100 protein-coding genes, 1 other RNA gene and 1 pseudogene (1 of these 102 only partly in view) are annotated in these 113372 nt (G+C 65.4%); 57 read left to right on the forward strand and 45 right to left on the reverse strand.

What is annotated here, in order from left to right:
• Nucleotides 1–279 (forward strand): annotated as a pseudogene (locus G3I74_RS13725) (CDF family Co(II)/Ni(II) efflux transporter DmeF); the annotation flags it as partial.
• 101 nt (nucleotides 280–380) lie between these two features.
• Here G3I74_RS13725 and G3I74_RS13730 read toward each other — a convergent pair.
• Entirely contained in the window at nucleotides 381–803 is a 423-nt protein-coding gene (locus G3I74_RS13730; RefSeq protein ID WP_164212184.1) for an HMA2 domain-containing protein, read from the reverse strand.
• Between the two features lie 84 nt (nucleotides 804–887).
• Nucleotides 888–1862: a hypothetical protein gene (locus G3I74_RS13735; protein ID WP_164212185.1), complete on the reverse strand. Its 975-nt coding sequence runs from the start codon at nucleotides 1860–1862 to the stop codon at nucleotides 888–890.
• A gap of 480 nt (nucleotides 1863–2342) precedes the next feature.
• On the opposite strand from G3I74_RS13735, the gene G3I74_RS13740 reads away from it, so the two are divergent.
• On the forward strand, nucleotides 2343–3959 hold the full coding sequence (locus G3I74_RS13740) for a BCCT family transporter (RefSeq protein WP_164212186.1): 1617 nt from the start codon (nucleotides 2343–2345) through the stop codon (nucleotides 3957–3959).
• Here G3I74_RS13740 and G3I74_RS13745 read toward each other — a convergent pair whose 3' ends face one another.
• Entirely contained in the window at nucleotides 3960–4208 is a 249-nt protein-coding gene (locus G3I74_RS13745; RefSeq protein WP_164212187.1) for a hypothetical protein, read from the reverse strand.
• Nucleotides 4209–4385: 177 nt separating this feature from the next.
• Here G3I74_RS13745 and G3I74_RS13750 point away from each other — a divergent pair, with 177 nt between their 5' ends.
• The 4 genes from G3I74_RS13750 (at nucleotide 4386) to G3I74_RS13765 (ending at nucleotide 6953) form a co-directional block, all read left to right on the forward strand.
• Nucleotides 4386–4772 carry a DUF302 domain-containing protein gene (locus G3I74_RS13750; protein ID WP_164212188.1) on the forward strand — a complete coding sequence of 129 codons (387 nt, stop codon included), beginning with the start codon at nucleotides 4386–4388 and terminating at the stop codon, nucleotides 4770–4772.
• A gap of 176 nt (nucleotides 4773–4948) precedes the next feature.
• Nucleotides 4949–5662, forward strand: a complete 714-nt coding sequence (locus G3I74_RS13755; protein ID WP_164212189.1) for a Crp/Fnr family transcriptional regulator — start codon at nucleotides 4949–4951, stop codon at nucleotides 5660–5662.
• Between the two features lie 161 nt (nucleotides 5663–5823).
• The gene (locus tag G3I74_RS13760; protein WP_338063118.1) at nucleotides 5824–6486 is read left to right on the forward strand and encodes a Crp/Fnr family transcriptional regulator; all 663 of its coding nucleotides are present in this window, start codon (nucleotides 5824–5826) and stop codon (nucleotides 6484–6486) included.
• Between the two features lie 152 nt (nucleotides 6487–6638).
• The gene (locus G3I74_RS13765; protein ID WP_164212191.1) at nucleotides 6639–6953 is read left to right on the forward strand and encodes a hypothetical protein; all 315 of its coding nucleotides are present in this window, start codon (nucleotides 6639–6641) and stop codon (nucleotides 6951–6953) included.
• A 78-nt stretch (nucleotides 6954–7031) separates the two neighbouring features.
• Here the strand turns inward: G3I74_RS13765 and G3I74_RS13770 are convergent, their stop codons facing one another.
• Together G3I74_RS13770 and G3I74_RS13775 are read right to left on the reverse strand one after the other, a co-directional pair.
• Nucleotides 7032–7181 carry a lmo0937 family membrane protein gene (locus tag G3I74_RS13770; protein ID WP_164212192.1) on the reverse strand — a complete coding sequence of 50 codons (150 nt, stop codon included), beginning with the start codon at nucleotides 7179–7181 and terminating at the stop codon, nucleotides 7032–7034.
• Between the two features lie 177 nt (nucleotides 7182–7358).
• Nucleotides 7359–9320 carry a HAMP domain-containing methyl-accepting chemotaxis protein gene (locus G3I74_RS13775; RefSeq protein ID WP_164212193.1) on the reverse strand — a complete coding sequence of 654 codons (1962 nt, stop codon included), beginning with the start codon at nucleotides 9318–9320 and terminating at the stop codon, nucleotides 7359–7361.
• Nucleotides 9321–9627: 307 nt separating this feature from the next.
• Between G3I74_RS13775 and G3I74_RS13780 the strand changes: the two genes are divergently transcribed.
• Both G3I74_RS13780 and G3I74_RS13785 read left to right on the forward strand, forming a co-directional pair.
• Entirely contained in the window at nucleotides 9628–10629 is a 1002-nt protein-coding gene (locus G3I74_RS13780; RefSeq protein ID WP_164212194.1) for a TauD/TfdA dioxygenase family protein, read from the forward strand.
• 13 nt (nucleotides 10630–10642) lie between these two features.
• Nucleotides 10643–11875 carry a lytic murein transglycosylase gene (locus G3I74_RS13785; RefSeq protein WP_164212195.1) on the forward strand — a complete coding sequence of 411 codons (1233 nt, stop codon included), beginning with the start codon at nucleotides 10643–10645 and terminating at the stop codon, nucleotides 11873–11875.
• 45 nt (nucleotides 11876–11920) lie between these two features.
• Here the strand turns inward: G3I74_RS13785 and G3I74_RS13790 are convergent, their stop codons facing one another.
• Together G3I74_RS13790 and G3I74_RS13795 are read right to left on the reverse strand one after the other, a co-directional pair.
• Nucleotides 11921–12943: a diguanylate cyclase gene (locus G3I74_RS13790; RefSeq protein WP_164212196.1), complete on the reverse strand. Its 1023-nt coding sequence runs from the start codon at nucleotides 12941–12943 to the stop codon at nucleotides 11921–11923.
• Nucleotides 12940–14481: a phytoene desaturase family protein gene (locus G3I74_RS13795; protein ID WP_203594761.1), complete on the reverse strand. Its 1542-nt coding sequence runs from the start codon at nucleotides 14479–14481 to the stop codon at nucleotides 12940–12942. The genes G3I74_RS13790 and G3I74_RS13795 overlap by 4 nt, the downstream gene beginning before the upstream one ends.
• A 114-nt stretch (nucleotides 14482–14595) precedes the next feature.
• Between G3I74_RS13795 and G3I74_RS13800 the strand changes: the two genes are divergently transcribed.
• From G3I74_RS13800 to G3I74_RS13810, 3 genes are all read left to right on the forward strand, one after another.
• Nucleotides 14596–15627, forward strand: coding sequence for a DUF481 domain-containing protein (locus G3I74_RS13800; RefSeq protein WP_164212198.1), 1032 nt, complete (start codon nucleotides 14596–14598; stop codon nucleotides 15625–15627).
• Between the two features lie 4 nt (nucleotides 15628–15631).
• Nucleotides 15632–16498, forward strand: a complete 867-nt coding sequence (locus G3I74_RS13805; RefSeq protein WP_203594762.1) for an SDR family oxidoreductase — start codon at nucleotides 15632–15634, stop codon at nucleotides 16496–16498.
• Between the two features lie 119 nt (nucleotides 16499–16617).
• Nucleotides 16618–16929: a hypothetical protein gene (locus G3I74_RS13810; protein ID WP_164212199.1), complete on the forward strand. Its 312-nt coding sequence runs from the start codon at nucleotides 16618–16620 to the stop codon at nucleotides 16927–16929.
• A 106-nt stretch (nucleotides 16930–17035) separates the two neighbouring features.
• Here G3I74_RS13810 and G3I74_RS13815 read toward each other — a convergent pair whose 3' ends face one another.
• Together G3I74_RS13815 and G3I74_RS13820 are read right to left on the reverse strand one after the other, a co-directional pair.
• Complete coding sequence (locus tag G3I74_RS13815; protein ID WP_203594763.1) at nucleotides 17036–18847, reverse strand: choice-of-anchor Q domain-containing protein; 1812 nt, start codon at nucleotides 18845–18847, stop codon at nucleotides 17036–17038.
• A 92-nt stretch (nucleotides 18848–18939) separates the two neighbouring features.
• The gene (locus G3I74_RS13820) at nucleotides 18940–19596 is read right to left on the reverse strand and encodes a hypothetical protein (RefSeq protein ID WP_164212201.1); all 657 of its coding nucleotides are present in this window, start codon (nucleotides 19594–19596) and stop codon (nucleotides 18940–18942) included.
• 155 nt (nucleotides 19597–19751) lie between these two features.
• Here G3I74_RS13820 and G3I74_RS13825 point away from each other — a divergent pair, with 155 nt between their 5' ends.
• The 7 genes from G3I74_RS13825 to G3I74_RS13855 all read left to right on the forward strand — a co-directional run bounded on the left by G3I74_RS13825 (nucleotide 19752) and on the right by G3I74_RS13855 (nucleotide 29302).
• Nucleotides 19752–20189, forward strand: coding sequence for a GtrA family protein (locus G3I74_RS13825; protein ID WP_164212202.1), 438 nt, complete (start codon nucleotides 19752–19754; stop codon nucleotides 20187–20189).
• Nucleotides 20190–20243: 54 nt separating this feature from the next.
• A complete protein-coding gene (locus G3I74_RS13830; protein ID WP_203594764.1) occupies nucleotides 20244–21500 on the forward strand; it encodes a PQQ-dependent sugar dehydrogenase in 1257 nt (418 codons plus the stop codon).
• Nucleotides 21501–21629: 129 nt separating this feature from the next.
• Nucleotides 21630–22772 (forward strand): cation diffusion facilitator family transporter, encoded by a 1143-nt coding sequence (locus tag G3I74_RS13835; protein WP_164212203.1) that lies wholly within the window; start codon nucleotides 21630–21632, stop codon nucleotides 22770–22772.
• Between the two features lie 133 nt (nucleotides 22773–22905).
• The gene (locus tag G3I74_RS13840; RefSeq protein ID WP_164212204.1) at nucleotides 22906–23439 is read left to right on the forward strand and encodes a cytochrome c3 family protein; all 534 of its coding nucleotides are present in this window, start codon (nucleotides 22906–22908) and stop codon (nucleotides 23437–23439) included.
• A 14-nt stretch (nucleotides 23440–23453) separates the two neighbouring features.
• Complete coding sequence (locus G3I74_RS13845) at nucleotides 23454–24803, forward strand: multiheme c-type cytochrome (RefSeq protein ID WP_239056930.1); 1350 nt, start codon at nucleotides 23454–23456, stop codon at nucleotides 24801–24803.
• Between the two features lie 72 nt (nucleotides 24804–24875).
• Nucleotides 24876–26132: an efflux RND transporter periplasmic adaptor subunit gene (locus G3I74_RS13850; protein ID WP_164212205.1), complete on the forward strand. Its 1257-nt coding sequence runs from the start codon at nucleotides 24876–24878 to the stop codon at nucleotides 26130–26132.
• Complete coding sequence (locus tag G3I74_RS13855; RefSeq protein ID WP_164212206.1) at nucleotides 26129–29302, forward strand: efflux RND transporter permease subunit; 3174 nt, start codon at nucleotides 26129–26131, stop codon at nucleotides 29300–29302. The genes G3I74_RS13850 and G3I74_RS13855 overlap by 4 nt, the downstream gene beginning before the upstream one ends.
• A gap of 20 nt (nucleotides 29303–29322) precedes the next feature.
• Here the strand turns inward: G3I74_RS13855 and ftsH are convergent, their stop codons facing one another.
• From ftsH to G3I74_RS13870, 3 genes are all read right to left on the reverse strand, one after another.
• On the reverse strand, nucleotides 29323–31227 hold the full coding sequence (ftsH, locus tag G3I74_RS13860) for an ATP-dependent zinc metalloprotease FtsH (protein WP_164212207.1): 1905 nt from the start codon (nucleotides 31225–31227) through the stop codon (nucleotides 29323–29325).
• A gap of 150 nt (nucleotides 31228–31377) precedes the next feature.
• Nucleotides 31378–33372, reverse strand: a complete 1995-nt coding sequence (locus G3I74_RS13865) for a protein-L-isoaspartate(D-aspartate) O-methyltransferase (protein ID WP_164212208.1) — start codon at nucleotides 33370–33372, stop codon at nucleotides 31378–31380.
• Complete coding sequence (locus G3I74_RS13870) at nucleotides 33369–34622, reverse strand: hypothetical protein (protein WP_164212209.1); 1254 nt, start codon at nucleotides 34620–34622, stop codon at nucleotides 33369–33371. The genes G3I74_RS13865 and G3I74_RS13870 overlap by 4 nt, the downstream gene beginning before the upstream one ends.
• 263 nt (nucleotides 34623–34885) lie before the next feature.
• Here G3I74_RS13870 and G3I74_RS13875 point away from each other — a divergent pair, with 263 nt between their 5' ends.
• The 4 genes from G3I74_RS13875 to G3I74_RS13890 all read left to right on the forward strand — a co-directional run bounded on the left by G3I74_RS13875 (nucleotide 34886) and on the right by G3I74_RS13890 (nucleotide 40994).
• Complete coding sequence (locus tag G3I74_RS13875; protein ID WP_164212210.1) at nucleotides 34886–37006, forward strand: TonB-dependent receptor domain-containing protein; 2121 nt, start codon at nucleotides 34886–34888, stop codon at nucleotides 37004–37006.
• Nucleotides 36994–37176 (forward strand): hemin uptake protein HemP, encoded by a 183-nt coding sequence (gene hemP / locus G3I74_RS16030; RefSeq protein WP_338063119.1) that lies wholly within the window; start codon nucleotides 36994–36996, stop codon nucleotides 37174–37176. The genes G3I74_RS13875 and hemP overlap by 13 nt, the downstream gene beginning before the upstream one ends.
• Nucleotides 37177–37202: 26 nt before the next feature.
• The gene (locus G3I74_RS13885) at nucleotides 37203–38246 is read left to right on the forward strand and encodes a DUF6607 family protein (protein ID WP_203594766.1); all 1044 of its coding nucleotides are present in this window, start codon (nucleotides 37203–37205) and stop codon (nucleotides 38244–38246) included.
• Nucleotides 38247–38723: 477 nt separating this feature from the next.
• Complete coding sequence (locus G3I74_RS13890; protein ID WP_164212211.1) at nucleotides 38724–40994, forward strand: S9 family peptidase; 2271 nt, start codon at nucleotides 38724–38726, stop codon at nucleotides 40992–40994.
• 27 nt (nucleotides 40995–41021) lie between these two features.
• Here the strand turns inward: G3I74_RS13890 and G3I74_RS13895 are convergent, their stop codons facing one another.
• Together G3I74_RS13895 and G3I74_RS13900 are read right to left on the reverse strand one after the other, a co-directional pair.
• A complete protein-coding gene (locus G3I74_RS13895) occupies nucleotides 41022–43712 on the reverse strand; it encodes a M14 family zinc carboxypeptidase (RefSeq protein ID WP_164212212.1) in 2691 nt (896 codons plus the stop codon).
• Nucleotides 43713–43833: 121 nt separating this feature from the next.
• Nucleotides 43834–45414: a cation:proton antiporter family protein gene (locus G3I74_RS13900; RefSeq protein WP_164212213.1), complete on the reverse strand. Its 1581-nt coding sequence runs from the start codon at nucleotides 45412–45414 to the stop codon at nucleotides 43834–43836.
• Nucleotides 45415–45530: 116 nt separating this feature from the next.
• Here G3I74_RS13900 and G3I74_RS13905 point away from each other — a divergent pair, with 116 nt between their 5' ends.
• The 3 genes from G3I74_RS13905 to G3I74_RS13915 all read left to right on the forward strand — a co-directional run bounded on the left by G3I74_RS13905 (nucleotide 45531) and on the right by G3I74_RS13915 (nucleotide 49143).
• Complete coding sequence (locus G3I74_RS13905; RefSeq protein WP_164212214.1) at nucleotides 45531–47684, forward strand: TonB-dependent receptor; 2154 nt, start codon at nucleotides 45531–45533, stop codon at nucleotides 47682–47684.
• An 11-nt stretch (nucleotides 47685–47695) separates the two neighbouring features.
• Complete coding sequence (locus G3I74_RS13910; RefSeq protein ID WP_164212215.1) at nucleotides 47696–48805, forward strand: PepSY domain-containing protein; 1110 nt, start codon at nucleotides 47696–47698, stop codon at nucleotides 48803–48805.
• A 107-nt stretch (nucleotides 48806–48912) separates the two neighbouring features.
• Nucleotides 48913–49143, forward strand: coding sequence for a hypothetical protein (locus G3I74_RS13915; RefSeq protein WP_203594767.1), 231 nt, complete (start codon nucleotides 48913–48915; stop codon nucleotides 49141–49143).
• Nucleotides 49144–49165: 22 nt separating this feature from the next.
• Here G3I74_RS13915 and arfB read toward each other — a convergent pair whose 3' ends face one another.
• Together arfB and G3I74_RS13925 are read right to left on the reverse strand one after the other, a co-directional pair.
• Nucleotides 49166–49591, reverse strand: a complete 426-nt coding sequence (arfB, locus tag G3I74_RS13920; protein WP_164212217.1) for an alternative ribosome rescue aminoacyl-tRNA hydrolase ArfB — start codon at nucleotides 49589–49591, stop codon at nucleotides 49166–49168.
• A gap of 9 nt (nucleotides 49592–49600) precedes the next feature.
• On the reverse strand, nucleotides 49601–50824 hold the full coding sequence (locus G3I74_RS13925) for an aminotransferase class V-fold PLP-dependent enzyme (RefSeq protein ID WP_164212218.1): 1224 nt from the start codon (nucleotides 50822–50824) through the stop codon (nucleotides 49601–49603).
• A 158-nt stretch (nucleotides 50825–50982) separates the two neighbouring features.
• On the opposite strand from G3I74_RS13925, the gene G3I74_RS13930 reads away from it, so the two are divergent.
• Nucleotides 50983–51963, forward strand: coding sequence for an OmpA family protein (locus G3I74_RS13930; RefSeq protein ID WP_164212219.1), 981 nt, complete (start codon nucleotides 50983–50985; stop codon nucleotides 51961–51963).
• Between the two features lie 64 nt (nucleotides 51964–52027).
• Nucleotides 52028–53221, forward strand: a complete 1194-nt coding sequence (gene ubiM / locus G3I74_RS13935; RefSeq protein WP_203594768.1) for a 5-demethoxyubiquinol-8 5-hydroxylase UbiM — start codon at nucleotides 52028–52030, stop codon at nucleotides 53219–53221.
• Nucleotides 53222–53283: 62 nt separating this feature from the next.
• On the opposite strand, the gene G3I74_RS13940 is transcribed toward ubiM, so the two are convergent.
• Nucleotides 53284–53766, reverse strand: coding sequence for a fasciclin domain-containing protein (locus G3I74_RS13940; protein ID WP_164212220.1), 483 nt, complete (start codon nucleotides 53764–53766; stop codon nucleotides 53284–53286).
• Between the two features lie 173 nt (nucleotides 53767–53939).
• Here G3I74_RS13940 and G3I74_RS13945 point away from each other — a divergent pair, with 173 nt between their 5' ends.
• Together G3I74_RS13945 and G3I74_RS13950 are read left to right on the forward strand one after the other, a co-directional pair.
• Entirely contained in the window at nucleotides 53940–55595 is a 1656-nt protein-coding gene (locus tag G3I74_RS13945) for an acetolactate synthase large subunit (RefSeq protein WP_203594769.1), read from the forward strand.
• A gap of 134 nt (nucleotides 55596–55729) precedes the next feature.
• A complete protein-coding gene (locus G3I74_RS13950; protein WP_164212221.1) occupies nucleotides 55730–57160 on the forward strand; it encodes an aldehyde dehydrogenase family protein in 1431 nt (476 codons plus the stop codon).
• Between the two features lie 19 nt (nucleotides 57161–57179).
• Here the strand turns inward: G3I74_RS13950 and G3I74_RS13955 are convergent, their stop codons facing one another.
• Complete coding sequence (locus G3I74_RS13955) at nucleotides 57180–58916, reverse strand: DUF2207 domain-containing protein (RefSeq protein WP_164212222.1); 1737 nt, start codon at nucleotides 58914–58916, stop codon at nucleotides 57180–57182.
• Nucleotides 58913–59464, reverse strand: a complete 552-nt coding sequence (locus G3I74_RS13960; RefSeq protein WP_164212223.1) for a LemA family protein — start codon at nucleotides 59462–59464, stop codon at nucleotides 58913–58915. Before G3I74_RS13960 ends, G3I74_RS13955 begins: the two co-directional genes overlap by 4 nt.
• Nucleotides 59465–59527: 63 nt before the next feature.
• Here G3I74_RS13960 and G3I74_RS13965 point away from each other — a divergent pair, with 63 nt between their 5' ends.
• From G3I74_RS13965 to G3I74_RS13975, 3 genes are all read left to right on the forward strand, one after another.
• Nucleotides 59528–60538: a dipeptide epimerase gene (locus G3I74_RS13965; protein WP_164212224.1), complete on the forward strand. Its 1011-nt coding sequence runs from the start codon at nucleotides 59528–59530 to the stop codon at nucleotides 60536–60538.
• Nucleotides 60535–61566, forward strand: coding sequence for an N-acetyltransferase DgcN family protein (locus G3I74_RS13970; protein WP_164212225.1), 1032 nt, complete (start codon nucleotides 60535–60537; stop codon nucleotides 61564–61566). Before G3I74_RS13965 ends, G3I74_RS13970 begins: the two co-directional genes overlap by 4 nt.
• A gap of 137 nt (nucleotides 61567–61703) precedes the next feature.
• Nucleotides 61704–64565 (forward strand): EAL domain-containing protein, encoded by a 2862-nt coding sequence (locus G3I74_RS13975; protein ID WP_164212226.1) that lies wholly within the window; start codon nucleotides 61704–61706, stop codon nucleotides 64563–64565.
• Here G3I74_RS13975 and G3I74_RS13980 read toward each other — a convergent pair.
• Nucleotides 64538–65977, reverse strand: coding sequence for a UTP--glucose-1-phosphate uridylyltransferase (locus G3I74_RS13980; protein ID WP_203594770.1), 1440 nt, complete (start codon nucleotides 65975–65977; stop codon nucleotides 64538–64540). The two genes, G3I74_RS13975 and G3I74_RS13980, sit on opposite strands and share 28 nt — an antisense overlap.
• 67 nt (nucleotides 65978–66044) lie before the next feature.
• On the opposite strand from G3I74_RS13980, the gene G3I74_RS13985 reads away from it, so the two are divergent.
• The 3 genes from G3I74_RS13985 (at nucleotide 66045) to G3I74_RS13995 (ending at nucleotide 69658) form a co-directional block, all read left to right on the forward strand.
• Nucleotides 66045–66836, forward strand: a complete 792-nt coding sequence (locus G3I74_RS13985) for an SDR family NAD(P)-dependent oxidoreductase (RefSeq protein WP_164212227.1) — start codon at nucleotides 66045–66047, stop codon at nucleotides 66834–66836.
• Between the two features lie 84 nt (nucleotides 66837–66920).
• The gene (locus G3I74_RS13990) at nucleotides 66921–67823 is read left to right on the forward strand and encodes an NAD-dependent protein deacetylase (protein ID WP_338063120.1); all 903 of its coding nucleotides are present in this window, start codon (nucleotides 66921–66923) and stop codon (nucleotides 67821–67823) included.
• A gap of 104 nt (nucleotides 67824–67927) precedes the next feature.
• Nucleotides 67928–69658 carry an amidohydrolase gene (locus G3I74_RS13995; protein ID WP_164212228.1) on the forward strand — a complete coding sequence of 577 codons (1731 nt, stop codon included), beginning with the start codon at nucleotides 67928–67930 and terminating at the stop codon, nucleotides 69656–69658.
• A gap of 18 nt (nucleotides 69659–69676) precedes the next feature.
• Here G3I74_RS13995 and G3I74_RS14000 read toward each other — a convergent pair whose 3' ends face one another.
• Complete coding sequence (locus G3I74_RS14000; protein WP_164212229.1) at nucleotides 69677–70156, reverse strand: phosphate-starvation-inducible PsiE family protein; 480 nt, start codon at nucleotides 70154–70156, stop codon at nucleotides 69677–69679.
• Nucleotides 70157–70185: 29 nt separating this feature from the next.
• Nucleotides 70186–71112: a SphA family protein gene (locus tag G3I74_RS14005; RefSeq protein WP_164212230.1), complete on the reverse strand. Its 927-nt coding sequence runs from the start codon at nucleotides 71110–71112 to the stop codon at nucleotides 70186–70188.
• A 74-nt stretch (nucleotides 71113–71186) separates the two neighbouring features.
• On the opposite strand from G3I74_RS14005, the gene G3I74_RS14010 reads away from it, so the two are divergent.
• The 3 genes from G3I74_RS14010 to G3I74_RS14020 all read left to right on the forward strand — a co-directional run bounded on the left by G3I74_RS14010 (nucleotide 71187) and on the right by G3I74_RS14020 (nucleotide 74993).
• Entirely contained in the window at nucleotides 71187–72239 is a 1053-nt protein-coding gene (locus G3I74_RS14010) for an esterase/lipase family protein (RefSeq protein ID WP_164212231.1), read from the forward strand.
• Between the two features lie 106 nt (nucleotides 72240–72345).
• A complete protein-coding gene (locus G3I74_RS14015) occupies nucleotides 72346–73983 on the forward strand; it encodes a DUF3300 domain-containing protein (RefSeq protein ID WP_164212232.1) in 1638 nt (545 codons plus the stop codon).
• A gap of 230 nt (nucleotides 73984–74213) precedes the next feature.
• Entirely contained in the window at nucleotides 74214–74993 is a 780-nt protein-coding gene (locus tag G3I74_RS14020) for a TrkA C-terminal domain-containing protein (protein ID WP_164212233.1), read from the forward strand.
• 55 nt (nucleotides 74994–75048) lie between these two features.
• Here the strand turns inward: G3I74_RS14020 and feoB are convergent, their stop codons facing one another.
• Entirely contained in the window at nucleotides 75049–77028 is a 1980-nt protein-coding gene (gene feoB, locus G3I74_RS14025; protein WP_164212234.1) for a ferrous iron transporter B, read from the reverse strand.
• Nucleotides 77025–77282: a FeoA family protein gene (locus G3I74_RS14030; protein WP_164212235.1), complete on the reverse strand. Its 258-nt coding sequence runs from the start codon at nucleotides 77280–77282 to the stop codon at nucleotides 77025–77027. Before G3I74_RS14030 ends, feoB begins: the two co-directional genes overlap by 4 nt.
• 150 nt (nucleotides 77283–77432) lie before the next feature.
• On the opposite strand from G3I74_RS14030, the gene G3I74_RS14035 reads away from it, so the two are divergent.
• A complete protein-coding gene (locus tag G3I74_RS14035) occupies nucleotides 77433–78353 on the forward strand; it encodes a S1/P1 nuclease (RefSeq protein WP_164212236.1) in 921 nt (306 codons plus the stop codon).
• 36 nt (nucleotides 78354–78389) lie between these two features.
• Here the strand turns inward: G3I74_RS14035 and G3I74_RS14040 are convergent, their stop codons facing one another.
• Entirely contained in the window at nucleotides 78390–79382 is a 993-nt protein-coding gene (locus G3I74_RS14040; protein WP_164212237.1) for a zinc-dependent alcohol dehydrogenase family protein, read from the reverse strand.
• A 142-nt stretch (nucleotides 79383–79524) separates the two neighbouring features.
• Here G3I74_RS14040 and G3I74_RS14045 point away from each other — a divergent pair, with 142 nt between their 5' ends.
• Both G3I74_RS14045 and G3I74_RS14050 read left to right on the forward strand, forming a co-directional pair.
• Nucleotides 79525–80034: an RrF2 family transcriptional regulator gene (locus G3I74_RS14045; RefSeq protein WP_164212238.1), complete on the forward strand. Its 510-nt coding sequence runs from the start codon at nucleotides 79525–79527 to the stop codon at nucleotides 80032–80034.
• 23 nt (nucleotides 80035–80057) lie between these two features.
• Nucleotides 80058–80519, forward strand: a complete 462-nt coding sequence (locus G3I74_RS14050) for an RrF2 family transcriptional regulator (protein WP_164212239.1) — start codon at nucleotides 80058–80060, stop codon at nucleotides 80517–80519.
• A 41-nt stretch (nucleotides 80520–80560) separates the two neighbouring features.
• Here G3I74_RS14050 and ffs read toward each other — a convergent pair.
• Together ffs and G3I74_RS14060 are read right to left on the reverse strand one after the other, a co-directional pair.
• An RNA gene (gene ffs / locus G3I74_RS14055) (signal recognition particle sRNA small type) lies at nucleotides 80561–80658 on the reverse strand.
• A 62-nt stretch (nucleotides 80659–80720) separates the two neighbouring features.
• On the reverse strand, nucleotides 80721–80942 hold the full coding sequence (locus tag G3I74_RS14060; RefSeq protein WP_164212240.1) for a DUF2835 family protein: 222 nt from the start codon (nucleotides 80940–80942) through the stop codon (nucleotides 80721–80723).
• Between the two features lie 146 nt (nucleotides 80943–81088).
• Here G3I74_RS14060 and dnaX point away from each other — a divergent pair, with 146 nt between their 5' ends.
• From dnaX to recR, 3 genes are read left to right on the forward strand one after another with little or no spacing between them, the layout of a single operon-like run.
• Entirely contained in the window at nucleotides 81089–82765 is a 1677-nt protein-coding gene (gene dnaX, locus G3I74_RS14065) for a DNA polymerase III subunit gamma/tau (protein ID WP_164212241.1), read from the forward strand.
• Between the two features lie 8 nt (nucleotides 82766–82773).
• Nucleotides 82774–83094 carry a YbaB/EbfC family nucleoid-associated protein gene (locus tag G3I74_RS14070; protein WP_164212242.1) on the forward strand — a complete coding sequence of 107 codons (321 nt, stop codon included), beginning with the start codon at nucleotides 82774–82776 and terminating at the stop codon, nucleotides 83092–83094.
• A gap of 17 nt (nucleotides 83095–83111) precedes the next feature.
• Complete coding sequence (gene recR / locus G3I74_RS14075) at nucleotides 83112–83708, forward strand: recombination mediator RecR (RefSeq protein WP_164212243.1); 597 nt, start codon at nucleotides 83112–83114, stop codon at nucleotides 83706–83708.
• A gap of 20 nt (nucleotides 83709–83728) precedes the next feature.
• Here the strand turns inward: recR and G3I74_RS14080 are convergent, their stop codons facing one another.
• From G3I74_RS14080 to pspA, 5 genes are read right to left on the reverse strand one after another with little or no spacing between them, the layout of a single operon-like run.
• Nucleotides 83729–84511, reverse strand: a complete 783-nt coding sequence (locus G3I74_RS14080) for an enoyl-CoA hydratase/isomerase family protein (RefSeq protein ID WP_164212244.1) — start codon at nucleotides 84509–84511, stop codon at nucleotides 83729–83731.
• Between the two features lie 19 nt (nucleotides 84512–84530).
• Nucleotides 84531–84776: a hypothetical protein gene (locus tag G3I74_RS14085; protein ID WP_164212245.1), complete on the reverse strand. Its 246-nt coding sequence runs from the start codon at nucleotides 84774–84776 to the stop codon at nucleotides 84531–84533.
• A gap of 19 nt (nucleotides 84777–84795) precedes the next feature.
• Entirely contained in the window at nucleotides 84796–85182 is a 387-nt protein-coding gene (gene pspC, locus G3I74_RS14090; protein WP_164212246.1) for an envelope stress response membrane protein PspC, read from the reverse strand.
• Nucleotides 85179–85409, reverse strand: coding sequence for an envelope stress response membrane protein PspB (gene pspB / locus G3I74_RS14095; RefSeq protein ID WP_164212247.1), 231 nt, complete (start codon nucleotides 85407–85409; stop codon nucleotides 85179–85181). The genes pspC and pspB overlap by 4 nt, the downstream gene beginning before the upstream one ends.
• Before the next feature lie 6 nt (nucleotides 85410–85415).
• A complete protein-coding gene (gene pspA, locus G3I74_RS14100; RefSeq protein WP_164212248.1) occupies nucleotides 85416–86081 on the reverse strand; it encodes a phage shock protein PspA in 666 nt (221 codons plus the stop codon).
• Nucleotides 86082–86422: 341 nt separating this feature from the next.
• Here pspA and G3I74_RS14105 point away from each other — a divergent pair, with 341 nt between their 5' ends.
• From G3I74_RS14105 to G3I74_RS14115, 3 genes are read left to right on the forward strand one after another with little or no spacing between them, the layout of a single operon-like run.
• Nucleotides 86423–87145 (forward strand): FKBP-type peptidyl-prolyl cis-trans isomerase, encoded by a 723-nt coding sequence (locus tag G3I74_RS14105; RefSeq protein WP_164212249.1) that lies wholly within the window; start codon nucleotides 86423–86425, stop codon nucleotides 87143–87145.
• A gap of 6 nt (nucleotides 87146–87151) precedes the next feature.
• A complete protein-coding gene (locus G3I74_RS14110; protein ID WP_164212250.1) occupies nucleotides 87152–87352 on the forward strand; it encodes a DUF1289 domain-containing protein in 201 nt (66 codons plus the stop codon).
• Entirely contained in the window at nucleotides 87345–87953 is a 609-nt protein-coding gene (locus G3I74_RS14115) for a CoA pyrophosphatase (RefSeq protein WP_164212251.1), read from the forward strand. The genes G3I74_RS14110 and G3I74_RS14115 overlap by 8 nt, the downstream gene beginning before the upstream one ends.
• A gap of 25 nt (nucleotides 87954–87978) precedes the next feature.
• Here the strand turns inward: G3I74_RS14115 and G3I74_RS14120 are convergent, their stop codons facing one another.
• Nucleotides 87979–89454: a potassium/proton antiporter gene (locus G3I74_RS14120; protein WP_164212252.1), complete on the reverse strand. Its 1476-nt coding sequence runs from the start codon at nucleotides 89452–89454 to the stop codon at nucleotides 87979–87981.
• A gap of 34 nt (nucleotides 89455–89488) precedes the next feature.
• Nucleotides 89489–89932: a copper chaperone PCu(A)C gene (locus tag G3I74_RS14125; protein WP_164212253.1), complete on the reverse strand. Its 444-nt coding sequence runs from the start codon at nucleotides 89930–89932 to the stop codon at nucleotides 89489–89491.
• Nucleotides 89933–90051: 119 nt separating this feature from the next.
• Here G3I74_RS14125 and G3I74_RS14130 point away from each other — a divergent pair, with 119 nt between their 5' ends.
• A complete protein-coding gene (locus G3I74_RS14130) occupies nucleotides 90052–90810 on the forward strand; it encodes an enoyl-CoA hydratase/isomerase family protein (RefSeq protein WP_164212254.1) in 759 nt (252 codons plus the stop codon).
• Nucleotides 90811–90818: 8 nt separating this feature from the next.
• On the opposite strand, the gene G3I74_RS14135 is transcribed toward G3I74_RS14130, so the two are convergent.
• The gene (locus G3I74_RS14135) at nucleotides 90819–91226 is read right to left on the reverse strand and encodes an acyl-CoA thioesterase (protein WP_164212255.1); all 408 of its coding nucleotides are present in this window, start codon (nucleotides 91224–91226) and stop codon (nucleotides 90819–90821) included.
• A 76-nt stretch (nucleotides 91227–91302) separates the two neighbouring features.
• On the opposite strand from G3I74_RS14135, the gene G3I74_RS16240 reads away from it, so the two are divergent.
• A complete protein-coding gene (locus tag G3I74_RS16240) occupies nucleotides 91303–91893 on the forward strand; it encodes a CPBP family glutamic-type intramembrane protease (protein ID WP_164212256.1) in 591 nt (196 codons plus the stop codon).
• Here G3I74_RS16240 and G3I74_RS14145 read toward each other — a convergent pair whose 3' ends face one another.
• The gene (locus G3I74_RS14145) at nucleotides 91894–92037 is read right to left on the reverse strand and encodes a DUF3096 domain-containing protein (RefSeq protein ID WP_164212257.1); all 144 of its coding nucleotides are present in this window, start codon (nucleotides 92035–92037) and stop codon (nucleotides 91894–91896) included.
• A gap of 77 nt (nucleotides 92038–92114) precedes the next feature.
• Between G3I74_RS14145 and G3I74_RS14150 the strand changes: the two genes are divergently transcribed.
• Nucleotides 92115–92975: a PA4780 family RIO1-like protein kinase gene (locus G3I74_RS14150; protein WP_164212258.1), complete on the forward strand. Its 861-nt coding sequence runs from the start codon at nucleotides 92115–92117 to the stop codon at nucleotides 92973–92975.
• Between the two features lie 21 nt (nucleotides 92976–92996).
• On the opposite strand, the gene uvrA is transcribed toward G3I74_RS14150, so the two are convergent.
• The 3 genes from uvrA to G3I74_RS14165 form a co-directional block, all read right to left on the reverse strand.
• Complete coding sequence (uvrA, locus tag G3I74_RS14155) at nucleotides 92997–95870, reverse strand: excinuclease ABC subunit UvrA (RefSeq protein WP_164212259.1); 2874 nt, start codon at nucleotides 95868–95870, stop codon at nucleotides 92997–92999.
• A gap of 76 nt (nucleotides 95871–95946) precedes the next feature.
• Nucleotides 95947–96378, reverse strand: a complete 432-nt coding sequence (locus tag G3I74_RS14160; RefSeq protein ID WP_203594772.1) for a host attachment protein — start codon at nucleotides 96376–96378, stop codon at nucleotides 95947–95949.
• An 83-nt stretch (nucleotides 96379–96461) separates the two neighbouring features.
• Nucleotides 96462–98369 (reverse strand): gamma-glutamyltransferase family protein, encoded by a 1908-nt coding sequence (locus tag G3I74_RS14165; protein ID WP_164212261.1) that lies wholly within the window; start codon nucleotides 98367–98369, stop codon nucleotides 96462–96464.
• Between the two features lie 76 nt (nucleotides 98370–98445).
• Between G3I74_RS14165 and G3I74_RS14170 the strand changes: the two genes are divergently transcribed.
• From G3I74_RS14170 to G3I74_RS14180, 3 genes are read left to right on the forward strand one after another with little or no spacing between them, the layout of a single operon-like run.
• Nucleotides 98446–99264 (forward strand): enoyl-CoA hydratase/isomerase family protein, encoded by an 819-nt coding sequence (locus tag G3I74_RS14170; RefSeq protein WP_164212262.1) that lies wholly within the window; start codon nucleotides 98446–98448, stop codon nucleotides 99262–99264.
• Nucleotides 99265–99319: 55 nt separating this feature from the next.
• On the forward strand, nucleotides 99320–100408 hold the full coding sequence (locus G3I74_RS14175; protein WP_164212263.1) for a hemolysin family protein: 1089 nt from the start codon (nucleotides 99320–99322) through the stop codon (nucleotides 100406–100408).
• Nucleotides 100409–100465: 57 nt separating this feature from the next.
• Nucleotides 100466–101548: a PLP-dependent cysteine synthase family protein gene (locus G3I74_RS14180; RefSeq protein WP_164212264.1), complete on the forward strand. Its 1083-nt coding sequence runs from the start codon at nucleotides 100466–100468 to the stop codon at nucleotides 101546–101548.
• A 22-nt stretch (nucleotides 101549–101570) separates the two neighbouring features.
• Here the strand turns inward: G3I74_RS14180 and G3I74_RS14185 are convergent, their stop codons facing one another.
• The 4 genes from G3I74_RS14185 to fabA form a co-directional block, all read right to left on the reverse strand.
• Entirely contained in the window at nucleotides 101571–102242 is a 672-nt protein-coding gene (locus G3I74_RS14185) for a polyamine aminopropyltransferase (protein WP_164212265.1), read from the reverse strand.
• 369 nt (nucleotides 102243–102611) lie between these two features.
• Nucleotides 102612–103886 (reverse strand): DEAD/DEAH box helicase, encoded by a 1275-nt coding sequence (locus G3I74_RS14190; RefSeq protein ID WP_164212266.1) that lies wholly within the window; start codon nucleotides 103884–103886, stop codon nucleotides 102612–102614.
• 194 nt (nucleotides 103887–104080) lie between these two features.
• Nucleotides 104081–105292: a beta-ketoacyl-ACP synthase I gene (gene fabB / locus G3I74_RS14195; RefSeq protein ID WP_164212267.1), complete on the reverse strand. Its 1212-nt coding sequence runs from the start codon at nucleotides 105290–105292 to the stop codon at nucleotides 104081–104083.
• 9 nt (nucleotides 105293–105301) lie between these two features.
• Nucleotides 105302–105814 carry a 3-hydroxyacyl-[acyl-carrier-protein] dehydratase FabA gene (gene fabA, locus G3I74_RS14200; protein WP_164212268.1) on the reverse strand — a complete coding sequence of 171 codons (513 nt, stop codon included), beginning with the start codon at nucleotides 105812–105814 and terminating at the stop codon, nucleotides 105302–105304.
• 213 nt (nucleotides 105815–106027) lie between these two features.
• Here fabA and G3I74_RS14205 point away from each other — a divergent pair, with 213 nt between their 5' ends.
• The 3 genes from G3I74_RS14205 (at nucleotide 106028) to G3I74_RS14215 (ending at nucleotide 109217) form a co-directional block, all read left to right on the forward strand.
• On the forward strand, nucleotides 106028–107341 hold the full coding sequence (locus G3I74_RS14205) for an alpha/beta hydrolase (protein ID WP_203594773.1): 1314 nt from the start codon (nucleotides 106028–106030) through the stop codon (nucleotides 107339–107341).
• Between the two features lie 150 nt (nucleotides 107342–107491).
• Nucleotides 107492–108196, forward strand: coding sequence for an SDR family NAD(P)-dependent oxidoreductase (locus G3I74_RS14210; RefSeq protein WP_164212269.1), 705 nt, complete (start codon nucleotides 107492–107494; stop codon nucleotides 108194–108196).
• 85 nt (nucleotides 108197–108281) lie between these two features.
• Nucleotides 108282–109217 (forward strand): glycine betaine ABC transporter substrate-binding protein, encoded by a 936-nt coding sequence (locus G3I74_RS14215; protein ID WP_164212270.1) that lies wholly within the window; start codon nucleotides 108282–108284, stop codon nucleotides 109215–109217.
• Here G3I74_RS14215 and G3I74_RS14220 read toward each other — a convergent pair.
• Entirely contained in the window at nucleotides 109201–111261 is a 2061-nt protein-coding gene (locus G3I74_RS14220) for an alpha/beta hydrolase family protein (protein WP_164212271.1), read from the reverse strand. The genes G3I74_RS14215 and G3I74_RS14220 overlap by 17 nt on opposite strands.
• Nucleotides 111262–111399: 138 nt before the next feature.
• Between G3I74_RS14220 and G3I74_RS14225 the strand changes: the two genes are divergently transcribed.
• Nucleotides 111400–112392: an aldo/keto reductase gene (locus G3I74_RS14225; protein ID WP_164212272.1), complete on the forward strand. Its 993-nt coding sequence runs from the start codon at nucleotides 111400–111402 to the stop codon at nucleotides 112390–112392.
• Between the two features lie 125 nt (nucleotides 112393–112517).
• Here the strand turns inward: G3I74_RS14225 and G3I74_RS14230 are convergent, their stop codons facing one another.
• Nucleotides 112518–113372, reverse strand: the end of a protein-coding gene (locus G3I74_RS14230) for a S9 family peptidase (RefSeq protein WP_164212273.1). 1185 nt of this gene lie beyond the right edge of the window; the window shows 855 of its 2040 coding nt (coding positions 1186–2040); its start codon lies off the right edge, out of view; it ends in the stop codon at nucleotides 112518–112520.

Here is a 113372-nt window from a genome sequence, read left to right on the forward strand (position 1 = left end):
GTGAAATCCACCAGTGCCGTTCTGCTTGATCGGCAGGCACCGGACGATTTAGTGCGGGCGATTCGCTCGAGCGTGGAATCCGATGGCGATTGCCGCGTGACCGATCTCCACGTCTGGTCGATTGGTCCCGGTATCCATGCGGCCATCATTGCTCTGGTGAGCGAAAAGCTGTCGAGCCCGGATGACTATCGGAAGCGCCTGCCAGAGGGTCACGGTCTGGTCCATGTCTCCATCGAAATTCACCAGGCCGGTACGATCAGTCGGCCGGATCGCGCATAAGGGTCGAATAGGGAGCCCTGGACTCAGCCTGGTCACCGCACAAACTGGTCGAAGGCTTCCAGCGCTTCGATGGCGCGTCGCGTTCCGGTTTCTCGCCAGGCTCAGCGCAGCAGCGTGCCGCGATTGCGCAGCAAGTGATAGGCGGTAAAGGCGAGGAAGGCCCAGCCCATGCGCTCGTGCGTCTTCTTGCTGCCCAAGTAGGCGTAGCCGATCGTGCCCGCGAGGGTGGTGATCATGCCGACCTTGCCGGCGAGATTGATTTGCCGCGAGAGATCCCGGCGCCGCCTTTGTGCGCGCGCCTGATGATCCGTACACAGGCGCTCGAGCCGCTCTTCCAGTGCCTCCATTTCGACCTGCTGCGGATCGTAGAGCACGACGAGCGAGGCGGCCGCCGGGTTCAGCCGCACTTCGCTGACGCCGGGGATAGCGCGCACCTCTGCCTCGATCGGTTCAGCAGCGCGGCGCGTGCGGAGGATGGGTGATCGGACGCGCAGGCGACCGGTGACCGCATTGACAAGGACCATGGTGTTCCGAACAGAGCTGGGTGCTTAGATGCAAATCATACCCGGTCTCATTCAGTAACTCCACCCAGTCCAGCGGCGCGCGCTTCAGAATTTCAGCGTGGCGCGCAGCCGCACGTCGCGATCGCGCTGCGCGATGACCGCGCCTTCGCGCAAATCCTGCTCCTGACGCCAGCGGGCCCGGAACTGCACGCGCAGCGGCTGGCTGACCTGCCAGCTCCAGCGCACTTCGGCCAGCGAGTCGTTGGGTCGATAGTCGTTGGCGATCAGCCACCCGGCATCGGCCTGCCCGACCACGACGCCGACGGTGTGGCGGGGGAGGATTTCGACCAGGTCGGCGCCCAACTGCCAGGCAAGACCATCAGCCTGCCCGCTTTGCGGTATCCCGACCACTGGGTTGTCCGGCCGGTTGAACGCGTGCCCGACCGAACCGGCCACAACCAGCCGCGTGGCCGATGTGCCGATTGTCGTGCCGACATCCCAGCCGGCGGCCAGCTTGAGCGCCGCGGCGGTGTAGTCCTCGCGCGGCGGTGACGACGGGCCGTCGACCGCCAGGGCATCCGGATACCAGGTCAGGGTCAGCGCGCGCAGGAAGATCGGGCCGATCTCGGCATCGCTTTCCAGCGTGGCAAAGGCGCTGATGCGGCTGCCGGAGTCATCAAACTGCAGCGGCGGGCGGGTCACGATGCCGTTGCCGTCACGGCTGTTGTACTGGCCGGTCACGGTCGCTTCCCAGTCCTCGGTCAGCTGCCGGCCCAGATAGAAACCGTCGGTCCAGCCGACGTCGATGTTGGAGGCCTGGTTTCGGTCCAGGCTCTTGCCGGTGATCAGCGGCAGCTTGAAATTGCTCTGCAGCCGTCCGACCCGAAGCTCGGTCCGGCGATCATCGGACCGGTACTGCACAAAGAGTTCGTCCAGGGTCATGGAGCCCGGCTCGATCGAGGTTGGGCTCTGGCGCGCTGATCGAATAAAGAAGTCGGGGTCGTTGCCGCGATCTTCGTAGCGCGTTGCAAAGCGGCCCTGCACGCGCCAGTTGCTATCGATATCGTTGCGCAACCGCATTCGCAGGCGCCCGCCGATGGTGTCGCTGTCGGTTTCGCTTCCGGCGCGGGTATCGCGCCAGGACGCCGAATAGATTGCGCGCAGGTCGCCGCTAAACTCCCATGAACCCTGTTCTGAAGCAATAGCAGGATTTATCAGTAAACCGAAGGCCAAAACGACAATGGCCGGATAAGAAGAAAACGTATTCATAATAATGATGTTAGCGAAGACTCATGGACACAGTAGTACATTTTTTCAAACTACGTTTGTTTCAAGAGCAATTTCCGGTACGAAAAACTCGCTGGCGGTATGACAGCAAATTTCGCAAAGACAAACTCTACCGGCCAGGCCCAATCCAGCCACGCGGCTGGAAATCAGGAAACAGGACGTTTATAGTCCTTGTTCTCCACATTACTCCCATCGAAGCTTCTGCCTGTCAATCGTGGCTGCTTCCGTCATGCACCCGGCTGCCGGGCCTGGATCCATCCAGGAGGATGATTCATGAGCAAAAACACCGATAAAAATCTCTCCGAGGAAATCGAACAGCTCGAAGAGGATTATGAAACCGACTACCGGATCGGCCAGGACAACATCCAGTGGCTTGGTCTCGATCTGCACAACCCGGTCTTTATCGTCAGCGCGGTGCTGATTCTGGCGTTCGTGATGATCGCGCTGATTGCGCCCGAAGCGTCCAATGAGCGGCTTACCGGCATCCGGGTCTGGATCGGTGAGACCTTTGACTGGCTGTTTCTGTCGGCCGGGAGTTTCTTTGTATTGTTTTGCCTCTTGCTGATCGTCATGCCCTTCGGCAAGATCCGAATCGGTGGTGAGGACGCGCGGCCCGATTTTTCCTATTTCGCCTGGTTCTCGATGCTGTTTGCTGCCGGAATGGGTATCGGGCTGATGTTCTGGAGCGTGGCCGAACCGGTGGGATACTTTACCGAGTGGGCCGGTACGCCGCTCAATACCGAAGGCGGTAATGCCCGCGCCGCGCTGGGCGCGACCATGTACCACTGGGGGTTCCACCCCTGGGCGATCTATGGTGTGGTTGCCCTGGCGCTGGCCTTTTTTTCCTACAACAAGGGTCTGCCGCTGACCATTCGCTCAACCTTCTACCCGCTGCTGGGCGAGCGCGTATGGGGTCCGATCGGGCACGTCATCGATACCGTGGCAGTGCTGTCAACGCTGTTCGGCCTCGTGACCTCACTCGGGCTGGGTGCCCAGCAAGCCGCCAGCGGCATGGCCTTCCTGTTTGATATCCCGGGCGGTCAGCTGACGCAGATCATCATCATCGCCGGCGTCACGTCGGTCGCCCTGATTTCAGTGCTTCGCGGTATCGATGGCGGTGTCAAGGTGCTCAGCAATCTGAACATGGTGCTTGCCGGCGTGCTGCTGCTGTTTGTCATCATCGCCGGCGGCCTGATGGCGTTCTTCGCCAACTTTGGCACCACCGTGGCCGGTTATGCCCAGTACATGCTGCCCCTGAGCAATCCGATCGGCCGCGAGGACGATGTCTTCTACCACTCCTGGACCATCTTCTTCTGGGCCTGGTGGATTTCCTGGTCTCCTTTCGTCGGCATGTTCATCGGTCGGGTCTCGCGCGGCCGCACGATTCGTGAGTTTTTGATCGCGGTGCTGCTTGTGCCGGTGGTCGTGACAACCGTCTGGATGACGGCCTTCGGCGGCGGGGGTATCGGTCAGGTTGTCGACCAGGTCGGCGAGCTCGCCGACGGCATCAGTGATTCGTCGCTGGCGCTGTTCCAGATGCTGGATAACATGCCGTTCACGGCCGTTACCTCCTTTCTGGGCATCACCACGGTGCTGGTGTTTTTCATCACCTCGTCTGATTCCGGCTCGCTGGTGATCGACTCGATCACCTCCGGCGGCAAGACCGATGCTCCGACCAGCCAGCGCGTGTTCTGGGTCATTATCGAGGGCGTACTTGCAGCGGTTTTGCTGAGCCTCGGGGGTACGGCCTCGCTGAACGCCCTGCAAGCGGGCGCGGTCAGTTCAGGCCTGCCATTCACCATTTTGCTGCTGCTGATCTGCGTGAGCCTGTGGATCGGTCTTTCGCACGAGCGTAAAGTGATGTCTCTTCAGGATCAGCACCAATCTTAGCTACCATCGCATGCCCATCGACAGCAGGTTATACGCGCAGGGTCGATCCTCGGGCAGTGGCTGTCGCTTGGGTCGAGGCGGATCCAGATCAGGCAGAATCGCCGCCAGAAGGAGCTGGTGGCGCGCGCACCAGTCCGGCCACCAGTCCGGTGGGTCCATGCCGATGATCGTGAACTCAAGGTCATGGCGTTCGACGGTCACGCCGGCGTCTGCCCAGACCCGCAACAGGTTTTGCACTTGGTGTTCCATGTCGCTCCCGTCCTTTAGAAATCGGATGGCTGAGCTTTGTTTATACGTTACGGGCAGACTCGAATCCGTTCGCTAAGTCACATAATCGACAAGTGAGGTCCCGTTAAAGCGCGTATGATCAGTAGTTAGGGGTTCAGGCTTTGGCGGACTGACTCAAAACTCGATCGAGGCGTAGCCATGAGATACGACATTAGCAAGACGCTGGAAACGACACCCCGGCAGGCGCGCGAACGCGTCATGGAAGTGCTGGCGAGCGAAGGCTTCGGCGTACTGAGCGAAATCGATGTTCAGGCGACCATGAAGAAGAAGCTCGATCGCGACATGCCTTACTACACCATCCTGGGTGCCTGCAACCCCGCAATGGCGTGGAAGGCGCTGGAACGCGAACCGAAGATCGGAACGATGCTGCCGTGCAACGTGATCTTGCGCGAGCTCGAGAGCGGTAATGTCGAAGTGTCCGCGGTCGATCCGCAGGCTTCGATGCAGGCGGTCGAAAATCCCGAACTCGGCGAAGTCGCAGATGAAGTCAGAATGCGGCTGCGGAAAGTGATCGAAGCCGTTTGACGGATAGCGGGAGATCCAGGCAACCCTGTCTGTTGAGCGCGTCGGTCCATGTCTCGTAACTTCCAGCAAATTCGCAAGCATGTTGCCAAGGACATGAAACAGCACCGAGTTCGCTCGAGCCTTCTTTCAACCCTTTGGGTGAGATGTTATCGTTGATAGGGGACCAGGAGAAGAATATGAACTCAAAACCAGAGAGCAATCAGTTGCTCGCTCTGTTGCCTCAGGAGTCGAAGGACCGAATCTTTCCACAACTGCAGGAAGTGACCTTGGCTCAGGGGGAAAATGTGTATGTCGACGGTAGCGACATGGATTATGTCTATTTTCCGGTTGATTGTCTGATTTCTCTGGTCTACGTCAGGCGCAGTGGCCGCTCGGCCGAGATCTCGGTGCTTGGTCGCGAGGGCATCGTTGGCATCGCCATCTCCATTGGCGAGGACAGGACGCCCAGTCGGGCGGCCGTTCAGATTCCAGGTATGGCCTACCGGCTGTCGACGCCTGTATTCAGGCGACAAGTCGGCTCGGATCCGAGCTTCCGCTGGTTGATGCTGAGCTATTCTCGCTCCCTGATTGCCCAGATGGCCCAGACTGCGTCGTGCAATCGACATCACACTTTAGACCAGCAGCTGTGCCGCTGGCTGCTGTTGTCGATGGACCGTCTGCCGAGCCAGCAGCTGACCTTGACCGATAAACTGCTTGCTGAAATGCTCGGGGTTGCCCAGGACGACATTGTCGATGTGGCGAAGCGGCTACACGACGCAGGGATTATCCGCTACGAAGCCGGGACTATCATGGTGCTCGATCGTGGCGGTCTGGAAAAGTTTTGCTGCGAGTGCTACTCCTTTATTATGGAGGAAAGTGACCGTCTGGCTATTAGTGCGGACCCTCTGTAGTCGCCCACTTGCTGGCTTTAAAACTGCCCGGCCGGGGGCGGGATTCCAAAGTTTTGGGCTGCTCACATCTGTGATATTCTCGCAAAGGTTGCGGGTCGGGTGAGGTGTTGATGGAGAGCGGACCGGAATAAAACGAGTTACTCGCGTTGTTGCCTCAAGCGGTGAAGGATCGAGTATTTCCTCTGCTGCAGGAAATCCGGCTGCCGCTGGGAACGGAGGTATACGCCTCCGGCCAGAACGCGAAGTACGTGTATTTCCCTGCCGATTGTATCGTCTCGATACTGTACGTCTTGCTCGACGGCCACACGGCTGAGATTTCCGTGGTGGGCAAAGAAGGCGTTATGGGGATCGCGGTGTTCATGGGCGGGGAAAGCACGCCCAGTCAGGCGATCGTGCAGAGCGCTGGTTTGGCCTATCGGCTGCCGGCCGCCGAGCTCAGACGCCAGTTCAATGACGAGCCGGCCCTGCGCGTGCTGTTGCTGCGCTACACCCAGGCCCTGATCACCCAGATGGCCCAGACTGCTGTGTGCAATCGGCACCACACCATAGACCAGCAACTGTGTCGCTGGCTATTGCTGTCGCTGGACCGATTGCCGAGTAACCGGCTGACCATGACCCAGGAACTGATCGCCAACATGCTGGGGGTGCGTCGCGAAACGGTGACCGAAGCGGCTCGCAAGCTGCAGGATCTGGGTGCGATCCGCTACAAGCGGGGTCGTATCACCGTGCTTGACCGTCCGCTCGTCGAAAAGCGCAGCTGTGAGTGCTACGCCGTGGTCAAGCAGGAGACAGACCGGCTGGCGGCTTACGCCAAGACGCTCTGAAGCATCGTCACGCTGAGTTAGCGGAAAAGCAATGGGTTTACTGATCAGGGCCAATTTCGGCCGGATTGAAGCACGAGCGTTCGCTGCCGAACAGACGCCCAGCTTCAGGATTGTCATTTTGGACGTTCGACATTTGAAAAGAGCGACTGGGGATGACAACCTACACCATGAACGGCCACAGGCACTCAAGCACCAAGATTCAACCCGAAATTCTTCAGGGAATCGTGGGAAACCAGGTCGCGCAGGTTACCCGGGCGAGATGGCGTCTACGGCCGCGACCCGAATTCAGCTGCCTCGAAAGTGCCAATCCGCAGATGCAGATTCAGGCAGCGCTTGCCCAAATCGAAGACCTGCTGCAAAAGAACGGTCAACTTCTGGAAACCTTGCTGCTGCTCAGCCGAGCGCTTAACGATGCCTACTCATTACTCAATAATAACGAACGGATTGATCGGCTCAGGGTTATATGAAGCTGCTGTGCGCTCGCTGCCAAGAGCGTGTAGTCAGGTCGACTGGCGTGAGAACCATGGTCGCTGCGACGCAGCGGGTTACCCGACTCGCCGTCCGCTGATCAACTGGAAGACCACAACGATGACCGCAACAACGATCAGAAGGTGAATCAATCCACCCATCGTGGTGCCGCTAACGAACCCGAGAAGCCAGAGTACGATGAGGATCGCGGCGATGGTAAATAGCATAATCTTCATTCCTTTCGTTCAGTGAACGAATCAGAGGCAAGCGAAGATTATGCACCTTTGGCCGAATATTATCGGTGCGCTGCCGCACAGTTCGTCAGGGCTTTCTGACGGGCACCCTGAAAGTCGTTCGGCGACCACGATGACGTGGTCGCCGAACCGGGCCGTTGTGCGAGTTGTTCAGAAGCGCTCGAAGCCGCTGTCGTCGAAATCACCCTTGTCTTCCGATGACCCGGAGGCTTGTGGCTGTTTTGATGTGCGTGCGACCCGCGGGGCGCCCGAAGAGCGCCCGCTGCCGCCACTTCCAGAGACGATGTCAAGCTTGAAGAACGACATCATTTCCTGCAGTTGCTGGGCCTGGCTGCTCATCTCTTCGGAAGTGGAAGCGAGCTCTTCGGAGGCCGAGGCATTCTGCTGGGTGATCTGGTCCATCTGGCCCATGGAGGTCGTGATCTGACCCGTACCTTCGGCCTGTTCGTTGGAGGCTGCGGCGATTTCCTGGACCAGGTCGGCGGTCTTGGTGATGCTGGGGACGATTTCTTCCAGCAGCTTCCCGGCCCGCTCGGCGACCGACACGCTGTTGCTGGCCAGCCCGCTGATTTCCTGCGAGGCGACCTGGCTGCGTTCGGCCAGCTTGCGGACTTCGGCGGCCACCACGGCAAAGCCCTTGCCGTGCTCGCCGGCGCGGGCGGCCTCGATAGCGGCATTGAGCGCCAGCAGGTTGGTCTGGTAGGCGATGTCTTCGATGATGCTGATCTTGTCGGCGATGTTGCGCATGGCCTCCACGGTCTGGGTAACCGCTTCTCCACCTTCCTGGCCCTGTTCGGAAGACTTGATCGCCATGGTGTCGGTGACCCGCGCATTTTCTGCGTTCTGCGCGATCGAGCTGGAGATCTGTTCGACCGATGCGCTGGTCTCTTCGACGCTGGCCGCCTGCTCGCTGGAGGACTGGCTCAGGCTCTGGGCGGTCGCGCTGACCTCTTCGCTGGCGCTGGCCAGGCCGTCGGCGTTGGTGCGAACTTCGGACACAATCCGGCGCAGCTGTTCGACCATCTGCACCAGGGCGGCCAGGATGCCTGTTTTCTCGCCCTCGGCGATGCGCACATCCAGATTGCCTTCAGCCACTTCGTGGGCGATGCGCTGGATTTCGGCCGGCTCGCCGCCCACCTTGCGCAACACGTCACGCATGATGAAGATCACTACACCGATGGCAATCAGCACGGCAAGCAGCGAGACGATCAGCACCGTGCGAATGGTGGATGCGTTGCTCGCCTGGACGCGAGGCCCGAGCTCATCCTGGTCTTCGGTCACCGACATCGTGACGCCGTCGAGCGCATCGGCGATCCGCGGACCATTGGCGTCGAGCACGTTCGTGAGGATGTCGTTACGTTCGTTGATGATGTCGTGAGCCTGGTTGAAGGCCTGCACGTACTGGTCCATGGACTGGCGCAGTTCAGATAACCGCTGCCGCCGCTCCGGGTTTTCGAGGGCGTCATCCAGCGCCTGGATCTCGCGATTCAGATTGGTCTCGAGTTCCAGGATGGCTCTGTCGTAGTCTTCCTCGCTGTTGGATTCGAGGAAGCGGATGGCATACAGGCGGCCTAGCAGCAGTTGCTGCTGGGCAACACCGGCAAAGTAGGTGGCCTCGGCGTCGCCGGCGGCAAAGGCGGACTCGATGATGTCGGTCAGGGCCTGTCGTGCCTCGATACCCTGAACATCCATGATGCCGGTAACGACGTCGTTTCGCTGTCCGACCAGCTCGACGACCTGCGGGAAAGCGTCCTCGTATTCCTGGATCAGTCGGTCTGCTTCATCCACCAGTCGGGCCCGCTCGGGGTTCTGGATCTCGCGCTGGGCGTCTTCCATCAAGCGCTTGACTTCGGCCATGTATTCATTGAACTGGTCGATATCCTGCTGGCTCCAGGTGATCTGGTAGTCCTTGACGTTCATGCGAACCATCAGCAGGTTCATCTGGAGCTCGCCGGCAAGATTGGAATCGCGCGCCAAACCGCGATATTCGGTGAAGCCCTCGTCGGCGACGTTCAGTCCGTTCCATGCGCTCCCGCTGACGATGAGCAGCATGACGATGACGATGCCGAATCCAAGAAACAGCAGCGTTTTGAGCTTCATTCTTTGCAGCATGACGGTGACTCCTCGGTGGACCGTTTAGCCGGATCAGGTCGCTGGGCGGGGCGCTGGAGGACAGCTCTCGTCGCGCGGCGCGAGGCGGAAACGGATATTGACAGTGGCTCTCGTCCCCTCAATGGACGCTAGCAGTCTAGGCCTCCACTTGATGCATGGAATTGACTCATATCAAATTCATAGAATGGATAAGTATCTGTAAATGCTATGAAATAACATACCTTCACGGGTCTCTCCGCTTTTCCTTCCGACGTCCGGCTGCCTTCGCTGCTTTCGTTTTCATTTCTCGTGCGTTACGGTTATCGGCATGACAAAGATTCCCTCGCCCGATCCGGCGCGCGTGCGCGCGATTGCCAACCACGGCGGATCGATTCTCCCGCTCGAGCCCCTGGGGGCGGAAGTGCACGGGATCGATCTGTCTGACGACAAGCCGCCGCCAGAAGTGATAGACGCCCTTGAGCAGGAAATGGCCAGAAGAGGATTCCTGGTCTTCAAAAGTCGCAAGACATTGGAACCTGAGGATTTTCTTCGCGCCAGTAGCTGGTGGGGCGGCAAAGTGCTCCACAGCACTCATGGCGTGCATCCGGCCACGCCCGGCGGCAACCGGCATATTTTCCGCTTGTCCAACGATCGCCGTTACGGTATCCCGGGCGTCGGTCCGCAATGGCATAACGACGGCAGCTTCAACACCGACACTTTCTCGCACGCCGGCTACCACATCATCCGGCCGGCCGAAAAAGGCGGTGGCACCTATTTCGCTCATCAGGGCGCGGCCTATGACGCGCTCCCGGAAGAGCGACAGGCATTCTGGCGGCGTCTGTCCTCGGTCAACTCTACCTCCGGCGTGGTTCATCCGGCGGTGCACCAGCATCCGGTGTCGGGCCGAAAAAGCCTGTGGCTGCATCTGGGCATGACGGGTGCGGTGATCGAAAAGCAGCCCGATGGCGAGGGCTTCCGGCTGCTTGACGCCGAGCAACTCAAGCGGCTTTGCCATGAGTACAACGACATTCTCAATGCCGGCCTGGAGAACGGTTACGCCATCGCCTACGAGTACGAGGAAAACGACTGTCTTTTCATCGACAATCTGGCCGTCGCGCACCGCGCCTCTCCCGAGGCGCACCTGCCTGCCGACGAGCAGGGCCTGCGGATCATGCACCGCAGCACGGTTCGCGGGGTCGCCGACTTCAAGCCCGGTTTCGGGCTGCCCTTGCACCTCAACATCCGGGGGCCGAGTCCGTTCGGGGAGGGTGTCTGGCAGGCAGGGGGGGTCGGCTTCCGTTGGGACGACGGCATTCCCATGCAGAATTGACGGGCGTTTGAGAATGACGGTCTTCAAGCCCCTCATTCTGGCGCTGACTCTGATGATGGCCGGCGGTGGGGTCGCGCAGGCTGATGACGCGGAATTTCGCGCCTGCCTGGACGATCTGACCTCCGTGGCGCGGGCCCGGGGCATCCCCGGCGAGCTGGCCGACCAGGTTCTGGGCGAGCTCGAGTTTCAGCCGCGGGTCATCGAGCTCGATCGCGCCCAGCCCGAATTTCAGCAGACTTTCGCCGGCTATCTGCGCGCTCGCGTCACGCGCGAGCGCATCGAGCGCGGCCGCGCGCTGCTGGCCCAGCATCGTCAGTTGCTCGACGAACTGACGCGCGAGTACGGCGTGCCGGGCCACTATCTGGTTGCGTTGTGGGGCATGGAGTCGAATTTCGGCCGCTACACCGGGCGGATGCCGGTCCTCGACTCGGTGGCGACCCTGGCCTGCGATCCACGCCGCAGCGAGTTCTTTCGCGACGAGCTTATGGCGGCGCTCCGCCTGGTCGAACGCGAGTCGCTGACGCCGGCGGCCATGCTCGGGTCCTGGGCCGGCGCCATGGGCCAGACCCAGTTCATGCCCTCGTCTTACTATGCGCATGCGGTTGACGGTGACGGCGACGGTCAGATCGACCTTTGGCATAGCCTCGCCGATGCCCTGGCTTCTGGCGCCAACTACCTGCAAAGCCTGGGCTGGAACAGCGGTGAGCGCTGGGGGCGGGAGGTCAGCGTATCGCCTGATTTTGCCTTTGAAAAAACCGGCATCGAACAGGCTCGGTCACTCGCCGAGTGGGCCGAGCTGGGCGTGCGCCGCGCCGATGGTGGCGCATTGCCGCTGGCTGACATGAGCGGGCGTTTGCTGTTGCCAATGGGGCATGGCGGGCCGGCTTTTCTGGTCTATGACAACTTCGATGTAATCCTGGACTGGAACCGCTCGACCTTGTACGCGATCGCGGTCGGTTATCTGGCCGATCGCATCGTCGGCGCTGGCCCGCTGCGCGCCGAGCTGCCTGAGCGTGATACGACGATCGCCACAGCGGAAATCGCCGAGCTTCAGCGAAGGCTCGCGGCAGCAGGTTACCGTCCCGGCGAGGCCGACGGTATTCTGGGTCCGGCCACCCAGGCTGCGCTGCGCGAATTCCAGCGCGACAGCGGTTTGATCGCCGATGGCTATCCCGACGAGCGAACCCGTGCCGCGTTACAGACCGGAGCCGGGGCTGCTGAGTCGGTTGAACCGGCGTCCGGATGACGGAGGATTTTCAGGATCGATCGGCTCCGGGCCGTCAGTGCGCGTCTAAGCCGCTTGCAGGGGGGCGGCGTGGACGACGCGATCCCGGCCGGACGACTTGGCGAAGTAGAGCGCTCTATCTGCCTCGGCGACCATCAGGTCGAGCAGCTGCATGCCGGTATCCATAGCGGGCTGAGTGATGGTTGTCACGCCGATGCTGGCCGTCAACTTCTCTGGCACCGTGTCGATTTCGGCAATTGAAGCCTTGATTCGCTCCGCGATCATGATGGCCGGCGCTTGGTCGGTGCTGTGCAGCAGGACGATGAATTCCTCGCCGCCCCACCGGGCCGCAAAGTCATTGTCCCGGCACGAGTTCCGGATCGCGGAACTGACAGCAAGCAGCGTCTTGTCGCCAATCTGATGGCCGTAGATGTCGTTGATGTGCTTGAAATGATCAATATCGATGATCGCCAGGCTCAGCGGTTCGGCGGTTCGCTTCTGGTTTTTGAAAGCCCACTCGAAGTGAGTATTGAAAGCGCGTCGATTAGGCATGTCGGTCATCTGATCGGTGTCTGCCATTTGCCTGAGCTGGGCTTCGAGCTCCTTCATCTCGGTCAGATCGTTGTGCGCCCCCAGCATGCGAATCGGCTTGCCGTTCTCGTCCCGAATGGCGATCCCGCGACAGCGTACCCAGATTGTCCGCCCGCTTTTGTGGCGATAGCGCACGATCTGATCGTAGGGGTGGTTCGGGTCGTCGAGATGTTTCTGAAAGTTCTCCAGGGATTTTTTCAGATCGTCGGGATGAATCAGGTCCTGCCATTCAGAAGCAAGGTGTTTCTTCTCGCGCGGGTCATAACCCAGAAGTTCCCAGAAGCGCGAGTTCATCCATTCCTGCTCGGGGTTTTCCACGTCCCAGTACCACAGTCCATCGAGAGATCCCCTCTGGATGAAATCGAAAATGGCGGGGTCGCTTGCAATCCGCTCGTACAGTTCTTTTCTGAGGTAGTTTTCGCGTCTCATGAAATTCTGACTTTTCCGACCTCGTATTGGATTGAATCGAATCCGCTTGGCTTGCTTGGCCGCGATCACGGCGACTTCAGGATCGCCATCGCGGCGTTGCGTCCGGGGATGCCGCTGACCGCGCCACCGCGCCGGGCCGACGCGCCGCAGATCCATTCGTTCCGGCGGCCGGTTTCGACGCCGTAGCGGCCGACTTCGGCGTCTTTTTCGGCAAAGAACCACGACAGGCCCTTGTGGAAGATATTGCCGCGGGGCAGGCCAAGTTCAAGTTCGAGATCGACCGGGCTCTTGGCCTCCAGGCAGGCGCGGCCATCGCGATCGGTTGCCAGGCAAGATTCCAGCGGCTCGGCGAGGTACCGGTTCAGGCCTTTGAGCACGCGGGTCACGACGGTTTTCTTGGCCGCTTCATTGTCTTCGGTAAACAGCGTGTAGGGCAGATCCAGCCCGAAATAGGTCAGCGTGTGATACCCGTTCCGGGCCAGCTCGTCGGACAGGATGGTCGGGTCGGTGAGCGTGTGGCAGTAGATTTCTCCGGCCGGCGTGTCGGGAATCCGGCCGCGTTTCGCCGACTGCCAGGCAGCCTCGAGCTGCGCATAGCCCTCGTCGATATGAAAGGTGCCGGCGAAGGCCTGCTGGGGCGTGACCCACCGGTTGGCCGGTTGCGGCAGCCGCTTGACCAGCATATTGATCTTGAAGGAGGTGCCTTCGTCGATGCCTGACGGATCCGGCTGGCGGCGGCACGGGGGTGTGGCATTCCACAGCAAGTGCGAGGCCTGGATTTCGAATTCGGCGCCCCGGTGCCGGAACGCAACGACCTTGTGACCGTTGACGGAGGTGGTGCCGATGACCTCGGCCTCAGTCTGCCAGTCGACGCCGGCGTTGCGGGCCTGACCGGCCAGCTGCTCGGCAATCCGACCCATGCCGCCCTCAGGCACCAGCCATTCGCCGGAGCCATTGCCGATGACGTGATAAAGATAGGTGCGATTTTGCAGCAGCGAGGAATCGTTGGCGCCGGCGTTGGCGCCGATCTTGCCGTCGGTAAACAGGATGCCGCGCAGCAGGTCGCTGCTGATGTGGGTTTCGATCAGTTCGCCGATCGGGCGCTCGACAAACTCGCGCCACAACTCCGGTCGGCCGGCGCTGCGGAAAATCCTATGCCAGTCCGCCCGCGATTTCAGCGGTTCCAGCAGGCTATCCCAGACGATGGCGGCAAAAGCCCGCTGTTTTTCCATTAGGGCCTGGTAGCCCCGCCATTCGCCGGCGCCGAGTTTCCTGATTTCGCGTTCAGTGAGCGCCGGATTTTCGTTGCTGATCAACAACCCCGCGCCGGCGCCATGGGGGGTGTAGGAGGCGATCGAGCGCGGCCGCAGGCGCAGATTCAAGCCGAGCTCACGGATGATCCGGCTCGGGAACAGGCTGACCAGGTAGGCGTAACGTGAAATGCGCGCCTCGTAATCCGGGAAAAGCGGGTGCGAGACGCTCGCTCCACCCAGCGACCGATTCTTTTCGAGTATGAGCACGGTCTTGCCGGCGGCGGCGAGATAGCACGCGGCCACCAGGCCGTTATGGCCGCCGCCGATGATGATCGCGTCGTATCGGGTTTGCATGGGAACGGGCCTGCGGGAACTTTTGCACCTCATGCTATGCTTTTTTGACGCCAACGAAACAAGAAAAGCACGATGAACAGGCGTTTATACTGCTGCGTTTTTTGCGGATAAACCATGCGCGCACTGTCTCCGATCTCTGTTCACGCGTTTCTTGTCGCAACCCTGCTCTTCGGCGCCGTCGTTCCGGTGTACGGCGACGTCTTGTTGATGAACAACGGCGACCGTATTACCGGCGAGATCAAGCGGGTATGGGATGAAGAACTCTTCATCGAGTCTGACTACGCCGACGAATTCGCTGTCGCCCTGGATGCGGTCAGCCGGATTGAGTCCGACACCGCCTTCGAGATCGAGCTGCGCGATCACTCGGTGATAGTCGGCCGGTTTGCAACGGCCGAATCCGGAGAGATGGTTCTCGTGGACGACGAAGGGTCGCGACCGTTCGCGCCGACCGATATCGAGGAGCTCAGGAAGATCGATGAGGACTTCGAATGGAGTGCCCGGTCGGATCTGGCCTTTGATGCCAGCCACGGAAATTCCCAGACCAGCGACTTCCTGTGGCAGGCCGCCGGACGGTTGCAGATCGGCGATCATCGCCACACCCTGGATTTCCGCCTCGACCGCGACGAGCAGGACGGGACGGTCACCAAGGAACAGAGCATCGTCACCTACATGTACAGCTGGTTTTTTTCCGACCAGTGGTTTCTGTCCGCCGGGGCGAGCTACGAGCGCGATCCGGTGCGCGAACTGGACTACCGCTACACGCCGGGCGCCGGGATCGGGTTCCAGTTTTTCGATGATGCCTCGCGGTTTCTCGAAACATCGGTTTCTTTCCTGGGCGTGCGCGAGAAGCTGGGTGATATCGCAAGCTCATCGACCACCGGACGCACAGCCGGGCGCTGGGACCTGCGTTATCGCCGCAGGATTCTCGACGGTGACCTGGCGTTTTTTCACAACCAGCGTCTTCTTGTTTACCTTACCGGACGGACCAACAAGCTCGCGGACACCTCGACCGGTATCCGTTGGGACGTCTGGGGTGACATTTATCTGAATGCGCAGATTGACTGGAACTGGGAGTCCGAACCAGCGGCCGGCAAAGCGCAAGAAGACGTCACCTACGCGCTCGGGCTCGGGATCGAGCTGGACTAATGCCATGAGTATCAAGACAGGTTCTTTGCTGGAAAGCGTCATGCCGGAAGTCATCGTCGTCATCGGGGCCGGAGCGATCGGTCAAGCCATCGCCCGCCGCGTCAGCGCGGGTAAACGGGTGCTGCTGGCCGACCTGCAGCGCGACAACGCAGAATCCGTCGCCCGGGTGATGCGAGAAGCCGGCTTCGCTGCGCGCGCAACGACCGTGGATGTCACCTCTCGGGCTTCGGTCGAGGACCTGGCCGAGCAAGCCGCAGCGCTTGGGAGCGTGACCGGCGTCATCCACTCGGCCGGCGTCTCGCCGTCCAATGCTTCTCCGGCCACGATTTTCAAGGTTGATCTGTACGGGACAGCGCTCGTGCTCGAGATCTTCGGACAAGTCATCGCGCGCGGTGGATCGGGCGTGGTGGTTTCCTCGCAGGCCGGGCACCGTCTGGACGCCTTGACCTCCGAACAGGCCCGTGCTCTGGCGACGACGCCGGCCGATGAGCTGTCGGGATTGCCCATGCTCGACGCCGAGCGGGTCACGGATTCGCTCCTGGCCTACCAGATCGCAAAGCGTGGAAGTTCGCTTCGGGTGCAGGCAGAAGCGGTACGCTGGGCCAGACGCGGGGCTCGGCTCAACGCGATCAGCCCCGGGATTGTCGTGACGCCGCTTTCAGAAAAAGAGTTAAGCGGGCCGCACAGCGAGGGCTATCAGCGCATGATCAAGGCCTGCGCGGCCGGGCGCGCCGGAACGCCGGACGAAATAGGCGCCGTGGGCGCTTTGCTGATGGGGCCAGAGGGGGGGTTCATCTCCGGCAGCGATTTCCTGGTGGACGGCGGCGTTACGGCGGCCTACTGGCACGGCGATCTGCGGCCTGGAGGGTGATTGGGCAACGTCTTCGCGCTTTGTTCACTGTGGCGCCAACACCCGGTTCAGTTCTGGTTTATTCTAGAAATGTTTTCCTGCAAGCCTGCCCACAGACACTGAGTTGACGAGAGCCCCCGATGAAACGATTGAGTCTTGTATTGCTGATTCTGCTGTTGACGGCCCTGGCCGCCCCGGCGCTGGCCGACAACGATCAGTGCCTGATGTGCCACCAGGCCATGGAGGAAACCCCCGTCCAGGCCCACCAGAACTGCATGGTCTGCCATCAGGACGGGGCCGAAGAGCACCTGTCCAACCCGCGCGCGAAACCGGAGCCGGTGTCTGACGAAACCTGCGCCATGTGCCACCAGCCCAACGACGACTTCAAGGCGATTTCTGCCCACACCATGGGCATGGAATGCGCCAACTGCCACCTGATTCACGACGAGTGATCAGCGCGTTTTTGCCTCGGACCCGGATTCCTGGGGCGAAATACCGGCCCGGCTGAACCCCCGCTGGGCGCTTTGGCTGGCTTTTTTGGGTCGGCGCTTGCCGCGCTCAGCGTGCGGAATCGAAACGGTCGCTGAAAATAGTCCGCGGCAGTGGGCGCTGGCTTGTCGAAACGGTGCCGAAGAATTCGTTTTCGTTGGCGGCGGAGCTTTCGCGGATCTGCAGCCGGTTGAACGGTTCTCGTGCCCACACCCCGATGTAGTTCTGTTCAAGGGCCTGCGGGGTGTCGAACTGGAAACGGGCGAGTTCTGCCTCGCCCGTCATGACCGTAATCTCGAACGTCGACGGCGTGCTGCCGCCGGAAGCATCGTCGAAATCGATTCCCATGGCATAGGTAAAACCGGCAACCAGCGAGATATCGAGGTCTTCGTTGCCGTTGATGGCGAGCTCGATATCGTTGTCGGCGGGGAAATCGGCCGGCCATTCGTCGAAATTCAGGGTCGAAGGGGCGATGGCATCAAACTCCACGTTACCGCTTCGATAAGAATCCAGCGGCGACCCCTTGACGTATCGCCAGCTCTCCGTCGTGGCGCCGGTTGCGCCGAGAAAACGCGCGCGGTCCAGGAACAAGACCGGCCCGGCCACGGCGAATTCATAGGCGCCGACATCGATGGCGGCGCCGGACCGGCGTAAATCGCCTTCGGCGTCGAGCTCGGTCGTCCCGCCGATCGGATCGTCGACACCGGCATCTATCAGCGGGGAGCCGGCGCGCAGGCGGTAATCGGCGGCGGCCTCGTCGACAAACAGCGGATCGGAGGCCAGGTTCGTGAACGGCTCGACATTCAGGAAGATATCGCGGCTGCCGTTGAGGAACGAGTTGTTGGCCCCGGCGGTGGCCGCCAAGGTTCCGGTGCCGTAGTTTTCGATTCTGAATCCTCCGCCTCCGATGCGGCTCAGCGTATTGTTATAGACCTCAAGCGCCAGGTCTCCGGTGCCCTGGAGAACCGCAAGCAGCCCTTGGGCGCCGGCTTCGGTGGCAGCGATGGTGTTGTTGGTGACGGTGAAGCTCGCCTCACCGGTGAAATTGGGTGTGGTGATGTGAATGCCGCTGTTTCGGCCGCAGTTGCAGCCGCCGACGCCGTAAATCACGTTGCCCAGTGCGGCGGCGGAATAGCTTCCGCCATCACTGAAGGAGAACTCGATGCCAATGCCGCTGTTGGCCGGCTCGCTGGCGGTGATGCGGTTGCGATTCACCGTTGCCAGCAGCGTGCTGGCGTCGCGGCCCGATATCTGTACGCCCGCGCCCGTGCTGGCGATCCGGTTATCGCTCACATTGATGTCGGCATCTGCAGCGATTGCAGCGATGATTCTGATGGCGGGAACGGCATTATGGTCGAGCGCGAATTCAACGACGTTGCGCTCGATGACGATATCGGCCGCGCTTTGGAGGCTGAAATCGAGGATGGGAGGGCCGGACGCGTCCTTGACGAATCTGAACGTGCTGTTGCGGACGGTCAGGCGATGCTGCGGCCGATCAAAAGCCAGCGCGCAGCGCACCGCGGTCAGGTCGAAGCGGAGCCCGTCGAGGGCTACCGAAATCGGTGCCGTTACCGGTGCAAAGAAGCTGCAAACATCGACCGAGCGCTCGTCTGCACCCCCGCCGATGACCGGCGCGAAGCCGTCTGCGGCGCGAAGCGTGAGGCTTTTCGTGATGGCCAGATCTTCATCGATGGGGGCATTCGTTGCGAGCTCGACGATATCGCCCGCAGCGGCGCCGTCGAGGCAGGCCTGCAGCGTGTCGTCGCAGGGCGCCGCGCCGGGATAGGTCAGGGTTGCTCCGGCAGAAAACTCGGACAAGCCGAGAAGCGCGAGAAGACCAACGTTCGCCAACCGTATGCCAAGCCGCATCGTAGCCACCATCGGGGGGTGCTGGCTAATTATCTTATGCCGTGCAGGATGCGCTTGCAAACGCCGCTGCAGTCGAGTCAGGGTTGGGTCGGTCCGGGACACGGTCATGGTGGATGTTTTGCGCTACGCAGGGGCAGGGTACCGACCACGCTGCGCACCAGCCAGTGGCCGGGCAGGTAGACGAGCGCCACCATGACCAGGCAAAGCAGCCCGACGTACACGCCGTCGGGCAGCCAGACCTGGTCGATGCCGAACGGCGCGTGGGTATAGTTGAGGTTGCGCTCGGGGTCGCCGAACCACCAGCCGCCGACAACCGCGGCCGACCCGATCAGGCACTGAAGCCACGGACCGCGCCGGTCGTAGCCCACCCGGTCGCTGCGGCACAGCCAAAGGATGAACAGCGGCAGCCACAGGTGATAGGTGGAGGTCGCGCGCAGGGCGAGCGGGAGGTCATCGTTGAACATGTAGGCGGTGATGCCGGTTGGGCTGGCGCCCAGCGCGATGGCCGCGATCAGGTCCAGCGTCCACACCAGACCCACCAGCACTACGGTGCCGGCCTGGCTGGACAGCAGCAGCGGTCGGGGGTTCCACACGCACCACAAAACGATGAACTGGGCCAGGTTGCACAACCACCAGAAGTTCTGCGGCCCCTGCGAGGCCAGTACCACCGGCACCCACACCGCCATCCACAGGGAAAACAGCAGTCGTGCCGGCAGCGGCACGCGCGGCGTGTGTCGCGATGATGGTCGGGTTGCCGTCATCCGCCCAATTTACCGCAGGCGAGGGTGACGGGGCAGACCCCGCCGCGCGCGGCTTGATTAGACTAGGGGGCTCGACAGGCAACTGCTCGCCACCGCTTCTCCCCAAGGACAACGCCATCTCCCTCCGAGGCTCCACAAACCTGATCCGGCGCGGCGTGCGCTCTTCGAGTTCGCGCGCGACGTTTTTCCGCTTTGCCTGCGTCGGCAGCACCATCGCGCTGATTGATGCGGGTTTGCTGTATCTGCTCAAGGACCTTCCGGGTCTGAACGTCTATCTGGCCCGGGTGGTGTCCTACGCGGCGGCCATGTCGACCGGCTACGTGCTCAATCGCTATTTCACCTTTCACCATATCGAGCGCGGACGCGCGTTGCTCGACGAGTTGCTGCGGTTTTTCAGCGTTCACGCCCTCGGCGGGGTGCTCAATTTCGGCGTGTTCTCGCTCATCGTCTTTGCCGGAGAACAGGCCGAGCTGACGCCGTTCTGGGAAGCCGTCATGCCGCTGGTGGGTGTGTGGGTCGGGGGCGTGGTTGGGATGAGCTTCAATTTCTTGTTTTCGAGAAAGCTGGTGTTCGACGAGCGCGGCGACCAATGAATGAGAGCTTACGGGTTAGGATAAAGGCATCATCCAGCCCCAAGGGAAATCCCCATGCGCCATGTTCTGTCGATGTTTCTCGTATTCGGTCTGACCGCCTGCAACGCCGGCCAGCAGGCCGCCCCGGATGCCGGCCAAAGCGCCGAAGCCGCTGCGTCGTCTGAGTCCCGGCCCGCCCGGTCCCCGGAGGAAACACGACCGCCAGAGGCTGACTATGAGCCCGCTTTCCAAGGCCAGACCCGCGCACCGAAACCGGCGGCCACCGAGGCCTGGACGACCGAGACCGTCGCCCAGGGCCTGGAGCATCCCTGGGCGATCGATTTTCTGCCCGACGGCGCCATGCTGGTGACCGAGCGCCCGGGCCGCCTGCGCGTGGTCAGCGCCGATGGCGATATTTCCGATCCGGTGTCCGGCGTCCCGGCGGTCGACGCGCGCCGCCAGGGCGGTCTGCTCGATATTGCGCTCGCGCCCGATTTCGAATCCAGCCGGACGCTCTATCTGAGCTTTTCCGAACCGCACGAGGACGGCACCAACAACACGGCCGTTGCCCGCGCCCGGCTGAGCGAAGACGCCACTGCCCTGGAGGAAGTCGAAATCATCTTCAGCCAGTATCCCAGCGTTGAATCGGTCGGCCACTACGGCTCGCGCATCGTGTTCCAGGACGCCGACACGATCTGGGTGACCATGGGTGATCGTCAAGGCCATCCCGTGCGCCAGAATGCCCAGGACCCGACCAACCTGATCGGCACGGTGGCGCGCATCCATACCGACGGCTCGATACCCGACGACAACCCCTTTATCGACCACCAAGAAAACGCCCCGGAAATGTGGTCCTGGGGCCACCGCAACATCCAGGCCGCCGACGTGCACCCCGAAACGGGTGAGCTCTGGACGGTCGAACACGGCCCGCGCGGCGGTGATGAACTCAATCTGACCGAGGCGGGCAAGAACTACGGCTGGCCGGCCATCTCCTACGGCATCGAGTACCGCGGCGGCGAAGTCTACGAAGGCAAGACCGAACAGGACGGCATGGAGCAGCCGGTCTATTACTGGGATCCGGTGATCGCCCCTTCGGGCATGAGTTTCTACACCGGCGAGGTCTTTCCCGAATGGCGGGGCGACCTGTTCGTCGGCGGCCTGCGCTCGGCCCTGGTCTCGCGGCTGGTGCTGGCAGACGGTCGGGTCGTTGCCGAGGAGTGGCTGGAAGTCGGCCATCGCGTGCGCGACGTCGTCCAGGGACCGGATGGCTACATCTATCTGGTGACCGATGAATCCGACGGGCGCGTCATGCGCATCGTCCCCGAGGGCTAAACAAGTGATTCATCAGCACCGTCAGCAGCAGGCCCACTGGCGCAACCATTAGCCTTAAGCCATGGTGGCGGCTCGACCTGCATCGCTTCCGGGCCGGGATGAAGCCGATCAACCGATCGGGAAACAGCCGTGACCGGTTCGGACAAGGCCGGCCTGGCCAAGCGCGCGGCGTGGCGAACCTCGATTGCCGGCGCGCTCACCAACCTGACCCTGACCGGGGTCAAGGGGGTTGGCGGTTGGATTTCCGGCTCTCAGGCGCTGATCGCCGATGCCATCCACTCCCTGGCCGACCTGCTGACCGACCTGATCGCCTTCGTGGCCATTCGCCTGGGCCGGGCCGAAGCGGATGAGTCCCATCCGTACGGCCACGGCAAGTTTGAAACCTTCGGCACGCTGCTGCTTTCCGGGTTTCTGCTGGCCACGGCCCTGGGGCTGGGCTGGAATCTGGTCTCGGACCTGCTGGCCGGCAAGACGGCCCGCAACCTCGGCACGGTGGCGCTGATCGCGGCGGGTTTTTCCGTCGTGCTCAACGAGCTGCTGTTTCGCTACGCCCTGAGCCAGGGCAGGAAAGCCGACTCCAGCCCCATCATCGCCAACGCCTGGCACCATCGCGCCGACGGGCTTTCCTCGGTCGCCGTCCTGGCCGGCATCGTTGCCAGTCTGGCCGGCTTTGCCTACGGCGATCAGCTGGCCGCTGCGGTCGTGGTCCTCCTGCTGCTCAGGGTGACGTATCGTCTCGGCCGCGATGCCTTTGACGAACTGGTCGAGGCGGCCATCGATCGACAACAGCAGCGGGCGATCGCCGAAACCATCGCCCGGACCGAAGGTGTTCGCGACTGCCAGACGCTGCGGGCACGCCGCCTGGCCGGTGAGATCGTGCTGGATGTCCACGCCAAGGTCGATCGGCTGATATCGGTCAGCGAAGGCCACAGGATTGCCGAACTGGTCGAACATCGCGTGCTGCAAAAGCACGCCGATGTCACGGATGTGACCGTCCATATCGACCCGGCCGGGCACGCCCACGATGCGTCCAGGGCGGCCGAAGCCCCGACCCGCGACGAGCTGGAAAAGTTTGTCGAATCGAGCGTGGAGGCGATCTGTCCCGCGGCCGAGATTGCCGACATCGTGCTCCATTTCACCGGCAGCGAGATCGAAGCCGAGCTTGTTTTGTCCGATTTTCCCGACGACGATGCCGCCAAGGCCCGGCTCGAGGAGGCCTTGACGGAAGACGACGCGCCGTTTGCCGCGGTGCGCTTGCTGCAGAAACTGTAGATCGCACGGCGGCGCTCTGTGCGGCTTGACGGCGGTCAATTCTGGCCTGTTTCGAGCGATATCGGCCGAATCCAGGCAGGCGTTCACGCCATGCCCTACGGTAAATGACAGATGCCACTGGAGCGCGCCTGTCATGCGCTGGATAAAGTACGCCGTCGTCGCCGCCATCCTTATCCCGATTTTCGTGATCGGGTCGTGGGCGATTACCGATGTGGTCGTCCACGAGACCGGCGACGCCGAGTTCTGCAGCACTTGCCACGCCATGCGGCCGATGGTGGCGGCCTACCGCGAGGACGTCCACGGCGGGGCCGGCGAGCAGGGCATCCAGGCCGCGTGTACCGATTGTCACGCGCCGCACGATAACCCGCTCAACTACATGTGGGCCAAGGCACGTTTCGGCACCCACAGCCTGTGGGCGCAGCTGACCTACGACATCGACGAGATCGACTGGGAAGCCAAGCGCGAGGAGCGCGAGCGCCTGGTATTCGATTCCGGCTGCCTGAAATGCCACAGCGATCTCGAGCGCGCCAGCGAAGGCAATCCGTCAAGCTTCATCGCCCATCGCGCCTATTTTCGGGGCGAGACAGAGCGCCAGTGCGTGACCTGTCACGCCCACGTCGGCCACGAAAACCTGAGCGCCCATCTCGATCGATTTTTCGGAGAATGAGGAGAGCAACAGCCATGCGAATGATTCATCAAATGATCGTCCTAGCCATGCTCGCCTGTCTGGCGACCTTTGCTGCGGCCCAGAACGAAGACCCCGGCGACCTGACCCAGATCAAGACGCTGTCGATCGATCGTGGCCTGACCGAAGCCGGCAAGAACTGCGTGACCTGTCACGCCAAGGTCAGTCCCAACACGACCAACGACTGGCGTCACAGCCGTCATGGCCACGTCGGCGTGTCGTGCATCGATTGTCACGCCGTGCCGGCCGATTCCGAGACCGCCATCCTGCACGACGAGGTCTTCGATATGTCCGACTATGACGCGTCGATGCTTGAAGACGAGGTCCACATTTCCGTGCTCGTACCCCCCAGTACCTGCGCGCGCTGCCACGCCGTCGAGCACGAGCAGTTCACCGAAAGCGGCCACTATCGTTCCTATCACCAGATCGTTCCGAAAGACAATCTCCATGCCCTGACCGATGTGCACGAAGGTCAGAACCATCCAGAGCTGGCCGGAGCGCCCAACGAAACCGGCTGCATGCAGTGCCACGGCACCGAGATCAAACTCGACGAGGACGGGCGGCCGACGCCGGAGACCTGGCCCAATGCCGGGATGGGTAACGTCTATCCCAGCGGCAGCACCGGCAACTGCACCGCGTGCCACTCGCGCCACCGATTCTCGATTGCCGAGGCGCGCAAGCCGTTCGCCTGCGCCGAGTGTCACCTGGGTCCGGACCATCCCAATATCGAGATTTTCGAGGCCTCCAAGCACGGCCATATCTACAACACCCGCAACGACGAGGAATGGAACTGGGACGTCGCCCCGGGCGCCTGGGAAGTGGGCGATTTCCGCGGCCCGGTGTGCTCGACCTGCCACATGGCCGGCATCGGCGAGCTCAAGACCACGCACAATATCTCCGAGCGCCTGTACTGGGTCTCATGGGCCCAGCGTTCGTCCGTGCGCGACTCCGACGATCCGATGAGCCCCATCCTCGGCGATGGTCCGGCCGGCCGCGACAAGATGGAGCAGGTCTGCAGCGCCTGCCACAGCAGCCTGCATACCGACAGCTTCTTCCAGCAGGCCGACAAAGCCGTGCGGCTGTACAACCAGGCCTATTACGACCCGGCCAAGGAAATGAGGGACGAGCTCGAAGAAAAAGGCCTTCTCAAGGACAACCCCTGGGGCGACGACTTCCAGCTCACCTTCTACCATATGTGGCACCACCAGGGCCGGCGCGCGCGCATGGGCGCGCTGCACGGCGCGGCCGACTACGCCCACTGGCACGGATTTTTCGAGCTGATGCAAGACATCTACGAGCTCGAAGAAATCTATGAACAGCGCATCGAGACCGGCGAGATCGAATAGCCCGGTCGCGCGCCGCGCTGACCGCCAGAGCGCCGACCCGGCGCCGCCGTCCGCGAGTCCGCCGTTGGATCGATGAGCGGGCGATCGGACAGGGCGTCGCCGGGGTCGGATCGGCCCTGGCTTCGCCAACTGCTGGCTTCGCTGGCGGTGCTGGCGCTGGCCGCGGGCCTGGTCGCTTATTTCCTCCCGACCGGTCAGGACGCTCCGCGCGGCGAATCGACGCCATCAGCGGTACTGGTCGAGGTCATCGATGCGCCCGCACGGGCCGTTCGACCCTCGATTGCTGTCCACGGCGAGCTCCAGGCGGCGCGCCAGCTGTCTTTGCCGGCCCAGGTTGGTGGTCAGGTCGTCAGCGTCCACCCGGCGCTGATCCTCGGCGGGCGGGTGGCGGCCGGCGAGACCCTGGTCGAGATCGAGAAGGCTGATTTCGAGCTGGCCGTCAGCCAGGCCTCGGCGCGCTTAGAGGACGCGCGCGCCGAGCTCGAGCTCGAGCAGGGGCGCCAGGCTTCGGCCCGCGAGGAGCTGGAATCGTTCCGGGAGTTTGATTCGACCGTCGAGGCCGACGACAAGCTGAGTCTGATTCTGCGCGAGCCCCAATTGCGCAGAACCCGAGCGGCGATCGAACGCGCGCAGGCGGATCTGGAGCAGGCCAGGCTCAATCTGGCGCGGGCGACGGTCACCGCGCCCTTCGACAGCATCGTCGATGGCGAGCAGATCGAGATCGGTCAGGTCCTGCAGCCGGGCAGTCCGGTGGCCCGATTGCTGGGTACTGAAACCGCCCACGTTCTCGTCCGGGTCGCGGCACGCCATCTGCCGCATCTCAAGATCCCGGGCTGGAACGCCGAAAACGGCTCGCGCGGCACGGCCCGCTACCGCCTCGGCGACGTCGAGGTCGCGCGGCCGATCCGTATTCTGCATCTGGCCGGCAGCCTCGATCCGGCCGGTCGCATGGCGCGGGTGCTGTTTGCGATGGACGATCCGCTGGGGCTGGAGCAAGCGGGCGGCGAGCCGGCTGGCGCGGCGTCAGAACCGATCCGCCCGATGCTGTTCGGGGCGTATGTCGACGTAGAAATCGAGCTGGCCGCCGAGCGCGAGCTGGTCGAGCTGCCGGCCGGGGCGATGCGCAACCGCGACCGGCTGTTCGTCATGACCGGCGACGGCACCCTGGCCATACGCAAGCCCGAGATTTTCCTGCGCCGCGATGATCGGGTCTACATTTCCGACGGTCTCGAGGCCGGAGATCGTGTGGTCACGAGCATGATCGCCAACCCCATCGAGGGCATGGAACTCCGGACCGGGCCCTCCGAAGACGCGTCCGAAGACCAATGAGCGCCGAGGCCGGAGGCAGCGACGCCGGTCGTAACGGCGTGATTGGCTGGGTGATCGCCAACCCGGTCGCGGCCAACCTGGTGATGCTGGTCTTTCTCATCGGCGGCCTGCTGTCGCTCTCTCGCGTGCAGCAGGAGGTGTTTCCGGAAGCCGTGCTCGATGTGGTGCGCGTGACCGTGCCCTATCCCGGCGGCACGCCGGAAGAGGTGGAGGAGGGCATCGTGCTGGCCGTGGAGGAGGCCATGCGCGGCGTTGACGGCATCGATGAAATCCGTTCGGTCGCGCGCGAGGGCCAGGGCCAGGTGAGCGCGGAGCTCGCGCGCGGGGCGTCGGTCAACGAAGCGCGCAACGACATCGAAAGCGCGGTCAACCGGATTACGTCGTTTCCGGAAAACGCCGAGCAGCCGATCATCAGCGCACCGACCAATCGCCGCCAGGTGCTGTCGCTGATCCTGTACGGCGAGGTCGGTCGGCAGACCCTGCGGGCAACCGCCGAGCAGGCCAGGCGCGATCTGTTGCGCGACCCGCGGCTTGCCCAGGTCGAGCTGGCCGGTCTGCCGCAGCCCGAGATCGCCGTCGAGGTCGAGCAGGCGGTGTTGCGCGAGTTCGGCCTGACCCGATCGGAGCTGGCGCGGCGCATCGACCAGGCCTCGGTCGAGCTCCCGGCCGGCGATCTCGAGACCGCGACCGGCGATTACCTGCTGCGCATCATGGAGCGACGCGAGCGCGGCGAAGCCTTCGCCGACATCACCATCATCGCCCGCCCGGACGGCACGCGCATCACCCTCGGCGAGATTGCCGAGGTCGTCGACGGGTTTCGTGAAACCGGCCAGGCCACCTTGTTCAACGGCCGCGAGGCGGTGCGCCTGGAAGTCTATCGAAGCAGCGCGCATTCGCCGCTGGAGGGCTCGCGCGCGGTCCATGAGTACGTCGAGCGAATGCGCCGGGAATGGCCGTCGACGCTCAAGCTGCACATCTGGGACGACGCGTCGATCATTTTCAAGGATCGGATTGATCTGCTGGTCGAAAACGGCCTGCTGGGGCTGCTGCTCGTGCTGCTGATCCTGACCCTGTTCCTGCGCCCCAGGCTCTCGTTCTGGGTCACGGTGGGACTGGCCGTGGCGCTGCTCGGCTCGTTCCTGTTCATGCCCTTGCTCGGTGTGTCGATCAACATGATTTCGCTGTTTGCCTTCATCCTGGTGCTCGGCGTCGTGGTCGATGATGCCATTGTCGTCGGCGAGGCCTCGTTTCACTACCTGCAGGGCGGCGACAGCGCGCCCCGGGCCGCCCTGAAAGGCACGCGCGAGGTGCTCAAGCCGGTGGTGTTTGCGGTCCTGACCACGATCGTGGCGTTCGTGCCGCTGCTGTTTCTGCCCGGGGTGCTCGGCGAATTCTTCCGCGTCATCCCGCTGATCGTGATTCCGATCCTGCTGCTTTCGCTGATGGAGTCATTCCTGGTGCTGCCGGCTCATCTGGCGCACATGCGAACCGAGGAGCGCCGGCCCTGGCTGCGGCGGGCGGCGCGCTGGCAGCAGTCGTTTTCCGAGCGCTTCGAGTCTTTGGTCGAGGGCTATTTCAGGCCGTTTGTCGGCGGCGTGGTCAGGTGGCGCTATTTCACCATCGTGGCCGGTTTCGCCCTGCTGCTGATCGCCATCGGCTATGTCGCCAGCGGACGGATCGCGTTCCGGTTCATGCCCGAGATCGAGTCCGATATCGTCACCGCCAACATCCAGCTGCCGGTCGGTGCCCCGGTCGAAGAGACCCGGCGGGTCGCGCGCCGCGTCGTCGACGCCATCGATCGGCTGCAGGAGCAGGCCTTCGACGCGCCGGTGGTCGAGGGGGTTCTGGCGACCATCGGTTCGCAGGACGCGGCCCGCGAGCGCGGGCTTGCCCAGGCCGCCGACAGCGCCCGCCACCTGGCGGCCGTGGCGGTTTCACTGGTGCCCGCCGGTCAGCGCGAGGTCTCGGCCGCCGATGTCGTGCGCGGCTGGCAAGACCAGATCGGTGAGGTGGCCGGCGTCGACAAGCTCTCGTTTGCCTACCGGGCCGGTCCGGGGCAGGGGCCGGATATCGCCTTCCGCCTGGCCCACGAAGACCTCGGGGTGTTGCGCGAAGCGGCCGCGGAATTTGCCCGGGCCATCGGTGGCTACGCCGGGGTATCGCAGATCGACGACGGCTTCGTCCCGGGCAAACCCCAGATCGAGCTGCGCCTCAAGCCGGCGGCGCGGGCGCTGGGCGTGACCGAGCTGGACCTGGCGCGCCAGGTGCGCGGCGCGTTCTTCGGCCAGGAAGCGTTGCGCACCCAGCGCGGCACCGACGAGCTGCGCGTCTACGTGCGACGGGCCCCGGACGATCGCCGCCAGGTCGGCGATCTGCTCGACAAGATCATCCTGACCCCGGGCGGCGGCGAAATCCCGCTGCGCGAAGCGGCCGAAGTTGAGTACAGCCGTTCGCGCACCGTCATCGAGCGCGAGCAGGGTCAGCGGGTGGTCAATGTCACCGCGCGCGTCGACCGCGCCGTCACCTCGGCCGGCAAGGTCAACGCCGGTCTGCGGGAAAACGAGATTCCCGAGCTGCAGCAGCGCTTTGCCGGATTGCGCTTCGATGTCTCCGGCGTTCAGCAGGATCAGCGCGAATCGCTGCAGGCGCTGGCCTACGGCATGGTCCTGGCGGTGATCGTCATGTACGGTCTGCTGGCGGTGGTGTTTTCCAGCTACGCGCAGCCGGTGCTCATTTTGCTGGCGGTGCCCTTCGGCTTTCTCGGCGCGCTGCTGGGGCATCTGCTCATGGGCTTTGATCTCAGCCTGATCAGCATGTTCGGCCTGGTGGCGCTGGCCGGGGTGGTGGTCAACGACTCATTGATCCTGATCGTGACCATCAACCAGCGCTGCTCAGAGGGTCAGTCCATTCGCCAGGCCGTCATCGACGGCACCCTGCGCCGCTTTCGGCCCGTGCTGCTGACCTCGCTGACGACGTTCTTCGGGCTGGCGCCGATGATCTTCGAAACCTCGCTCCAGGCCCGGTTTCTGATCCCGATGGCGCTGAGCCTGGGCTTCGGGATTCTGTTCGTCACCGTGATTGCGCTGATCATGGTGCCGGCGCTGTACTGCGCGCTGGAGGACGCGCGGGCGTGGTGGAGCGGGACGGGCGCCGACCACCAGCGCGCCTGAGCGGCCGGCCCGCGCTGGCCTCAATCCTCGGCCTGATCGAGAATCTCGCGCACCGCCTCGCTTTCCAGGGTTTCGTTTTCAGCCACCGCCTCGGCCAGTGCATCGAGGGTGTCGCGGTGTTTTTCCAGCAGCTCGCGGGCGCCGGACTCGATGTCCTTGAGCAGCGCCTGGATTTCCTCGTCGATCATCGCGGCCATGGCTTCGCTGTGGATTCGTTCCTGCGCCATTTCCTTGCCGAGGAACACGTGCTGGTCGCTTTCGGCAAACGAGGCCGGGCCGATGCGCTCGCTCATGCCCCAGCGTCCGACCATTCTGCGCGCCAGACGGGTGGCCTGCTCGAGGTCGTTCTCGGCGCCGTTGCTGACCTCGCCGAAGACGATGGATTCTGCCAGCCGGCCGCCGAACATTACCCCGATGCGGTCGCGCAGGTACTTCTCGCTGTAGTTGTAGCGCTCCTCTTCGGGCAACTGCGAGGTCGCGCCCAGACTCTGGGCTCGCGGCAGGACGCTGATCTTGTCGACCGGGTCGGCGTGGGGCAGCAGCTCGGCCAGCAGGGCGTGGCCGGACTCGTGGTAGGCGACCAGCTTGCGTTCGCGCTCGCCGAGGGCGGAATCGCGCGCCTGGCCGAGCATCGCCCGGTCGCGGGCCTCGGTAAAGCAGGTCCAGTCGATTCGCTCTTTTTGCTTGCGCCCGGCCAGCAGGGCGGCCTCGTTGGCCAGGTTGGCCAGGTCGGCGCCGGAAAAGCCGATCGTGATGCGCGCCAGGCGGTCCAGGTCGACGTCGTCGGCAAGCGGGAGCGCATCGGTATGGACCTCGAGGATCGCCTTGCGCGCCTTGCGGTCGGGACGGTCCATGGTGATCTTGCGGTCGAAGCGACCGGGTCGCAGGAGCGCGTTGTCGAGCACATCGGGACGATTGGTCGCGGCCAGCACGACGACCGCCTCGTGCGGCTCGAAACCGTCCATCTGCGCCAGGATCTGGTTGAGCGTCTGCTCACGCTCGTCGTGGCCGCCGCCCATGCCGGTACCGCGGCTGCGACCGATGGCGTCGAGTTCGTCGATGAAGATCACCGACGGCGCGGTCTTGCGCGCGTTGTCGAACATGTCGCGCACCCGCGAGGCGCCGACGCCGACGAACATCTCGATGAACTCCGAACCGGTTACGCTGTAGAACGGCACGTCAGCTTCGCCGGCCACCGCACGCGCCATCAGCGTTTTTCCGGTTCCCGGTGGCCCCATCAGCAAAAGGCCGTGGGGAATTTTCGCGCCGAGCTTGCGAAAGCGCTCGGGGTCTTTCAGGTAGTCGATCACTTCCTTGACCTCGCGCTTGGCGTTGTCGGCGCCGGCGACGTGTTTGAGGCGGACCTCGCTTTGCTTTTGCTCGATTCTTCTGGCTTTGGAGCGACCGAGACTGAAGGGGCCGGCGCCGCTGGCCAGCGCTTTTTGCGCCATCCGGTTCCAGAACCACAACAGCAGGCCCAACGCCAGGATCCAAGGCAGCGCCCGCAGCAGGATCTGCGCCCACCACGGCGGCTCGCTCGGCTGGACGTCGACCGCCACGCCCTGGCTTTCCAGGCGTTCGAGCAGGCGCGGGTCCTCGATCTCCGGTCGCAGCGTCTGAAACCGCGCCAGATCGATATCGTCATCGTTTTCAACCGCCTGTTCGGTCAGCTGGCCGCTAATTTCCTGACCGCGCAGAACCACTTGTTCGACGCGCCCGTCATCGACGGCCGAGAGAAACTCGGAGTAGGTCAGCGAATTGGTCTGCGGCTCATCGAAGTCGCTGGTGAAATAAAAAACCAGCAGTACCGCCAGCGCCATCCAGATGAACAGCTGGCCCTGCTGGACGCTGCGTCGCATGACCCGATCGGGATCGCGGCCCTGAGAGTTGTCGTTGGAATCGTCTGGCTTGAGCCCGGTCAGCATCAGGCATGGCGTTCAGTGCGGATTGGATTTCATGGTATCGAGTCTGGACGCGCCCTTCCCGCTAAGTGCCCAGATTCAGACGATTGCGCCACAGGCGGGCGCCCATCGGCATCGTCGCGAAGCGATTTCGCTAGACGGCGGCCGCGAAGCTCAACCCTTGAGCGGGTGCTCGTCGGGCAGGGCTTCGCGGTCGCTTTGTGTCAGCGGCTCGACGGCGGAGGTTTCGTCGAACCAGATGTATTCGTCGAACTGCTCGGGCAGTACCGACTGGAAGTAATGACTGATGCGTTCGGTCTCGGGCCGGTAGATCACGCCGATGGCGCGCTCCAGGCGCGGCGTGGCCAGGGCCTCGCGCAGGTCATCGTCGCCGCGCAGCGGCAGGGTGAATCGGCGCACCCCGCTTTGGTGGCAGATCTGCTCGTAGCTGTCGCTGTGCGAGGGCCGAACCTTCATGACCTGCATCGGCTCGTCCCAGTTCGAGGCCGCCGCCACGGTGCCGTGATCGGTCCCGAAACCGATCAGGTAGGCCTCGTCTCCCCAGGCTTCCCGGGCCAGGTGGCCGATATTGGTCTCGCCGCGCAAGCCCATTTCGGTGGCCGCGGCGTTGCCGACATGGCTGTTGTGCGCCCACACCACGGCGCGGACGTTTTCGCCGCGGTGCCGCATGACGGCTTGCAGGGTCATGAACATGTGCTTGTCGCGCAGGTTCCATGACTCTCTCGAGCCGTGATACATGACCCGGTAGTAGCGCTCGGCGCTTTGCACGACGCGCGCGTTCTGCTCGGAGTCGAACAGCGCCTCGCCGTCGGCCGTGCGGTAGTCCATGCGCCTGGCCAGCAGATCGCGTAGGGTGGCGACGACCTCGTCTTCGCAGTCCTCGCGCTGGCCGGTAACGGTGGCGCGTCCGTAGGTGGCCGGCTCCTTCTCCCACGGCGAAAAGCAGCCATAGCGCTGGCGCGCGCGGTCGGCGGCCGCCGGGTCGACGCGATCCAGGTACTCCAGCACGGTCTGGATCGAGTTGTACAGGCTGTAAAGGTCCAGTCCGTGAATGCTGGTCCGGCGCTCGGGATCGGACAGGCCACGATTGTGCGCGCTCAGCCAGTCGACGAATTCCAGCATCTCCCGGTTTCGCCACATCCACCTCGGAAAACGCCCGAATGGGGCCTCGGGCAGTGGCGGTCCCTCCCAGCCGCGCGCCCAGCGATCGAGCATGCTGGTATCGGGCCAGTCGGCCTCGATGCCGACCACGTTGAAATCAGCCTGCTCGATCAGAGCGCGGGTGATGCGGGCGCGCATCCGGTAGAACTCCGAGGTGCCGTGACTGGCCTCGCCGATCATCACCACGCGCGCCTTGCGGGCGCGCTCGACGATGGCCTCGACGTCGGCTGAGTCGATGCCGTCGAACGGCTCGCAGGCTTCGGCCACGCGGCTGGAAAGGCGCTGGCGCTTGAGCGAGAATTTCGGCCCGCGCGGTGGCTTCGGCGGCTCCGGCGCGCCGGCCTGCCAGCCTTCGCTGCCGACCAGCGGTACGAACTGGACCCGCCCCAGCGAATCCTGGCGATACTCGTGGTCGTCGATTTTCCGCACCCGCAGCAGCTCCTGGCTGCGGGTGCGGTCGCCCACCGGAATGACCATGCGGCCACCGACGGCGAGCTGCTCGAGCAGCGTCGGCGGTACGTCCGGACCGCCGGCCGAAACCAGGATGGCGTCGAACGGGGCCTGCGACGGCCAGCCGCGGGTGCCGTCGCCCTGGGTGACCTCGACGTTGTCGTAGCCCAGCGCCGCCATGCGCTCGGCCGCCAGGTGGGCCAGTTCATCGTGGTATTCGATCGCGTAAACCCCGGCGGCGATGCGGCTCAGGACCGCGGCGGCATAGCCCGAGCCGGCACCGACTTCGAGCACGCGATCGGTGGCCTCGAGTTCCAGCGCTTCGGCCATCAGCGCCACGATGTAGGGTTGCGAGATGGTCTGGCCGGCTTCGATCGGCAACGGCCCGTCGCGATAGCTCAAATCGCGGTGGCGCCTGGGCACGAAGCGCTCGCGCGGCACCGCGCGCATGGCGTCGAGCACGCGCTCGTCGCGGATGCTCCGCTCGCGGAGCTGGCGTTGCACCATCTCTTCGCGCTGCTGATTGAAGCTGCTCATGAAGAAGTCTCCTGTTGCGATTGGCGGCCCGGCGCGGGGCCCAGATAGCCGGCCGGCGCCAGGCAGGCGGCCAGCATGACGTCGTTGATGTCGCGGTGGTCGGTCCACGACGGAACCGCCCGGTTGGCGGGATCCAGCCAGGTCTGCTCGATCTCGTCGGCCAGCGAAAGCCGGCCCGAAATGCGCGTCAGCAACGCGCCCAGCCGGGCCGGGCCGGCGCTGTCGGAAGCCGACAGGCATTGGTTCAGCTGTTGGGCGGCGCGCAATCCCGTGGCCAGGCCCAGTTCGCGGAAGCCCAGGCGGTAGCGGGGCGCTGCGGCGAACTGACGCTGGCCGACCAACTGGTCCAGCCCCGGCGCGGCGGCATCGATCAGTTCCGGAATCCGGGCCGATACGGTCGGCTCGGCATCGGGCCCGATCCGGAACAGCTGCCAGGCATCGACCAGCAGGCCGCCGATGCCCAGCGGGTCGGCGGTGGCCAGGTCGCGGCGGGCGAAAATCTCCCGATAGACCGAGGCGCAGCGGCGCAAGTCGCTTCGTTCATCCTCGTCGCCGTGGTCTGATGCCAGCAGGATCTGCGTCAGCACCCAGCCGTCCAGCGGGTCGTGGTGGCCCATCGACGGAACCAGCGGACGGTCCAGGTCGACGCTCATTTTCCAGACCATGCGCGGGGTGGCGCCGCCCGGCGGTTGGTGCACGAACGCGGCAAACGCGGTCAGCGCCAGATCTACGGCCCAGCGGTGGTAGTGCCGCTCGCCCGTGGTCTCGGCCATCCGCTCCAGGGCGTGCATCCAGCGGGTCAGGTAGTGGAAATACTGACCGTCGCGGTCCCACTCGCGGCGCTCGTCGAACGCCTCCCCCGGCTCGCGCTCGGGCTGCTGCTTGCCGATGCGAAGCCCTGCCCCGGTCGGGGAGGCGGCGTATTCTTGCTCGCTCCTGGCCCCCAACCGGCCGCTGCGCGGGTCGTTGTCGGCGTAGGCCCCGAGCACGTCGTGGACCTGGTCGACCAGCGCCCGAGCCCGGACGAGGAATTTATCGTCAGCGTGCTCAAGATGAAGCGACAGATAAGTGCAGACCGCGAAAGCGTCGGTCCAGAGGTATCTGCGCGGTGCAGAGGCGCCCGTGAGGCCGGTGCGCTCGGCAAAGACTTCGAGCAATCGTTCGACTTGTTCCAGGCGGTCCATGTCGAATCTCTTTTGCAGCCCGCCTGCATCGGCGGGCGAGGCGATTTCCAGTAGGTTTTTCAGCATACGCCGACAACAGCGCGGCTGCGCCGAAATCCCGGATTTCCCCCTTTTTGCAGGTGCTTCGGCCCACCCTGGCGCGGCGATAAACCAGCCGATTCGGTCGCGTATCGGATGAATGAGAATAGAAGCAGGTTGCAAACTATTCGCATTCGTATTAAAGTTCTATACGGAAACCGCTCAGCCAGTATCCTCCGCGATACCCAGCCAGGCCGACAACCCCCGCGCTGCCACGCGGCAGCGCATTCCCATCGGACTGGAGATCTTGCGTGTTTAAACGATCAATCCCTGCCCTGATGCCGCTGGCGCTGGCCTGCTCGGCGCTGGCTGCCGAGGAACCCGGACCGGAGACCGCCACTGAAGGCGAGCGATCCGGCGCCGCATCGTTCCCGGTCACCGACCTGTTCAGCCTCGACCGGATCGTGGTGACCGCAACCCGGACCGAGCGTCTTGCGTTCACCACGCCGGCCTCGGTCAGCCGCATCTCGCGCGACGAAATCAGCCTGATACAGCCGTATGGGTTCCAGGACGTGTTCGAAGCGGTGCCCGGGGTGAGCATCTTCGGCGGTCCGCGCCGCATTGCCGAGGAACCCTCGATTCGCGGCTTTGCCGACGAGCAGGTCGTGATCCGGGTCGACGGCGGCCGCCTCAACTTCAACAAGGCTCACGGCGGCCGCTTCCTGTTCGATCCGGAACTGATCGACTCGATCGAAGTGCTGCGCGGAGCCGGTTCGGCGCTGTACGGCAGTGGTGCGCTGGGCGGGGTGTTCGTGATCGAGACCAGCACCGGGCGCAGCCGCCTCGGGGAGCAAGACGGTCTCGGCCTGCGCCTGGGCGGCGGCTACGACGACAACGGCGATCAGTGGCAGGCCAACCTGACCGCCTACGGCCAGCACGGCAGTTTCGACTGGCTGGCGGCCCTGACCCGGCGCGACGTCGGCGAGGACCTGGTCGACGGCTCCGGTAACGATATCCTGGCCACCCGCGACGAGATCGAGGCTCAGCTGCTCAAGCTGGGTTTCGAGCCCGACTCCAATCAGCGACTCGAGCTCAGCGTCGAGGGCTTCGACAACCAGGGCCTCAATCCCACCAACAGCAACGAGGTGGCGACCGCGACCAACCTGGTCGATCGTCTGACCGAGCGTCGCCAGACCCGCTTGAGCTATCGCAACGACGACCCGGCGCTGACCTGGCTCGACCTGACCGCCACGCTCTACCGCAACGAGGTCGAGGCAACCGAATTCCGGCTCGACGACGGCCGGGTCGATGTCACCGACTTCGACACCCGCGGCCTGGACCTGGTCAACTCGATCGATTTCGGCCGGCGCGGCGACGAGCCGCTGCGGCTGACGGTGGGTACCGAGCTTTACCGCGACCGCCAGAGCGGGCTGCGCAACGGCCAGGCCCGGCGCCAGTTTCCGGACGCCGAGGTCGACTACCAGGCTGCCTTCGCCCAGCTCGAGCTGCCGCTGGCCGGCGGCGTTGCGCTGATTCCAGGGCTGCGTTACGACGACTTCAGCTACTCGGCCGACGGCGACTTCCCCGATCGCGACGAAAGCCAGACCACGCCGCGCCTGGCCCTGGGCTGGCAGCCGGCCGATTCCACCTACTTGTGGGTGGAGTACGCCGAGGCCTTCCGCGCCCCCAGCCTGACCGAGCTGTACGCCGACGGCGTGCATTTCGTGGTGCCGCTGGGTCCGGGCCAGGTCGTGATCAACGAGTTCGTACCCACCCCGGAGCTTGAGCCGGAACAGTCCAGCCAGTTCCAGGTCGGCGCGCGCTGGCGCACCCCGCGCCTGGGCGAGAGCGATTTTTCCCTGAGCCTGGAAGCGACCGCCCACCGCAGCGACGTGGATGATTTCGTCGACCAGTTCGTGACCTTCATCAGCGGCCCGCCCGCCTTTGACCCGATCACCCAGACGGCGGTGTTTCCCGGCATCACCAGCAACCGCAACGTCGATGCCCGGATCGAAGGCGCCGAGTTCACTGCCGAGCTGGCCCATGCGCGCGGCTACGTGCGGCTGGGGCTGACCCTGCTTGACGGCGAACGCCGCAACGGCGGTGGCGAACTGGCCAGTCTGCAGTCCGACCGCCTGACCCTGGCTGCCGGCCTGTACCTGTTCGACCGGCAGCTGCGCCTGGGCGGCGAATGGATTGCGGCCCGCGGCCGCGACGATGTGCCCGAGGGGGCGCTGACCACGCCGGGCTACGGCAAGGTCGACCTGAACGCCGCCTGGCTGCCGCGCGCCGGCGCACTGGCCGGCTTCGAGTTTCGCCTCGGCTTTGACAACCTGCTCGACAGGGACTACCGCATCCATCCCAACGCCATCGACCAGCCGGGGCGGTCGCTGCGCCTGAGCATTGCCCGGGAGTTCCAGTGGCTGAACTGAGACCCCATCGCCGCAACGATGCGAAAGCCGACCGATCGCGGCCTGACGAAGTCGGCGAAATCGACAGCCGCATGCTGCTCGGGCGCGACGGCCGCATCCTGATCCGGCACAACGGCCACCGCTACGAACTGCGCGAAACCCGCTTCGGCAAGCTGATCCTGACCAAATGACCGACCGACCCAGAAGGAGAGTATCCATGCGACACCCGATTGTTATCCTGCCTGCCGTGTTCTTGCTGAGCGCTTGTGCCGGCAATCTTCCTCGCCCCAGCGCCGACAGCGAGCCCCGGATCGAGCCGGCCGTCGAGCCCGCCACCGAGGCGCGCGCCGCGGCCGCCCCGTCGGAGGCCGACCGCGCGGCCATTCTGGCCATGGCCGGAGAGTACGTCGTGACCTTTGCCTTCGACGAGACCGTGGCCCTGGCCGAGGGCTACGAGCGCAAGGCGGCCAAGCGCAGCGGCGCTTCCGAAGTGGTCATCCTGATCGAAGACGAGCCCGATCGCATCGTGCTCCAGCACCTGCTGCTGGTTGGCGGTGAAGACGGCGGCGAAGTCATCAAGCACTGGCGCCAGGACTGGACCTGGGAGGCCAGCCATCGCCTGGAGTTTCTCGACGATCAGACCTGGCGCAAGGTGCCGGTCGATCCTGAGACCACGCGCGGCGCCTGGACCCAGTGCGTGTACGAAGTCTCCGACGCACCGCGCTACTGCGGGACCGGGCGCTGGAACCACCGCTACGGTCACGCGACCTGGACCTCGGATCGCAGCTGGCGCCCGCTGCCGCGCCGCGAGTACACCACGCGCGAGGACTACACCGCGCTGAACGTGGAAAACCGGCACACCATCACCCCCGAAGGCTGGACCCACGAGCAGGACAACTCCAAGGTGGTCCGGGTCGACGGGGACACCGAACAGGTGCTGGTGCGCGAGTTCGGCTTCAACAACTACATCGCCACCGACGAGGTCGATTTCACCCCGGTCTACGAGTACTGGGAAGAGACCAGCGCCTACTGGGCCGAGGTGCGCGCCATCTGGCAGCATCATTTCGATAACGGCGGCGTGGTGCTCGACACCGAGGTTGACGGCATGCCCATCATCGACGGCCTGTTCGCGCTCGCCGAGCAGGTGCGCGAGGGTCAGGCGCCGCAGCGCGCCGAGATCGACCAGGTCTTCGAGCGCTACGTGATCCCGATGGCCCCGCAGCGCCAGCTGGCCGACCAGGCCACGGCCTACCGCGATTGATGCGCGCCTGATGGCCCACTAGGGAGCCTCTGAATAACTCTGCGCGGGCGCGACGGTGTCTTTGCGGGATGACTCGTTGCGGCTTCGGCGAGCGTGGTTTGGTTGTTCCAAATGAGCGAGCCGAAACGCGGCGAGTCGCCCGCAAAGACCCGTCCCGTCAGGGTTTCGCCGGAAAAGCCGCACCTCGCGCGCTGCGTCCCTCGGCCGTAGCGATGGCTACTGTCACTCGGTTCGCATCACACGATCTGCGGCTTTTCCGACGGAAACGCGCTCCGCGCAGAGTTATTCAGAGGCTCCCCAGCTCAGCGTGCGGCGGGGCAGCCCGCGCGGCTGTCTGCTGTCTTCGCCTATCTCCCGCAAACGGCCCGGTTCATCCGGGCCGTTTGCGTTTGCCGGCGCGCGCGCATGAACCGAGCCCGCCAAGGGTTTATACTCGCCACCCGCTGACCTGCAAGCACCCTCATCGGAGGCATCCCCATGTTTCGTTTTCCTGGCGTTCTGTCATTGGCCAGCGCCTGCGTCGCGCTGGTGTTCCTGACCGCGGCCGAGCCCGGTGCCGCCGATGAGCCCACCCGATCCAACCCAAAGGCTGAAATGACCGATACCCGCACCACAACATCGCCGCTGATCGAGCGCGCGCTGAGTTTCACGCCGCCGACCATCCAGGCCCGGCCCGTCACCATCGAGCAGCTGGGGCGCGAGCGCGTCGATCCCTACGCCTGGCTGCGCGACGACAACTGGCAGCAGGTGATGCGCGATCCGTCGCTGCTGCGCGAAGAGATCCGCACCGTGCTGGAGGCCGAGAACGCCTACCACGATGACGTCATGGCCCCGCTCAGTGCGCTCGAGGACAAGATCTTTGCCGAGATGCGCGGGCGCATCAAGGAAGACGACAGCTCCGTGCCCAGCCGCGATCGCGAATGGTTCTACTACTCGCGCTTCCGCGAGGGCGGGCAGTATCCGATCTTCGCGCGCCGACCGGCCGATGCGCAGGGCGAGATTTCCGGCGACGAGATCATCCTGTTCGACGGCGACGCCGAGGCCGAAGATCACGATTATTTCAGTCTGGCCGCCTTCGAGCACAGCCCGAACCAGCGCTACGCGGCCTGGGCGGTGGACACCAAGGGCTCGGAGTACTACACCATCCACGTGCGCGATCTGAGCACCGGTGAAGACATCGCCACGCTCACCGATGAAGGCTACGGCTCGCTGGTCTGGGCCAACGACTCGCGCACGATTTACTGGGTCTGGCGCGATGAAAACGCGCGCTCCAAGCGCGTCTACCGCCAGGCCATCGATTCGAGCGAGCGCGAGCTGGTCTACGAGGAGCCCGACGACGGCTTTTTCGTCAGCGTCGACCGCAGCGACGGCGATACCTGGATCATGCTGCAGGCCGGTGATCACACCACCAGCGAAGTCCGTCTTTACGACGCCAGCGATGCGGCCGCCGAGGCGCTGCTGGTGTCCGAGCGCGAGAGCGGCGTGGAGTACGAGCTGACCGAGACCGGCGAGAGCATGTTCATCCTGACCAACCAGGGCGGTGCGGTGGATTTCAAGATCATGCGCGCGCCGGTGGCCGATCCGCGGCGCCAGAACTGGGAGGAATTCATTGCCCACCGGCCGGGCGTGTACGTCACCGGTCTGATGGGCTTTGAGCACTGGCTGGTGCGCTCGGAGCGCGCAAGCGCCCTGCCGCGCATCATCGTGCGCAACCTCGACAGCGGCCAGGAGTACGCCATCGATTTTGCCGAGGAGGCCTACGCGCTGGGCATGAGCGGCGGCTACGAATTTTCCACCAACGAGCTTCGTTTTACCTACCAGAGCCCGTCAACGCCGCGCCAGACCTGGGATTTCGACATGGCCACGCGCGAGCGCACGCTGCGCAAGGAGCAGGAAATTCCGTCCGGCCACGATCCGGCAGCCTATACCGTGCGCCGGCTCGAGATCACTGCCCGCGACGGCGCCCGGGTGCCGGTGACCCTGCTGCACCGCGCCGGTCTTGAACTCGACGGCAGCGCGCCGCTGATGCTCTACGGCTACGGCTCCTACGGCCTGGCCATGCCGGCGACGTTTTCGACCAGCAATCTGTCGCTGGTCGACCGCGGCATGATTTTTGCCGTTGCCCACGTGCGCGGCGGCACCGACAACGGCTACCAGTGGTACCTGGACGGCAAGCTCGACCGCAAGATCAACACCTTCAACGACTTCGTCGACGCCGGCCGGGCGCTGATCGAGGCCGGCTACACCGGCCAGGGACGGATCGTCGCTTTCGGCGGCTCGGCCGGCGGGCTGCTGGTCGGCGCGGCCATGAATCAGGCGCCCGAGCTGTTTGCCGGCGTGATCGGTGCGGTGCCTTTCGTCGATGTGGTCAACACCATCTCCGATCCCTCGCTGCCGCTGACCCCGCCGGAGTGGAACGAGTGGGGCAATCCGATCAACGACGAGGCCGCCTACGACTACATACTCTCCTACAGCCCTTATGACCAGGTCAGCGCCCAGGCCTACCCGCATCTGCTGGCCACTGCCGGGTTGACCGACCCCCGGGTGACCTACTGGGAGCCGGCCAAGTGGGTGGCACGGGTGCGCGAGCTGCGCACCGACAGCGGCCTGACCCTGCTGCGCACCAACATGGGCGCCGGCCACGGCGGCGCGTCCGGGCGCTTCGACTCGCTGCGCGAGCGCGCCCAGGACTACAGCTTTGCGCTGCTGGTCGCCGGCCTGGCCGAGGCCGAAGTGGCCGGCGACTGAGCGTTGCCTAATGAGCCGCGTGGCCCGCTAGCGCAGGCGCCGGCTGTAGCTCGGCGCGCGCAGCACGGCGTTGGCCAGCAGGCCCTGCAGGCCGTCGAGATAGGCGCGCACGGCCGGGTCTTCGGTAAAGCCGACGACCAGGCCGAGCTCCCGGCGCTGGACCACCACGAACGGCTTGTAGGCCAGCTGGCGGCGGTTTTCTTGCCACAGCTGGCCGCTGGCCAGCAGTTCGTCGGGGCCGGCAAAACGGGCCACGGTCGCGCCCTGGTCGCGCGGGAGCGGGGCGAAGATGCGATCGCCGCGCACCAGCACCTGGACGGTCTCGGCGATGCCGGCGCCCAGCCAGTGCTCCTCGTCGACCGCGGCGCGCACCAGCACGCCGCTGACCGAGTCCGGACGCTCTTGGGCCGGGCGCATGGCGGCGTCCAGCTGCTCGGCGTTTTCGATCAGGGCGCCGGGCACGCGCGCGGCGGCCTGGTCGCCTTCCTCGCCTGAATCGTCGCCGTCTTCCACCGCCTGGTACTCGGCGCGCAGGGCCAGCAGGTCGATGTCCGGATGCGCGGCCCATTCGGTGGCATCGGCCATTGTGACCAGCACGCCGCCGTTGTCGACCCACTCGGCCAGGTGAGTCGCGCCCGACTCGCCCAGCACCGAGGCGTAGCTGCCAAAGCGCCCGCCGCCGCTGTCGGGCAGGATCAGCACGTCGAAGTGGTTCAGATCGGCCCGGGCCAGGGTGCGGCCGCGGATCGGCGTGACCGGATAGCCGATCTGGTGCTCGATGACAAAACGCACCGCGCCGGCGCTGTAAAAGTCAGTCGAGGCATCCCAGGCCATGGCGATGCGTGGTGCGACCAGCGGCCGGACCTTGCGGCTGCCCAGGCTGGGCCCCTCGGTGACCCAGCTGGAATCCAGGCTCACCGCCCGGGCGCCGGTCTGTTCGGCCAGTTCGCGCACGATGTCGGCCAGGTATTCGGGGTTGCCCGCGACCGGTACGATCAGGCTGCCGGAAGGGTAGCGATTGCCGTCCTGGACAAAGGCTTCCTCGTTCGACAGCACATTGAGCCCGCGCCGCAGGGCGGCGGCCAGAAAGCGCGGGTTGGCGGTCGAGCCACCGGGCACGATCCAGGCCACGGCGGCCTCGTCGGTCGGGGCCGGGCCGGAAGTCCGGTTTTCGGGCGTGACGGGGGCCAGCCCGTTGACGGTCAGCGAACGGTTGCACTCGAGCACGTCGACGTTGAACATCAGCGGCAGCGACCAGGCGGTGACGTCGTAGATTTCGTCGGGCAGGTCGCGGGCGCGGCGCCGTTCCTGGGCGGCGAGGAAATCGGCGTCCATTTCCACGCGCTCGTCGAGCAGCACGCGCAGCTTGCGGTGGGACGGCTGGGCGCCGGGAATCAGGTAGCTGCCGGCCATCAGGTCGCGACCGCAGGCGTTGATGCCGTCATCGGCCCTGAACACCTCGGCGCCGTGGCGGGCCAGCAGGCTTGCCAGCCGGTCGGCGCCGCCCTGGTCGTCCTGGACCGGAATCACCCAGCCGCCGGGGCCGTCGCGGCCGGCCATGGCCACGGCCTGGCGCCGGTAGGCGGCGAAATCACTCCACAACTTGTCGCGCTCGCGGGCCACGGTCTGGGCGGTGGCCAGCGCTGCGATGAAATATTCCTCGACGGTGTCGTAGAAGGTGAACTCCTCGCCGCTTTGGGTGCGCGCCAAAAGGCCGCGGGCCGAGCCCTGCTCGTAGGTCATGGCCACGCCGCCGTAGTACGACGGCCAGCTGGCGCCGTAGCCGGGGTAGAAGGCGTCGTAGACCTCGCGCGTGAAGTAGGGAAAGCCGAAGCGGTCGAACCAGCGCGCGTTGTTGCGCCCGAACACCTCCAGGCTGGCGCGCTGGCCGCTGGCCAGCAGCGGGTTGTAGGGCACCGCCTCGGGGGCAAAGAAAAAGGTCGAGTCTGTGCCCATTTCATGGGCGTCGACAAAGGCCAGCGGGTACCAGTCGAGCAGCGCCTCGGCATGGCCCTGGGTCTCGGGCTGGGTCATCGCCAGCCAGTCGCGGTTGAGATCGAACAGATAGTGGTTGACCCGGCCGGTCGGCCAGGGCTCGTCGTGCTCGGCCGCCAGCCGCGAGGCGATGGGCTCCAGCCCCAGCGCTTCCTCGAATTCGTGGATGAATCGGGCCAGCCCGTCGGGGTTCTGGACTGGATTGATGAACACCAGGCTGTGCTCCAGGATCTCGTCGACCACCGGGTCGTCGTCTGCCGCCAGCAGGTGCAGGGCCAGCTGCATGGCCGACTCCGACGGCGAGATCTCGTTGCCGTGGACAGTGGCGGCATACCAGTACGTGCCGGGCACGCGCGCCAGCGCCTGCTCTACGGCCGCAGACTCATGCCGGTGCGGATGGGCGATGACCTGGATATCGGCCTGGATCTCGTCCAGGGCAGCGATCCGCTCCGGCGTACCGATGACGGCGTAGAACAGCTCGCGGCCCTGCCAGCTTTCGGCGTAGGGAACCAGCTTGATCCGCTCCGGCCAGGTTTCGGCCAGGGTCTCGAACCAGGTCCGGATCTGGGCCGGCGTGGAGATCCGTTCACCGAGTTCGTGGCCGACCACTTCTGCCAGCGCAGGGGCTTCATCGACGTAGCGCGTCTCGGGCAAAAACGGACTGTCGGCGGCGGTGGCCTGGGAGCTGATCAGCAGCAGCGGGGCAATCAGGAAAGCGCGCATGGGCAAGTTTTTGTTGTGATGGGACCGGCGGACAGCATACCGAAAACCGGTCCTGGCCAGGCGTCGCATCGAACGGGCTGCGACAGCGATGTTTCGATCTGAATGCGGCCCTGCCGGGCGTCTAAGCGGGTTCTGGCTTGTCGGCCGGTACCGCGCGCAGCGAGTCCAGGGCGTGGCCGGCCATGCTGGTGCCGGCTTCCTGCATGGTCAGGTAGGTCTCGTCGGCCCCGGCATTGCGGATCTTCTCGACGTTTTCTTCATACAGCGCGTGGGTGATGATGGCGCCGGTAAAGCCGCGCTCGCGCAGCTTGCGCGCGGCGATGAGTTTGGATTCCAGATCGTCGATGGCCAGCACGGCGACTTCCAGCCGGTCGAGTCGCACGCTGCTCCAGAAATCGCTGTCCTCGGCATCGGCCAGGACAACATCGCGGTCGGCCTGGCGATGTTCGTCGACCCGGTAGGGGTCGGAATCAATGCCCGTAATCTCGGTGACCTCTTTGGCGATGCTCTTGAACGCGGCCGTCCCGGTGCGTCCCATGCCAAACACCATGACCCGGGCCTGGCTGAGGTCGGGCGGGATTTCGTCGGGATGGATATCGTCGCGCTGAAAGCGGCACAGAAAACGCTCCAGTCGCTCGAACATGGGGTGGGCCAGGTAATTGAGCGGGGCGGCCAGGGCAAAGGAGATGGCCACGGTCAGGGCCAGCGGGACCAGCCAGTCCGACAGAACCGGCAGCCCGGCCGCCACGATCAGCCCGAATTCGCTGTACGCCGACAGCGTCAACGCGCCCAGAAAAGCGTTGCGGGCGCGCAGTCGGAAGCGGACCAGGATGATGTAAAACAACAGGCCCTTGAGCGGCAGAATCAGGGTCATGCCCAGGGCAAACAGCCAGTCGCCGCGGTCGGGCAGGCCGGACATGCCGATCTGGAGGAAAAAGCCGACCAGGAACAACTCTTTCAGCCCCCACAGTGACTCGGACAGCTCGCTGGCCTGCGGATGGTTGGCCAGCAACATGCCCATCACCAGGGCCCCCAGTTCGGGGCTCAGGCCGATGAACTCGAACCCCATGCCGCCCAGCACCAGGGCCAGCATCATGCCCATCAGCACCAGCAGTTCGTCGTGCCCGGTGGCGTTCATCAGCCAGTGCAGCAGCGGCCGCAGCAGCGGTACGGCAAAGACCAGCAGCGCCCAGGGGGAGGGCTCGTGGCCGCCCCCGACGCTGAGCACGATCAGCGCAATCAAGTCCTGGATGATGAGAATGCCGATCGCGACCCGGCCGTGAAATGCCGTCAGCTCGCGCTTGGCCTCCAGCATCTTGGCCGCCAGCACCGTGCTGGAAAACGCCAGCGCGATGCCGATGGGCAAGGCCAGGCTCCAGTCCAGCCCCAGAAAAAACCGCAGACCCGGGGTGAACACCCCCACGGTGAGGGCGAAATGCAGCGTGCTGCCGCCCAGCACCTCCGGCCTGACCAGCTGGCGCCACTTCAGCTTCAGCCCGACCGTGAACAGCAGCAGCAGAACGCCCAGGTGGGCGACGTGATCGAGCACCTCGCCGGTGAATTCCGGCAGCAGGCCGAAGCGCTGGCCAAACCAGTTCAGGCCGAAGCCGGCCGCCAGAAAGCCCACCAGCGGCGGCAGTCCGACCTGCTTGACGGCCAGGCCGAGGACGAAGGCGAAGGTGATGCAGAAGACCTCAAGCATGCCAACAGAATAGCCGAAGGCAGCCCACGGTACGCAGCTTCAATGGAACAAATGCGAATGCGTTTCATGTACAATCACGTTCGCAAAAAAAAAACAACTCCAGGGAACTCCGCAAGATGAACTTTGAACGGCTAGAAAAACTTGTTTTGATCACCAGCCTGTTTTGCTGCTCTGCCTTTCCTTTTGCCATCGCAGCCGCCCAGGACCAGGATGCCGATGACGCGGCCGCCGGGCAGGCCAGCGCTTTTGGTGACGATGAGGCGGAAATGGACCGCATCACCGTGCAGGCGCCGATGTCGCGCCTGCCGGCCAGCCTCGACACCTTTCCCGGCTCGGTCACCCGCATCGACTCAGCCGAGATCGAGGCCGGACAGGCGCTGCAGAACGACGCCGGCAGCCTGCTGACGCTGCTGGTGCCCGGGATGGGCGAGGCCGCGCGCGGCTCGGCCTCGAACTTCGAGCAGACCATCCGCGGCCGCAAGGCGGCCGTTTTGATCGACGGGGTACCGATCAGCACGCCGCTTCGCGATGGCCGCCATGACGTTCGTTCGCTGTCGCTGTCGGCGCTGGATTCGGTCGAGGTCATCCGCGGCGCTTCGGCGCTCTACGGTAACGGCGGCGTGGGTGGCGTGATCAACTACGTCACGCGCCAGCCGCGCGAGCAAGGATTGCGCTGGACGACGCGGGTGGGCACGGAGGTCTCGTTGACCGAGCCCGGCGACAGCCTGGCGCCGTTTGTCCAGCAGTCGGTTGCCGGTCGTCAGGACAACCTGGATTTCGTCGGCGACGCCTTCTTCCAGCGCACCAACTCCTTGTTCGACGCCGACGGCGATCGGATTCGCCCCAGTCCGCAGGGGCAGGGCGGGGTCGCAGACTCCGACATCGTCAGCCTGTTCGGCAAGGTCGGGCGCAGCTTTGGCCCGCAGCGGTTGGAGGCCAGCGCCCTGTATTTCCGCAAGGAGCAGGACAGCGATTTCAACCGCATTGTCCTGGGCGATCCGGCTGCCGGGATCAAGACCCGGGTGGAGCGCGGCGAGCTGCCGGCCGGCGCAAGCGAGCCGTCGGATGAAAACCTGGTGCTGCAGGCATCGTGGAGCCACGAGGACGTGCTCGGCAGCGCGCTGCGCCTGCAGGGCTTTTACCAGTCGCTGGAAAACGTGTTCGACTACTTCCCGGCGTTTTTCCCCGGGGGTGGACAGTCGGCCATCGATTCGACCAAGTACGGCGCGCGGCTGGACATCACGACGGCCCTGGATTTTTCCGCCGGACCGAGCGGGGAGTTGCTCTGGGGGCTGGACCTGCTGTCGGACGAAACCGCTCAGCCCCTGGTCGACGGCCGCATCTGGGCGCCGGGTATCGAGCAGGACAGCGCGGCGGTTTTTGCTCAAGCCCGGCTGGAGCTGACCGATCGACTGGGCGTGTCGGGCGGCATCCGGCATGAACAGATCGACGTTTCCTTTCCTTCGTTTCAGGCGCTGTTTTCCGGCGACCAGGTCGATGCCGGAGAAACCGACTACGACACCACCACGGTTAATGCCGGGCTGAGCTTCCGCTTGGCCGATCCGCTGGTTGCTTTTGCCGGCTACTCCGAGGGTTTCTCCGTCGCCGAAGTCGGCGCGATTTTGCGCCAGGCCGGGGAGGAAACCGATTTCGGCCTCGCCCAGCTGGAGGCCTCCAAGGTGCGCAACCGCGAAATCGGGCTGCGCTGGCACGGCGACGATTTCCATGCCTCGATCGCCGCGTTCGAGACCCGCTCCAGCCTGGGCACAACGATTACCAGCGACCTGCGGGTTGCCCGCCAGAAAGAAGAGACCTGGGGCATCGAGGTGACCGCCGAGGGCCGCCTGAGCGAGCGTCTGCGCGTCAGCGGCAGCGTCTCGTGGATCGACGGCGATCGCGACGCCGATGGTGACGGTTCGCTGGACCGGCCGCTGCCGTCCAACGTCATTCCGCCGGTCAAGGTCGTTGGTGTGCTCGATTACGACCTGTCTGCCGTCTGGGCGGCGCGCCTGCAGGCGCGCTACTCCGGTTCGCGTGATCCGTTCGACCAGGTGCTGGCCTTCGGCGAAAGCCCGATCGATGCCTATACCCTGGTCGATGCCTCGGTCAGCGCAAACCTGGCTCAACTCGGGCGCCTGACGCTGGGGATCAACAACCTGTTCAACAAGGACTACTTTCCGCTGGCCTCCCAGCTGTTTGACTGCTGTGCTGATCGCTTCAGCGCCGGGCCCGGACGCTCGGCCCGGATCGCCTGGACGATGGAATACTGAGGACCGCGCCGGTGCTGGAGATTCTGCGCAAGCTGCACCTGTATATCGCGCTTGTGACCGCGCTGCCGCTGGTGCTTTTGATTGCCTCCGGGGTGGCGCTGGTCTACAAGACCGATTTCTGGCAGCTCGATCACCCGGCGCTGAAGAATGCGCCGGTCGAGGGCTCGGCTGAAGAACATGCCCGCGCCATCGAATCCATGGCAGCGCGATTCGACGTCGGCATCGAATACGTCAAGTACCCCCAGCCGGAACTGCCCGCCTATCACCTGTGGCTGGCCGACGGCCGCGAAGCGCTGGTGATGCCGGGCTCGCTGGAAATCGTCGACCAGTGGCGCTGGTTCCAGCGCCCGACCGCGTTTTTGGCCGAGCTGCATCTGCACCTGCTGGCCGACGAGGCCGGCAGCCGGGTGGTGGGATGGCTGGGCCTGCTGACGCTGTTTTTGCTGGTCAGTGGGCTCGTAATCTGGTGGCCGGCGCTCAAGCGGTTTCGCTGGCGCTCGCTGTGGCCCAGGGACTTGTCGCGGCCGCGCCTGCTGATGTTCCATCGCAATCTCGGCGCGCTGAGCTTTCCGGTGCTGCTGCTGCTGGTCGCCTGCGGCACCGGCGTGGCCTATTTTCAGCCGACCCGGTCGCTGCTCAACAACCTGTTCGGCGACAGCGTCAGCGCGCCCCTGGGCGCGGCGCCTTCGGCTCCGGAGCACGGCGGCGAGCCGCTGGCGCTCGAGCCGCTGCTTGCCGCCGCCCACCGCACCCTGCCCGAGGGTCGGATCTCGTTCGTGGCCCTGGGCGCCATGGACGGCGGCGTGCTGACGGTGCGCAAGCGCATGCCGTCCGAGCCGCACCCGAACGGTTTGTCCTTCGTCCATCTCGATACCCGGACCGGGGAGGTGCTGGAGGTTGTCGATGGTTCGGCCGCCAGCCGGGGCGATCGCCTGGCCAACTGGATGTATCCCCTGCACGCCGGCAAGCTCAATCCGGCCACCGCCGGCGGGCGGCTATGGCAGGCGGTCGTTACGCTGAGCGGAGTGGTGATGATGGGCCTGGTTCTGGCTGGCCTGAGGGCCTGGGTGGGGTCACTGCGAGGCACGCGAATGCGTTCCAGTAAGCCGGCGGAGAGATAAATTTCCTACACGATGCCGAGCAGATTTCCTACAGGGCAACGCGCTGACTGCCCCTTTCGGCGCCCGGCCGGTTTCTTTAAGCTGATCTTTTCGCCAAGGTCTTCTTCGTGGGCGCACGCAACAACTTCATCATGCGGCTGGCTGTCACCTGCCAGCTGGCCGACGAACGCGCGGCCGCCAATCCGGACGATCTCACCGCCGCACGCTATGCCGAGGCCCTGGCCGATCTGTTCTACGACGCGCTCGATCTGCCGGACGGCCATCCCCTATTTGAACGCTGGCAGGAGCACCAGTGGCTGCCGATCGGGCGGGTTGATGAAATCGAACCGGCAGGGTGAATGCCGGCCGATCTGATTGGGCTCAGTCGTTTGGATCAGGCTTGCCGCGAGCGCGCTTGATCCGACCGCGCTGACGCTTGGCCTCCAGCCGCTTGCGGCGGGCGGTCTTGGTCGGGCGAGTGGGGATGCGCCGGCGCGGCTTGTGGCTGGCTTGTTCGATCAGATCCGTCAGCCGGGCGCGGGCGTCCTGGCGGTTGCGGCGCTGGCTGCGGTGGCTTTTGGCCTCGATTGTGAGGACGCCCTCGCTGTCGATGCGGCGGCCGGCCAGGTCGATCAGGCGGGTTTTTGTGGCCGGGTCGAGAAAATTGGAGCCCGCCACATCAAAGCGCAGCTGCACCCCGGTTTCGGTGCGGTTGACGTGCTGTCCGCCCGGTCCGCCGGTCAGAATGAAGCGCTCTGACAGCTCGGCTTCCGGCGGTAGAAAACGGTTTCGGGGAAACGGACCCACGGCGAAGACCTAAACGCCCAGCGCAGACGCCGCCCCGTCGAACGCCTTGAACAGCGCTTCAGCTTCGGTCAGCGCGTTGGGCCAGTGCGGCGACAGCCGCAGCCAGCCGTCGGGACTGCCGCAGCTCACGCCGCGCTCGGCCAGGGCGGCGGCCCAGGCCGGCGTCGTGTGTGGATCGGCCGGGCGCACGCTCAGGATGCCGGAGCGCCCGCCGGGATCGCGCATGCGCGCGCTTTCCAGGCCGCGCTCGACCAGGCCCGGCTCGACCGCGTCGTGCCAGGCCTGGACGTGATTGAAAATGTTCTCAACCCCAAGCTGCTCGATCAGGCCCAGGCTGGCTTCGAGTCCGGCCGTGCCGAGCACGTTGAAGGTGCCCGCCTCGGCCATGCGCGCGCTGGGCACGATGGGGCGGTCGTAGCGCAGCTGGCCGGGGCCGTCGGTCAGGAAGGCAAACGGTTCTTCGTGGCTGAGCCAGGCGGCAACGTTGGGCTGCAGCCGCTCGGCCGCCTGCGGGGCAGCGTAGAAGCCGGCCAGGCCTTCCGGCGCCATCAGCCACTTGTGGCTGCCGGCGGTGAGGTAGTCGATGCACATGGAGTCAACGTCCAGCGGCACGACGCCGGCGGCCTGGATGGCATCGACAAACAGCTCGCTGCCGTGGTGGCGGCACATCGCGCCGATCTCGGCCAGCGGCATGCGCTGACCCGTCGTGAACTGCACCGCGCTGACCGCGACCAGGCGCGCGCCGGCGCGCAGCTGGTCTTCCAGCTGCTCCAGCGCGGCGGCGCGGTCATGCCTGAACGAGTCGGCCTGCATCCACACGATCTCCAGACCGTGCCGGCGCGTGGCCTGCTGCCAGGGCGTGATGTTGGTCGGAAACTCGCCCTCGAACAGCACGATCTTGTCGCCGCGCTGCCAGGGCAGGCACAGGGCCACCGTCATCACCCCGGCCGAGGTGTTGGGCACCAGCGCGAGATCGGGCGCCTGAGCCCCGATCAGCCGGGCCAGCTGGCCGCGCACGCGCTCGCGCCGGTCCATCTCCTCGCTGTACCACGCCATGCCGCGCCGGGCGTAACCGTCCATGGTGCGAGTGACCGCATCGCGCACCGCCAGGCTCGGCGGGCTGACCGAGGCGTGGTTGAGGTAGACCGGCACTTCCAGGTCGCGAAACAGCGCGCGCGAGCCGAGTTCGGCTCGGTGGGGGGGCGATGTGGCGGATTCGCGGCGAACGTCCATGGACAACACGATACCAGCCCTTTGCGCCTCGATTGAGCCTGATGATCGCCGCTGTAGTGACCTGCGCGCGAACAGGTCCGTTCCGACGCAGATGGCATGTCGATCGAAGGGATTTCGTAGAGTAGGGCAGGTGGAATCATTCAATCGGAGACGAAAAAATGAAGCCAGATCGACTGAAACATGCGCTTGCGCCCGCGTTCGCTGTCCTGCTCGTCGTATCGCCCGTTTGGGCCGAGGACATCAGCGGCAGCGGTGACCACCCCCAGATCCCGCGCGTTGCCGGATCGAGCATCGTGTTTTACGACACCAGCGATTTCGATGAGCTGGTCGTGCCGACCGGACCCTGGGACGGTGACGAACTGGAAAGCAGCGCGCGCCTGGAAGGCGAAGTCATTCGCATGAGCTACACCTTCGACGACCCATCGGTTTCGACCCTGCGCATTCAGCGCAGTTACGAGCAGGCGCTGGAGGCGCGCGATTTCGAAATCCTCTACAGCGCCAGCGGCAGCGAGCTGTCGTCGGGCGAGGGTCGATCATTCTTCGCTCACGGCACGGATCTTTTTGCCCGCGGCGCGCGCGACTGCTGTCGGCTGGCCAATCGCAATCGCGACCTGCGCTATATCGCGGCCCGGTCGGCCGACGGCAGCGTGCTGGTCGGCATTGCCGCCTTCAATGCCAGCCGGGTCGACGGTCCGGCCGTCTCGCTGGCCGTGGTGACGGCCGATGAGATGGACACCAGCATGGATCACCAGGTGCTTGATGCCGACGAAATGGCCGCCGGGCTGGTCGAGGATGGGCGTGTCGCCATCCAGACCATTCTGTTCGAGTTCGACTCGGCCAGGATCTTGCCGGAGTCAGACGAGTCCCTGGAAGCCATCGCCGGGCTGATGGCCGAGCGCGGCGATCTTGACCTGCTGGTCGTCGGACACACCGACGCGCAAGGCGATTTCGACTACAACCTGCGGCTGTCCATGGAACGGGCGGAGGCGGTGGTCGAGGCACTGGTCGATGATCATGCGATTGCCCGCTCGCGCCTGCGGCCCGCCGGCGCCGGCATGATGAGCCCGGTCACCACCAATCAGACCGAGCAGGGCCGGGCGGAAAATCGCCGCGTGGAGCTGGTCGAGATCGTCGATTGAGGCTCGGGCGCGAGGTCGGAGGATTACAATAAGAGCTGGATAAAAACCTGAGGGCTGACGCCGCATGGGCGACCCAATCCAGCATACCGACGTGGCCGTGGTGGGTGCAGGCCCGGCCGGCTTGAGCTTTGCCCGGGCGCTGGCCGGCAGCGGCCTGACGGTGACCGTGATCGACCCGGCCGATGCCGAAAGCCTGGCCAAGCCGGCTTTCGACGGCCGCGAGATCGCGCTGACCCACGGCTCGCGCCGCAGGCTGGAACGCCTCGATATCTGGTCGCGCCTGCCGGCCGACGAGATCAGCGCGCTGCGCGACGCCTGGGTGTTCGACGGCGACAACGAGGAGCCGATGCGGATCAGCCACCAGGACGGCGGCGCCGGGCAGCTGGGCTTTCTGGTGCCCAATCACCGCATCCGCGAGGCCGCCTTCGCCGCATTTCAGACCGCCGGCGAAGCCAAGCTGATCGAGGGCCAGCGGGTCGAGTCGGTCGAGCGCGGCACCCGGTCTCACCGCCTGCGCCTGAGCGACGGACGCTGGCTCAGCGCGCGCCTGGTGGTGGCCGCCGACAGCCGCTTTTCTTCAACCCGCCGCGCTTTTGGCATTGCCGCGCGCCAGCGCGACTTTGGCCGCTCCATGCTGGTCTGCCGGATGCGCCTGGAGCGCGATCACGAGCACGTGGCCTGGGAATGGTTCGGGCGCGAGCAGACCCTGGCCCTGCTGCCGCTCAATGGGCGCGAGGCCTCGGCCGTGATCACCCTGCCGCACGGCGAGATCGAGCGGCTTGCCAAGCTCGACGACGAGGCCTTTAACCAAGAGGTCAGCGAGCGCTACCAGCACCGCCTGGGCGCGATGCGGCGGGTCAGTCCACCGTGCCTGTATCCGCTGGTCGGGGTGTGGCCGGACCGCCTGGTCGTGCCCGGATTTGCCTGTATCGGCGATGCCGCGGTCGGCATGCACCCGGTCACCGCGCACGGCTTCAACCTGGGCCTGGCCAGCGTCGATGCGCTCTCGCGCCGGATGCTCGAGGCCTGCCGCGCAGGGCGCGATTTTGCCGCTGATGCGCTGCTACAGGCCTACCAGCGCGAGCATCGCCGCGCCAGCGCGCCGTTGTACCTGGCTACCGGCGCCGTGGTGGGCTTGTACACCAGCAATTCCCTCCCGGCGCGCTGGCTCAGGCGCGCCGCCCTGCGCGGCGCCGGCCGCCTGCCGCCGTTTCGCCGCCTGATCGCGCGCACGCTGACCGACCGCAAGGCCGCCTGAGACATAAAAAAAGCCCGTCCGGAGACGGGCTTTTTCGACCTTCCAGGTAGCGCAGAAGGTTGTTAGGGCGTAATCACGGCATCGATGACGTGAATCACACCGTTGCTGGCCTCGACGTCGACGGTGACGACGTTGGCGCCGTCGACGGTCACGCCGGCGTCGGTCGTCACGATATCGACATCCGAGCCCTGCAGCGTGGTCGCGCTGTCGAGTTCAACCACCTGGGCCGAGGTCACGGCGCCGTCGACGACGTGGTAGGTCAGGATGGCGGTCAGGGTTTCGTTGTCGGCCAGGATGGCGGCCAGGTCGTCTTCCGGAATGGCGGCGAAGGCGGCATCGGTGGGGGCGAAGACGGTGAACGGACCGCCGGTGGCCAGGGTTTCGGTCAGCCCGGCGGCTTCGATGGCGGTCAGCAGGGTGCTGAACTGGCCGGCGCCTTCGGCGGTTTCGATGATGTTGCCGGCGTGGTCGCCGTGGTCGGAGGCAAGCGCGCCGGCAGACAAAAGAACGGCGAAAGCAGAAGCGAGAATACGAGTACGAATCATGGTGCGACTTCCTTGGTGTGGGTAATGGAGCGCGCAGTATCCGCGGCGCACATGCACGCCGGGTCAAGTTTTCATGAGGGCCAGGTGAGGGCGCCGTGCAAGCCGCGTGAGGGCGGGCAATGCAATACTGGGTGGCCCGGTCTACCGAGCCACGAAAAGCCAAGGAAGCATTCATGAGCGAAATCAGCGCAGCCCACCTGATGGTGCAGTGCCTGGAAGCCGAGGGCGTGGAGCGCATCTTCGCCGTGCCCGGCGAGGAAAACCTCGATCTGCTCGAGGCCCTGCGGGAATCGTCGATTCAATTGGTCGTGACCCGGCACGAGCAGCCGGCCGGCTTCATGGCCGCCTGCCACGGTCGCCTGACCGGTCAGCCGGGGGTGTGCCTGTCGACGCTGGGCCCGGGCGCGACCAACCTGGTCACCGCGGCCGCCTATGCCGAACTCGGCGCGATGCCGATGGTGATGATCACCGGGCAGAAGCCGATCAAGAGCTCCAAGCAGGGCCATTTCCAGATCGTCGACGTCGTCGACCTGATGCGCCCGGTCACCCGCTACACCCGCCAGGTGGTCTCGGGCGAAACCATCCCGGCCCGGGTGCGCGAGGCGTTCCGCCAGGCCGAGGAAGAACGGCCCGGCGCCACCCACCTCGAGGTGCCCGAGGACATCCTCAGGGAAGACGTCGATGCCAGCCCGATGACGCCCAGCCGCGCGCGCCGGCCGGTGGCCGAGGACAAGGCCATCGCCCAGGCCGTGGCGGCGATCGAGCAGGCCCGTCGGCCGCTGCTGATGGTCGGGGCCGGCGCCAACCGCAAGGTCACCGCGCGCATGCTGCGCCAGTTCGTGGATCGCTTCGGTATTCCCTTCTTCACCACCCAGATGGGCAAGGGGGTGGTCGATGAAGCCCACGGCTGCTGGGTCGGCAACGCCGCGCTGTCGGACGGCGATTTCGTCCACCGCGCCATCGACGAGGCCGACCTGATCATCAACGTCGGCCACGACGTGGTCGAAAAACCGCCGTTTTTCATGCGCGAGGGCAAACGCAAGGTCATCCACATCAACTTCTCCGGCGCCGAGGTCGATGCCGTGTATTTCCCGCAACTCGAAGTGGTCGGTGATATCGGCAACGCCATCTGGCAGCTCAACGAACGCATCACGCCGCAGCCGCACTGGGACTTCGACTTTGCCCACCGGGTGCGCGCGGCGCTCGATCAAGACCTGGCCGGCTTTACCGAACGCGACGGCTTTCCGGTCCATCCGCGCCGGCTGGTTCACGACGTGCGCCAGGCCATGCCCGACGACGGCATCGTGGCCCTGGACAACGGCCTGTACAAGGTCTGGTTTGCGCGCAACTACCGGGCCCGCCGGCCCAATACGGTGCTGCTGGACAACGCCCTGGCGACCATGGGCGCCGGGCTGCCGGTGGCCATGGGCGCGCGCCTGGTTCATCCCGAGCGCAAGATCCTGGCCGTTTGCGGCGACGGCGGTTTCATGATGAATTCCCAGGAGCTCGAAACCGCGGTCCGGCTCAAGATGGATCTGGTTGTTCTGGTGCTGCGCGACGACGCCTACGGCATGATCCGCTGGAAGCAGCAGGACATGAATCTGCCCGATTTCGGCCTTTCCTTCGGCAACCCGGACTTCGTTCAGTATGCTGAAAGCTATGGTGCCGCTGGTCACCGGGTCGAGACCACCGACGCGCTGGCGCCGGTTCTGGCCGACTGCCTGGCCCGCCCGGGTGTCCACCTGATCGACTGCCCGGTCGACTACAGCGACAGCCAGCGCCAGCTGTTTAAGGACATCCCCGAACGCAGCCGCGCCCTGAACCCCTGAACCCTGAACCCTGAAACCTGAACCCTGAAACCTGAAACCTGAACCCTGAACCCTGAAACCTGAACCCTGAAACCTGAACCCTGAAACCTGAACCCTGAAACCTGAACCCTGAAACCTTAATCCGAGAGCAACTCATGAGCATTTCGACCTATCCCTTCTACCTCGCCAACCGCGCCGTCCACGCCAACACCGATCTGGCCGTGGAGGACAAGCACACCGGCCAGACCGCCTACCGGGTCGCGCGCGCCGGGGCGGCCGAGGTCGAGCAGGCGATTGCCGCGGCGGTCGACGCGCGTCAGGCCATGGCCGAGCTGCCCTCGCATCGCCGCCGCGACGTGCTCCAGCACTGCGTGGATCGTTTTCAGGAACGACGCGACGAGCTGATCGAAGTGCTCATCGTCGAGGGCGGCAAGGTCATCACCGATGCCACCGGCGAGGTCGGCCGGCTGATCGAAACCTTCCAGATCGCGGCCGAGGAAGCCACCCGCATCGGCGGCGAAGTCCTGCCCATGGACATCACCCCGCGCGCCGAGCGCTTCTGGGGGATGTGGAAGCGGGTGCCGATCGGCCCGGTCTCGCTGATCACGCCGTTCAATTTCCCCTACAACCTGGTCGCCCACAAGGTCGCCCCGGCGATCGCGGCCGGCTGTCCCTTCGTGCTCAAACCGGCCAGCAAGACGCCGGTGGGCGCGCTGCTGATCGGCGAGATCCTGGCCGAGTGCGATCTGCCGGAAGGCGCGTTTTCCATCCTGCCGGCCGATCGGGAGGCCTCGGCCGCGTTTACCGAAGACGAGCGCTTCAAGCTGCTCAGCTTTACCGGCTCCGACGAGGTCGGCTGGGCGCTCAAGGCCAGGGCCGGCAAGAAGCCGGTGGTGATGGAGCTGGGCGGTAACGCGGCCTGTCTGGTCGACGCCGACGCCGATATCGATCACGCCGTCGACCGCCTGACCTTCGGCGCCTTTTACCAGTCCGGTCAGAGCTGCATCTCGGTCCAGCGCGTGCAGGTCCACGAGTCGATCTACGACACCCTGCGCGATAAGCTCATCGAGAAGGTCGGCGGGCTGAAAAAAGGCGATCCGCGCGATTCCGACACCTTCATCGGGCCGCTGATCTCCGAGGGCGACGCCGAGCGCGTCGTCGATTGGATTGCCGAGGCGGTCGACAAGGGCGCGCGCTGCCTGGTCGGCGGAAAGCGCGAGGGGCGCATCGTCACCCCGGCCATCCTCGAAAACGTCGATCGCGACTGCCGGGTCTACGACAACGAGGTGTTCGGCCCGGTGCTGGTGATCGAGCCGTTCTCCGACTTCGATCAGGCCCTGGAGATCATCAACGACTCGCGCTACGGCCTGCAGGCCGGGCTGTTTTTGCGCGACATCGACAAGATGCACCGGGCCTGGAACCGCCTGGACGTTGGCGGCGTGGTGATCAACGACGTGCCGGCCTTCCGGGTCGACCACATGCCCTACGGCGGGGTCAAGGATTCTGGCCTGGGCCGCGAAGGCATCCGCTTTGCCGTCGAGGACATGACCGAGATCAGGATGCTGGCGGTGCGCAATATGCGCTGAAGCTGCGGCGGCGGGGCGCTCAGCGGCCGCCGCCTCCGCCTCCGCCACCACCGCCGCCGGACGAGCCACCGCCACCGCTGCTGCTGCCGGGCGGACTGGCCGCCGAGGAAATGTTCGATGACAGGCTCTTGCCCAGCGATTGCGACATCCCGCCCAGGCTGCCCACGGCGGCGCCCGAGCCGGTATACCAGGCCAGGCTTGAGCGCGTGCGCTCGGCCATGGCCTGACCGACCGCGGCGGTGAATTTCTCGGTCCAGGCTTCTTCCACCTCCAGGGCCAGGGCGAAGGGCAGCAGTTGCTCGAAGCGTTCCGGGGTCAGCGAGGGTTGGTCGGCGTCCGGCCGCTGCAGGCGGGCGAGATCCTGCTGCTCGGCCACGCTCAGATACAGCTTGAGCCCTTCGACATGGTCGAGCAGGCGGCGGCCGCGCTCGGTCGGTGCCGGCATCAGGCCGGTAAAGACCAGGTTGATCAGCAAGATCGTGATGGTCGTGATCACCAGCGCAGCGCTGGGGCCGCCGGCGACCACAAAGGCCAGGCCGCAAAGCATCAGCGATGCGGACCAGCCGATCAACAGGGTGCGCGCGTTGGGGTTGAGGTAGGTGCCCTTGAAGCGCTTGCCCAAAGCCTTGGTATGGCCGGCCATGGCGGCCTGGATGCGCGCGGCGTTGGCCGACTTCAGCTCCAGGGTCGGGTCTTTCTCGAACAGCTTGTCGAGCAGCGCGGCCTGGCTGGGCGGCAGTTCGCCGGTCGCGCGCTGGCCGGTCTGGCGCAGGGTCCAGCTTTCGCCGAAAAACTTCTTCTCGTGTTCGATGGCCACCTTGCCGTGCACCGCCAGGGCGACCAGGTCGGCGGTAAAACAGCCCTGATCGTAGCTCTGCTTCCAGAGATAGCGCAGGCCGGCCGGAGAGTAACCTTCGGGCGGCTGGTAGCGGGCGATGATGACCCCGGGCGCCGGACCGCGTCCCTTGGCCCGCCACTCGCGCAGGTAGAACACCAGGATGCCCAGGCCGCCGACCAGCAGCACCAGCATGCCGCGGTTGTCGCGCAGAAACCAGCCCACCCGATCACTGGCCGCGGGCGCCTCGACCAGGCCTTTCGGAAACTCGACCGCAATCGTGAGGCCTTCGCCGGGCGCGAGCGGCTGATCCGTGGCGAACCGGACCACGCCGGGCGCGCGCACCTCGGCCCGGGCGTGGCTGTCTGTTGATCCGGCCGGGCCGGTGTAGTGGTGCAGGGTCAGCCGGTCGGCCGGCACCGCGGCCGGCAGCTCGACCCGGGCGCTGACCCGCTCGATGGCAAAATCCCAGCCCAGGCCGGTGACGTTCCAGTACAGCTCGTCGTGGCCGTCGAAAAATCCGAGCTGACGACTGGTGCGGTAGCGGATGGTGAAGGTGTATTCGCCGGGGCCGGGCAATAAATCGTCGTTGCCGGTATTGACCCGCACGCCGTTGGGCCGGTCCTCGGTAAACCACGGCTCGGCCTGGCCGTCGCGCAGCACCTCGATGACCTCGAAATCAACGACCACGCGGTTGCCCAGCCGGTCGCGGTAGCGGGTCGGGAAGTCGCGGTAGATGCCGCGCCGGATGTTGCGCTGGGTCGAGCGCACCGTGATCTGCTCGCTGACCGTCATGGCCCCGTCGGCGTGGATCTCGATGTCGCTGTGGTAGGCGAGGATGCGCTCGTCCTGGGCCTGAGCCGTCTGCAAACCGGCGATCAGCGCCAGCCCCGTCCACAGCAGGGCGCGCGCCAGCCTCATGTGCTTTGCTCCAGCTTCGGGACCACGCGTTGGGCGGCCTCGGCGGCGTAGAACTCGGCCGGCCGGAAGCGGAACAGGCGGGCGATGATCAGGTCCGGCACCTGCTCGATGGTGGTGTTGAGATCGCGCACCGCGCCGTTGTAGTAGCGCCGGGCAAAGACCAGGTGCTGTTCGACTTCCACCAGCTGCTCGCTCAACTGGTGAAAGTTCTCGCTGGCGCGCAGGTCGGGGTAGTCCTCCTTGAGCACCAGCAGGCGGCTGAGCAGCTGCTCCAGCTCGTCTTCGATCACGCCCAGGCGCTCGGGGCTGTCGCTTTGCAGCGCCTCGCCGCGCAGGCGGGTGACCTTTTCCAGGGTCACGCGCTCATGGTCGGTGTAGCGCTCCACCACCCGGACCAGGTTGGGCACCAGGTCGTGGCGCCGGGTCAGCTGCACGTCGATATCGCTCCAGGCCGTGGCCACGCGGTTGCGCCGCATGACCAGGCGGTTGTAGCTCCAGACCGCCCAGGCCAGGACGGCAAGCAGAAAAATCAGGGGCAGCCATTCCATGGCGCCGACTCCCCGGGCGGTGAACTCCATTCAACTATACGACGAGGGCTGCAATAATGAGCCATGGCTTTGCAATCGATCACCCTGCAGCTCGACGTGCGCTCATGGCCGCTGAAGATCCCGTTCCGGATCACCGGTCATGTCTTCGATTCGCTGGATTTACTGGTCTGCACCCTGAGCTGCGACGGCGTAACAGGCCAGGGCGAGGCGGCCGGGGTCTACTATCACGACGAGACGGCAGAGAGCCTGCGCGCCCAGATCGAGGCGGTGCGCCCGGCCATCGAGGCCGGCATCGACCGCGCCGATTTGCAGGATCTGCTGCCGGCTGGCGGGGCCCGCAACGCGCTCGACTGCGCGCTGTGGGCGCTGGAGTCGCGCCGGGGCAGGCGGGCGGCCTGGCAGCTCGCGGGCCTGGCGCCGCCGCAGCCGCTGCTGACCACTTTTACCCTGGGCGCCGATCTTCCGGCGGTGATGGCCGAGCGCGCCGCCGGTTTGCCCAAGGCGCGCGCGCTCAAGCTCAAGCTGATCGGCGACGGCCATGACGCCGAACGGGTCGCGGCCGTGCGCCACGCGCGCCCCCATGTCTGGCTGGGCGTGGACGCCAACCAGGCCTTTGACCGGGCCGCCACCGAGGCCCTGCTGCCGGCCCTGGTCGAGGCCCGGGTGGACCTGCTCGAGCAGCCCTGCAGAATCGGCGAGGAAGAAAGCCTGCGCGGCCTGGACTGCCCGATCCCGCTGGCCGCTGATGAAAGCGTGCAGACCCGGCGAGAACTGGAATCCCTGGTCGACCTGTTCGATGCCGTCAACATCAAGCTCGACAAGTGCGGCGGGCTGACCGAGGCGCTGGCGATGGCGCATCGGGCGCGCGCGCTGGGTCTTCGGGTCATGGTCGGCAACATGATCGGCACCTCGCTGTCGTGCGCGCCGGCGTTCGTGGTCGGGCAGCTGTGCGATATCGTCGACCTGGACGGCCCGTGGCACCTGGCGGGGGATGTTGCGCCCGCGGTGGACTACCTCGACGGCTACCTGCATTGCCCGGCCGGGCTTTGGGACCACGCCGGAGCCGGCCCATGAGCGAGCGCCTGGTGCTGCCCCGACCCTGCCTGGTGTTCATCGCCGATGTCTCCGACCCGCGCTACGCCAAGACCGCCAAGGGCCTGATCGACTGGGTGCCCGAGCACTGCGTGGGCGAGTGGGCGCTGCCCGGCAACCCGCTGCGCCTGGGCCTGCCGGTGCTGGACCCGGCCGCGGCCCGGGCGCGCGGGGCGCGCTCGCTGGTCATCGGCGTCGCCCCCGTCGGTGGCCGGATCCTGGACAACTGGGTTCCCGCGCTGGTGCAGGCGCTGGAGGCCGGGCTGGATCTGGTCAGCGGCATGCATACGCCGCTGGCCGGGATTGCGGCGCTGGCGGCGGCGGCCGAGCGCCGTGGCCGTCGGCTGATTGACCTGCGCATCCCGCCTTCGGAGTTGCCGGTGGCCTCGGGTCGACCGCGGCCCGGCCGCCGCCTTCTGACCGTGGGCAGCGACTGCGCCGTGGGCAAGAAGTACACCGCGCTGGCGCTGACCCGGGCCTTGCGCGAGCGCGGCCTGAATGCCGATTTCCGCGCCAGCGGCCAGACCGGCATCCTGATCGCCGGCCAGGGCCTGCCGATCGACGCGGTCAAGGCCGATTTCATTGCCGGGGCCGCCGAGCTGCTCTCGCCGGTCGCCGATCCCGATCACTGGGATGTCATCGAGGGGCAGGGCTCGCTGGTCCATCCCGGCTACGCCGCGGTGTCGCTGGGCCTGCTCAGCGGCAGCCAGCCCGACGTGCTGGTGCTGTGCCACGAGGCCGGGCGCAGCCACGTCTCCGGCTACGGGCCGCAGTTCCCGCTGCCGCCGCTGGCCGAGCTGATCGAACTGAACCTGGCCCACGCCCGCCTGCGCCGGCCGGGCGCGCGCTGTGCCGGCATCAGCCTGAACACCGGCACGCTGAGCGCGGTGAAGGCCGAGCAGGCCATGGCGGCGCTCGAGCAGGAACTCGGGCTGCCGGTGGTCGATCCGGTGCGCGGCGGAACACGTTTCGTAGCGCTGGTTGAGGCCTGTCTGGCCCTAAGACGCTGAAAACTGCAGCGGGTCGATCCTTTCTTTTGATCTGCTCGTGGCTGCATGCTAATATTCACGCAATAATCACAATTGTCAAAGGTTGCGAGTGGCGTTTCATGGCGACGCCGTGAGCTATTGGCGAGGAGCCAGTTTGAATGACAAGAGATCGGCTTCAGGGTCAAGGTGTTGCCGAACTCATCGATCGTCTCGAAGAGCGGGTGCTGCAGTGCGACGCCGAGGGCCGGATTCTTTTTTGCTCCAAATCCGATACCGGCCTGCTGGGCTATAAGCCGCCTGAGCTTGCGCAACGCCGGCTGATCGACCTGGTTCATCCCGATGACCGGACGGCCTTTCCGACCTGGCCAGGTCCGGGCTCTTCGAGTCCCCGGGCCACGCTCAGGCTGCTGTCTGTCGATGGCGCGGTCGGCTGGTGCGAAGTCCAGCTTCACCATCTGTTCGATCTCGGCTCGATTGCCGTAGTCGAAGATGTCAGTCTGCGCGAACAGGCCCGCCAGCAGGCCGACGAGATGCTGACCCGCCTGACCAAGCTGGCGGCCAAAGTGCCCGGCGTGTTGTACCAGTACCAGCAATGGCCGGATGGCCGGGCCTGCTTTCCGTTCGCGACCGATGGCTTGTTCGACGTCTACGGGGTTCGTCCCGACCAGGTGGTGACCGACGCCACGCCGGTATTCGAAATACTGCACCCGGACGATGTCGAGCGGGTTGCCGAGCGTATCCAGGCATCGGCCCGTACCTTGACCACCTGGCGTGACAGCTACCGCGCCATCGCGCCCGACGGGCGAACCGTCTGGCTGGAAGGCGAGAGCGAACCCGAAGCCATGGCCGACGGCAGCGTGCTCTGGCATGGATACATCCGCGAAGTCACCGAACAGAAGCTGGCTTCCGAGCGGCTGGAAGCCAGCGAAGCCCTGTACCGGGCGATCTTCCACAACGTCAACGACGGCATCATCCTGCATCGGGTCATGCCCGACGGTCGGCCCGGGCCGTTTGAGGAAGTCAACGATGTGGCCTGTCGGATCTTGCGTTATTCGCGCGATGAACTCACCAAACTGGCGCCGGGCAAGATTGACGATCCCGAGGCAATGCTTGACATTGCCGCGATCATGCAAAGCCTGCGCGACACCGGCCATGCGAACTTCGAGAGCTTGTTGATCGCCGGGGACGGCACGCGGATCGAGTGCGAGGTTTCCGCGCACCAGTTCGAATACCGCGGCGAGCAACGGATCCTGTCGGTGCTGCGCGATATCCGCGAGCGCAAGACCGCCGAGCGCGAGCTTCGCCAGGCCTTGCGCGAGATGAGCGAGGCCCAGGATGCCCTGCGCCTGCATGCCCGGGTGTTCGAGTCCACGCGCGAGGGCATCATCATCACCGATCGCAACAACCACATTCTGACCGTCAACGCCGCCTACAGCGAGATCACGGGCTATTCGGCGCGCGAGGTCATCGGCCGGAATCCGAGTATTGTCGGCTCCGGCGAAGTCGACAAGTCGGTCTATCGCGAGATGTGGCGGTCACTGGACAGCGAAGGACACTGGCAGGGCGAGTTGCTCAACCGGCGCAAGGACGGCAGCGTGTATCCGCAGTGGCTGTCGATCAGCGCGGTGCGTGGCGACGGCGACGATGTCACGCACTATATCGGCTGGCTACGCGACCTGACCCGGGAAAAGGAAATCGAGCGGCGGATCGAACGGCTGAGCAATCTGGATTCACTCACCGGGCTGCCCAATCGCTCGCTTTTTCGAGATCGCCTGGAGGTCCAGGCGGCGACGTCGGGCAAGCGCGGAAAGCCCTTCTCCTTGCTCTACCTCGATCTTGACCGCTTCAAGATCGTCAACGATTCGATGGGCACCGAATCCGGCGATGCCTACCTGCAGAAGATGGCCGAACGATTGGTTCGTCTGTTGCGGCCCACCGATACCGTCAGCCGCCTGGGCGGCGATGAGTTTGCCCTGCTGCTGCCGGATACCGACGCCGAGGGCGCGGCCCACCTCGCCGGCAAGGTGCAGGCCGAGCTCAACCGGCCGCACAAGATTGGCGACCGCACGCTCAGCCTGACGGTCAGTATCGGTATCGCGATCTATCCCCAGGATGGCAAGGACTATCAGTCGCTGCTGACCGCAGCCGACGTGGCCGTTAATCGGGCCAAGGAAAAGGGCCGCAATACCAGCGAGTTCTTTACCGTCGAGCTCCAGGATCAGGCCCGGCGAACGCTGCAGATCGAGACCGATCTGCGCGCGGCCATGGTCAAGGGCGAACTGTCCCTGCACTACCAGCCCAAGGTCGATCTGGCGTCGGGCGAGATTGTCGGGGCAGAGGCCCTGCTGCGCTGGCAGCACCCGGAGCGTGGGGCGATGTCACCGGCCGAGTTCATTCCGGTGGCCGAAGAAACCGACCTGATTGTCGAGGTCGGCCACTGGGTGCTGGACGCGGCGCTCGGTCAGCAGGTCGCGTGGCGTGAGCAGGCGCTGGCGACGCTGCCGGTCGCGGTCAACCTGTCGGTACGCGAGTTCCGCCAGCCCGACCTGGTCGATTTGATTGCGCGGAAGCTGGCCGAGCACCGGATCGACCCGAGTCTGCTGGAACTGGAGATCACCGAGGGGGTGTCCCTGGATGATTCGATCGGGGTGGTCGAGGTGATGCAGCGTCTGCGCAAGCTGGGCGTGGCCATGGCGATCGATGATTTCGGCACTGGTTATTCATCGCTGAGCTACCTCAAACGCTTCAGCATCAACGACCTCAAGATCGATCAGTCCTTCGTGCGCGCGCTTGACGGCGACAATCAGGCGATCGTGACGGCCATCGTGGGCGTGGCCCGCGGGCTGGGCTTCAGTACAACCGCCGAAGGTATCGAAACGGCCGAGCAGTTGGCCTTTCTCAAGCGCCAGGGCTGCAAATGCGGGCAAGGCTATTACTTCAGCCGACCGGTGCCGGCCGACGAATTTGCCGCACTGCTGCGCCAGCCCAAAGCCTATACCGACCTGATCTCGCCGGTTTGAAGCCTTGAGCTTTCTTGCCGGCCGTCGATCACGCTGCCGGCAGCAATGATGCGGGCGGCCGGACCGTCGTTGACCAGCCGCACGTCGCCGCGCAGAACCACACCGCCCTCGAACCGGATATCGCCCCGGATGCTGACCGACTCGGCGGCCGCCAGCGAAGGCGCGCCGTGTGCAAAGCGCTGGCGGAAAGCGTCAACGGTGGCGTAAAACGCCGGATCGAGGTCAACCCGCAGGGCGTTTTCGCATACCGGATACAGCTGGCCCGATGGATCCAGGCGGTAGCGGTCGGACCAGAGCACCAGCAGGTCTGACGTCGTCTTGACCGGCGCAAAGCGGCTGCGCGGCACGCGCAGGATGCGCGCGTCCGGGAAAATCTCCAGGGCCGAACCCATGGCGGTCTCGACCTGGACGGCGCGCGGGGTCGAGGCGTCTTCGGGGACCACGTGCTTGAGGTTGCGGATCATGGGCAGGCCGAGCACGCCTTCGCGCCGCTCGAGTTCGGTGGACAGGGCCTGCAGGTCCAGCCAGAGGTTGTTGGTGTTGAAGTAGCGGTAGCGCTCGATGTCCTGAAAGCGATCGCGCTCGTCGGCCGGGCACTGGGCCGACTCGCGCAGGCGCAGCCGGCCGTCGCCATCCAGGGCCAGGTGGCCGCCCTTGCGATCGGCCGGCGTGCGATCGGTGACTTCCATCACGAACGGGATGCGCTCGCGCGCCATCCAGTCCAGGATGGCCGGGTCCAGGGTCGCGCCCAGGTTGTCGGCGTTGGAGACGAAGGCATAGCGAAAACCTTGCGCCAGCAGCTGCCGCAGCAGGCCGGTGGCGGCCAGCGCGGTGTAGAGATCGCCGTGTCCGGGCGGGCACCATTCGCGCTGCGGCGCGTCGGGCCATGCGATGGGCGCCAGGGTTTCGGGATCCAGCCGCGGCACGCGGTGCTGGAGAAACGACGGCGGCAGCGGACGCTGTCCGGCCAGCAGTTCGGGGAAGCGCTCCAGGGCCGCCAGCGAGTCCCGGTCGGTCGCGAAGCTGTTCATCAGCAGCAGCGGCACGGCGTGGCCGGACGCCGAGCGCAGGTGCAGCACCTGGCGCGCGATCAGGTCGAGAAAGCTCAAGTTCTCCCGCGCCGGCAGCAGCGACTTGGCCTGGTCCAGCCCCATGGACGTGCCCAGCCCGCCGTTGAGCTTGATCATGACGCAGCGCCGAAGCGCATCGCTTTGGGGCGCGTCGGATCTGGGCAGCGATTCCAGATCCGGTACCGATTCGACCGGGCGGATATCGGCTTCGGTCAGCAGGCCGGTGCCGCCGCCGGCCAGCTGCTCGAAGTAATGGCGGAAGGTGCGAATGGCCAGCTCCGGCAGACCGTCGGCCTGCATCGCTTGCCGGATCGGCGCGAACTTGTGGTCCAATGAGGTCAATGGATTTCTGCCCCCGACGGCTGGTGCTGGATCAGCGGTCGAGTATAGCGGGCCCCTGGAGTTGGACATGCAGTTCAAGGATCAAGTGGTGTGGATCACCGGCGCTTCGTCCGGCCTGGGCTGGGCGATGGCGCTGGAGTTCGCCCGGCTGGGCGCCACGCTCGTGCTCACGGCGCGGCGGGAGAAGATGCTTGAGCAGCTGGTCGCGCATATTGAAGCCGCCGGCGGCAGGGCGGTGGCCATGGCCTGCGATGTCACCGATGACGCCAGCTTGCGCGCGACGGCCGACCGGATCGCGGCCGAGCTGGGCCGGCTGGATGTGGCGGTGGCCAACGCCGGTTTCAGCGTCAGCGGACGCTTCGAGGACATCTCGGCCGCCGACTGGGACCGGCAGATGCGGCTCAACGTCACCGCGCTGGCGATGACGGCCCGCCATGCCCTGCCGCAGCTGCGCGCAACGGCCGGGCGCCTGGTGCTCATCGGCAGCGCCTCGGCGTTTGTGCCCGTGCCCAGGGCGGCGCCGTACGCGGCTTCCAAGGCGGCGGTGCATTCGATCGGCGAGACCCTGCAGATCGAGCTTTCCGGCAGCGGTGTCAGCTGCACCACCATCCACCCGGGATTTGTCGAAAGCAATATCGCGCGAGTCGACAGCGCGGGGGTGTTTCACCCCGACGCCCGCGACCCTCGCCCCGCCCGGCTGATGTGGCCGAGCGATCGGGCAGCGCGGGTGATGGTGCGAGCGATCCGGCGGCGGCGCAAGGTCTTTGTCTTTACCGGTCACGGCCGCCTGGCCTACTGGGTGGGACGGCTGGTCCCTCCGGTCGCGCGCGTGGCCATGCGCAAAGTCGGCGTGCGCTAGGAAAAGGGCTGTCTTCATGCCGTCTGGCGGCCGGGAAGATATGCTCTGCCGCTGAGTTTGAACTGTCGTGATTGCGCTGCCCCCGTGCCCAACGCCCGTCCCCTGATTCGAATCCCGCAGATGCGCCCGGCCACGTCGGCCGCGCCGCCGACGGCCGATGAGGCCGAGCTTGGGCGGTTTGTCGTCGACCATCCGGGGCTTCTGGTGCTGACCGGCGCCGGCATGAGCACCGGCTCGGGGATTCCGGCCTACCGCGACGCCGACGGCCAGTGGCTGCGTCGCGACCCGATTCTTTTTCAGGACTTCATGGCCTCGGCGCTGGTGCGCCGCCGCTACTGGGCGCGCAGTTATTTCGGCTGGCGGCTGATGCAGCAGGCCCGGCCCAACGCCGCCCATCGCGCGCTGGCGCGGCTCGAACAGCTGGGCCGACTGTCGCTGCTGGTGACCCAGAACGTCGATGGCCTGCACGCCACGGCGGGCAGTAGCTTGCTGGTGGAGCTGCACGGCCGCCTGGCCCGGGTCCGCTGCCTGCAGTGCGGCGCAGGCTGCGATCGCGACGAGGTACAGGCACGCCTGGAAGCGCTGAATCCCGACTGGCACCCCGAGGTACTGGGCTACAACCCGGATGGCGACGCCGAGCTCGACGCCAGCGCCTATCCCGGCTTTCGGGTGGCCGAGTGCACGGTCTGCGGCGGGCCGCTGAAGCCCGACGTGGTGTTTTTCGGCGAGCCGGTGCCGCAAACCCGCGCGCAAGCGGTCGCCGAGGCCATCGCGCGCAGCAGCGCGGTGCTGGTGGTCGGATCCTCGCTGGTGGTGATGTCCGGCTATCGCATCGTCCGCCAGGCGGCGGCCGCCGGTCTGCCGATCGCGGCGATCAACGACGGCCGCACCCGCGCCGATGAGCTGCTGCAGTTCAAGCTCGGTGGCGATTGTGTCGGGGTGCTGGAGCGGATTGGTGCCCAAATCGACGGCGCGGCGGCGGCATGAGGCCCTCCGTTCGCCGATTGCGCGCCTGGCGGTCGTTTCTCCGGCAAGCCGGTCCACGATCTCCTATGCTTGCACCTTCAGTCAGCAACGATTAAGGAAACGCCATGAAATCCTCAAGATCCGCCGCTTGCATCGTCGTACTGGTGCTCACGGTCGCGGTATCGCAAACGCTGCTGGCCCAGAGCGAGCCCGCGGACCTGGTTCTGGTCGGCGGGGATGTCGTGACCCTGGCCGCTGATCCGGGCCAGGCCGAAGCCGTTGCGGTTCGGGACGGCCGCATCGTGGCCGTGGGCGAGCCCGCGGAGATCGAGGCGCTGACCGGCCCGGAAACCGAAGTGATTGATCTGGACGGGCGCATGCTGCTGCCCGGCTTTATCGAGGGCCATGGACATTTTCTGGGCCTGGGCGAGGCGCTGATGACGCTGGACCTGCAGGACACGCGTTCTTTTGCCGAGGTGGTCAGCCGGGTCGAACAGGCGGTGGCCGACGCCGAGCCGGGCGAGTGGATCACGGGCCGCGGCTGGCACCAGGAAAACTGGAACGAAACCGGGGAAGACGTGGTCGACGGCGTACCCACCCACCACGAGCTGAGCGCGGTCAGCCCGGACAACCCGGTGCTGTTGACCCACGCCAGCGGCCATGCCGCGCTGGCCAACGAGATGGCGCTGGGGCTGGCGGGGATTGCCGAGCGGACACCGAACCCGGAAGGCGGCGAGATCGTGCGCGACGGGGAAGGCCAGCCCACCGGCTTTTTGCGGCAGGCCGCCCAGCAGCCGGTTCGCGAGCGCATGCGCATCTGGTACCAGGGGCTGGGGCAGATCGCGCGCCAGCAACGCTTTCAGCGCCAGGTCGACCTGGCCGCCGAGCAGGCGTTGAGCCACGGCGTCACCAGTTTTCACGACATGGGCCAGCGTTTCGACGACATCGACAGGCTCCTGGCCATGGACGAAGAGGGCGCATTGCCGCTCAGGCTTTACGTGGCCGTGATCGGCGAGACCAACACCGACCTGGATCGCCGTTTGCCGGACTATCTTCGTCCGCCGGCCGACGGTCGGATGCTGGCGGTGCGCTCGGTCAAGCGCCATCTTGACGGTGCCCTGGGCACCCACGGCGCCTGGCTGCTGCGCCCCTATGCCGACCGTCCCGATCATTCCGGTCTGCCGCAGATGTCGCTGGCCGACCTGCGCGAGACCGCAGCGATTGCTTACCAGCACGGTTTCCAGCTCAACACCCACGCTATCGGGGATCGCGCCAACCGCGAGGCGCTGTCGGTTTACGAATCGATTCAGCGCCTGGCCGGTGACGAGGCGCTGCGCTGGCGCATCGAGCACGCCCAGACCCTGCACCCCGACGACGTGCCGCGCTTTGCCGAGCTGGACGTGATCGCGTCCATGCAGGGCATTCACGCCACCTCCGACGGGCCCTGGGTGCCGCAACGGCTGGGCGAGGAGCGGGCGGAAAGAGAGGCCTACGTCTGGCGCTCACTGCTCGACAGCGGTGCCACGATCTGCAACGGCACCGACGTGCCGGTCGAACCGATCTCGCCGATCGCCTCGCTGCACGCCTCGATTACCCGCGAGATGGCCAACGGCGAGCGGTTTTTCCCGGAACAGTCCATGGAGCGGGTCGAGGCGCTGAAGTCCTACACCATCCACTGCGCCTTCGCCGCCTTTGAAGAAGAACGCCTGGGCACGATCGAGGTTGGCAAGCTGGCCGACCTGGTGGTGCTGGACCGCAACCTGCTCGAAGTCAGCGAGGATGAACTGGCCGAGGCCCGGGTCGACCTGACCCTGGTCGGCGGTGAAGTCCGCTATCGCCGCGAGAACTCAGAGTAGGCCCGCGGAGAACGGACGTCAGTCGCTGCCGGCGCGCTTGAGCAGCCAGTAGGTCGCGCCCAGGGCGAGGATGGCGCCGCCCAGGCCGAGCAGGTGCAGGGGGTCGAGCTTGTCGACCTCCAGCACCATGAACTTGCGCACTACCGCCATGATCGCGATCAGCACCACGACCTCGACGTGGATGAAGCCGCCGAGGCGGCCTTCCTCTTCCATGGTTCGGACGATGGAGTTGTTGAATTCCATCGCGATCAGAACGGTGAGCACCATGTCGAACACGGCCTGGAACAGGCGATAGTCGAACGGGTCCTGGGTCGTGATGAACAGCAGCGAGAATACGTTGGCAACCAGGTAGAAAATGGCCACGAGCACCAGTAGCGCGATGGCCAGGGTCAGGACGATGGAGATGACCCGCTCGAAGCGCCGGTACAGGGACAGGCTGGACCAGTTGGCCGTGATCTCGGGCAATTGCCGCTCAAGCCAGTTCTTCGATTCGGGCATGCTTAGTTCTCCTCGCCTGGAAATCTCGCCTAGAAGAACCGAGCGTACCGCACAATGACCTGGTTGCGCTCGGGGCGGTTGCGAACCGCGGTCTCATGGTAGGCGTGCACGAACAGCACCTGGGGCCCGCGCTGAAAGCGGATGCCGGGTCCGAAGCCGATCACCTGCTCGCGCGAGTCGCGCACGTTCATCCCGTCAATGCGGTCGTCGCTGATCTGGCGCAAGTGGTAGCCGGCCAGGCCCAGCCGCAGTCCCGGGGCGATCTCGCGCGAAATGGCCAGGTTGGTGTGCACGGCTTCGCCGGCCTGGCTCCAGTCCGCGCCCAGGGCCGGTGACGGGTCGTCGTTGCGCCCGTTCCACAGATAGTGAAAACGGGCGCTGATTTCCCACCGATCGGTGAACATCCAGGTGGCCGCATAATGGGGGTTGACGCGAAAGGTATTGGTGCCGGTGTTGGCCAGGCGATTACGGTCATACCCGCCCACCGGAACGGTAAAATTGAAGTTGAATCGCTGCCAGAACGGGCGTCCAAAGAGCTCTTTTTCCGGCCACTGCAGCACCAGCGGACTCAGAAACAGGTCACCGAAGCCGCTTTGGCGATCGTCGAGGCCCGGAATAACATCCAGATCCACGTGGACCAGCGGCAGAATGAACTCCGCGCCCCAGTTGGCGCCCAGCAGCTTGTGATCCGACAACCAGGCGACCTGGGTGGCGATGCCGACCGTGCGCAGGGCGTCCGGCGCGGGCTGGGTGTCGCCGTTGTTGTCGCTGAAGCTGTCGGCATCCGCGGCGATGATGGTCTGCTGAAACATGGTCCCGGGCAGGGCGCGACCATCCATGAAGTTGGTGTTGCCGATGTTGATGGGTGGCAAAACGACCTGGGGGTAGGCGGGCGACAGCCCGCCAAGGGCCAGGAGCACAAAGGTCAGTCTCAAAACTCGAAGGTCAAAGCGCATCGGAGGGTCTCGTTGATCACAGATATCGGTCAGAATGATAACCATCTTCAACTGGCATGCTTTGATTTCCATCAATGACGGTCCGAAAACACAACCCGCCCGGCAAAAAGTCGCTGGCGCTGCTGCTTGCGCTGCCGCTGGTCGTTTTTGCTCTGGTGGCGAGCTGGATCTTCTGGGCGGAGACCCACCCGGATCTGGAGCGGGACCTTCGTGTAACCGCCCAGGCTCAGCTGGAGGAGTGGCTGCCGGAGGTGGTCTCGCCCGAGCCCGGCACGATCGGTTTCAGTCCGGCCTCTGAAGATCATTCCGGCCCGGAGCCTGATGTCGTGTTGATCCACGGGCTGGACGAGCCGGGCGGGATCTGGGACGAAATGGCCGCGGCGATGGCCGAGGCCGGACTGACGGCCTGGGAATTTCGCTATCCAAACGATCAGGCGATTGACCACAGCGCCGACTTGCTCGCCGAACAATGGCCGACGCTGGAGACCGAGACGGTTTTTTTAGTGGGCCACAGCATGGGGGGGCTTGTGATTCGCGATTTCGTCTCGCGCCACCGCCACCCGGTTGAAGGCCCGCCTGCCGTTGGCGGCGCCACGGTCGGCGGCGTCATCATGATTGGCACTCCCAACCAGGGTTCCGAGTGGGCGCGCCTGCGGGCCTGGCTGGAAATCCGCGAATGGATGGCCGATCTGCCCGAGGGCCGTGCCTCGTTGTTCGCCGGCCTGCGCGACGGCACGGGCGCGGCCAAGATCGATCTGCGGCCCGGCAGTCGGTTCCTGTCCGAACTCAATGCCCGGGCATGGCCTGACGCCGTACCCATGCTGATTCTCGGTGGCCAGTTGACCGAACCGACCCCGGAAATGCTGGTCGGCTTGCGCCGGCTGGCCGATGATCTTGGCATCGACGATTTTGACCAGGTCGTCGAGAAATGGTGGCGTGACGCCGGCGAGGGCGTCGGTGATGGGGCGGTGTCGGTCGAGTCGCTGGCCGTGCCGGGCGGTCCGGAACCGGTGCTGCTGCCGGCCTCGCATCGCGGCCTTTTGCTGACCATGCCGCTGTCCGAACAGCAGCCGCCGGCCATCGAAGCGGTGGTCGAGCAGCTGCGGGACTGGCGCTCGGCCAACTAGAATCGTCGCGTTTCCGTTCAGCCTGACTTCAGCCTCGGTGGGTTACAAGGGTCACACAGCGGCAGAAACCGTCGCCTTGATCCGGCTTGAAGCCAAGGAGTGCACCATGAAAAGACCGATTCAGACTGCAGTGATGGCGACCCTGTTGACTTTACTGCTCGCGCCGGCCGTCAGTGCGCGCAGCGTCGGTGATTTTCATGGTTTCGGCCAGGGCGAGCTGGACCAGATGCTGGCGCCGGTGGCGCTGTATCCGGATACGGTGCTATCGCACGTGCTGATTGCCGCGACCTATCCGCTGGAGGTGGTTCAGGCCGCCCGCTGGTCCCGCAACAATCCGGATCTGCGCGGTGAGGCAGCGGTCAATGCCGTGATCGGGCACGCGTGGGATCCGTCGGTGATGGCGCTGGTTGCGTTCCCTGAACTGTTGGCGCGCATGGACGCCGACCTGGACTGGACCCAGCGTCTGGGTGATGCCTTCCTGGTCCAGGAAGAAGACGTGCTCGACAGCATCCAGCGGCTCAGGGGGCAGGCCCATCGGGCCGGCAACCTGGGCAGCAACGAGCACGTGCAGGTGGTGCGCGAGCGCGAGGTCATCTACATCGAGCCGGCCCGCCGGCAGGTGATTTACCTGCCCCATTACAACCCGAGCGTGGTGTATGGACGCTGGCACTGGGCGGACTACCCGCCCATCGCCTGGAGCCACCCGCGCCGTTACCGAAGTTCGGTGTCGTTTTATTGGTCGCCAGCCTACAGCGTGGCGCCCACCTTCTTTTTCAGCTCTTTTCACTGGTCGCGGCGCCAGGTCGTGGTGGTCAATCACCACCACCACTATTATCGGCCGGGACACTATTCGCGGCCGCGTACGGTGGTCAATCAGCATTTCTACAGCGGTCGAGACGTCGCCCGTCACGACAGTGCCCGGCGCTGGACGCACAAGCCGACGCATCGGCGCGGCGTGGCGTACCGGGCCGATGTACCCGCTCGTCATCGCCAGGCCAGCATCCAGTCCAGCCGGCAGCGGGCTGCTGTTGCTGCGAACAACAGGAAAGCGACGGCGCGGGTTGCCGAAACGCGCTCGCAGCAGCGCCAGTGGGCGGCAGAGCGGCGTTCGGGACTGGATCGGCAAGCGCCAGCGGCCGGTCAGCCGCGCGCCGGTCGAGCAACCTCCCGTCCGCCAAGCGCCGAGAACCGGCTGTCTACGCGGCGTTCATCGAATGCGCAGACGAGATCGCCAGCGCGGGCCTTGAGCGGCTCGTCGCCAAACTCGAGCAGCCAGCGCGACCGGGTCAAAAGCTCGGCAAATCGGACGACTCGGACGACCCGCGAGCCGTCCAGCGCGGTCCCCAAGCGCGGCTTGCCGGTGGATCAGCGACGGTCACAGCGCCCGTCGAATGCGGCGTCGTCGGCGCGCCGCACGCCACCGTCAGCGGTGCGATCGACCGCCCGGCCGCGCGCTGCAGCGCCCAGCCCCTCAAGACGCCAGTTGTCTGCGTCTTCGCGGACTCCTGAGCGCGCGCGCAACAGCACGGTGCGGACCACCCGTCCTGCGCGCAACTCGGCGCCCCGCGCCGCTGCCCGGGATCGCGCCTCGAGCCGCCAGATGGCCCCGACGCCGCCTCAACGGACTGGCGATCGAGCGCGCGCCAGCGTTGATCGGTCTGCGTCCAGATCGACATCGCGGGCGTCGCGTAGCCAACAGCCAAGCCGCCTCAGCGAACGAGCCGCAGCCCGGCGCCGCGACTGACGAGCAGTCGCACCAAGCCCGCTGGTTAGAGCAGAGGGACCCAGGCGTAAGACCAGATGCGAAGGCTTCGCTCTGGCCAATCGCGTCTAGCGGGTCTGATGCCTTAGCCCTGGACCGAGCGTGTCGCAGGCCGACCGATGGGGCCGTTGCGCATCGACTAGACTTGTGCGTTCGGATCGCTGCGCATCGCGGATCGATTCAGTGCCGAGACCTGGAGCAGCCTGTCAGCCATGACCGCCGTCGCCACGTTTCTCATTGTGTTGCTGTTGTCGCTGATCGTGGCGCGCTTCGTGAGCGTGGCCCTGACGCTGACCGGGCTTTCGCCGGAAGTCGCGCGGTTCCAGGCGCGCTCGGCGCTGTCCGGGACCGGTTTCACGACCCGGGAAGCCGAAGCGATCGTCAATCATCCGGTGCGTCGTCGCATTGTCATGGTGTTGATGGTGGTCAGGAACGCCGGCCTGACCGGCGCCATCGCCTCGCTGGTGCTTTCTTTTACGGGATCACCGACCACCCAGGAAGCGCTGACCCGTCTCGGGGTGATCGCGGCGGGCCTGGCCGGACTTTGGATTCTGGCGCGTAGCCGCGCCGCCGATCGAATCATGTCCCGGGTCATCCGGCGCCTGCTGAATCGATACACCGAGCTCGGGGCAAGCGATCTGGTCAATCTGCTCGACATCTCCGGTGACTTCACCATCCGGGAGCTGGCGCTGGACGAGGACGACTGGCCGGTTGGCAAGACGCTGGCCGAAACCGAACTGCACGGTGAGGGCATCCTCGTCCTCGGCATCCGTCGGGAAAGCGGCAACTACCTCGGGGCACCGACCCCCGATACCGAATTCTGCGCGGGCGACCGGCTCGTACTCTACGGCCGCGCCGAACGCATCGCGGAACTCCGTAAACGCAGCCTGGGCGCAGAGGGAGACGCTCGCCACGAGCAGGCCAGACGCGAGGAGGACGAAGTCGAACAAAGCGAGCAGCGCGAGGACCGAAGACGCTCCTCGGAGGCATGAATGGGGCGGACTGGAAGGGCTCCGCGCCGAGGCCGCAATTCGAGCCCGTCGGGCTTCAGCCCAGCCAGATCGAGCCGACCTGGTAGACGATGAAGGCGGCCGTGTAGGCCAGCACCGACATGTAGCCGAGCTGGAACAGCGGCCAGCGCCAGGTGCCGGTCTCGCGGCGGGTGATGACCTGGGTCGGCAGGCACTGCATGGCCAGGACGAAAAACACCAGCAGGCTCAAGCCCGCGGCCGGCGAGACGTTGTCGCGCAAGCGCTCGCCGATGCTGTCGGGATCTTCTTCGCCATCACCACCCATGCCGTAGAGCACCGACAGGGTCGATGCAATGACCTCGCGGGCGGCAAACGAGGCCAGCACGCCGACGCTGATCTGCCAGTCGAAGCCCAGCGGGGCGAAGACCGGCTCGATGGTCTTGCCTAGCCGTCCGGCGAAGGAGTACTCCAGCTGCGCGGCGGCGACCACGGCGTCGATGCGCTCGGGCGCGGCCTGTTCGGCCTGGAGCTGCTCGACCTGCTCGGCGGTCGCGGCCGGCAGCTGTTCGGGGTCCAGGCGCGGGAAGGTGCCCAGCGCCCAGAGAATCACGCTGATGGTCAGGATCAGGGTCGCGGCGCGCCTAAGAAACAGCCCGCTGCGGTCGATGGCGGTGGTCAGCGCCGTTTGCAGGTGGGGGCGTTTGTAGGTCGGCAGCTCGATCAACAGCGGGTTGGGCCGGCCCTTGAGCAGGGTGCCGCGGATGACCACGGCGGCGGCAAAAGCGGCCACGATGCCGAGAAAATAGGCGCCGGCAAACACTGCACCGGCCAGCAGCGGCTGGTCGGCGAACAGCATGGCCGTGACCATGATGTAGACCGGGATGCGGGCCGAGCAGGAAAACAGTGGCAACACCAGCATGGTGGCCAGGCGATCGCGCGGATTGTCGATGGTGCGCGTGCTCATGATCGCCGGAATCGCACAGGCATGGGCCGAGAGCATCGGCACGAACGCGCGTCCGGGCAGCCCGGCTCGGGCCATGTAGCGGTCGACCACGAAGGCCGCACGCGCCAGGTAGCCGGTATCTTCGAGCACCGAGATCAGCAAAAACAGGATGAAGATCTGGGGCAGGAAGATCAGCGTCCCGCCCAGGCCGGCGATGACCCCGTCGACGACGAAGCTGCCGAGCAGATTGTCCGGCAGCCAGCCGGCCGCGGCCGCGCCCAGGCTGGCAAAACCGGTGTCGATCCAGTTCATCGGCGTTTCGGCGAGCATGAAGATCGACTGAAACAGCGCGCCCATCACCAGGATAAACGCGGCCAGCCCGTAGACCGGGTGGGTCAGCCAGTCGTCGAGCACCTGGGTCAGGCGCGAATCGCGCACAAGCCCCTTCCCGCCGGCGCGCTCGTTGACCTGCTCGGCCCAGGCATAGCGCTTGGCCGGCTTGCAGCCGCTGCAGGCCAGGCAGGCCGGACAGCCATTGGCCGCGCACTCGGCGCCTGCAACAAGCGCGTCGCGAAGCTCGTCGAGCCCCTCGCCGCTGCGGGCCGAGACCGGCACCACGCTGGCACCGAGCTCGATGGCCAGGTGCTGGCAGTCGAGCTCGATCCCGCGCCGGCGGGTCAGGTCGGTCATGTTCAGGGCGATGACCAGCGAGTCGCAGCGCTCGCGCAGCTGGCCGGCCAGGTAGAGGCTGCGCTCGAGGTTGGTGGCGTCGGCGACCATGACCACGGTCAGATCGATCGCCGGGTCGGCCAGGGAGGATTCGATGTACTCGGCCGCGACGCGTTCTTCGGCGCTGTGGTTGTCGAGGCCGTACAGGCCGGGCAGGTCGACCATCTCGACCGGTTGTCCCTGCCAGATCACGCGCGCCTTGCGCACCTCGACCGTGGTGCCGATGTGGTTCGAGGTTCGTGCCTTTAGCCCGGTCAGGCGGTTGAACAGGGTGGTCTTGCCGGCGTTGGGATTGCCGGCAAACAGCAGGCGCCGCGCCCCTGCCGTCGGGCGATTTTCGCTGATCCGCGGCAGTTCAAGCGTGGCGACAGGGCCTTGGCTCATGGGCCTGGCTCCACTTCGATGGCTTCGGCCAGGCGGCGGTCGACGCCGATTCTGACGCCTGAAAGCGAGACGATCATGCGGCTGCCGTGGCGGATGACCTCGATCTTGCGGCCTTCGCACAGGCCCATGGCGCGCAGCCGCAGGTACGGTTCGTCGTCATTCGGCAGCGCGCGCACGCGCGCGACGTGCCCGCTCGGCAGTCGGCTGAGACTATCGCCGGGTACAGGCGCATCGTTCGCAATCGTCGGGCTCATCCGGGCCGCATCCTCCTGGGTCTCGAAAAGCAATCTAAATGAGTCTCAATCGGTAGGTATTGACCCGGGTCAAGTTTGTCGGTTCCGGCGCGCTGAAGCGGGCCGGGCTCGGCTACCATAGGCGCCCCTGTGCAGCTGCTGGAGTTTTCAATGAACCCGCTTAAGTTGTCGTCCGTTGCGCTTGCAGCGGTCCTTGTGCTTGCCTTGTGCCTGCCGGCGCCGGCCCTGGCCTGGAGCCGTTTCGCGCATGAAGCGACGGGTCATCTGGCCGAAGGCGATCTGTCGCCGGTTGCGCGGGCGGCGGTGCTGGAGCTGCTTGACGGCCAGGGGCTGGCCGCGGTCGGATCCTGGGCTGACGAGGTTCGACCGGATCGGCCGGAAACGGCGCCGCTGCACTACGTCAACGGCCCCGTCGACGTGCTGGTGCCGTCGCAGGCCGATTTCGATCTGCCGCAGGGGACTGTCTACAGCGCCGTGCTGGGCTATGCCGAAATCCTGGCCGATACGGCCCAGCCGCGGATTCAGCGCGTCGAGGCACTGAAGTTCCTGATCCATTTTCTGGCCGATCTCCATCAGCCGCTGCATTCGGGTTTTGCCGAGGACCGCGGCGCCAACAATGTGCCCGTGCTCTACCAAGGCGAGGTGATCAACCTGCACCGCTACTGGGACAACCAGATCTTTGCCGCCGTGCAGACCGATTTCGACAGCCGCGAGTTCGCCGCCGTGCTGCGCGCCCGCCACGGTGATCACGAGCGCCGGGCGTGGGCGGCCAGCAGCCCGCGCGACTGGGTCATCGGGGCCCGAAAGCTGATCTTTGGCGGTCTGTATCCGCGCCCGCGCAGGGATGCGCTGAAAGAGGTTCCGGCCGCTGAAATTCCGCCCGGGGTCGAAGCGCCCGTCGGCGTACTCGACGAGCGTTATCGAGCCATCTGGCAGCCGGTGGCCGAGCGCCAGATCGCGCGCGCCGGGGCGCGGCTGGCGGCCGCGCTCAACCATATTTTCGAATCCGGCCAGTCGCCTTTCGCGCCGCCGCCGATCCCGTTTCCGCCGGCCCCGTCTCCGTCCGGATAAGGAACGGATGCGGGATCGGAATCTTTTCGCCCGACTTCAGTGCCGCGGCGTGATCAGGACTTTTCCGGCGCGCTCGCCGCGCGCGGCGGCGGCCACGGCCTGCTTGATCTGGCGGATATCGAAGGTGTCGGCAATCGGCACCCGCAGCTGCCCGGTCGCGATGCGACGGGTCAGATCGGCGTAGAGGGTCGTGCGCTGTTCGGTGCTCGCCCCGGCGTACCAGGTCGCCAGCCAGAAGCCGGTCAGGGTCAGGCCGCGAAAGATCAGGTGAGTCGGTGAGACCTGGCAGGGCTGACCGCTCATCACCCCGTAGTTGACAATGGTGCCGCCGTCTGTGAGGCAACCGGCGAGACGCTCGGTAGAGGTGCCGCCCACGGCATCGATGGCCAGCTGGATTCTGGCGCCGTCGGTGGCTTCGCGAACCTGGCCGGGCAGATCATCACCGTCGATCAGCACCACATCGCCACCCGCGGACCTGACGACTTCGGCGGCGCCCTCGCGGCGCACCACGTTGATCGTGCGAATACCCCGTTCGGCCGCCAGTTTGACCAGGTAGCCGCCGACCCCGGAGTTGGCGGCGTTCTGGATCACCCAGTCGCCGGGTTTGAGGTCGACGAACTCCGACAGCAGCAGGGAAGCCGTGGGTGGATTGATGGTCAGCATGGCCAGCTGCTGGGCATCGGCGTTGTCGGGCAGCGGCACGAGATCGCCGGCGGCTGCCACCAGATGGCTGGCCCAGGTGCCGCAGCCGAGTGGCAGCAGCACGGTCTGGCCTTCGCGCAGCCCCTGCACGTCAGCGCCCAGCGCGACAATCCGGCCGACGCCTTCGTTGCCGGCCGTTGCGGGCAACTCGGGCAGAATGCCGTACAGGCCGGTCAGGGTCAAAAGGTCGGACGGGTTGATGGGGCTGGCCAGCACTTCCACCAGCGCTTCACCGGGTTCGGGGTCGGGCAGGTCGACTTCGACCGGTTCGATCAAGGCTTCCGGGTTCGGACCGCGTTGGCTGTAGCGCGCCTGAATGGCTTTCATGGAGTCTCCTGACGGACATTGAACAGACGCACGAGGATACGCCAGCCGGTGTGTCTGAATTGATCAATATCAAATACTTCTATTTCTGCCTGCCCATAATGAAAGCTCATTCCAATATCGCCAATCGGCAAAGAGACCTGCGATGCATTTGACCCAATACTCCGGATACGGCCTGAGGGCGCTGATGTATGTCGGCCTGAAAGGCGAGGAATTGTCGACCATCGCCGAGATTGCCGAGGCCCACAGTATTTCCCGAAACCACCTGATGAAGGTGGTGCAGCAATTGGCCGCCGAGGGTTTCGTCTATTCCCGGCGCGGCAAGAAAGGCGGGATCCGGCTCGCCGCTCCGCCCGATCGTCTCAGCGTCGGCGAGGTGGTTCGTACGCTTGAACCGAACCTCGGCGTTGCAGACTGCATGCGCGCCGACCGGCGCTGTGTGCTCGTCGAGGTCTGCCGCCTGCGGGCCAAGCTGCGCGAGGCCAGCGAGGCCTTCCTGGCGGTGCTTGATGGGGTTACCCTTGCCGATCTGCTCGAAGGTCCGGCCCAGCAGCTGGTGATGAAAGAACTGCTTGGCCAGGAGCCGACGCCGGGCAGCGTCCAGTTGACCGGCGGTGACGGGCCCGCCCCCTGCTTTGCTTCATCGATGAGCTAGGCGACGCCTCGGATGATTCGGCCTTGAAGCTTACCCAGCATGCCGATTACGGCATCCGGATTCTGACCTACCTGGGTCTGCATCCGCAGTCCCAGGCCACCGTTGGCGAGATCGCCGCTGCTTTCGACATCTCCCACCACCATCTGACCAAGGTTGTGCAACAGCTGGTCGCGCAGGGCGTCGTCGAGTCCAGGCGGGGCAAGCAGGGCGGCCTGCGCCTGGCCCGCTCACCGCACGAGATCCGTGTCGGCAGCGTCATTCGGGCCCTGGAAAACGATTTTCACCTGGTCGAGTGCATGCGCCACGAGCGCGACTGCAAAATTGCCCCGGTCTGTCGTTTCAGCGATATGGTGACTGAAGCCAGCGAGGCCTTTCTCGCGGTGCTGGACGGCTACACCCTCGACGATATGCTGTTCGGCAGCGCGCGCCGCCGCCAGCTGAATCGTCTGTTGATCCTCGAGCCCCGCGTGGCCGAACGCCACTGACTCGTTGCCACGAGAAGGGCGCTGACAATGAAAGAGGCGGCCTTCACCAGCCCGACCCCAGCGCCTGCGCCTGCCGCTGCCGCTGCTCCCTTCCGGGCCTGACGGGGTTCACGGCAGAAACAGCGTGGGAAGACCGGCAAAGACCGCCAGTCGCTGATTATCCCAGAATTGAGCCACGCTGTGGCCGAATTGTCGCGCCGGTCACCCGATCCGCTCCAGGCGCTGCAGGCGGTGCTCATCGTCGGTAATCAACCGAAAGCGGCCCTGAATGCCTGCGTGGTTGACGTGGGCGCGCAGGGCATTGGCGGGAAAGCGAATGGTTCGGCCTTCGCTGTCGGTCACGACGACGGCAACGGCCTGGCCCTGATAATAGCGGAGGTACTCATCGGTGCTGATGCTCAGGGAGAAACGGTATTCTTTCACCGCAGTGCTCCGGTCCGTTCGCGACATGGCCTGGTTCATAGCTTAGGCCACATCGGCCGTCCAGGAGAAGGCCTGGTGTACACTCAACCACCCTGCAGCCGTCTGCGCAAAGTCTGGCGGCGTAACGGAATTTCTGGAGAAAAAGATTGAGCTATCAGGTTCTTGCGAGAAAGTGGCGGCCTCGCGATTTTGCCGGGCTGGTCGGCCAGTCGCATGTGGTCCAGGTTCTGGGTAATGGCCTGGCCAGTGGCCGCATCCATCACGCTTTTTTGTTTACCGGCACGCGGGGGGTGGGCAAGACCACCATCGCGCGCATTCTGGCCAAGTCGCTGAACTGCGTGGAGGGCGTGACCGCCGAGCCGTGCGGGGTTTGCGAAAACTGCGTGGCGATCGATGAAGGGCGCTTTGTCGACCTGCTCGAAATCGATGCCGCGTCCCGCACCAAGGTGGACGATACCCGTGAGATCCTCGATAACGTGCAGTACGCGCCGGCCCGCGGCCGGTTCAAGGTGTATCTGATCGACGAAGTCCACATGCTCTCCACCCACAGCTTCAACGCCCTGCTCAAGACGCTGGAAGAACCGCCGGAGCACGTCAAGTTCGTTTTGGCGACCACCGATCCGCAAAAAATACCGGTGACCATCCTGTCGCGCTGCCTGCAGTTCAACCTGCGCCGCCTGCAGACCGATGAAATCGCCGGACAGATGCGCCAGATTCTTGCTGCCGAGGAGGTGGAGGCCGAAGGCGAGGCGGTGAGCCTGCTGGCGCGCGCCGCTGACGGCAGCATGCGTGATGGGCTGAGCCTGCTTGACCAGGCCCTGGCCGCGGGCGAAGGACTGAGCGAGAAGGCCGTGCGCGACATGCTCGGCAGCGTCGAGCAGCGCCATATTCACCAGCTCCTCCAGGCCCTGGCCGAGCGCCAGCCCGGCGCCGCGATCGCCGCGATCGGCGAGGTCTTCGGCCAGGCCCGCAGCCTGTCGCGGCTGCTTCAGGATCTGGCCGAAGCGCTGCACCGCATCGCGCTGATCCAGCAGTTGCCCGATTACCGCGACGATTCGCGCGCCGACTGGGAGGAGCTCACGGCGATGGCGGCGCGCCTGGATTCCGAGGACGTGCAGTTGTATTACCAGATCGCGGTGACCGGACGGCGCGATCTGCATCTGGCACCGACGGAACGTTCGGGCTGCGAAATGACGCTGCTGCGGATGTTTGCTTTCGCCCCGATGGACAATCCGGACGGGAGCGCTTCCGGGCGCTCATCGGCGCCTGGCCGCCCAATCGGCGAGGATGCCCGCGGCCTCGCCTCGGCCGCATCCGGCGCCGTGGACGCGGCGCCAAAGCCGGTGCCATCGCCTGAGGACTCGCCCGGCGCGGTGGCGGAAGGTGGCTCGGCGACGCCAAGCAGCGCTTCCGATGCGCCGGTGCTGACGGCGGAGAACTGGCCGGCATTGCTGGCGCGGCTCGGGCTCAACGGCTCGGTGCGCACGGTGGCCGCCTTGCTTGCGTTCAGCGAGACGGGCGATGGATACATCACTTTCACCGCCGGTCGAGATGATCTGTTCATGATGACCGAGCGCTTCAAGGCGGCCTTGACGAGCGCCTTGAGCGCCCACCTGGGTTACGAGGTCCGGGTCAGCATCCGGGCCGTGGACGAGGTCGATCTCGACACCCCGGCCCGGCGGGAACAGTCGCGTCGCGATGCCAGCCAGGCGGAGGCCGAGGACGCCATCGACAAGGACCCGCTGGTGCAGCGCCTGCGCAGCCGTTTCGACGCCGAAGTGCTGCGCGATTCCATTCGACCGCTTGATACAAGAAGTCACTAAAGGAAAAGATGATGAAAGGCAATATCGGCCAGCTGATGCAGCAGGCGCAGAAAATGCAGGAAAACCTCAAGCAGGCCCAGCAGGAGCTGGCCGACCTGGAGGTCACCGGCCAGGCCGGGGGCGGCCTGGTGGAAGTCACCATGAGCGGGCGCCACGAAGTTCGCCGCGTGCGCATTGACGAGAGCGTGGCCGACGACCGGGAAATGATCGAAGACCTGGTCGCCGCCGCGGTCAATGACGCCGTCAATCGGGTCCAGGAAGCCAGCCAGGAGAAGATGTCGGGGTTGACCGGCGGACTGCCGCTGCCGCCTGGATTCACGCTGCCCTAAGCCAGGCCTCGCTCTGCATGGCGGCTGATCCGTTCGACGCGCTGCTCGACGCGCTGCGTTGCCTGCCCGGGGTGGGCGCGCGCTCGGCCCAGCGCATGGCGCTGCACCTGCTCGAGCGCGATCGCGACGGCGGTCGGCGCCTGGCGAACGCACTGGCGGTCGCCATGCGCGATATCCGTCGCTGTGACCGGTGCCGCAACTTCACCGCCGCCAAGGTCTGCCGGATCTGTGCCGACGAGCGTCGCAGTTCGCAGATCCTGTGCATCGTCGAAAGCCCCGCCGATGTGCTGGCGATCGAAGCGGCGACCGGCTATCAGGGGCGTTACTTCGTGCTGCTGGGGCGACTGTCGCCGCTGGACGGTATCGGTCCCGGCGACCTGGGGCTGGATCAGCTGGAGCGCCAGCTGGCCGCAGGTGCCACCGAGGAGATCGTGATTGCCACCAACACGACGGTGGAGGGCGAAGCGACTGCGCACTACCTGAGAGAAATGGCTGCACGTCACCGCGTGCGCGTCTCGCGTCTGGCCCAGGGCGTGCCGCTGGGCGGCGAGCTGGAGCACACGGATCAGTCCACCCTGGCGCACGCGTTCAGTTCGCGCCAGCCGATGGCCTGATCGATGTCCGCGGGCGCTGCTCAGCGCCCGGTGAATTCCGGCTGGCGCTTCTCGAGGAAAGCGCTGGTGCCCTCCTGCATGTCTTCGGTCGCGCAGCACAGGGCAAAGCGGGCCGTCTCCAGCGCAAGGCCGGCCTCAAGATTGATTTCTGCCCCTTGGAGCGTGGCCTGGAGGATCCCGCGCACGGATTCGGGCGCCGCCCTGGCCAGCGGGGCGGCCATGGACTGGACGGCTTCGTTCAGTTCCTCGGCCTCCACCACCTGGTTGACCAGTCCCAGAGCGAACGCGCGTTCGGCGCTGATCGGCTCACCGCCCAGGGCCATTTCCAGCGCCAGCGTGGAGCCGACCAGGCGCACCAGGCGCTGGGTGCCGCCGAAGCCCGGCATGATGCCGAGCTTGATTTCCGGCAATCCGAATCGAGCGTTGCGGCTGGCGATGCGAAGGTGGCAGGCCAGCGCCAGCTCCATGCCGCCGCCCAGCGCGTAGCCGTTGATCGCGGCGATGACCGGCTTGTTCAGGCTCTGGATCATGCTCATCAGGTCCTGGCCAAACTGTGAAAAGCGGCGCGCCTCGAGCGGCGTTTGTTCACGGATTTCGCCAATATCGGCCCCGGCCACGAAAGCCTTGTCGCCGGCGCCGGTCAGAACAATGACCCGAACCTTGTCGTCGCCGCTGGCGTCGATGATCGCCCCGTAAAGCTCCTGCAGGGTCTGGCGGTTGAGGGCGTTGAGCTTGGCCGGGCGTTTGATGGTGATGGTGTGCACGCCGCCGCGGGTGACGACGGACAGGTTTTCAAAAGACATGGCGGGTCTCGATGGCGAATCAGCCGCCGAATTGTAAACCACGCGCGAGCAGCATGATGCCGGCCAGCAGCAGGGCGATGGCGCCGGCCAGCGTCGCCAGAGCGCAGCAGGCCGGCCAGAGCGCCCGGCCGATATCAATCAGCTGATCGATCTGCGCGGCGAGCTCGCCACCGCTTGTTGCCAGGTCGTGCAGGCCTGCCGCGATCCCGGCCAGGGCGGCCGGGATCAGCAGCAGGGCGGTGAACACAATGAGCAGCAGGTGCATGTCCGCAGGCCGCGCCGGCTCAGTCGCGCAGCTCGCGGTCGATGCGATACTCGCTCGAGGTGATCCAGGCCTCCATGCGCTGCAGGCGTCCGTCCAGGTCGCGAAAGCGGCGGTTGAGATGGCTGACCGAGTCGCGCGGCGAGCGCCGGACCTCCTGCCAGAACTCGGCTTCTTCCTCGTCGCGATAGAGATCCCGCGGCCGTTTCGGCAGCAATAGCCAAAGGACCAGGTAGCCGACCACCATCACGAAGGTAAACGGCAGCGCCAGCAGGACGACCACCAGGCGCAGGCCGACGCGGTTGACGCCGGTCCAGTCGGCCAGGCCGGCGCATACGCCGGCGATAATGGCGCGATCCTTGTCGCGGTAAAGGCGGTTGCGGCTGGCGTTTTCTCTGATCTTGTTCATGCGCGGTTCCTCCAGTCCGGGCTGTCGGCATCGAGAATGCGTTCCAGCGTGCGAATGCGGTCTTCCATGCGACGGGCGCTGTCGTTGAGATCTTCGAGCAGGGCCTCGTCCTTGCTGTTGAGCCGCCGATTGGCTGAATTCCGGGTCGTGTAGTGCATGACCAGCCACACCGGCAGGACGATGACCAGGAAAATGACCAGCAGCGGAAAGATGAAGTCGGGAAACATGGCCGCTTATCCCTGCTGCTTCTTCGATTTCATTTCGGCCAGCTCGGCCTCGATGCGCTCATCGGTCTCGAGCTGGCGGAACTCCGACTCCAGGCTCTGGCCCTTGCGGCCCATGTCCAGGGACTCGGCCTCGGACTCGATCTGCTCGATGCGCTGCTCGGCTGAATCGAAGCGGTGCAGCATCTCGTCGATCTTGTCGTTGTGCAGGTGCTTGCGGGTCTTGAGCTGGTGGCTGGCCGAGCGATGGCGCATGACCAGCGCGCGCTGGCGATTGCGGGCGTCGGTAAGCTTGGCCTGCAGCTTGCCGATGTCGGCGTCGTACTTGGCCAGCTGGTCCTCGTACTGGGTCAGCTCTTCGGTCAGGTAGCCGATGCGGTCGCTGATCGCGGTCTTTTCGACCAGCGCGGCCCGGGCCAGGTCCTCGCGGTTCTTGTCGAGCGCGATCTCGGCCTTGCGGGCCCAGTCGATCTGCTGTTCCTCCAGCCGCTTGAGCAGCCGCGCGCGCTCTTTTTTCTCGGCGATGCACTTGGCGGTGGCCGAACGGACCTCGACCAGGGTGTCTTCCATTTCCTGGATCATCAGTCGGATCATCTTCTCCGGATCCTCGGCTTTTTCCAGGGCAGCGTTGAGGTTGGCGTTGATGATGTCGCCCATGCGAGAGAAAATTCCCATCGGTGTTGCTCCTTGGCTATGGTTCGGTCTGCCAGCTTAAATGCAACAGGCATGCCAAAAATAATAAATCATGAAAACAATGGCTTAATGCAAAACCACCTGAACCGATAGGATAAATTAACCGCAATATTGGTAAATTTAACCTTGCGCAGACCGGGAACCGGCGTGGCCTGGCGCGGGTCACATTGATGTATGCCCCGACGCGATCCGGACTGATCAGACAATTCGATCGCGAGCGTTGCCGCCGGCGCCGAGACAGCATGATCCTGTTGCCCCGTCTGGTTTAAAATGCCGGGTCGGCTTTCCATCGGCCACTTTCATTGCACTCATCTGGAGTCAACATGCAAAAGATACTTTTGACCTTCGCCACGGCTTCGCTTCTGGCCGCGTCTGCGACGGCCCAGGACCTCGAGTCCGAGCCCGGAAAACTGGGTTATTCCATCGGCTACGAGTTCGGCGCAGAACTGCGCAGCTACGATATCGAGCTGGAGCTGGAGTCGGTTTTTCAGGCCGTGCGCGATGCGTATGCCGAGACCGAGCCGCGCGTGGACATCAACGAAATGCGCCAGCTGATGACCGAACTGCAGGAGCAGATTCGCCAGGAGCGCATGGAAGCCTTCGAGCAGCTGGCCGAGGATAACCAGGAGCGGGCCACCGAGTTCCTGGCCGAAAACCGCAGCAAGAACGGCATTGTTGCCCTGCCCAGCGGGGTGCAGTACCGGGTGATCGAAGAAGGCGAGGGTGATCGACCGGGCCTGGAAGACGTGGTCACCGTCCACTACCGCGGCTCCAAGATCGACGGCCGCGAGTTCGACAGTTCCTTCCGGCGCGGCGTGCCCGCCGTGTTCCAGGTCAACTCGGTCATCGAGGGCTGGCAGGAAGTGCTGCCGCTGATGCGCGAAGGCGCGATGTGGCAGGTCTTTCTGCCGCCCGAGCTCGCCTTTGGTGTGCGCGGCGATCCGCCCATCATCGGGCCCAACGAAGCCCTGCAGTTCGACGTGCGCCTGGTGCAGATCGGTGAGCCCGAAGGCTTCGAGGAAGGCGCGCCGGTTCCCGGCCAGTAAGCTGGCATGGGCGAGCCTGTCGCGCCGATTCCGGATATCGAGTCGCCGTGCATCGGAACCTGCACCCTCGGCCCCGAGGGTTTGTGTATCGGCTGTTTTCGATCGGGCGATGAGATCACGGCCTGGCTGAGCTACAACTCCGACCAGCGCCGCGCCATCATGCAGGCCTTGCCGCAGCGCGCCGGGCTGCTGTTCGACGATGACTGACCTGGACGACAGGCTCGAGCGCCTGTCGTCCCGCCTGTTTCCTGCCGATACGCCGGTCGCCGAACTGGCAGTAGACGGGTACCGGCCCGACGGCGCATCGGTCTGGCAACCGCGGCCTGCCGCTGTGCTCGTGCCCTTGATGCGGGCGCCGGAACCGAGTCTGTTGCTGACCGTTCGCAGCGGCGGCACGCTGACCCATGCCGGCCAGGTGGCGTTCCCGGGGGGTGGACGCTACGGTGATGAGACTTTTCCCATTGACACCGCGCTGCGCGAGGCCGAAGAGGAAACCGGCATCACGGCCGAAAGCGTTCGGATTCTTGGTCTGATGCGGCAGTTCGATACCATCAGCGCCTACCGGGTCGTGCCGGTGGTCGGCTTGCTGGACGAAGTCCCTTCTTTCAACCCCTGTCCGCGCGAAGTGCGTGCCGTGTTCACCGTGCCGCTGGCGCGCGTCCTGGACCCGGCCTCCTACTGCCGCCACCGGGTCATGCATCGCCAGCGCGATTACGAAGTCTGGTCCATGCGCAGCGAGCGCTGGACGGTCTGGGGCGCCACCGCGGCGATGCTGGCGCACCTGGCCGAGCTTTCAGCCGCGGCTTGATCGGACCCGATGCCGACGCCGGCGGTCAGTCTTCTTCACGCAGCCCGAACAGCAGTTCGACGGTGCTCCGGTGCTCGGGGCGCAGCATCACGTGGACGTGATCGCCGGCCTCGAGCACCGTATCGTCGCGTACCGGCAGGGCTTCCTTGCCCCGGACCAGCAGCAGGATGTCGGCGCCGGCCGGAAGCGGCAGGATTCCGGCCGGGTTGCCGGTGACCATGGCGGCCGGATCCAGCCGAAACGACAGAATCTGGATCGGCAGCGCCTCGGTGGCGTTGATTTCGAGCACCGGCGCCGGCCGCTCGGCGCCGGCCCGGTCGACCTGGAAAAGCCGCACCGCCCAGCGCACGGTCGCCCCGGGGATCAGTGCGTTGACCACGACCACGAAGAACACCAGGTGAAACAGCTCCAGCGCGCCGGGCACGCCGGCCAGCACGGGGAAGGTGGCCAGCAGGATGGGAACGGCGCCGCGCAGGCCCACCCAGGCAATGAAGCCGGACTCGCGCGGCTTGTAGCCGAACGGCCACAGCCCGAGCATCACCATCAGCGGTCGGGCGATCAGGGCCAGCCCCAGTGCCAGCACCAGGCCTTTCCAGGCCGAGGCGGCCAGCATGTCGGGCACCGCCAGCAGCCCCAGAACCAGGAACATGCTGATCTGGGCCAGCCAGGCGAGCGCGTCGTGGACGCGCAGTATGCCGACCCGATAGGGCAGTCGGCGATTGCCGAGCATCAGTGCGGCGACGTAGACGGCCAAAAAGCCCGAGCCCATGAACAGGGTCGGCACGCCGAACGCGAGCAGCGCCAGGGCCAGGGTCAGGGCCGGATAGAGGCCGGCGGCCGGTACCCGGATTCTGGCGAGCAGACGGCTGCCCAGCCAGCCGATGGCCAGGCCGGCGCCGAGGCCGACGCTGAGCTGGACGAGAATCTCGACGCCCAGGGCGCCGAGCTGGAACGGTCCAGGTTCGAGCAGCTGGGCGGTCAGGCTCAGGGTCAGGATGACGGCGATCGGATCGTTAAGCCCCGATTCGAGCTCCAGCGTGGCGCCGACCCGGCGCGTGAGCTGGACGCCGGAGCCGCGCAGCGAAGAAAACACCGCCGCGGCGTCGGTCGACGAGACGATGGCGCCGAGCAGCATCGCTTCGGTCCAGCCCAGACCCAGCAGCCGGGCGATGAGCGCCACCACGGCCGCGGTGCCGACCACCGCCACGGTGGCCAGCATCGAAGCCGGGGCGAGGTAGCGCCGGACCTGGCGAAACGGCGTGTTCAGGCCGCCGTCGAACAGGATCAGGACCAGGCCGACCGTGCCGACCCGGAAAGCGAGCTCGAAATCGACGAAATGCTCGGGTAACTGGGCGCCGACCAGCAGCCCGATCAGCAAAAAGACCAGCACGACCGGAACGCCGATGCGCTCTGAGGGTCGGCTGAACAGCACGCTGAAGACCAGCAACAACCCGGCCGCGACCAGCAACACCGCGGTCGTGGCCGGTTCGTTTTCAAACATCGTGATCGTTGCGCCTGCGCTGCAGCAGGGTGGCTCAGTCGCCCATCGAGGGACGGGTGCGCTCGCGAACCTCCGAGACCAGCGGATAGCGTTCCCCCTGCTCGTCGATCAGGGTAATGTCGATGGTCTCACCCAGGGCCAGCGGCTGTTGCGGATCGATCAGCATCAGGTGCAGTCCGCCCGGCCGCAGCTTGACCACCTCGCCGGGCGCGATCGCCAGTTCATCGAGCCGGCGCATGCGCATCACGCCTTCGTCCATGATCATGGTGTGGATTTCGACGTGACCGAACAGCGGGCTTTCGCCATCGACCAGGACGATGGCGTCTTCGCCGGTATTGTGCAGCTCCATAAAGCCGGCCATCATCCGCCCCGGCGGGGCCTCGGGCGACCAGGCATCGCTGATGACCAGGCCGCCCTCGGCGAGCGTGACGGCCGGGATCAGCAACAGCGCGAGCAGCAGCATCTGGATACGAGTCATGGCGAACAGTCTCCGGTATTGTTGGGTCAGCCTTTATTATCGCCCAGGCCGCGCGAGACCGCCCGGCGAGACGGCCCATCGTGTAAGCTGTGGCCGGTTCCCGTCACCGACCCAAGAGCATGCTGGAGACCATTTCCCACGACCACGACGTGGTCGAAATCCGCCTTGACCGCCCGCCCGTCAACGCCCTCAATCCCGCGCTGGTGCAGGCCCTGGACGCGGCCATGGAAGAGCACACGCGCGCCGGCGCCCAGGCGCTGGTGCTGTCCGGCCGGCCCGGACTGTTTTCGGCCGGACTGGATGTACCGGAGCTGCTGACCCTGGACGAGGACGGCATGCGCGCGTTCTGGCGCGATCTGTTCGCCCTGCTCGAGCGCGTGGCCGCAAGCCCGGTGCCGGTGGTCGCGGCGCTGACCGGCCATAGCCCGGCTGGCGGCACCGTGATCGCCCTGTACGCCGACTACCGCGTCCAGGCCGAGGGGGATTTCCGCCTGGGACTGAACGAGGTCCAGGTCGGGCTGGTCGTGCCGCCGGTGATTCATCAGGCCCTGGTCCGCCTGATCGGCCCGTACCCGGCCGAGCGCCACCTGGTGGCCGGCGAAATGATTCCGGCCGGCGACGCGCTGGCGCTGGGTCTGGTCGATGAAGTGGTCGCGGCCGAGCAGGTGGTTGATACCGCGGTGGCCTGGTGCCAGCGCCACCTGGCCCTGCCCAGGCACGCCATGCAGGCCACGCGCGCGCTGTGTCGGGCCGATCTCGCGCAGTCGTTCGCGGACGCCCGGGCACTGGACGTGGACGGTTTCGTGCGCGGCTGGTTTTCCGAGGAAACGCAGGCGACCATGCAGGCGCTGGTCGAGCGGCTGAAGAAAAACGCCTGAGGTCTCGGTCAGTCCTTGCCGGCCAGTTCGCGCAGCGGCAGCGGGAGCGGGATGGATTCGCCCTTCTTCCAGTCCAGCCAGACGATGGTGGTGGTGCCGTCTGCGTGCAGCTCGGCGTGCTCGCCGTCGGGCGACAGGGAATGAATTTCGTGCTCGAGACGGATGCTGGAGCGGCCGGGCGAGTGCGGCTTGAGGCTGACTTCAACGCGCGCCGGCCACAGCAGCGGTCGCCGATAGTTGAGGTTGATGTTGGCCACGACCGGGCCTGCTTGACCGTCCTGCCAGTGGCTGGGCACGGAGTCCAGCCAGGCGGCGCGGCACTCTTCGATGTAGCGCAGGAAGGTGACGTTGCTGACGTGATGGAACGCGTCCAGATCGCCCCAGCGGACATCGAGTTGGACTGAGAAAATGGCCATGACGATTGTCTATCAACGAAACTCCCGGGCATCATACGCCGTCGCTGCCGCGGTCGGGTTATTCGGAGTGGTTTGAGTGAGCGAATACCAACCACCCAATGCATCCGATCCGAAGCGGTCAATGCCGGTGCGCACGATGCTGGCCATGCAGGCCGGTATCGTGCTGCTGGCGCTGGTTCTGGGCATGATCTTTGGTCTGGATTTGATTGCTGAACTGGAGTTCAGTCTGGCCGCCGTGAATTGGGGGATGGGCGGGGCGCTGTTGCTGCTGGCTGCCGGCTGGTGGCTGCACGCGATGAACTGGCGTTGGGTGGAAGCGCTCAGGCGATTCATGCGCGAGGCGCTGGTTCCGCTGTTTCGCGATGCCCCGCCCGGTACGCTGTTGATGGTGGCGCTTTTGGCCGGGGTCGGCGAGGAGTTGCTGTTTCGCGGTGTGATCCAGGGTGGCCTGGACGGTGTGATCGGGCCATGGCCGGCGCTGGCGCTGGCGTCGCTGCTGTTTGGGGCCATGCATGCCCTGAGCCGGGCCTATTTCGTGCTCGCCACGGTCATGGGCCTGTACATGGGCCTGGTCTATCTGTGGACCGGCAACCTGCTGATCCCGATCCTGATCCATTTTCTCTACGACTGGGTCGTGCTGCGCTATTACCTTGCCAGTCGCTCGTGATCAGATGCTGAGATTGAACAGGCCGACGATACCGAAGATGATGAGGTAAATGGCGACGATGAAATTCAACAGTTTGGGCGCGATGAGAATCAGGATGCCGGCAATCAGCGCCAGCAGCGGCATGAGTTCGAAATGAATGGTCATGATCATGGGCCTCGCTACGATGTGAGCGTCCACCATCGACCAGATGCCCCGGCTTGTCAAGCGACCCCCCTTAGCTTGTGAAGACCCCCAAGCGACTGCAGCCGCTGCTCGATGACGGCCTGATCGATGAGGTGCTGGCCGAGCTCAAAAGCGGCAAGGAGGCCGACGTGTTCATCGTCCGCTGCGGTGATGAGCGGGTCTGCGCCAAGGTGTTCAAGGAAGCCGACAGGCGCAGCTTCAAGCAGGCGGTGATGTACCAGGAAGGCCGCAAGGTTCGCAACACGCGCCGCGCCCGGGCGATGTCGCGCAAGACCAGCTTCGGCCAGAAAGAGCAGGAACGGGTCTGGGTCAGCGCCGAGGTCGACGCGCTCTACGCGCTGTCTGCCGCCGGCGTGCGGGTGCCGAACCCCTTGTCTTTCGTCGACGGCGTGTTGCTGATGGAGCTCATTACCGATGCTGAAGGCCGGGTCGCGCCGCGCCTGGACGGGATGGTGCTGGATGCGTCGACCGCTTTGGACTATCACGACCGCCTGGTGGCTGAGGTCGTGCGCATGCTCTCAGCCGGCCTGATCCACGGCGATCTGTCCGAATTCAACGTTCTGGTCGACGGACAGGGGCCGGTGATCATCGATTTGCCGCAGGCGGTCAACGCGGCGGCCAACAACTCGGCGGCCATGCTGCTGGTGCGCGATGTCGACCGCCTGCGCCGCTTTTTTGGCCGCTTCGCCCCGCAGCTGCTCGAGACTGACTACGGCAAGGAGATGTGGGCGCTGTACGCGGCCGGTCGGCTGCAGCCCGACAGCCGCCTGAGCGGGCGCTACGAGCCCGAGCTCAGCGACGTTAACCTGGCCGAGTTGATGGGTATCATCGATGCCGCGCGCGAAGAAGAGCGCGAGCGCCGCGAACGGCTGCAGGCCGACGCCAGCGACGAGGGCTAAGCGCTCGTCGTGGCCGTCTGGTCAGGCGGTTTTCTTGCGCTTGCGCGGCGTGCCCAGCAGCGGTGCGAGGTACTCGCCGGTCCATGAGTCTTTTGACTGCGCGACCTGCTCCGGCGTGCCGCTGGCGATGATCTGGCCGCCGCCGTCGCCGCCCTCGGGACCCAAATCGATGATCCAGTCGGCGGTCTTGATTACGTCCAGGTTGTGCTCGATGACGACCACGGTATTGCCGTGGTCGCGCAGGCGATGGAGCACCTCGAGCAGGGCCTTGATGTCGTGGAAATGCAGCCCGGTGGTCGGCTCGTCGAGGATGTAGAGGGTGTTGCCGGTATCGCGCTTGGACAGCTCGCGGGCCAGCTTGATGCGCTGGGCCTCGCCGCCGGACAGGGTGGTCGCGCTCTGGCCGAGCTGGATGTAGCTCAAGCCCACGTCCATCAGGGTCTGGAGCTTGCGCGCCACCACCGGCACCGGCTCGAAGAACTCCAGCGCGTCCTCGACCGTCATTTCCAGCACTTCGTGGATGTTCTTACCCTTGTAGGTCACCGTCAGCGTTTCGCGGTTGTAGCGCTTGCCGCCGCAGACGTCGCAGGGCACGAAAATATCGGGCAAGAAATGCATTTCGACCCGGATCAGGCCGTCGCCCTGGCAGGCCTCGCAGCGCCCGCCCTTGACGTTGAACGAAAACCGCCCGGGCTTGTAGCCCCGGGTGCGCGCCTCCTGGGTGCCGGCAAACAGCTCGCGGATGGGGGTGAACAGACCGGTATAGGTCGCCGGGTTGGAGCGCGGGGTGCGCCCGATCGGGCTCTGGTCGATGTCGACGACCTTGTCGAACAGCTCCAGCCCGCTGAAATCGGCCAGCGGGGCCGGGTTTTCGGCTGCGCCGTTGAGCTCGCGCGCGAGCAGCCGGTACAGGGTGTCGTTGATCAGCGTTGACTTGCCCGAGCCTGACACGCCGGTTACGCACACAAACAGCCCGGCCGGGATGTCCAGGTCGACCTGCTTTAAGTTGTTGCCGGCCGCGCCGGTGATGCAAAAGCGGCGCTTTCGATCCGGCTTGTGGCGCTGGGCGGGAATCTCGATCCGGCGCCGGCCGGACAGGTAATCGCCGGTCAGCGAGCCCGCGCAGTCCAGCAGGCCGGCCGGCGGGCCGCTGTAGACGATCTGGCCGCCGTGTACGCCTGGGCCCGGGCCGATGTCGACGACGTGGTCGGCGGTGCGGATGGCCTCTTCGTCGTGCTCGACCACGATCACGGTGTTGCCCAGGTCGCGCAGCCGGGTCAGGGTGGCGAGCAGGCGGTCGTTGTCGCGCTGGTGCAGGCCGATGGAGGGTTCATCGAGCACGTACATCACCCCGACCAGGCCGGCGCCGATCTGGCTGGCCAGGCGAATGCGCTGGGCCTCGCCGCCGGACAGGGTGTCGGCCTGGCGATCCAGGGTGAGGTAGTCCAGACCGACGTTGACCAGAAACTGCAGGCGCTCGCGCACTTCTTTCAGGATTCGGCCGGCGATCTCGCCGCGCCAGCCGGGCAGATTCAGCTGCGCGAAGAAGTCCAGCGAGCGCTGGATCGACCAGCTCGCGATCTCGGGCAGGTTGTGGCCGCCGACGAAGACGTGACGGGCCTCGCGGTTGAGGCGCTGGCCGTGGCATTCGGGGCAGGGCTGGGTGGAAATGTAGCGCGACAGTTCTTCGCGCACGATGCGCGATTCGGTCTCGCGGTAGCGCTTTTCCAGGTTGGGGATGATGCCCACGAACGGGTGCTTGCGGGTCTGGCCGCCGCGCTCGGACAGGTAGCGAAACGCGATGGCCTCGTCGCCGCTGCCGTAGAGCAGGGTCTGCTGGAGTTTCTTGGGCAGTTTGCGAAACGGCGTTTCGACGTCGAAGCCGTAGTGCCGGGCCAGCGACTGGATCAGCTGAAAGTAATACGCGTTGCGCCGGTCCCAGCCGCGGATGGCGCCGCCGGCCAGCGGCAGGTCGCGGTTGGCGACCACCCGGTCCGGGTCGAAGAACTGGGTCACGCCCAGGCCGTCGCAGCTCGGGCAGGCGCCGTTGGGGTTGTTGAACGAGAACATCCGCGGCTCGAGCTCGGTCAGGCTGTAGTCGCAGACCGGGCAGGCGAAGCGCGACGAAAACAGCAGTTCGGCCAGTTCTTCGTCTGCATCCATCGGCGCGACCACGGCGGTGCCGTCGGCCAGGGCCAGGGCAGTCTCGAAGCTTTCGGCTAGGCGCTGGGCCAGGCCTTCGCCGGATTCCGAGTCTGCCGGACGGACGCGAAAGCGGTCGACCACCGCCTCGATCGAGTGCTTGCGCCGCAGCGCCAGCTTGGGCAGGTCGTCGTCCAGGTCGATCACCCGGCCGTTGACGCGGGCGCGCACGAAGCCCTGGGCGCGCAGGTTTTCCAGCAGCTGGACGTGCTCGCCCTTGCGGTTGCGCACGATCGGGGCCAGCAGCATGAGCTTGGTGCCCTCGGGCAGCCCCAGCACGCTGTCGACCATCTGCGAGACGGTCTGGGCGTCGAGCACCTCGTCGTGGTCCGGGCAGCGCGGCGTGCCGACCCGGGCAAACATCAGGCGCAGGTAGTCGTGGATCTCGGTGACCGTGCCGACGGTCGAGCGCGGGTTGTGGCTGGCCGCCTTCTGCTCGATGGAAATGGCCGGCGACAGACCCTCGATGTGGTCGACGTCGGGCTTTTCCATCATCGACAAAAACTGCCGGGCGTAGGCCGACAGCGATTCCACGTAGCGCCGCTGACCCTCGGCATAAATCGTGTCGAAGGCCAGCGAGGACTTGCCCGAACCGGAAAGCCCGGTGAACACGATCAAGCGGTCGCGCGGCAGCTCGAGATCGATGTTGGCCAGGTTGTGGGTCCGCGCACCGCGAACGGAGATCGATTTCATGCCGGCGTCGACGAGGTCTGAAAACAACCTCGCATTATCGCCCGCTCGGTGAACGCGGCGCAAAGAAGGCCATGGATCAAGCGTCGATCCGTTCGGCGATGGTCTCGGCGCTTTCCCGGGTCAGGTTGGCGCTGATCTCGGTTGTTACCAGCGCGGCCGTCGCCGCATCCAGTTTCTGCCGGATCAGGCCGAGCACGCGCGGCTCGGCCACCACGATCAGGCCTTCAGGGTCGCGCTCGATTCGCTGCTGGCCCAGGTGTTCGGCGATTTCGCCGGCAAAGACCTCGACCTCATGGTCTTTCGGGTCGGTTGACTCGCCGGCAGGGCTTTCCCCGTAGGCTTTGGATTCGTGCACCGTGCCGGGCCGATCGCTGACCAGGTCCTGCCGGCGCAGGCGGGCTTCGGGATGGGTCAGCTCGCTGTGCTCCTCCAGCGGGCTGAATTTCTTGTTACGGGTAAATACCCTTGCGCGCGCTGCGTCCGCGACGATCACGACATAGCCTGGCAACCTGCATCACTCCTGTTTTGCGAAGTCTGTACAGTCATCAACCTTGGTGCGGTGACTTGAGAATCAAGCCGGCGCGCCGATGTTTACCAGGCGACGCCGTAATCCTCACCGTAGTCGCTGGCCGCGCCGTGCATGGCCTCGTGCTCGTGATCGAACCAGATCGCCGTGGTCGGGTTGTAGGTGCGCTCGACCAGGTCGACGTCGTAGCCCATCTCGGCCAGCTCCGCCCGCGTATAGGCCGAAACCAGCGGTGTGACTTCGATCCGCCCCGGTTCGGCCTGGTGGGCGCCGAACGAGCTTTGCATCTGGTAGCTGGTGATGTTGCCGCGCCCGTCGGCGGCCTGCTGCACGCTCATGTCCCACTCGACCATGTTGAGGAAAAACTGCAGCAGGTTCTGGTCCTGGCTGTCGCCGCCCTGGACGGAGAAGGCCATCAGCGGCTCGCCGTTCTTGAGCGCCAGCGAGGGCGTCAGGGTGACCCGCGGGCGCTTGCCGGGCTCGACCACGTTGTAGGGGTTGAGCTGTTCGTCGAGGACGAAGCTTTGCATGCGCTGGCTCAAGCCCACGCCGGTTGAGCCTGCGATGAAGGCCGGGATCCAGCCGCCGGACGGAGTGACCGAGACCACCCAGCCGTCGGCATCGGCCGCCTGGATCGACGTCGTGCCGGCGAAAAAGGCCTCCCGTGCACTCGACTGCATGGCCTGCTGGAAGCCGTCCACGCCCAGCGCCTCGGCGTCGGGCGGGTTGGGCGTCCACTGTTCGAGCAGCTCGATGTAGGGATTGGTCTGGCCCTGGAAGGGGTAGGGGTCGCCGGGTCGGACGTCGGCGATCTGCTCATCGAAGGAAATCAGCGCCCGGCGCTCGGCGGCGTAGTCTTTCGACAGCAGGCCCTCGACCGGCTCGGCCGGGTCGAAGTACGGGTCGCCGTAGTAGAAATCGCGGTCGGCGAAGGCCAGGCTCATGGCCTGGTACAGGGTGTGGACGTAGCGGGTGGAGTTATAGCCCATGGCCTTGAGATCAAAACCTTCGAGGATGTTGAGCGCCTGCAGCAGCACCGGCCCCTGAGTCCAGGTGGTGAGCTTGTAGACGTCGATGCCGCGGTAGCTGGTGGTCAGCGGCTCTTCGATCAGGACCTCCCACTGGTCCAGGTCCTCTAACGTGATCAGGCCGCCGTGCTCCTGGGTGGCGCGGACCAGTTCCTCGGCGATGTCGCCGCGGTAGAAGCGGTCGTAGGCGGCCATGATGGCCTGCTTGCGGGTCTGACCTGCGGCCAGCGCTTCGGCTTCGGTGGCGACCAGTTTTTCCAGGGTGGCTTTCAGATCGCTCTGGCGGAAAATCTCGCCGGGCTCGGGCGCGGCGCCCTGGTCGGGATTGTCCGGGTCGTAGTGGGGCAGAAACACCCGCCGGGAGTCCGGCCACTGGGCCAGGATGTCGCGCCGGCGCTCGATGTTGGCCGCCTGCGAGGCCTCCAGCGGATAGCCTTCGGCCATCTCGATGGCCGGCGCCAGCACCTGGCCCAGGCTCAGGTTGCCGTACTCGGCGACCATCACCATCAGCGCGCCCGGCGTGCCCGGGGTGACCGCGGCCAGCGGGCCGAACTCGGGCGGGTAGAGCATGCCCTGCTCGCGGAAGAATTCGGGGGTCGCGCCAGTCGGCGCCACGCCCAGCCCGTTGATTCCCAGCACCTGGCCCGTCTCGGGATGGTAGATCAGGGCCTGGGTCTCACCGCCCCAGCCGAGCACGTCCCACATGGTCGAGGTCACCGCCAGCATGGCCGCGGCCGCATCGACGGCGTTGCCGCCTTGCTGGAACATCATCGCCCCGGCCGTGGCACCCTGCGGCTTGCCGGTGAGCGCCACCCAGTGCTTGCCCAGCAGGACCGGGCGATGGGTCTCGATGGCCAGCGGGCTGCCGGCCCACAGCAAAAGGCCGACAACAGCGATGATTTGCAGCAGGCGAGCGGATGTCTTGTGGGACGACGACTTGGCCATGAGGAGTCTCTTTTTTTGGCTGGAAGCCGAGCATAGCAAACCTGTTGCGGCCGAACCTCCGGGTTATGATCGAGCCATGTCGCTTTCTCCGAAACATCCCATTTCCTTTGCGCTGGATGAGCGCGTGGCGCGAGTAACGATCAACCGCCCGCACAAGTGCAACGCCATGGACGCCGCCACCTGGCGGGCGTTGGCCGCGATCGCCGGCTCGTTGTCAGCCCGAGGCGCCCGGGCGCTGCAGATCAGTGGTGCCGGTGAGGATTTCAGCGCCGGTGCCGATCTCGATGAGCTGAGGGCGCTGCTGCCCCGGCCGTCGGAACAGCTTGCCAATGCCCAACTTGTCCAGCAGGTCCTCAAGCTGCTGGAAAACCAGGCCCTGCCCAGCGTGGCCCTGGTTCGGGGTGCCTGCGTCGACAGCGGACTCGGGCTGGCCCTGTGTTGTGATATGCGGCTGGCTGCACCGGACGCGCGTTTCGCGTTCACCTCAGTCAGGCTGGGGTTGCATTCTTCGCTGGCTGACACCCGCCGGCTAGCCGGTGTCATCGGTCTCGCGCGCGCCCGCGAAATGCTGCTGACCGCGCGAACCATCGATGCCGAAACGGCGCTGGACTGGGGCTTGGTGAATCGCGTCGTAGAACCTTCCGACGACCTGCAGGCGGCCGGTGATGAGCTCACCCGCGACTGGGCCCGGACCTTGCCGTCCGGACTAGCGGCTACCCGTCGGGTGATGGCAGCGCTGGACGGATCCCGTCCGTTGAGCGAAGAAATACTGGATCGCCAGTTTCTCGAAGCCTTCTCCGGCGATGATTTTCGCGCGGGCGCCAAAGCCGAGCTTGAACAATGCGAGCCTGATACCGCCGACGCTTGTAAAGAAGATCAAGATAACGGAACATGAACGATTTCCGATCGATATACTGCAGAGCCCGCTCGCTGTCGTGCATGGACGCTGAATGACGCTGCTGCTGTTCTACCTGTTTCTCGCCATCGGCGTCTCCTTTCTGTGTTCGATTCTTGAGGCCGCCCTGCTGTCGATCACCCCGGCCCACATGGCTGTACTCAATGAAAGCGGTGCTCGAGTCGGGAAACACCTGCGCGAACTCAAGCGTGACGTCGACCGGCCGCTGGCCGCGATTCTGAGCCTGAACACCATTGCCCATACCTTTGGTGCAGCCGGTGTTGGCGCCCAGGCGCAGGTGCTGTTCGGTAGTGCCTACGTAACGATTTCCTCGGCCCTGATCACGCTGGCGATCCTGATATTTTCTGAAATCATTCCGAAGACTCTGGGGGCAACCTACTGGAAAAGCCTGACCGGCTTCACCGTTTGGGGCTGCCTGACGTTGATCTGGCTGATGTGGCCCCTGGTGTGGTTGTCCAAGCAGATTACTCGCCTGCTTTCGCGCGGCCAGCCGACCTCCAGCGTCAGCCGCGAGGAGTTTCGTGCGCTGGCCCAGATCGGCACGCGCGAAGGCGTGTTCGAAAAAGACGAATCCAACATCTTCCTCAATGTCATCCGTTTCGGGGCGATTCGCGTCCAGGACATCATGACGCCGCGCGTCGTGGTCAAGAAGTTCCGCGGCGAGATGCGCCTGTCCGAGATGCTGGAGGTTGCCGACGAACTGGTGTTTTCCCGCTACCCGATCTACGGCGACAACGACGAGGACATCCAGGGTTACGTGATCAAGTCCGACGTCATCATGGCCCTGATTCGCGGCAAAGGCGAAAAGACCCTTTTTGATCTCAAGCGCGACGTTCTGTTCGTGCCCGAATTCATCTCGCTACGGGTGCTGTTCGGCCAACTTCTGGCCGAGCAGGAGCACTTTGCGGTAGTCGTTGACGAATACGGCGGTTTCTCCGGCGTGGTGACGATGGAGGACGTTCTCGAAACGCTGCTCGGCATCGAGATCGTCGACGAGAGTGACGCCGTGGAAGATCTGCGTAAGGCCGCGCGCGACAAATGGACCCGTCGGGCGAAGAAGCTGGGTCTGGAATTGCCCGAGCCGCTTGCAGATTCGCAATCCGGTTCTGCGGCCGAATCCTAATCACAGGATGATCTGCGGTAATCTGAACCCTGGTGATCTAGGACCAGCCGCACGGTAATGAGCGAAAATAGTCGGGAATGGGTGAATTGGGCCATCCGCAGGATCGAGTCGGATTTCCAGCGCTCGGCCGATACCCATCTGATCAAGGTCGACCTGCCGGCGCTGCCCGGCATTGATCTGTACCTGAAAGACGAATCCACGCACCCGTCCGGCAGCCTCAAGCATCGCCTCGCCCGCTCGCTGTTCCTCTACGGCCTGGCCAACGGCTGGATCGAGGAGGGCACGCCGATCATTGAGTCCTCTTCGGGCAACACGGCCGTTTCCGAGGCCTACTTCGCCCGTCTGCTGGGCCTGCCCTTCATTGCCGTCATGCCGCGCGACACCTCCGAGCGCAAGGTCCGCGAGATCGAGTTCTACGGCGGAGAATGTCGCATGGTCGACGGTCACGCGATCTACAGCGCGGCGGCCGAGATCGCCCGGTCGGTTGGGGGGCACTATCTGGATCAGTTCACCAACGCCGAGAGAGTCACCGACTGGCGCGGCAACAACAATATCGCCCAGTCGATCTTCGAGCAGATGCAGCGCGAGCGCTTTCCCATCCCGGACTGGATCGTGGTCAGCGCCGGCACCGGTGGCACGCCCGCCACGATTGGTCGCTATATCCGCTATCGCTGCCACGACACCCGGCTGTGCGTGGCCGACCCCGAGAACTCCGTGTTCTACGATTACTGGCGGACCCGCGACTGCGACCTGACCAGCGAACACATGTCGGTGATCGAGGGCATCGGCCGGCCGCGGGTCGAACCGTCGTTCGTGCCCGACGTGATCGACCACATGATTCGCGTACCCGACGCGGCCAGTATCGCGACCATTCACTTTCTCGAAAAGATTCTGGGCCGCAAGGCCGGCGGATCAACCGGCACCAATCTCTATGCCTGTTTTCAGCTGATCCAGCGACTGGTGGCCGAAGGGCGCGAGGCCAGCCTGGTCACCATGCTGTGCGACACCGGTGATCGCTATCTGAACACGTTCTACAACGAGGACTGGCTGGGAGAAAAAGGGTTTGTGCTTGCCCCCTGGCTGGAGTGCCTGGAGCATCTGTATGCGACCGGCCGCTTCAAGCAGCCGGCTGCGGCATGAGCGGTCGTAGCGCCGTGGGCGGCTAGCCGGCCAGCCAGATGTAGTGGCGGGGTCCCTTGCCGGCGCGGTGCGGACGTACGATCACCATTTCTGAACGGAAGCCGGCTCTTTTCAGGCGATTGTTGAACTGCGCGTCCGGTCCAGCGGACCAGACCGCCAGTACGCCCTGCGCGCGCAACGCGGCGCGGATGACGGCCAGCCCCGCCAGGCTGTAAAGCCAGTCGTTTTCGCGCCGGATCAGCGCCTGGGGGCCGTTGTCGACATCGAGCAGAATGGCGTTGAAGCCACCTGGTTGGGCGCGCAGTAGTTCTGCGACATCACCGATGAACACGGTGCTGCGAGGATCGTCAAGCGGATGACCGGCCGGCTCGCCGATCAGGGTTCGGTTCCAGTCGACGACTTCCGGAACCAGTTCAGCCACGACCACTTCGGCAGCGGCTCCGGCCGCGGCCAGCGCTGCAGCATGGGTAAATCCCATGCCCAGTCCACCCACCAGCAGCCGGGGCTTCGCCGGCTGTCCCATGCGCGCGCAGGCCAGATCGGCCATGGCCTTCTCCGACCCGATCACCCGGCTGTTCATCAGCTCCCCGCGGCCGGGAATGACCATCGAGAACTTGTCCTTGTGCTCGTAGAGACGCAGGGATTTGGCGGTGTCGGGGATGCGCGCCTCGGCAAGCAATATCGAGCGGTTCATGATTCGGTTTTCCGCATTACTCGATGTCCGGATAACGGATTCCCGCTTCCTGACGAACGGCGTCCAGCAGGGCGATCGGCTGCCGACTGAAATCCAGCGGGAGCCTCTCGCTTTGCTTGCGGTTTCGATTGAGGCAATCCATGACACGGGGTCGCTTCCAGAGCTTAGCCCCCGGGAAGTTTACCTTCGCGCAACAAGGTCACGGAGGATGCTGCTCGCGATCACGTCGATCACCCTCATGATCGTGGGCAAGAACCGGTCCCATAACGCTTCCATGAAAAAGACCTCATTGCCTCTGGCGGTGGCCACCATATCCTCGGGGCTGCCGGGGAACGTGTGGAGGTTCTACTGGCGCCAGGCGTCATCGGGTCAGGCCGCGCGCGATGAGCGGGAACGCCCCCGGCCTCGGTGGCCTCCACTTTCGTTTCGGCTGCGGCTGGAGCGGGCGCCGGAGTTGTGATTGCTGCGCTGCGACCGGCCCTGCTTTTTCGGCGGCTGCGGGTTGCGCGCCGGCTGTTCGGTTGGCTCGTAGCCGTCCAGCGATTCGGTCGGGATGGCGACCTTGACCAGCTTGCGAATGTCTTCGAACTGGTAGTGCTCTGCACCGGAGACCAGCGACACCGCCAGCCCGTCGCGGCCGGCGCGGCCGGTGCGGCCGATGCGGTGGACATAGTCTTCCGGCACGTTCGGGATCTCGTAGTTGACCACGTGCGGGAGCTGGTCGATATCCAGGCCTCGGGCGGCGATGTCGGTGGCGACCAGTACGCGCACCTTGCCCTGCTTGAACCCGGCCAGGGCCTTGGTTCTGGCCCCCTGGCTCTTGTTGCCGTGAATCGCAGCGGCGCTTAGACCGTCGGTTTCGAGCTGTTTGGCCAGGCGGTTGGCGCCGTGCTTGGTGCGGGTAAACACCAGCACCTGGCGCCAATTCTCCGATCCAATCATCCACGACAGCAGTTCGCGTTTTCGGTTCTGGTCGACCCGGATGGCCTTCTGGGCGATCGCTTCGACGGTGGAGTTGGGCGGAGCGGTCTCGATGCGCAGCGGATCTTTCAGGAACTGGTGCGCCAGCGCCGAGATCTCCTTGGAAAACGTGGCCGAGAACAGCAGCGTCTGGCGCTTTTTCGGCACGTGCTTGAGGATCCGGTCGATGGCCGGGCGGAAGCCCATGTCGAGCATGCGGTCGGCCTCATCGAGGATCAGCATCTCGATGCCGTCCAGGCGCACGGTGCCGCGCTCGATGTGGTCGATCAGACGGCCAGGGGTCGCGATCAAAACATCGATGCCACGACGCAGCTTGTCCATCTGCGGGTTGATGTTGACGCCGCCGAAGACTTCCAGCGACTTGAGGTTGAGGTGACGACCGTAGGCGCGCAGGTTTTCGTGAACCTGGGCGGCCAGCTCGCGCGTGGGCGTGAGAATCAGCGCGCGCAGCTTGCGCGGGCCGGTCTGGTCGCTGAGCTTTTGCAGCAGCGGCAGGGTGAAAGCGGCAGTCTTGCCGGTGCCGGTCTGGGCGCTGGCCATGAGGTCGCGCCCGGCCAGCATGGCCGGAATGGCTTTTTCCTGAATCGGGGTGGGACGGGTATAACCCTGCTCGCCAACGGCGCGCAGCAGTTCGGCCTTGAGGCCGAGGGAATCGAAAGACATGGTGTTTCCTTGTTGACCAAGGCCTGGAAAACGGGCCGCGGGAGTGCGACACGCGAGACAAATCGGGGAAAGGCCTTGGAAAACATTCAATCCGCGAGAGGGCGCTGACGACGATTGACCTGAAGCGGCCGGCCCAGCGCAGGGCGGATCATAGCACAAGCCGACAGCGACCGCGATTGGCCCTCAGCGGCCGCTCAGACCCGGCGGAACACCAGCGTGGCGTTCGTGCCGCCGAACCCGAAGCTGTTGGACATGATCGTGTCCAGCTGCACGCCGTCACGCCGGCCGCGCACGATGTCGAATCCTTCAGCGGCCGGATCCAGGTGGTCGATGTTTGCCGAGGCTGCAATGAAATCGTTTTGCATCATGAGGATGGCGTGGATCGCCTCGTTGACCCCGGCAGCGCCGAGCGCGTGTCCGGCGAGCGACTTGGTGGAGGCGATCGGCGGGCTGTGGGTGCCGAATACGGCGCGGATGGCTTCCAGCTCCTTGATGTCGCCGACCGGCGTGCTGGTGCCGTGGGCGTTGAGATAGTCGACCGGCGAGTCCAGTCCCTCGAGCGCAATGCGCATGCAGCGCGTCGCTCCTTCGCCGGAGGGCTGGACCATGTCCGCGCCGTCGGAGGTGGCGCCATAGCCGACCAGCTCGCAGATTGGGCGCGCGCCACGCGCTCTGGCGTGTTCAAGTTCCTCGAGCACCAGCATGCCGCCGCCGCCGGAAATCACGAAACCGTCGCGATCGGCATCGTAGGCGCGCGAGGCCTGCTCCGGCGTCTCGTTATAGTTCGACGATAGCGCGCCCATGCCGTCGAACATGACCGACGTGCCCCAGTGCAGCTCTTCGGCGCCGCCGGCGAACACCACGTCCTGCTTGCCGAGCTGGATGAGCTCGGCGCCGTTGCCGATGCAGTGGGCGCTGGTCGCGCATGCAGAGCTGATGGTGTAGCTGATGCCCTTGATCTTGAACGCCGTGGCCAGGTTGGCCGGGATCGCCGACGACATGCACTGCGTCACGCGGTAGGGCCCCACCTTCCGGGCCCCCTTTTTCTGCGTGGTCTCGCCAGTCTGCAGAACGCTTTCTGTCGAGGCGCCGCCGGAGCCCGCGATGAGGCCGGTGCGGGGATTGCTGATGTCGTTGCTGTCCAGGCCGGCCATGGCGATGGCTTCCTGCATGGCCACGTAGTTGTATCCGGCCGCTGTGCTCATGAAACGCCTGAGCTTGCGATCGATGAGGTCGGCGAGGGTCAGGTCGACCGGCCCGTGTACGTGGCTGCGGAAGCCGAGTTCCTTGTATTCCTCGCTGAAGCTGATGCCCGAGCGTCCGGCCTGCAGTGACGCCAGCACTTCGGTCACGTTGTTGCCAATGCTCGAGACAATCCCGAGTCCGGTGACGACGACACGACGCATGGGCCCTCCTTAAAACGAGTCGGTGGAAGTGAACAATCCGACCTTGAGGTCGGTGGCCGAATAGATCTCGCGCCCGTCAACGCTCATTGTGCCATCAGCGATGCCCATGATGAGACGGCGGAGGAGAACGCGTTTCATGTCGAGCCGGTAGGTGACCCGCCTGGCTTGCGGCAGCACCTGGCCGCTGAACTTGACCTCGCCGACACCCAGCGCACGTCCGCGTCCGGGTCCGCCGCTCCAGCACAGAAAGAAGCCGATCAGCTGCCACAGGGCGTCGAGGCCAAGGCACCCGGGCATCACCGGATCGGACTCGAAATGACATTTGAAGAACCATAGGTCGGGATGGATATCAAGTTCGGCGATGATCTCGCCCAGGCCGTGCGATCCGCCATCGCTGTCGATGTGGGTGATGCGATCCATCATCAGCATCGGCGGCAGCGGCAGCCGGGCGCCGTCGCTGCCAAACAGTTCGCCATGCCCGGCCTTCAGCAAATCGTCGTAGCTGTATGCGCTTTTTCTCATTTCTACCCCGAGTCAAATCGCTGACGTGGTTATTGTGCCGCCAAACCTGTGCCCTTGTCCTGCTTGTCTCGGGGTTTCGGCACGTTGCGCAATCACGCCCAAGTATGGTGGAGGGTACAAGCGAGCCCCGGCCGGGTCGGTCAAAAAAAATGGCGCTTGAACCGTCTGGAACGGGCGGTTTATGCTTCGACGACGATCCTACAAGGCCTGTGCATGAACCCTCGGAGCTACTGCCCACGCGCTTTCTGGCTGAGACGGCTGGCGGCGTGCGCGCTGCTGACCAGTTGCGCCCTGTTGCTCAGCGCCTGCGCCGGCAGCCGCGTCGAGCCGCTGATGCCCACCCCGGTGATTTTTTCAGAACTGGATGTCGGCCCGCTGGATCACATTCCCGAAGGGCGCCGCTGGAAGCCCAGGCGGGTCTATTACGCCACGACCCGCGCGCGCGAGCGCGATCTCCAGCGTATCGATTACGGCAATACCGAAAGCGACCGCGTCTCGGTCGGCATGGCCCTGATCGGTTTCGGTGGGCCAGAGATCTCCTGGACCGACCTCAACGACTACTCGCGTCGCGACAAGCGCCCCGAGAGCATCGATTTGTCGATTGCCGGGCTGGTCGAGGCCGGCCATTTCGAGCATGACGAAAACGGCGAGGTTGTCGACATCAGCGGCGCGGCCGCCTGGCTGATGGACGATCTGAATGCTTCCATCGAGTCGGCTCGAGATCGCGATCTGATGATCTATGTGCACGGCGCCCGGGTGAACTTCTACAACGCCAACGCCTTCGCCGCCCAGCTCGATCATTTCATGGGCCGCGACATGACGTCGATGGCCTTTTCCTGGCCGACGCATCAGAACATCCTCGCCTACGGCAGCGGCACCGACGTACGACGGGCCTATCGAGCCGCGCCGGCACTGGCGTCGATGCTGGAACTGCTGGCGCGCGATTCGACGGCCCGGCGGATCCACATCGTTTGCTGGAGCGCGGGTGGCCGAGTCGTCACCGAGGCCTTGCGCCAACTCCATCAGCGGCGAGGATCAGATCCGACCGATCTGCGCCTGGGCACCGTCTATTTCGCTGCCGCCGACGTGCCCGACCGCGAGTTTCTCCAGGCCCTGCCTGCCATGAACGACCTGGCCAAGCGCATCGTGGTGACGTCCTCCTCCAACGACGAGGCGCTCAAGATGGCCCGAATTTTCATGCGCGGCGGGGTCCGCATCGGCGAGCGCGAGCGTGAGCTGAGCGACGATCAGCTTGCGGTCGTATTGGCCGCCGACCGGCTGGAGGTGGTGGATGTTTCCCACGGCTGGGAAGACCGCGGCTTCGACATCACCGGGCATCGCTACTGGTTCAATCACCCGTGGGCCAGCAGCGACCTCGTGCTGGCCATCCGCAGCGATCTGGGTCCGGCAGAACGGGCGCTGGAAGCAACCGATTTGGGTATCTTGTGGGGTGTTCCGCCGGATTATCCCGCGCGTCTTCGGGCCCGTCTGAGTCGTGATGATCTGGTGATCCGCCGGCAAGATTGACCCAAGCTTTGGCCGCTGCCTGTGCTGGTTGACGCCCAGGCTGTCACCCGCCGTCAGCCTCAGCGAGTTTCGCCCGCGCCGGCGCCGGCGCGGCCCTGCGCCACGGCGTCGTGATAGGGTGCAGCGATATACAAGCCATGGGAAAAGCCAGTGCCAGAAAGCGATGACAAGGTTCTTCTGATAACCGGGGCGTCCAGCGGCATCGGTGCCGCCACCGCTCGCCTGGCGGTCGAGCAGGGCTACCGGGTGGCGCTAAGCGCCCGAACCGAGCAAAGACTGGAGGCGCTGGTCGCCGAACTTGGCCCCGGGCGCGCCCTCGCGCAGCGCTGTGACGTCACCGATTACGAAGACCAGAAGCGCATGGTTGCCGCAGCGCTGGAGTATTTCGGCCGCATCGACGCCGTGTTTGCCAACGCCGGTACCGGGGGTGAGCCGGGTGGTTTCTCCGCCGCGCCCGTGGCCAGCTGGAAAACCATGGTCGACGTCAACATTCTCGGCGTGGCCTATACCCTGCGCGCAAGCCTGGAAGAGGTGAAAAAACGTCGCGGTCACGTCGTGATGACCGGTTCGGTCGCCGGTCGTCGAACCCTGGCCGGGTCGATGTACTCGGCCACCAAGTGGGCCGTTTCGGCCATCGGCTACGGCTTGCGAGAGGAAATCAAGGGTTCGGGCGCGCGCGTGACGCTGATCGAACCCGGGATGGTGGATACGCCGTTTTTCGACGAGCCCAAGCCCGATGCACTCAAGCCCGAAGACATCGCCCGTGCCGTGGTCTACGCGCTGTCCCAGCCCGCCCACGTCGATGTGCACGAGTTGATGGTGTTGCCAACACCACCGCTGGAACAGGCCGACTGACCAGGATGGCGGACGCGAGCCGTTGTCGCCTCCCCGCTTTCGTGCTGACGCCAGGGACTGCGCGCTTTCGGCAAGGATGTGGATCATGATGCGGTGGTTGCCGGCCGCGGTGCTGGGGTTGTCGCTGGCCGCTTCGGCCGCGCAGCCGACGGTCCGGCTCGGCGTGCCGCCGTGGCAGGGGGCCGAGGCCAAAAGCGCCGTGGTGGCCGAAATCCTGCGCGCGACCGGCTACGAGGTGGAAACCGTCTCCGCCGCCGCGGTCCTGATCTTTCAGGGCCTGGCCCGCGGGGAGGTCGACGCCAATCTCTCGGCCTGGGTGCCGGGCCAGGAAGAGGCTTTCGGTCCGCGTGTGGAGGCCGGCGACATCGTGATCCTGGGCGAGAACCTGCGCGGTGCCCGCACCGGTCTGGCGGTGCCGGCCGCCGCCCGCCGCAGCGGCCTGGTCTCGATGGAAGATCTGGAAGCATTCGCCTCCGAGCTCGATTCCACGATTTTCTGCATTGAGCCGGGCAGCGGGGCCAATGCCGTCGCCGAGGCCGCGATCGCCGAGGATCTCTACGGTCTGGGCGACTGGCGGGTGCTGCCCAGCAGCACCGAGGCCATGCTCACCCATGTCGAGCGCGCGGTACGCCGCGATCGCCTCACGGTCTTTTGCGCCTGGGCGCCGCACTGGATGAACGAAGCCTTCGACCTGGCCTACCTCGACGACCCGGCCGGCCACTGGGGCGGACCGGGCGCGACCCGGGTGCTGACCCTGGCCCGGGCCGGACTGGAGCAGGATTTTCCCCAGCTGGCCGAATTCCTGAGCCGCTTCCAGGTCGATGCCGAAAGCCAGAGCCGCTGGATTTACGCCTACGCCCGCGAAGAGCAGCCGCTGGAGCGCGTGGCCAGGCGCTGGATCGCCGCCAACGAGAAGACCGTGCAGGACTGGCTTGCCGGCCTCCAGACCCCGGCCGGCGAGGACGCCGCCGAGGCGCTGGAGCAAGCCATGGCGCGCTGGCCCACTAGCGACCCGAACTGACCTCGTAGTAGCGCTCAAACCAGGCCAGGATGTTGTCGATCTTGGCGATCAGCCGCGAGGGCCTGGAGGCGATGCCGTGCGCGGTGCCGGGCAGGCGCACCATGACGGTATCGACCTTGTTGAGCTTGAGCGCCTGGTAGTACTGCTCGGTCTCCGACATCGGCGTGCGGAAATCGTCCTCGCCGGTCATCAGCAGGGTCGGGGTGGTGACGTTGCCGACCAGCGACAGCGGCGAGCGCTGCCAGTAGTGCTCGAACTCATCCCAGGGCAGTCCGGGGAACTGGTGTTCGATCTGGGTGGTGTAGATATCCCCGGTCAGAGTCTTGGAAATCCAGTTGATGACCGGCTTGATCACGGCCGCAGCGCGGAAGCGGTCGGTCAGGCCGATGGCGTAGGCCGCGGCGATGCCGCCGGCCGAGCCGCCGGCGACGAACAGCCGCTCGGGGTCGACGAATCCCTTCTCGACCATCGCGTCGATACCCGACATATGGTCGCCGAAGTCGTCTTCTGACGCGTACTTGTATTCGAGCTTCAGGCCGAACTCGCGGCCGTAGGACGAAGACCCGCGGTGGTTGGCGTAGAACACGACGTAGCCCTCGGCGGCAAAGCGCTGCAGTTCGGCCGAGAAATGCGGTCCGTAGGCCAGGTGCGGGCCGCCGTGGATCTCCAGGATCAGCGGGTAGCGCTTCTCCGGGTCGAATCCGGGCGGGGTCAGGTACCAGCCCTGGATCTCGGTGCCGTCTACAGCCGATTCGTAGACGATTTCGCCGACCTCGGCCAGTTCGCGCTGACCGAGCAGGTTGGCGTTCAGGTCGGTCAACTGCCTCTTCTCGCCACCGGCCGGCTGCACGTGGACATCGGCCGGGCGCTGCGCCGTGCCGGCGGTGAAGGCGACGCTGCCGTCATCGGCGAGCGAAAAGTCGCCGCTTAGGTAAGGTCGCCCGATGCTGGTTCCGCTGATGCGCTCGACCACCGTGGTGATGTTGCCGTCGAGGTTGGCGTGCGCGACCTTCCGCTCGCCGCGGTCGTCGAAGCGGAAATAAACGCGCTCGCCGTTGGCGCTCCACTCGGGATCGGCCGTGGTGCGGTCGAGGTTGCGGGTGAGAATCCGGGGGTTGGAGCCGTCGGCGGCCACCAGCCCGATCTGGGTGAGCGAGTACTGGCGGCTTTGGTGGTCGTCGCGCTCGAACGCGATCATCGAGCCGTCCGGCGCGACCGCGGGCGACTGCTCGATGCCGGGCAGGTCGGTGAGCTGCTGGATGCGACGGTCGGCGAGATCGACGCGAAACAGATCGCGCTCGTCGCGCTGGTACTGCCAGTCTTCGGAACGGTTGGCGGCGAATACGATCGCCGAGCCGTCCGGCATCCACGCCAGCGGACCCTGGTGGTTGTAGTCGCCCTCGGTCAAGCGGCGCGCCGCCCCACCCTCGGCGGGCACGACGAAAACGTGATCGAAGCCGGGGTCGAGGTACCCGCGGCCGTCGTAGCGATAAACGACGCTGTCGATGATCACCGGGTCGGCGGCCCAGTCCGCACCCTCGGGTTTTTTCGGCGGCGTGGCCAGCGACGGCTTTTCGGTCGGTACGCGCATGGTGAAGGCGATGTGCTCACCGTCCGGCGACCAGGCCAGCGCCGAGGGCGCCTCGACCAGGTTGGTCACGACCGCGGTATCGCCGGTGTCCATCCAGCGCACGAACAGCTGGGCCTTGCCGTTATCGTCCTCGGCCACGTAAGCGAGCCGGTCGCCGGCCGGCGAGAAGCGCGGCGAGGAGAAGTTCTGTCGCCCCGACAGCAGCGGTCGATGAGACTCGCCCGCGGCATCGACCAGCCACAGATTCGATCGCACCGTATCGCTCATGACGTCGTGGATGGCGCGCACGTAAACAATGCGCTGCGCGTCCGGCGAAATTTCCACCGCGCGGGCATACTGCAGGTCGAACAGGTCGGCCGAAGCCAGCCGTTCGGACTCGGCGTCCGAGGCCACCGCCGGGACGGCCGAAAGCAGAAACAGCAGCGCGAAAAAGGGGGTCATCAGGCGCGACATGGGGATGCTCCGTTTGCAAACGAGCGCCCAGTCTACCGGAACGCTCTTTACCGGTTTCCGCCTTGCGGGAGCAGCGCAAGCACTCGGGTGATAGGGTGAATCGTATTCCAGTTCATTGGTTTCAAAGGAGCCTTACCGATGCAGACAACCCGAATTCCCGGAACCGACCTTGAGGTCTCACGCATCGCCCTGGGCACCTGGGCGATCGGTGGCTGGATGTGGGGCGGAACCGAAGAGCGCCGCTCCATCGACACTATCCACGCCGCCATCGACCGCGGCGTGACCTTGATCGACACCGCCCCGGTCTACGGCTTCGGCACCTCGGAGAAAATCGTCGGCAAGGCGCTGGCCGAACACGATAAAGGCGATGCCATTCGTTTATCGACCAAGGTTGGCCTGGAGTGGGATGATGACGGTGCGATTCGGCGCAACGCCTCGGGCGAGCGCATCGCCCGCGAGATCGAGGACTCGCTCGAGCGCCTCGGGCGCGATCAGATAGATATCTACCACGTCCACTGGCCGGATCCGACCCGACCGGTAGAAGAGACCGCCCGCGCCATGCGCCGCCTGCTCGACCAGGGCCTGATCGGCAACGTGGGCGTTAGCAACTTCACTGGCGATCAGATGGAGCGGTTTCGCGCCGAGTGCCCGATTAATGTCTGCCAGCCGCCCTACAACATCTTCGAGCGCGGCATCGAATCCTCGATCAAGCCCTACTGCGAGCACAACGCAGTCGCGCTGATGACCTACGGGGTGCTGTGCCGCGGGCTGCTGACCGGCAAGATGACCGTCGACGCCTCGTTCGAGGGCGACGACCTGCGCAACAACGACCCCAAGTTCGCCCAACCCCGCTACGGGCAGTATCTGCGTGCGGTCGAGCAGCTTCAGGACTACGCCGACAAACAGTTTGGCCGCTCGCTGCTCGACTTCAGCATTCGCTGGGTGCTGGAAATGGGTACGCCGATCGCGATCTGGGGCGGGCGGCGACCCGAGCAGATGGAGCCGCTGGATCGCCTGTTCGACTGGACGCTGGACGGTGCCGCCCTGGCCGCGGTCGACTCCATCCTGGCCGAGGCGGTCAAGGATCCGGTCGGGCCGGAGTTCATGGCGCCGCCCACGGGGCTGGTCTGACGGGACGAATCCACGGTCGTGCGAGGCGCAGTTCCCGGATCGAGATCGAGCACCGCGCCGCCAGTCCGGCCTGAGCCGGATCGCGGGTCTCGGTCATATGGCGCGGAGCACTCCGGCTTCCGGATTCACTCGTCTGCGCCGGGGTCGTGCTTGTCGAACCAGCCGATGATGTTGTCGGTCTTGGCGATCAGGTGGCTGGGTCGCGCGGCGATCGAGTGCGAAGCGCCCGGGACGCGCACCAGCGCGGTCGGTACCTGGCGCAGCTTCAGAGCGCCGTAGAGCTGCTCGGCCTCCCAGGTCGGCGTGCGCCAGTCCTCCTCGCCGACCATGACCATTGTCGGCGTCGTGATGTTGCCGACCAGCGACAGTGGCGAAAGCCGGAAGAAAAGCTCCGGATCTTCCCAGGGCGTGGCGCGGAACCAGTGACGCGTCACGAATACCCCGATGTCGGCCGCCGTCGCCATCGTTGCCCAGTTGATCACCGGCTTGATGCTGGCCGCGGCCGCGAAGCGGTCGGTCTTGCCGACCGCCCAGGCGGTCAGGACGCCCCCGCCGGAGCCGCCGGTGATGAACAAGCGATCGGGGTCGACGTAGTCGCGTTCGATCAGTTCATCGACAACGCTCATCAGGTCGTCGTGATCGTTGCCGGGGTAGGCCCGATCGATCTGCTGGGCGAAGTCGTTGCCGTAGCCCGTCGAGCCGCGCGGATTGGCGTAGACGGTCACGTATCCTTCCGCGGCAAAGCGCTGTATCTCGGCGGCAAAGCTGGGTCCGTACATCGCAAACGGCCCGCCGTGGATCTCCATGATCATCGGCAAGCTGCCGTCGGCCCGGAAGCCGGGTGGCTTGGCGACCCAGGCCTCGATGGTGCGGCCGTCGAAGCGCGATTCGACCTGGATTTCCTCGATCTCGGCCAGGTCGATGTGGCCCAGCGCATCGTCGTTCAGGTTGGTCAGCACGCGCGGGTCGGCGCGCCCGTC

The sequence above is a fragment of the Wenzhouxiangella limi genome, assembly GCF_010499265.1.
In the GTDB taxonomy this organism is placed as follows: Bacteria; Pseudomonadota; Gammaproteobacteria; order Xanthomonadales; family Wenzhouxiangellaceae; genus Wenzhouxiangella; species Wenzhouxiangella limi.

Excerpts from the sequence above, each read along its gene's own strand:
- fabB (WP_164212267.1), bottom strand. The coding sequence starts at position 105,292 with ATGCGTCGTGTCGTCGTCACCGGACTCGGGATTGTCTCGAGCATTGGC.
- G3I74_RS13750 (WP_164212188.1), top strand. The coding sequence starts at position 4,386 with ATGAGATACGACATTAGCAAGACGCTGGAAACGACACCCCGGCAGGCG.
- G3I74_RS14115 (WP_164212251.1), top strand. The coding sequence starts at position 87,345 with ATGACTGACCTGGACGACAGGCTCGAGCGCCTGTCGTCCCGCCTGTTT.
- G3I74_RS13850 (WP_164212205.1), top strand. The coding sequence starts at position 24,876 with ATGAGCGGGCGATCGGACAGGGCGTCGCCGGGGTCGGATCGGCCCTGG.
- G3I74_RS13970 (WP_164212225.1), top strand. The coding sequence starts at position 60,535 with ATGAGCGAGCGCCTGGTGCTGCCCCGACCCTGCCTGGTGTTCATCGCC.
- G3I74_RS14205 (WP_203594773.1), top strand. The coding sequence starts at position 106,028 with ATGAACCCTCGGAGCTACTGCCCACGCGCTTTCTGGCTGAGACGGCTG.
- G3I74_RS13885 (WP_203594766.1), top strand. The coding sequence starts at position 37,203 with ATGCGACACCCGATTGTTATCCTGCCTGCCGTGTTCTTGCTGAGCGCT.
- G3I74_RS14105 (WP_164212249.1), top strand. The coding sequence starts at position 86,423 with ATGCAAAAGATACTTTTGACCTTCGCCACGGCTTCGCTTCTGGCCGCG.
- G3I74_RS14190 (WP_164212266.1), bottom strand. The coding sequence starts at position 103,886 with ATGTCTTTCGATTCCCTCGGCCTCAAGGCCGAACTGCTGCGCGCCGTT.
- G3I74_RS13930 (WP_164212219.1), top strand. The coding sequence starts at position 50,983 with ATGAAGCCAGATCGACTGAAACATGCGCTTGCGCCCGCGTTCGCTGTC.
- G3I74_RS14175 (WP_164212263.1), top strand. The coding sequence starts at position 99,320 with ATGACGCTGCTGCTGTTCTACCTGTTTCTCGCCATCGGCGTCTCCTTT.
- G3I74_RS13870 (WP_164212209.1), bottom strand. The coding sequence starts at position 34,622 with ATGCTGAAAAACCTACTGGAAATCGCCTCGCCCGCCGATGCAGGCGGG.
- G3I74_RS13940 (WP_164212220.1), bottom strand. The coding sequence starts at position 53,766 with ATGATTCGTACTCGTATTCTCGCTTCTGCTTTCGCCGTTCTTTTGTCT.
- G3I74_RS14045 (WP_164212238.1), top strand. The coding sequence starts at position 79,525 with ATGCATTTGACCCAATACTCCGGATACGGCCTGAGGGCGCTGATGTAT.
- G3I74_RS14125 (WP_164212253.1), bottom strand. The coding sequence starts at position 89,932 with ATGACTCGTATCCAGATGCTGCTGCTCGCGCTGTTGCTGATCCCGGCC.
- G3I74_RS14010 (WP_164212231.1), top strand. The coding sequence starts at position 71,187 with ATGACGGTCCGAAAACACAACCCGCCCGGCAAAAAGTCGCTGGCGCTG.
- G3I74_RS14225 (WP_164212272.1), top strand. The coding sequence starts at position 111,400 with ATGCAGACAACCCGAATTCCCGGAACCGACCTTGAGGTCTCACGCATC.
- ftsH (WP_164212207.1), bottom strand. The coding sequence starts at position 31,227 with ATGCTGACCGGGCTCAAGCCAGACGATTCCAACGACAACTCTCAGGGC.
- G3I74_RS14135 (WP_164212255.1), bottom strand. The coding sequence starts at position 91,226 with ATGGCCATTTTCTCAGTCCAACTCGATGTCCGCTGGGGCGATCTGGAC.
- G3I74_RS14145 (WP_164212257.1), bottom strand. The coding sequence starts at position 92,037 with ATGACCATTCATTTCGAACTCATGCCGCTGCTGGCGCTGATTGCCGGC.
- ubiM (WP_203594768.1), top strand. The coding sequence starts at position 52,028 with ATGGGCGACCCAATCCAGCATACCGACGTGGCCGTGGTGGGTGCAGGC.
- uvrA (WP_164212259.1), bottom strand. The coding sequence starts at position 95,870 with ATGAAATCGATCTCCGTTCGCGGTGCGCGGACCCACAACCTGGCCAAC.
- G3I74_RS13810 (WP_164212199.1), top strand. The coding sequence starts at position 16,618 with ATGAAACGATTGAGTCTTGTATTGCTGATTCTGCTGTTGACGGCCCTG.
- G3I74_RS14020 (WP_164212233.1), top strand. The coding sequence starts at position 74,214 with ATGACCGCCGTCGCCACGTTTCTCATTGTGTTGCTGTTGTCGCTGATC.
- G3I74_RS13730 (WP_164212184.1), bottom strand. The coding sequence starts at position 803 with ATGGTCCTTGTCAATGCGGTCACCGGTCGCCTGCGCGTCCGATCACCC.
- G3I74_RS13845 (WP_239056930.1), top strand. The coding sequence starts at position 23,454 with ATGCGAATGATTCATCAAATGATCGTCCTAGCCATGCTCGCCTGTCTG.
- G3I74_RS13945 (WP_203594769.1), top strand. The coding sequence starts at position 53,940 with ATGAGCGAAATCAGCGCAGCCCACCTGATGGTGCAGTGCCTGGAAGCC.
- G3I74_RS13765 (WP_164212191.1), top strand. The coding sequence starts at position 6,639 with ATGACAACCTACACCATGAACGGCCACAGGCACTCAAGCACCAAGATT.
- pspA (WP_164212248.1), bottom strand. The coding sequence starts at position 86,081 with ATGGGAATTTTCTCTCGCATGGGCGACATCATCAACGCCAACCTCAAC.
- G3I74_RS13815 (WP_203594763.1), bottom strand. The coding sequence starts at position 18,847 with ATGGTGGCTACGATGCGGCTTGGCATACGGTTGGCGAACGTTGGTCTT.
- G3I74_RS13740 (WP_164212186.1), top strand. The coding sequence starts at position 2,343 with ATGAGCAAAAACACCGATAAAAATCTCTCCGAGGAAATCGAACAGCTC.
- G3I74_RS13905 (WP_164212214.1), top strand. The coding sequence starts at position 45,531 with ATGAACTTTGAACGGCTAGAAAAACTTGTTTTGATCACCAGCCTGTTT.
- G3I74_RS13840 (WP_164212204.1), top strand. The coding sequence starts at position 22,906 with ATGCGCTGGATAAAGTACGCCGTCGTCGCCGCCATCCTTATCCCGATT.
- G3I74_RS14165 (WP_164212261.1), bottom strand. The coding sequence starts at position 98,369 with ATGGCCAAGTCGTCGTCCCACAAGACATCCGCTCGCCTGCTGCAAATC.
- G3I74_RS13805 (WP_203594762.1), top strand. The coding sequence starts at position 15,632 with ATGAGTATCAAGACAGGTTCTTTGCTGGAAAGCGTCATGCCGGAAGTC.
- G3I74_RS14005 (WP_164212230.1), bottom strand. The coding sequence starts at position 71,112 with ATGCGCTTTGACCTTCGAGTTTTGAGACTGACCTTTGTGCTCCTGGCC.
- G3I74_RS13820 (WP_164212201.1), bottom strand. The coding sequence starts at position 19,596 with ATGACGGCAACCCGACCATCATCGCGACACACGCCGCGCGTGCCGCTG.
- G3I74_RS13855 (WP_164212206.1), top strand. The coding sequence starts at position 26,129 with ATGAGCGCCGAGGCCGGAGGCAGCGACGCCGGTCGTAACGGCGTGATT.
- G3I74_RS13985 (WP_164212227.1), top strand. The coding sequence starts at position 66,045 with ATGCAGTTCAAGGATCAAGTGGTGTGGATCACCGGCGCTTCGTCCGGC.
- pspC (WP_164212246.1), bottom strand. The coding sequence starts at position 85,182 with ATGAACAAGATCAGAGAAAACGCCAGCCGCAACCGCCTTTACCGCGAC.
- G3I74_RS13755 (WP_164212189.1), top strand. The coding sequence starts at position 4,949 with ATGAACTCAAAACCAGAGAGCAATCAGTTGCTCGCTCTGTTGCCTCAG.
- recR (WP_164212243.1), top strand. The coding sequence starts at position 83,112 with ATGGCGGCTGATCCGTTCGACGCGCTGCTCGACGCGCTGCGTTGCCTG.
- G3I74_RS13785 (WP_164212195.1), top strand. The coding sequence starts at position 10,643 with ATGACGGTCTTCAAGCCCCTCATTCTGGCGCTGACTCTGATGATGGCC.
- G3I74_RS13770 (WP_164212192.1), bottom strand. The coding sequence starts at position 7,181 with ATGCTATTTACCATCGCCGCGATCCTCATCGTACTCTGGCTTCTCGGG.
- G3I74_RS14220 (WP_164212271.1), bottom strand. The coding sequence starts at position 111,261 with ATGTCGCGCCTGATGACCCCCTTTTTCGCGCTGCTGTTTCTGCTTTCG.
- feoB (WP_164212234.1), bottom strand. The coding sequence starts at position 77,028 with ATGAGCCAAGGCCCTGTCGCCACGCTTGAACTGCCGCGGATCAGCGAA.
- G3I74_RS14015 (WP_164212232.1), top strand. The coding sequence starts at position 72,346 with ATGAAAAGACCGATTCAGACTGCAGTGATGGCGACCCTGTTGACTTTA.
- G3I74_RS13900 (WP_164212213.1), bottom strand. The coding sequence starts at position 45,414 with ATGCTTGAGGTCTTCTGCATCACCTTCGCCTTCGTCCTCGGCCTGGCC.
- G3I74_RS14085 (WP_164212245.1), bottom strand. The coding sequence starts at position 84,776 with ATGCACCTGCTGCTCATTGTGTTCACCGCCCTGCTGCTGATCCCGGCC.
- G3I74_RS14035 (WP_164212236.1), top strand. The coding sequence starts at position 77,433 with ATGAACCCGCTTAAGTTGTCGTCCGTTGCGCTTGCAGCGGTCCTTGTG.
- G3I74_RS14130 (WP_164212254.1), top strand. The coding sequence starts at position 90,052 with ATGCTGGAGACCATTTCCCACGACCACGACGTGGTCGAAATCCGCCTT.
- G3I74_RS14170 (WP_164212262.1), top strand. The coding sequence starts at position 98,446 with ATGTCGCTTTCTCCGAAACATCCCATTTCCTTTGCGCTGGATGAGCGC.
- G3I74_RS14040 (WP_164212237.1), bottom strand. The coding sequence starts at position 79,382 with ATGAAAGCCATTCAGGCGCGCTACAGCCAACGCGGTCCGAACCCGGAA.
- G3I74_RS13800 (WP_164212198.1), top strand. The coding sequence starts at position 14,596 with ATGCGCGCACTGTCTCCGATCTCTGTTCACGCGTTTCTTGTCGCAACC.
- fabA (WP_164212268.1), bottom strand. The coding sequence starts at position 105,814 with ATGAGAAAAAGCGCATACAGCTACGACGATTTGCTGAAGGCCGGGCAT.
- G3I74_RS13995 (WP_164212228.1), top strand. The coding sequence starts at position 67,928 with ATGAAATCCTCAAGATCCGCCGCTTGCATCGTCGTACTGGTGCTCACG.
- G3I74_RS14000 (WP_164212229.1), bottom strand. The coding sequence starts at position 70,156 with ATGCCCGAATCGAAGAACTGGCTTGAGCGGCAATTGCCCGAGATCACG.
- G3I74_RS13975 (WP_164212226.1), top strand. The coding sequence starts at position 61,704 with ATGACAAGAGATCGGCTTCAGGGTCAAGGTGTTGCCGAACTCATCGAT.
- G3I74_RS14185 (WP_164212265.1), bottom strand. The coding sequence starts at position 102,242 with ATGAACCGCTCGATATTGCTTGCCGAGGCGCGCATCCCCGACACCGCC.
- G3I74_RS13775 (WP_164212193.1), bottom strand. The coding sequence starts at position 9,320 with ATGCTGCAAAGAATGAAGCTCAAAACGCTGCTGTTTCTTGGATTCGGC.
- G3I74_RS14110 (WP_164212250.1), top strand. The coding sequence starts at position 87,152 with ATGGGCGAGCCTGTCGCGCCGATTCCGGATATCGAGTCGCCGTGCATC.
- G3I74_RS13830 (WP_203594764.1), top strand. The coding sequence starts at position 20,244 with ATGCGCCATGTTCTGTCGATGTTTCTCGTATTCGGTCTGACCGCCTGC.
- G3I74_RS13780 (WP_164212194.1), top strand. The coding sequence starts at position 9,628 with ATGACAAAGATTCCCTCGCCCGATCCGGCGCGCGTGCGCGCGATTGCC.
- pspB (WP_164212247.1), bottom strand. The coding sequence starts at position 85,409 with ATGTTTCCCGACTTCATCTTTCCGCTGCTGGTCATTTTCCTGGTCATC.
- G3I74_RS14070 (WP_164212242.1), top strand. The coding sequence starts at position 82,774 with ATGATGAAAGGCAATATCGGCCAGCTGATGCAGCAGGCGCAGAAAATG.
- G3I74_RS13745 (WP_164212187.1), bottom strand. The coding sequence starts at position 4,208 with ATGGAACACCAAGTGCAAAACCTGTTGCGGGTCTGGGCAGACGCCGGC.
- G3I74_RS13895 (WP_164212212.1), bottom strand. The coding sequence starts at position 43,712 with ATGCGCGCTTTCCTGATTGCCCCGCTGCTGCTGATCAGCTCCCAGGCC.
- G3I74_RS13735 (WP_164212185.1), bottom strand. The coding sequence starts at position 1,862 with ATGCGGTTGCGCAACGATATCGATAGCAACTGGCGCGTGCAGGGCCGC.
- G3I74_RS13965 (WP_164212224.1), top strand. The coding sequence starts at position 59,528 with ATGGCTTTGCAATCGATCACCCTGCAGCTCGACGTGCGCTCATGGCCG.
- G3I74_RS14215 (WP_164212270.1), top strand. The coding sequence starts at position 108,282 with ATGATGCGGTGGTTGCCGGCCGCGGTGCTGGGGTTGTCGCTGGCCGCT.
- G3I74_RS14080 (WP_164212244.1), bottom strand. The coding sequence starts at position 84,511 with ATGTCTTTTGAAAACCTGTCCGTCGTCACCCGCGGCGGCGTGCACACC.
- G3I74_RS13960 (WP_164212223.1), bottom strand. The coding sequence starts at position 59,464 with ATGGAATGGCTGCCCCTGATTTTTCTGCTTGCCGTCCTGGCCTGGGCG.
- G3I74_RS13955 (WP_164212222.1), bottom strand. The coding sequence starts at position 58,916 with ATGAGGCTGGCGCGCGCCCTGCTGTGGACGGGGCTGGCGCTGATCGCC.
- G3I74_RS14030 (WP_164212235.1), bottom strand. The coding sequence starts at position 77,282 with ATGAGCCCGACGATTGCGAACGATGCGCCTGTACCCGGCGATAGTCTC.
- G3I74_RS13925 (WP_164212218.1), bottom strand. The coding sequence starts at position 50,824 with ATGGACGTTCGCCGCGAATCCGCCACATCGCCCCCCCACCGAGCCGAA.
- G3I74_RS14180 (WP_164212264.1), top strand. The coding sequence starts at position 100,466 with ATGAGCGAAAATAGTCGGGAATGGGTGAATTGGGCCATCCGCAGGATC.
- G3I74_RS14120 (WP_164212252.1), bottom strand. The coding sequence starts at position 89,454 with ATGTTTGAAAACGAACCGGCCACGACCGCGGTGTTGCTGGTCGCGGCC.
- G3I74_RS13890 (WP_164212211.1), top strand. The coding sequence starts at position 38,724 with ATGTTTCGTTTTCCTGGCGTTCTGTCATTGGCCAGCGCCTGCGTCGCG.
- G3I74_RS13950 (WP_164212221.1), top strand. The coding sequence starts at position 55,730 with ATGAGCATTTCGACCTATCCCTTCTACCTCGCCAACCGCGCCGTCCAC.
- G3I74_RS13865 (WP_164212208.1), bottom strand. The coding sequence starts at position 33,372 with ATGAGCAGCTTCAATCAGCAGCGCGAAGAGATGGTGCAACGCCAGCTC.
- G3I74_RS13795 (WP_203594761.1), bottom strand. The coding sequence starts at position 14,481 with ATGCAAACCCGATACGACGCGATCATCATCGGCGGCGGCCATAACGGC.